This is a genomic window from Microbulbifer variabilis, from assembly GCF_020524905.1.
Classification (GTDB): domain Bacteria; phylum Pseudomonadota; class Gammaproteobacteria; order Pseudomonadales; family Cellvibrionaceae; genus Microbulbifer; species Microbulbifer variabilis_A.
The window spans coordinates 287,871-403,213 of sequence record NZ_JAIVKI010000002.1 but is presented as its reverse complement, the minus strand read 5'-3'; the positions used below and the strand labels follow the sequence as shown (position 1 = coordinate 403,213).

General features: G+C 52.6%; 93 protein-coding genes and 1 pseudogene (2 of these 94 cut by a window edge). 33 read left to right on the top strand and 61 right to left on the bottom strand.

Going from position 1 to position 115,343, the window contains the following annotated elements:
- The 6 genes from LC073_RS04750 to LC073_RS04725 all read left to right on the top strand — a co-directional run.
- Positions 1 to 480: the final stretch of a S8 family serine peptidase gene (locus LC073_RS04750; RefSeq protein ID WP_226644113.1), read on the top strand. Its footprint begins 918 nt before the window's first position; 480 of the gene's 1,398 nt are visible here — the last part of the coding sequence; the start codon falls outside the window, past its left edge; its stop codon occupies positions 478 to 480.
- Positions 481 to 759: 279 nt separating this feature from the next.
- A complete protein-coding gene (locus tag LC073_RS04745) occupies positions 760 to 2,004 on the top strand; it encodes a sterol desaturase family protein (protein WP_226644110.1) in 1,245 nt (414 codons plus the stop codon).
- Between the two features lie 247 nt (positions 2,005 to 2,251).
- On the top strand, positions 2,252 to 2,872 hold the full coding sequence (gene gmk, locus LC073_RS04740) for a guanylate kinase (RefSeq protein WP_226644107.1): 621 nt from the start codon (positions 2,252 to 2,254) through the stop codon (positions 2,870 to 2,872).
- 100 nt (positions 2,873 to 2,972) lie between these two features.
- Positions 2,973 to 3,236: a DNA-directed RNA polymerase subunit omega gene (gene rpoZ / locus LC073_RS04735; RefSeq protein WP_226644105.1), complete on the top strand. Its 264-nt coding sequence runs from the start codon at positions 2,973 to 2,975 to the stop codon at positions 3,234 to 3,236.
- A 55-nt stretch (positions 3,237 to 3,291) separates the two neighbouring features.
- Positions 3,292 to 5,409 carry a bifunctional GTP diphosphokinase/guanosine-3',5'-bis pyrophosphate 3'-pyrophosphohydrolase gene (gene spoT / locus LC073_RS04730; protein WP_226644103.1) on the top strand — a complete coding sequence of 706 codons (2,118 nt, stop codon included), beginning with the start codon at positions 3,292 to 3,294 and terminating at the stop codon, positions 5,407 to 5,409.
- Positions 5,410 to 5,551: 142 nt separating this feature from the next.
- Positions 5,552 to 5,935, top strand: coding sequence for a RidA family protein (locus LC073_RS04725; RefSeq protein ID WP_226644102.1), 384 nt, complete (start codon positions 5,552 to 5,554; stop codon positions 5,933 to 5,935).
- Between the two features lie 94 nt (positions 5,936 to 6,029).
- On the opposite strand, the gene LC073_RS04720 is transcribed toward LC073_RS04725, so the two are convergent.
- Together LC073_RS04720 and LC073_RS04715 are read right to left on the bottom strand one after the other, a co-directional pair.
- Positions 6,030 to 6,914 (bottom strand): NAD-dependent epimerase/dehydratase family protein, encoded by an 885-nt coding sequence (locus LC073_RS04720; RefSeq protein WP_226644099.1) that lies wholly within the window; start codon positions 6,912 to 6,914, stop codon positions 6,030 to 6,032.
- Between the two features lie 232 nt (positions 6,915 to 7,146).
- Positions 7,147 to 7,407, bottom strand: coding sequence for a GlsB/YeaQ/YmgE family stress response membrane protein (locus LC073_RS04715; RefSeq protein ID WP_020413961.1), 261 nt, complete (start codon positions 7,405 to 7,407; stop codon positions 7,147 to 7,149).
- A gap of 189 nt (positions 7,408 to 7,596) precedes the next feature.
- Between LC073_RS04715 and LC073_RS04710 the strand changes: the two genes are divergently transcribed.
- Both LC073_RS04710 and recG read left to right on the top strand, forming a co-directional pair.
- Entirely contained in the window at positions 7,597 to 8,520 is a 924-nt protein-coding gene (locus LC073_RS04710) for a hydrogen peroxide-inducible genes activator (RefSeq protein ID WP_226644079.1), read from the top strand.
- The gene (recG, locus tag LC073_RS04705) at positions 8,499 to 10,601 is read left to right on the top strand and encodes an ATP-dependent DNA helicase RecG (RefSeq protein ID WP_226644076.1); all 2,103 of its coding nucleotides are present in this window, start codon (positions 8,499 to 8,501) and stop codon (positions 10,599 to 10,601) included. The genes LC073_RS04710 and recG overlap by 22 nt, the downstream gene beginning before the upstream one ends.
- A 12-nt stretch (positions 10,602 to 10,613) precedes the next feature.
- Here the strand turns inward: recG and LC073_RS04700 are convergent, their stop codons facing one another.
- Positions 10,614 to 11,933, bottom strand: a complete 1,320-nt coding sequence (locus LC073_RS04700) for a dicarboxylate/amino acid:cation symporter (protein ID WP_226644074.1) — start codon at positions 11,931 to 11,933, stop codon at positions 10,614 to 10,616.
- Between the two features lie 146 nt (positions 11,934 to 12,079).
- Here LC073_RS04700 and LC073_RS04695 point away from each other — a divergent pair, with 146 nt between their 5' ends.
- From LC073_RS04695 to phoR, 4 genes are all read left to right on the top strand, one after another.
- Positions 12,080 to 12,688, top strand: coding sequence for a chorismate--pyruvate lyase family protein (locus LC073_RS04695; RefSeq protein WP_226644072.1), 609 nt, complete (start codon positions 12,080 to 12,082; stop codon positions 12,686 to 12,688).
- Positions 12,689 to 12,723: 35 nt separating this feature from the next.
- Positions 12,724 to 13,566: a 4-hydroxybenzoate octaprenyltransferase gene (gene ubiA / locus LC073_RS04690; RefSeq protein ID WP_226644386.1), complete on the top strand. Its 843-nt coding sequence runs from the start codon at positions 12,724 to 12,726 to the stop codon at positions 13,564 to 13,566.
- 109 nt (positions 13,567 to 13,675) lie between these two features.
- Positions 13,676 to 14,380: a phosphate regulon transcriptional regulator PhoB gene (phoB, locus tag LC073_RS04685; protein WP_226644069.1), complete on the top strand. Its 705-nt coding sequence runs from the start codon at positions 13,676 to 13,678 to the stop codon at positions 14,378 to 14,380.
- A 132-nt stretch (positions 14,381 to 14,512) separates the two neighbouring features.
- A complete protein-coding gene (gene phoR / locus LC073_RS04680; RefSeq protein WP_226644066.1) occupies positions 14,513 to 15,844 on the top strand; it encodes a phosphate regulon sensor histidine kinase PhoR in 1,332 nt (443 codons plus the stop codon).
- Between the two features lie 22 nt (positions 15,845 to 15,866).
- On the opposite strand, the gene LC073_RS04675 is transcribed toward phoR, so the two are convergent.
- The 4 genes from LC073_RS04675 to LC073_RS04660 all read right to left on the bottom strand — a co-directional run bounded on the left by LC073_RS04675 (position 15,867) and on the right by LC073_RS04660 (position 18,161).
- On the bottom strand, positions 15,867 to 16,226 hold the full coding sequence (locus tag LC073_RS04675) for a hypothetical protein (protein WP_226644064.1): 360 nt from the start codon (positions 16,224 to 16,226) through the stop codon (positions 15,867 to 15,869).
- 2 nt (positions 16,227 to 16,228) lie between these two features.
- Positions 16,229 to 16,840, bottom strand: a complete 612-nt coding sequence (locus LC073_RS04670) for a DUF938 domain-containing protein (protein ID WP_226644061.1) — start codon at positions 16,838 to 16,840, stop codon at positions 16,229 to 16,231.
- Complete coding sequence (yaaA, locus tag LC073_RS04665; protein WP_226644059.1) at positions 16,837 to 17,613, bottom strand: peroxide stress protein YaaA; 777 nt, start codon at positions 17,611 to 17,613, stop codon at positions 16,837 to 16,839. The genes LC073_RS04670 and yaaA overlap by 4 nt, the downstream gene beginning before the upstream one ends.
- Positions 17,614 to 17,681: 68 nt before the next feature.
- Positions 17,682 to 18,161, bottom strand: coding sequence for a DUF4265 domain-containing protein (locus tag LC073_RS04660; protein ID WP_226644051.1), 480 nt, complete (start codon positions 18,159 to 18,161; stop codon positions 17,682 to 17,684).
- Positions 18,162 to 18,230: 69 nt separating this feature from the next.
- On the opposite strand from LC073_RS04660, the gene LC073_RS04655 reads away from it, so the two are divergent.
- Positions 18,231 to 19,517, top strand: coding sequence for a M48 family metalloprotease (locus tag LC073_RS04655; RefSeq protein ID WP_226644049.1), 1,287 nt, complete (start codon positions 18,231 to 18,233; stop codon positions 19,515 to 19,517).
- Positions 19,518 to 19,588: 71 nt separating this feature from the next.
- On the opposite strand, the gene LC073_RS04650 is transcribed toward LC073_RS04655, so the two are convergent.
- The 8 genes from LC073_RS04650 to LC073_RS04615 form a co-directional block, all read right to left on the bottom strand.
- On the bottom strand, positions 19,589 to 20,617 hold the full coding sequence (locus tag LC073_RS04650) for a putative porin (RefSeq protein WP_226644044.1): 1,029 nt from the start codon (positions 20,615 to 20,617) through the stop codon (positions 19,589 to 19,591).
- A 162-nt stretch (positions 20,618 to 20,779) separates the two neighbouring features.
- The gene (locus tag LC073_RS04645) at positions 20,780 to 21,610 is read right to left on the bottom strand and encodes a putative porin (RefSeq protein ID WP_226644041.1); all 831 of its coding nucleotides are present in this window, start codon (positions 21,608 to 21,610) and stop codon (positions 20,780 to 20,782) included.
- 278 nt (positions 21,611 to 21,888) lie between these two features.
- Positions 21,889 to 22,212 (bottom strand): antibiotic biosynthesis monooxygenase family protein, encoded by a 324-nt coding sequence (locus LC073_RS04640; protein WP_226644038.1) that lies wholly within the window; start codon positions 22,210 to 22,212, stop codon positions 21,889 to 21,891.
- A 224-nt stretch (positions 22,213 to 22,436) separates the two neighbouring features.
- Positions 22,437 to 23,138 carry a phosphate signaling complex protein PhoU gene (gene phoU / locus LC073_RS04635; protein WP_226644036.1) on the bottom strand — a complete coding sequence of 234 codons (702 nt, stop codon included), beginning with the start codon at positions 23,136 to 23,138 and terminating at the stop codon, positions 22,437 to 22,439.
- Positions 23,139 to 23,163: 25 nt separating this feature from the next.
- Positions 23,164 to 23,973: a phosphate ABC transporter ATP-binding protein PstB gene (pstB, locus tag LC073_RS04630; RefSeq protein ID WP_413231431.1), complete on the bottom strand. Its 810-nt coding sequence runs from the start codon at positions 23,971 to 23,973 to the stop codon at positions 23,164 to 23,166.
- Positions 23,974 to 24,075: 102 nt separating this feature from the next.
- The gene (gene pstA / locus LC073_RS04625) at positions 24,076 to 25,362 is read right to left on the bottom strand and encodes a phosphate ABC transporter permease PstA (protein ID WP_226644029.1); all 1,287 of its coding nucleotides are present in this window, start codon (positions 25,360 to 25,362) and stop codon (positions 24,076 to 24,078) included.
- Positions 25,355 to 26,734 (bottom strand): phosphate ABC transporter permease subunit PstC, encoded by a 1,380-nt coding sequence (gene pstC / locus LC073_RS04620; protein WP_226644027.1) that lies wholly within the window; start codon positions 26,732 to 26,734, stop codon positions 25,355 to 25,357. The genes pstA and pstC overlap by 8 nt, the downstream gene beginning before the upstream one ends.
- A 139-nt stretch (positions 26,735 to 26,873) precedes the next feature.
- Positions 26,874 to 27,926: a PstS family phosphate ABC transporter substrate-binding protein gene (locus LC073_RS04615; RefSeq protein WP_226644026.1), complete on the bottom strand. Its 1,053-nt coding sequence runs from the start codon at positions 27,924 to 27,926 to the stop codon at positions 26,874 to 26,876.
- Positions 27,927 to 28,109: 183 nt separating this feature from the next.
- On the opposite strand from LC073_RS04615, the gene LC073_RS04610 reads away from it, so the two are divergent.
- The 5 genes from LC073_RS04610 (at position 28,110) to LC073_RS04590 (ending at position 35,401) form a co-directional block, all read left to right on the top strand.
- A complete protein-coding gene (locus LC073_RS04610) occupies positions 28,110 to 28,682 on the top strand; it encodes a TRAP transporter small permease subunit (RefSeq protein WP_226644024.1) in 573 nt (190 codons plus the stop codon).
- Positions 28,679 to 30,043, top strand: a complete 1,365-nt coding sequence (locus LC073_RS04605; RefSeq protein WP_226644021.1) for a TRAP transporter large permease — start codon at positions 28,679 to 28,681, stop codon at positions 30,041 to 30,043. The genes LC073_RS04610 and LC073_RS04605 overlap by 4 nt, the downstream gene beginning before the upstream one ends.
- 286 nt (positions 30,044 to 30,329) lie before the next feature.
- Positions 30,330 to 31,223, top strand: coding sequence for an ABC transporter ATP-binding protein (locus tag LC073_RS04600; RefSeq protein WP_226644018.1), 894 nt, complete (start codon positions 30,330 to 30,332; stop codon positions 31,221 to 31,223).
- A gap of 19 nt (positions 31,224 to 31,242) precedes the next feature.
- A complete protein-coding gene (locus LC073_RS04595) occupies positions 31,243 to 34,824 on the top strand; it encodes an ABC transporter permease/M1 family aminopeptidase (protein WP_226644017.1) in 3,582 nt (1,193 codons plus the stop codon).
- Between the two features lie 178 nt (positions 34,825 to 35,002).
- Positions 35,003 to 35,401 (top strand): acyl-CoA thioesterase, encoded by a 399-nt coding sequence (locus LC073_RS04590; RefSeq protein WP_226644014.1) that lies wholly within the window; start codon positions 35,003 to 35,005, stop codon positions 35,399 to 35,401.
- A gap of 40 nt (positions 35,402 to 35,441) precedes the next feature.
- Here the strand turns inward: LC073_RS04590 and LC073_RS04585 are convergent, their stop codons facing one another.
- Entirely contained in the window at positions 35,442 to 36,611 is a 1,170-nt protein-coding gene (locus tag LC073_RS04585) for a TRAP transporter substrate-binding protein (protein ID WP_226644011.1), read from the bottom strand.
- A gap of 135 nt (positions 36,612 to 36,746) precedes the next feature.
- The gene (gene uvrD / locus LC073_RS04580; RefSeq protein ID WP_226644008.1) at positions 36,747 to 38,951 is read right to left on the bottom strand and encodes a DNA helicase II; all 2,205 of its coding nucleotides are present in this window, start codon (positions 38,949 to 38,951) and stop codon (positions 36,747 to 36,749) included.
- A 139-nt stretch (positions 38,952 to 39,090) separates the two neighbouring features.
- Between uvrD and hexR the strand changes: the two genes are divergently transcribed.
- Both hexR and LC073_RS04570 read left to right on the top strand, forming a co-directional pair.
- On the top strand, positions 39,091 to 39,945 hold the full coding sequence (gene hexR, locus LC073_RS04575; protein ID WP_226644006.1) for a transcriptional regulator HexR: 855 nt from the start codon (positions 39,091 to 39,093) through the stop codon (positions 39,943 to 39,945).
- A 105-nt stretch (positions 39,946 to 40,050) separates the two neighbouring features.
- Complete coding sequence (locus LC073_RS04570; protein WP_226644002.1) at positions 40,051 to 41,310, top strand: multidrug effflux MFS transporter; 1,260 nt, start codon at positions 40,051 to 40,053, stop codon at positions 41,308 to 41,310.
- A 15-nt stretch (positions 41,311 to 41,325) separates the two neighbouring features.
- On the opposite strand, the gene gstA is transcribed toward LC073_RS04570, so the two are convergent.
- Together gstA and LC073_RS04560 are read right to left on the bottom strand one after the other, a co-directional pair.
- Positions 41,326 to 41,931, bottom strand: coding sequence for a glutathione transferase GstA (gene gstA, locus LC073_RS04565; RefSeq protein WP_319004705.1), 606 nt, complete (start codon positions 41,929 to 41,931; stop codon positions 41,326 to 41,328).
- Between the two features lie 149 nt (positions 41,932 to 42,080).
- A complete protein-coding gene (locus tag LC073_RS04560; protein ID WP_226643995.1) occupies positions 42,081 to 42,479 on the bottom strand; it encodes a DoxX family protein in 399 nt (132 codons plus the stop codon).
- Positions 42,480 to 42,924: 445 nt separating this feature from the next.
- On the opposite strand from LC073_RS04560, the gene LC073_RS04555 reads away from it, so the two are divergent.
- Positions 42,925 to 44,232: a cation:proton antiporter gene (locus tag LC073_RS04555; RefSeq protein ID WP_226643992.1), complete on the top strand. Its 1,308-nt coding sequence runs from the start codon at positions 42,925 to 42,927 to the stop codon at positions 44,230 to 44,232.
- Between the two features lie 13 nt (positions 44,233 to 44,245).
- On the top strand, positions 44,246 to 46,102 hold the full coding sequence (locus tag LC073_RS04550; protein WP_226643989.1) for a monovalent cation:proton antiporter-2 (CPA2) family protein: 1,857 nt from the start codon (positions 44,246 to 44,248) through the stop codon (positions 46,100 to 46,102).
- Positions 46,103 to 46,472: 370 nt separating this feature from the next.
- Here LC073_RS04550 and LC073_RS04545 read toward each other — a convergent pair whose 3' ends face one another.
- From LC073_RS04545 to LC073_RS04535, 3 genes are all read right to left on the bottom strand, one after another.
- Positions 46,473 to 48,092, bottom strand: a complete 1,620-nt coding sequence (locus LC073_RS04545; protein WP_226643986.1) for a Na+/H+ antiporter — start codon at positions 48,090 to 48,092, stop codon at positions 46,473 to 46,475.
- Between the two features lie 240 nt (positions 48,093 to 48,332).
- Positions 48,333 to 49,346, bottom strand: coding sequence for a zinc-binding alcohol dehydrogenase family protein (locus LC073_RS04540; RefSeq protein WP_226644383.1), 1,014 nt, complete (start codon positions 49,344 to 49,346; stop codon positions 48,333 to 48,335).
- A 257-nt stretch (positions 49,347 to 49,603) separates the two neighbouring features.
- Positions 49,604 to 50,452 (bottom strand): alpha/beta fold hydrolase, encoded by an 849-nt coding sequence (locus LC073_RS04535; protein ID WP_226643983.1) that lies wholly within the window; start codon positions 50,450 to 50,452, stop codon positions 49,604 to 49,606.
- 445 nt (positions 50,453 to 50,897) lie between these two features.
- Between LC073_RS04535 and LC073_RS21895 the strand changes: the two are divergent.
- Together LC073_RS21895 and LC073_RS04530 are read left to right on the top strand one after the other, a co-directional pair.
- Positions 50,898 to 51,008: pseudogene (locus LC073_RS21895) on the top strand (hypothetical protein); the annotation flags it as partial.
- Positions 51,009 to 51,035: 27 nt separating this feature from the next.
- The gene (locus tag LC073_RS04530) at positions 51,036 to 51,176 is read left to right on the top strand and encodes a hypothetical protein (protein WP_226643980.1); all 141 of its coding nucleotides are present in this window, start codon (positions 51,036 to 51,038) and stop codon (positions 51,174 to 51,176) included.
- Between the two features lie 74 nt (positions 51,177 to 51,250).
- On the opposite strand, the gene LC073_RS04525 is transcribed toward LC073_RS04530, so the two are convergent.
- Positions 51,251 to 51,727 carry an immunity 26/phosphotriesterase HocA family protein gene (locus LC073_RS04525; protein WP_226643978.1) on the bottom strand — a complete coding sequence of 159 codons (477 nt, stop codon included), beginning with the start codon at positions 51,725 to 51,727 and terminating at the stop codon, positions 51,251 to 51,253.
- Positions 51,728 to 51,906: 179 nt separating this feature from the next.
- On the opposite strand from LC073_RS04525, the gene LC073_RS04520 reads away from it, so the two are divergent.
- Positions 51,907 to 52,251 (top strand): helix-turn-helix domain-containing protein, encoded by a 345-nt coding sequence (locus LC073_RS04520; protein ID WP_226643975.1) that lies wholly within the window; start codon positions 51,907 to 51,909, stop codon positions 52,249 to 52,251.
- Between the two features lie 150 nt (positions 52,252 to 52,401).
- Here LC073_RS04520 and LC073_RS04515 read toward each other — a convergent pair whose 3' ends face one another.
- From LC073_RS04515 to glmU, 10 genes are all read right to left on the bottom strand, one after another.
- Positions 52,402 to 52,812 (bottom strand): hypothetical protein, encoded by a 411-nt coding sequence (locus tag LC073_RS04515; RefSeq protein ID WP_226643972.1) that lies wholly within the window; start codon positions 52,810 to 52,812, stop codon positions 52,402 to 52,404.
- 793 nt (positions 52,813 to 53,605) lie between these two features.
- Positions 53,606 to 54,076 carry an Imm26 family immunity protein gene (locus LC073_RS04505; protein WP_226643960.1) on the bottom strand — a complete coding sequence of 157 codons (471 nt, stop codon included), beginning with the start codon at positions 54,074 to 54,076 and terminating at the stop codon, positions 53,606 to 53,608.
- Position 54,077: 1 nt separating this feature from the next.
- Positions 54,078 to 54,479 carry a hypothetical protein gene (locus LC073_RS04500; RefSeq protein ID WP_226643959.1) on the bottom strand — a complete coding sequence of 134 codons (402 nt, stop codon included), beginning with the start codon at positions 54,477 to 54,479 and terminating at the stop codon, positions 54,078 to 54,080.
- Positions 54,480 to 62,984 (bottom strand): RHS repeat-associated core domain-containing protein, encoded by an 8,505-nt coding sequence (locus LC073_RS04495; RefSeq protein ID WP_226643957.1) that lies wholly within the window; start codon positions 62,982 to 62,984, stop codon positions 54,480 to 54,482.
- A 1,344-nt stretch (positions 62,985 to 64,328) separates the two neighbouring features.
- Positions 64,329 to 66,158 (bottom strand): glutamine--fructose-6-phosphate transaminase (isomerizing), encoded by a 1,830-nt coding sequence (gene glmS, locus LC073_RS04490; protein ID WP_226643956.1) that lies wholly within the window; start codon positions 66,156 to 66,158, stop codon positions 64,329 to 64,331.
- A 45-nt stretch (positions 66,159 to 66,203) separates the two neighbouring features.
- Positions 66,204 to 66,980: a DeoR/GlpR family DNA-binding transcription regulator gene (locus LC073_RS04485; protein WP_226643954.1), complete on the bottom strand. Its 777-nt coding sequence runs from the start codon at positions 66,978 to 66,980 to the stop codon at positions 66,204 to 66,206.
- A 135-nt stretch (positions 66,981 to 67,115) separates the two neighbouring features.
- Entirely contained in the window at positions 67,116 to 68,384 is a 1,269-nt protein-coding gene (locus tag LC073_RS04480) for a dihydrolipoamide acetyltransferase family protein (RefSeq protein ID WP_226643953.1), read from the bottom strand.
- Positions 68,381 to 69,376: an alpha-ketoacid dehydrogenase subunit beta gene (locus LC073_RS04475; RefSeq protein WP_226643951.1), complete on the bottom strand. Its 996-nt coding sequence runs from the start codon at positions 69,374 to 69,376 to the stop codon at positions 68,381 to 68,383. The genes LC073_RS04480 and LC073_RS04475 overlap by 4 nt, the downstream gene beginning before the upstream one ends.
- Entirely contained in the window at positions 69,376 to 70,467 is a 1,092-nt protein-coding gene (gene pdhA / locus LC073_RS04470) for a pyruvate dehydrogenase (acetyl-transferring) E1 component subunit alpha (protein ID WP_226643949.1), read from the bottom strand. The genes LC073_RS04475 and pdhA overlap by 1 nt, the downstream gene beginning before the upstream one ends.
- Before the next feature lie 123 nt (positions 70,468 to 70,590).
- Positions 70,591 to 71,994 (bottom strand): bifunctional UDP-N-acetylglucosamine diphosphorylase/glucosamine-1-phosphate N-acetyltransferase GlmU, encoded by a 1,404-nt coding sequence (gene glmU / locus LC073_RS04465; protein WP_226643946.1) that lies wholly within the window; start codon positions 71,992 to 71,994, stop codon positions 70,591 to 70,593.
- 174 nt (positions 71,995 to 72,168) lie between these two features.
- Between glmU and LC073_RS04460 the strand changes: the two genes are divergently transcribed.
- Positions 72,169 to 75,519, top strand: a complete 3,351-nt coding sequence (locus LC073_RS04460) for an amidohydrolase family protein (RefSeq protein ID WP_226643943.1) — start codon at positions 72,169 to 72,171, stop codon at positions 75,517 to 75,519.
- Positions 75,520 to 75,639: 120 nt separating this feature from the next.
- Here the strand turns inward: LC073_RS04460 and LC073_RS04455 are convergent, their stop codons facing one another.
- From LC073_RS04455 to rpmH, 22 genes are all read right to left on the bottom strand, one after another.
- Complete coding sequence (locus LC073_RS04455; RefSeq protein ID WP_226643941.1) at positions 75,640 to 76,434, bottom strand: formate/nitrite transporter family protein; 795 nt, start codon at positions 76,432 to 76,434, stop codon at positions 75,640 to 75,642.
- 264 nt (positions 76,435 to 76,698) lie between these two features.
- Entirely contained in the window at positions 76,699 to 77,331 is a 633-nt protein-coding gene (locus LC073_RS04450) for a glutathione S-transferase family protein (protein WP_226643939.1), read from the bottom strand.
- Positions 77,332 to 77,495: 164 nt separating this feature from the next.
- A complete protein-coding gene (locus tag LC073_RS04445) occupies positions 77,496 to 77,933 on the bottom strand; it encodes a VOC family protein (protein ID WP_226643937.1) in 438 nt (145 codons plus the stop codon).
- A 22-nt stretch (positions 77,934 to 77,955) separates the two neighbouring features.
- Positions 77,956 to 78,777: a hypothetical protein gene (locus LC073_RS04440; protein WP_226643935.1), complete on the bottom strand. Its 822-nt coding sequence runs from the start codon at positions 78,775 to 78,777 to the stop codon at positions 77,956 to 77,958.
- Between the two features lie 347 nt (positions 78,778 to 79,124).
- Positions 79,125 to 79,544, bottom strand: coding sequence for a F0F1 ATP synthase subunit epsilon (locus LC073_RS04435; protein WP_020413901.1), 420 nt, complete (start codon positions 79,542 to 79,544; stop codon positions 79,125 to 79,127).
- A gap of 18 nt (positions 79,545 to 79,562) precedes the next feature.
- Positions 79,563 to 80,966 carry a F0F1 ATP synthase subunit beta gene (atpD, locus tag LC073_RS04430; protein ID WP_226643933.1) on the bottom strand — a complete coding sequence of 468 codons (1,404 nt, stop codon included), beginning with the start codon at positions 80,964 to 80,966 and terminating at the stop codon, positions 79,563 to 79,565.
- Positions 80,967 to 81,025: 59 nt separating this feature from the next.
- The gene (gene atpG / locus LC073_RS04425) at positions 81,026 to 81,886 is read right to left on the bottom strand and encodes a F0F1 ATP synthase subunit gamma (RefSeq protein WP_226643931.1); all 861 of its coding nucleotides are present in this window, start codon (positions 81,884 to 81,886) and stop codon (positions 81,026 to 81,028) included.
- Positions 81,887 to 81,961: 75 nt separating this feature from the next.
- A complete protein-coding gene (gene atpA / locus LC073_RS04420; protein ID WP_226643928.1) occupies positions 81,962 to 83,506 on the bottom strand; it encodes a F0F1 ATP synthase subunit alpha in 1,545 nt (514 codons plus the stop codon).
- 49 nt (positions 83,507 to 83,555) lie between these two features.
- Positions 83,556 to 84,092, bottom strand: coding sequence for a F0F1 ATP synthase subunit delta (locus tag LC073_RS04415; RefSeq protein WP_226643925.1), 537 nt, complete (start codon positions 84,090 to 84,092; stop codon positions 83,556 to 83,558).
- Positions 84,093 to 84,104: 12 nt separating this feature from the next.
- Complete coding sequence (locus LC073_RS04410) at positions 84,105 to 84,575, bottom strand: F0F1 ATP synthase subunit B (RefSeq protein WP_226643922.1); 471 nt, start codon at positions 84,573 to 84,575, stop codon at positions 84,105 to 84,107.
- 52 nt (positions 84,576 to 84,627) lie between these two features.
- The gene (atpE, locus tag LC073_RS04405; protein ID WP_020413895.1) at positions 84,628 to 84,873 is read right to left on the bottom strand and encodes a F0F1 ATP synthase subunit C; all 246 of its coding nucleotides are present in this window, start codon (positions 84,871 to 84,873) and stop codon (positions 84,628 to 84,630) included.
- A gap of 60 nt (positions 84,874 to 84,933) precedes the next feature.
- Complete coding sequence (gene atpB, locus LC073_RS04400) at positions 84,934 to 85,860, bottom strand: F0F1 ATP synthase subunit A (protein WP_226643919.1); 927 nt, start codon at positions 85,858 to 85,860, stop codon at positions 84,934 to 84,936.
- Between the two features lie 49 nt (positions 85,861 to 85,909).
- Positions 85,910 to 86,272: an ATP synthase subunit I gene (locus LC073_RS04395; protein ID WP_226643916.1), complete on the bottom strand. Its 363-nt coding sequence runs from the start codon at positions 86,270 to 86,272 to the stop codon at positions 85,910 to 85,912.
- 201 nt (positions 86,273 to 86,473) lie between these two features.
- Positions 86,474 to 87,376 carry a ParB/RepB/Spo0J family partition protein gene (locus LC073_RS04390; protein WP_226643912.1) on the bottom strand — a complete coding sequence of 301 codons (903 nt, stop codon included), beginning with the start codon at positions 87,374 to 87,376 and terminating at the stop codon, positions 86,474 to 86,476.
- A gap of 12 nt (positions 87,377 to 87,388) precedes the next feature.
- Positions 87,389 to 88,198 carry a ParA family protein gene (locus LC073_RS04385; RefSeq protein ID WP_226643910.1) on the bottom strand — a complete coding sequence of 270 codons (810 nt, stop codon included), beginning with the start codon at positions 88,196 to 88,198 and terminating at the stop codon, positions 87,389 to 87,391.
- Between the two features lie 126 nt (positions 88,199 to 88,324).
- The gene (rsmG, locus tag LC073_RS04380) at positions 88,325 to 88,954 is read right to left on the bottom strand and encodes a 16S rRNA (guanine(527)-N(7))-methyltransferase RsmG (RefSeq protein WP_226643908.1); all 630 of its coding nucleotides are present in this window, start codon (positions 88,952 to 88,954) and stop codon (positions 88,325 to 88,327) included.
- 88 nt (positions 88,955 to 89,042) lie between these two features.
- Positions 89,043 to 90,932 carry a tRNA uridine-5-carboxymethylaminomethyl(34) synthesis enzyme MnmG gene (mnmG, locus tag LC073_RS04375; protein WP_226643905.1) on the bottom strand — a complete coding sequence of 630 codons (1,890 nt, stop codon included), beginning with the start codon at positions 90,930 to 90,932 and terminating at the stop codon, positions 89,043 to 89,045.
- A gap of 924 nt (positions 90,933 to 91,856) precedes the next feature.
- Positions 91,857 to 93,233 carry a tRNA uridine-5-carboxymethylaminomethyl(34) synthesis GTPase MnmE gene (gene mnmE, locus LC073_RS04370; RefSeq protein WP_226643902.1) on the bottom strand — a complete coding sequence of 459 codons (1,377 nt, stop codon included), beginning with the start codon at positions 93,231 to 93,233 and terminating at the stop codon, positions 91,857 to 91,859.
- Between the two features lie 75 nt (positions 93,234 to 93,308).
- Positions 93,309 to 94,976: a membrane protein insertase YidC gene (gene yidC, locus LC073_RS04365; protein WP_226643899.1), complete on the bottom strand. Its 1,668-nt coding sequence runs from the start codon at positions 94,974 to 94,976 to the stop codon at positions 93,309 to 93,311.
- An 8-nt stretch (positions 94,977 to 94,984) separates the two neighbouring features.
- Positions 94,985 to 95,218, bottom strand: coding sequence for a membrane protein insertion efficiency factor YidD (yidD, locus tag LC073_RS04360; protein WP_226643896.1), 234 nt, complete (start codon positions 95,216 to 95,218; stop codon positions 94,985 to 94,987).
- The gene (rnpA, locus tag LC073_RS04355) at positions 95,215 to 95,601 is read right to left on the bottom strand and encodes a ribonuclease P protein component (protein ID WP_226643894.1); all 387 of its coding nucleotides are present in this window, start codon (positions 95,599 to 95,601) and stop codon (positions 95,215 to 95,217) included. Before rnpA ends, yidD begins: the two co-directional genes overlap by 4 nt.
- Positions 95,602 to 95,627: 26 nt before the next feature.
- Positions 95,628 to 95,762, bottom strand: a complete 135-nt coding sequence (gene rpmH / locus LC073_RS04350; RefSeq protein WP_020413885.1) for a 50S ribosomal protein L34 — start codon at positions 95,760 to 95,762, stop codon at positions 95,628 to 95,630.
- 506 nt (positions 95,763 to 96,268) lie between these two features.
- On the opposite strand from rpmH, the gene dnaA reads away from it, so the two are divergent.
- The 5 genes from dnaA (at position 96,269) to LC073_RS04325 (ending at position 105,089) form a co-directional block, all read left to right on the top strand.
- The gene (dnaA, locus tag LC073_RS04345) at positions 96,269 to 97,954 is read left to right on the top strand and encodes a chromosomal replication initiator protein DnaA (protein ID WP_226643891.1); all 1,686 of its coding nucleotides are present in this window, start codon (positions 96,269 to 96,271) and stop codon (positions 97,952 to 97,954) included.
- A 32-nt stretch (positions 97,955 to 97,986) separates the two neighbouring features.
- On the top strand, positions 97,987 to 99,093 hold the full coding sequence (dnaN, locus tag LC073_RS04340; protein WP_226643887.1) for a DNA polymerase III subunit beta: 1,107 nt from the start codon (positions 97,987 to 97,989) through the stop codon (positions 99,091 to 99,093).
- Positions 99,094 to 99,229: 136 nt separating this feature from the next.
- Positions 99,230 to 100,336, top strand: a complete 1,107-nt coding sequence (recF, locus tag LC073_RS04335; RefSeq protein ID WP_226643871.1) for a DNA replication/repair protein RecF — start codon at positions 99,230 to 99,232, stop codon at positions 100,334 to 100,336.
- Between the two features lie 18 nt (positions 100,337 to 100,354).
- The gene (gene gyrB / locus LC073_RS04330) at positions 100,355 to 102,775 is read left to right on the top strand and encodes a DNA topoisomerase (ATP-hydrolyzing) subunit B (RefSeq protein ID WP_226643869.1); all 2,421 of its coding nucleotides are present in this window, start codon (positions 100,355 to 100,357) and stop codon (positions 102,773 to 102,775) included.
- Between the two features lie 523 nt (positions 102,776 to 103,298).
- Positions 103,299 to 105,089, top strand: coding sequence for a hypothetical protein (locus tag LC073_RS04325; RefSeq protein ID WP_226643868.1), 1,791 nt, complete (start codon positions 103,299 to 103,301; stop codon positions 105,087 to 105,089).
- 50 nt (positions 105,090 to 105,139) lie between these two features.
- Here the strand turns inward: LC073_RS04325 and LC073_RS04320 are convergent, their stop codons facing one another.
- The 3 genes from LC073_RS04320 to LC073_RS04310 all read right to left on the bottom strand — a co-directional run bounded on the left by LC073_RS04320 (position 105,140) and on the right by LC073_RS04310 (position 107,801).
- A complete protein-coding gene (locus LC073_RS04320) occupies positions 105,140 to 105,820 on the bottom strand; it encodes a phosphoadenosine phosphosulfate reductase family protein (RefSeq protein ID WP_226643866.1) in 681 nt (226 codons plus the stop codon).
- A gap of 136 nt (positions 105,821 to 105,956) precedes the next feature.
- Positions 105,957 to 106,400: a GNAT family N-acetyltransferase gene (locus tag LC073_RS04315; RefSeq protein WP_226643864.1), complete on the bottom strand. Its 444-nt coding sequence runs from the start codon at positions 106,398 to 106,400 to the stop codon at positions 105,957 to 105,959.
- A gap of 225 nt (positions 106,401 to 106,625) precedes the next feature.
- A complete protein-coding gene (locus tag LC073_RS04310; protein WP_226643861.1) occupies positions 106,626 to 107,801 on the bottom strand; it encodes a class I SAM-dependent rRNA methyltransferase in 1,176 nt (391 codons plus the stop codon).
- A 394-nt stretch (positions 107,802 to 108,195) separates the two neighbouring features.
- Between LC073_RS04310 and LC073_RS04305 the strand changes: the two genes are divergently transcribed.
- Positions 108,196 to 109,182, top strand: coding sequence for a GlxA family transcriptional regulator (locus tag LC073_RS04305; protein WP_226643860.1), 987 nt, complete (start codon positions 108,196 to 108,198; stop codon positions 109,180 to 109,182).
- A gap of 334 nt (positions 109,183 to 109,516) precedes the next feature.
- On the top strand, positions 109,517 to 109,825 hold the full coding sequence (locus LC073_RS04300; protein WP_226643857.1) for a hypothetical protein: 309 nt from the start codon (positions 109,517 to 109,519) through the stop codon (positions 109,823 to 109,825).
- A 77-nt stretch (positions 109,826 to 109,902) separates the two neighbouring features.
- Here LC073_RS04300 and LC073_RS04295 read toward each other — a convergent pair whose 3' ends face one another.
- The 3 genes from LC073_RS04295 to glyS all read right to left on the bottom strand — a co-directional run.
- Entirely contained in the window at positions 109,903 to 112,884 is a 2,982-nt protein-coding gene (locus LC073_RS04295; RefSeq protein ID WP_226643854.1) for a S8 family serine peptidase, read from the bottom strand.
- 353 nt (positions 112,885 to 113,237) lie between these two features.
- On the bottom strand, positions 113,238 to 113,789 hold the full coding sequence (gene gmhB, locus LC073_RS04290) for a D-glycero-beta-D-manno-heptose 1,7-bisphosphate 7-phosphatase (RefSeq protein ID WP_226643851.1): 552 nt from the start codon (positions 113,787 to 113,789) through the stop codon (positions 113,238 to 113,240).
- Positions 113,790 to 113,843: 54 nt separating this feature from the next.
- On the bottom strand, positions 113,844 to 115,343 hold the 3' portion of the coding sequence (gene glyS / locus LC073_RS04285; RefSeq protein ID WP_226643848.1) for a glycine--tRNA ligase subunit beta. The gene runs 582 nt beyond the window's last position; 1,500 of the gene's 2,082 nt are visible here — the last part of the coding sequence; the start codon falls outside the window, past its right edge — the gene reads right to left on this strand; the stop codon is at positions 113,844 to 113,846.

Here is a 115,343-nt window from a genome sequence, read left to right as displayed (position 1 = left end):
ACACAGAATGCCATTAATACCGCACGCAGCCTTGGCGCCACCGTCGTGGTTGCTGCGGGTAACTCGGCACGGAATGCTCGCCGTTATTCACCCGCAAGCTGTTCTGGAGTCATTACCGTCGCCGCCACTGACCGCTCCGGTGGCCGCGCCTACTACTCTAACTACGGCAGTGTGGTCGATGTGGCTGCACCGGGTGGTGAGATCAACGTAGTCAGCAGCGATGGCGTACTCTCCACCCTCAACAGCGGCAGCACATTCGCTGGTACCGATGCCTATGCTTACTACCCGGGCACCAGTATGGCCACACCCCATGTAGCCGGCACTGCAGCTCTGATCTATTCAGTGAACCCCGATGTGACCCCGGATGAAGTGAAATCGATTATCACCAGTACCGCGCGCAGCTTCCCGGCAAGCTGTTCCCGCTGTGGCTCCGGTATTGTCGATGCCGCTGCCGCGGTAGAAGCAGCCAGTCTTCAATAAAAGGCCTTTTCGCTGGAGCGGTCGTACAGGCCGCTTCAGTTTCCACTCCACTGTCCATTTCATACTTCGTTCCAGAATTCATTCCTGAGTCCTGTCCCGCACCTTACTGCCGCCACCTCAAAGCCGCCGTATTAAATCGCTTACCAATCAGTAATCACTCGAATCCGACTGGAAACACTGACGGATTTCGGAATTCAGCCCCTGTGGATATTTTTACCTCTGGCCCGGTGTGGCAAAGTCCAACGATACGGTTGGTAGCAATAACAATAAGAGGTCACCGTGAATCTGATTACCTTCGCCATCCCCTTTTTCCTGATCGCCGTGCTTACAGAACTCGCCCTGGACCGCTGGAAAGGATGGGGGCTTTATCGCCTCAACGATGCTCTGGGAAACCTGAGTACGGGTATCCTCAGCCGCATCCTGGGTCTTACCTACAAGAGCCTGTTTTTGGTAATTTATATCCCACTGTTCCAGCTGCTAGAGCCCTACTACCAGGCAGTCGGCTTTAACTGGTCCATGAGCAACGGGTGGCACCTGGCACTAGCCGTGCTCGCCTACGACTTTTGTTATTATTGGAAGCACCGCATCTGCCACGAGGTCAACGTGTTCTGGGCAGAACACTTGGTGCACCACCAAAGTGAGGACTACAACCTCACCACAGCCCTGCGCCAGTCCAGCGGTGGTCTGCAATTGGATTGGGTATTCTATTTACCCCTACTGTTTATTGGCTTGCCGGCGGAGATGGTGATCACGGCAGGCGCCATCGACCTGATTTACCAGTTCTGGGTACACACCCAGAAGTTTCCCAAAATCCGCTGGATGGAATGGCTGCTGATCACCCCTTCCAACCACCGCGTACACCATGCGCAAAACAAAGTTTATGTGGACAAAAATTACGGCGGCATTTTGATCTTGTGGGACCGCCTTTTCGGCACTTACCAAGAGGAGCTGGAGGAGGAGCCCTGTATTTATGGTGTGCGTAAACCCCTAAATACTTTCGATCCGCTGGCAGCCAATTTGCAGCATCTAAAACGCATGGCTCAGGACGCCTGGTATACAAAAAACTGGTGGGACAAATTTACCCTTTGGTTCCGCCCCACCGGCTACCGTCCCGCCGATGCCGAAGCGGCCTTGCCAGTGCCCTCCACCGATCTGGCACGTTTTCAGCGTTACGACCCAAAGATCCGCCGTGGCCGGCGCAACTATGCGCTGATCCAGCACCTGTGCTATTCCGCCGCCACCCTGGGATTGCTCTGGTTCTACCAGAGCCTGGGAATTTCCTCACTGCTCGCCGCAGTGGCCCTGTTGGTTTTTGGCCTGGTGGTCAATGGACGCATTCTCGACAACCATCCCCTGACAAAATACCTGGAGCCTCTGCGCCTGGTACTCTACTGTGGGGTACTGCCATTATTAAATGCACAATTTGTCCCAGTTTTTAGCGCTTATATCGCACTCAGCGCTCTGGCCTGGGGGTGGTTGGCAATCACTGGCAAAGAGGATACAGTCGCTGTCGTTTGCGATTAGCAACCAGGAGTGAACCTCGATTGCAGGATGTTGGTGGTGATCGAGCAATCTCCCGCTGGGCGATCCCGGCCGGGCTCGGGAGGCAGTTTGTAGCGCCTCCTGAAACTCCCAACACTTACCCCCCAACTCCGGCCGGGGTTTAGCCTTTTCCTCCCTGCCCTTCCCCTTGGGATTCCGCAACTGTCGGTCACCGCTCGGGTAACGGCTTCGGTTATAATGCGCGCTTTGCCCCCGAACAGGATCAGTTGTGCAAACAGGAACCCTCTATACCGTTTCCGCCCCCTCCGGTGCTGGGAAAACCAGCCTCGTCAAAGCGTTGGTGGATAGCGACAGCCAGGTCACCGTTTCTATTTCTCACACCACCCGGCCTATGCGCCCCGGTGAGGTCAACGGTGTCGACTACCATTTCGTGTCGCGCGAGGAGTTTCTGGCAATGCTCGAGCAAGATGCTTTCTTCGAGCACGCCCAGGTATACGGTGATAATTACTACGGTACTTCCAAGGGCAGTATCGAAGAAATTCTCGCCAGCGGTCGCGATGTAATCCTGGAAATCGATTGGCAGGGCGCCGCCCAGGTACGCCGGCTGCACTCGGAAACCGTTGGTATTTTTATTTTGCCGCCCTCCCAAGAGGCTCTGCGCGAGCGCCTCACCGGCCGCGGCCAGGATGACGAAAGTGTTATCGAGCGCCGTATGGATCAGGCGATCGATGAGATGACCCACTATGTAGAAGCCGACTACTTGGTGATCAACGACGATTTCGAGCAGGCCCTGGTAGAGCTTCGCTCCATCTTCACCGCCCAGCGCCAACGCCTGACGCAACAACAGAACCGCCACGGTGATCTGTTGCAGGCACTGCTGCGCCATTGAGCCGGTTGATCGAATTGCGTACACTCCGCGGTCCGGTAAAATAACCGGCCCCCCGAACAGAATTCGCCCTTCTGGGCACAGTGAATGGAACCGAAAGTTTATGGCACGTATCACCGTTGAAGATTGCCTGGAGCACGTCGACAACCGCTTCGAACTCGTTATCGTGGGTAGCAAGCGCGCCCGCCAGATCGCTACTGGCGGACACGATCCGATGGTTCCAGAAGAGAACGACAAGCCCACCGTTATCGCCTTACGCGAAATCGAAGAAGGCCTGGTAGATGCGAGTATTCTCGATCAGCCTGACCGCGAAGTGGCCCCGGCGCCCATGGCCGCCCCGGCTTACCTATCCGACCAGGAAATCTGATTTCGATCTGTTCTGACCCAGAGTTTTATGAGAGATATGAGAGGCGCGCGCGGCATTGCACACCATCGATAGTCTGGCCCACCGCCTCTCCTCATATCTGCCTCCCGAGCAAATTCAGATAGTCCGTCGCGCCTATTTCTACGCGGAACAGGCACACGACGGTCAGCAGCGCCGTTCCGGCGAGCCCTACGTGACTCACCCTCTGGCGGTGGCCACGATTCTCGCCGGCATGCATATGGATCACGAGAGCCTCGCGGCGGCCATGCTCCACGATGTGATCGAAGACACCGGCATCCCCAAAGCCGCTCTGGTAGAGCAGTTTGGTAGCGAAGTTGCCGATATTGTCGATGGCGTATCCAAGCTGACCCAGTTTGAAACGGACAGCGCTGCGGAAAAGCAGGCGGAAAACTTCCAGAAAATGGCCCTGGCCATGGCGCGCGATATCCGCGTGATTTTGGTCAAACTGGCCGACCGCCTGCATAATATGCGCACCCTCGGCGCTCTCAAGCCGCAAAAGCGTCATCGCATTGCCCGCGAAACCCTGGAAATCTACGCACCCATTGCCCATCGCCTGGGGATGAACGATGTGCGTATCGAATTTGAAGACCGATCCTTTTTTGCGATCCACCCACTGCGCGCGAGTCGACTGCGTGCCGCTCTGGTAGCCGCGCGCGGCAATCGCAAGGAATTACTGGAGCAAATTCAGAACGCCATAGAGTTACGCCTGCAGCGGGAGGGGATAAGCTCCCTGGTGATCGGCCGCGAGAAACACCTGTTCAGCATCTACCAAAAGATGCGCGCCAAGAAGAAATCCTTTAAGGAGATTATGGATGTCTATGCTTTCCGCATTATCGTGGACAGTGTGGACACCTGCTATCGGGTGCTGGGCGTGATGCACAGCCTGTATAAGCCGGTCATCTCCGAATTCAAGGATTATGTTGCCATCCCCAAATCCAATGGATATCAGTCCCTGCACACTGTTCTATTGGGCATGCATGGTGTACCCATTGAGGTGCAAATTCGCACCAAGGAAATGGACGAGATGGCCAACAGCGGCATCGCCGCCCACTGGCTGTATAAAGCCTCTGGTGATGAAGTGATCAACACCGGCGGCACCAGCCAGGTGCGTGCACGCCGCTGGGTGCAGGGCCTGTTGGAAATGCAACAGCGCGCCGGTGACTCCCTGGAATTTATCGAGAACGTCAAAATAGATCTCTTCCCCGACGAGGTCTATGTATTCACCCCCAAAGGACAGATTATCGACCTGCCCGCCGGTGCCACTGCGGTGGATTTCGCCTACTCGGTGCATACGGATATCGGCAATTCCTGTGTGGCGGTGCGTATCAACCAGCGCTTGGCGCCCCTGTCTCAGCCGCTAGCCAGTGGACAGAAGGTGGAGATTCTCACCCGCAAAAACGCCCAGCCAAATCCGAACTGGCTCAATTTTGTTGTAACCGCCAAGGCCCGCAGTGCCATTCGTCACTTTCTCAAACACCAGCGCCACCACGACTCCATCGCTCTGGGGCGACGCCTGCTCGAAAAGGCCCTGGGTAAATTTAATACCCGCCTCGAGGAGCTGGCACCTGAGCAACTGGAACAGGGATTACAGGAAGCCAAGTGCCCCACCCTAGAGAAGCTGCTAGAGGAAATAGGCCTCGGCAACAAGGTAGCCTTCTCCGCAGCCAAACTGTTGGCTCCCGCCCACAGTGAAGAGGCAGAAGCGAGCAACATATCCTCACCACTGACCATCGACGCCCAGGAGGGCATGATGATCAGTTTTGCACGCTGCTGCCGGCCAATTCCGGGGGATACCATTATCGGCCATATCAGCTCAGGCAAAGGCGTGGTGGTACACCGGGATACCTGCCGCAATACCAACGAATTCCGTGAACACCCGGAAAACCTGATGCCAGTTAACTGGTCTCCAGATGTACGCGGGGAGTTCCTCGGCGATGTGCGGGTGGAGGTGGAGTCTGAGCGCGGCATTATCGCGCGCCTGGCCACACGTATTACCGAAGAAGGCGCCAGTATCGAGCAGATCAATGTGGACGAGAAGGACGCCCACAACAGCGTGATTTCTCTCACTCTGGAAGTAAGCGGCCGTGTTCATCTGGCGAGGGTCATGAAAAGGCTGCGCAATCTGCCATCTGTAATTCGCATCTCACGTCCCTGAGGTATCTTGGCGATATAATTGTTATCGCATCACAGCGACAAGTTTTTTACTTTTCTAGGCCTATAGCGTCGCTGCCATTCACCATTAAAGCGCGCTATATTTACCCGCTTTCTGCAAATAGCAATAAGTAATGGAGTGCCCAATGCCCAACCGCGCGATTATCAAGACAGACAAGGCTCCCAAAGCAGCCGGCACCTATTCCCAGGCGGTAAAGGTCAACGATACTGTGTACCTGTCTGGGCAGATAGGACTGGACCCCAAAACCCAGGAAATGGTTTCCGGCAGTTTTGTCGATGAGGCGCGCCAGGTTTTCCGCAACCTGGGGGCAGTGTGTGAAGCCTCGGATGGCTCGCTTCAGCATATTGTGAAGCTCAACCTCTACATCACCGACAGCAGCAACTTTGCCGCGGTAAATGAGGTGATGACAGAATTTTTCCAGGAGCCATACCCGGCGCGTGCCACCGTGGTGGTTAAAGAGCTGCCTCTTGGGGCGCAATTTGAAGCCGAAGGAGTGATGGTGCCCTAACCCAGAAGAGCATCATACTGTAGGGCCGGGCACACGCCCGGCTCATTCACACTCTAACTTTCTCTCAGCTAGATTTCCCACTCTTAGCTTTCTACTAGCCTTCCGCTTCCAATAATGCACCGTAGCCCACTTTGTAATCAGGATATTTAAGCTGATAGCCACTGGCGAGCATGCGCTGGTTACTGAGCTTCTTCGAGCGGCGCTCACTGGTCTGAACAATCTCACGCAGATGGGCACTGGTATAGCCCATTGCCTTCACCAGCCATTGCTGCAGCTCATACATGGGCACCGGCTTGCTGTCAGCACCAATATACAGTGGCTCCGGCTTCCACCCCTGCTTATGCCTTTCAACCAAGTGCAGCAAAAAGCCAATGCAGTCATCCACATGAATGCGGTTACTGAACTGAGGAGGCTGGGGTGGGGCACAGCGACCGGCACGTACTTGGGAGAGCAGGCGATCGCGACCGGGGCCATAGATGCCGGCAAAACGTACAATGCAGGCACCCGGTATCGCCGAATGAATAATATCCTCCGCCGCGAGCAGTGCCTCCCCCTGAAAACCGCTGGGCACAGGGAGTGTCTGCTCATCGAGAAAATCATCGCCGCTCTGACCATACACGCGGGTGGACGACGCCCAAATCACCATGCGCGGCGGTTTTGGCAGGCGCGGAATAGCCTCGCTCAGCGCCCGAGCCGTCTCGACATAAGCGCGCTGATAACCGCCTGGGGTATGTTCATCCGGGGTAAATGTAGCGAGGATAATATCGGCACCATCCGCCAGAAGGCGTTCGATATCCCCCACCTTGGTGGCATCCCCCCGGCGCCAATTGACCGCATCTGCACGTCGCTTACTCGCCAGGGCTACAAGTGGATTGCGCCGCATGCCGTATACGCTGTATTGCTTGCGGTCTATATTGAGCGCAAGACGCGCCCCGAGGTCGCCACACCCAAGGATCCAAAGCTTCTCTTTTTGTGTCATATAGTTCCCGGCAATCGGGCGTCTGGGACAGCGTCGATTGCCATATTCCCTTGATATTGTGCTGTTGCGTCCCGCTGGAGAAACCCTACCTGGGGAACCCCTAGCCTTTTTCTCTGGCCATTTATGCGGTACGCCAAAAATAATCCGCAAACGATTGCGGCTTTACCATCCTTGAATAACGATGCGAGGCACTTTCGCGCCTCGCCATTCCATCTGCCACTCTGGTATTGAACTAATTACCGCGCCGTTTGAGTAAGCGGTAGACAGCGAGAAAGATAATCGCACCAATGGTGGCTGTTATTATGTCGCCAAATCCGAAACCGGTCACGGGTCCACCGAATCCAATCAGGGCGCCCAACCAACCACCGATAAAGGCGCCAATGATGCCAATCACCATTGTGACTATCCAACCACCGGGATCTTTACCTGGCATGATCCATTTCGCTAAGGCGCCGGCAATCAATCCGAGAATAATCCAGGATAAAACTCCCATGGCGTTTCTCCATTCTGTTGGCACCCATAAGATATAGCAAAATTTTGCGCCTCAATCCCATATACCCTTCCATAATTGGTAATTTTTTCCAACTTTGTGCTTGAGATGACAGCTTGAAGTTCAGTAGTGGTCAGCAGCCATTATTTATGAATAATACCTATCAACCACTAATCTTTAATTGTCTTTACCATGACCCTCAATGAACTGCGCTACATAGTCACTCTCGCTCAGGAACAGCATTTCGGCCGCGCTGCTGAACGCTGCTTCGTCAGCCAACCGACCCTGTCTATCGCGGTAAAAAAATTGGAGAAAGAGCTGGGGGTAGCCCTCTTCGAGCGCTCCAAGACCCGGGTACAGGCCACGCCACTGGGAGAGCGCATCGTCGCCCAGGCCCAACTGGTGTTGGAGCAATCCGCCGCTATTAAAGATATCGCCAGCGCCGGTAAAGACCAGCTGGCAAGCCCCCTTTCGGTTGGGGCGATATTTACCATAGGCCCCTATCTGTTCCCGCATTTCATTCCGCAGCTGCAACACCTGGCCCCGGACATGCCCCTCTATGTCGAAGAAGGTTATACCGCCACCCTGCGCCAGCGCCTGCGCAAGGGGGAGTTGGATGCAATCATTATCGCGCTGCCATTCACCGAACCCGATGTTGTTACCCAACCACTTTATGACGAACCCTTCGTAGTTTTGATGCCGGCGGGGCATCCCCTTGCGCAACAGGAATTCATAGATCCTGAGCAGCTCACCAAAGATAATGTGCTGCTGCTGGGGGAGGGCCACTGTTTCCGCGATCAGGTGCTTGAAGCCTGCCCACATCTGCAGGTGACTATGGACAAGGAGAGTGGTGGTGGCGGTATTCGCACAGCTGCCGATGGCAGTTCGCTGGAAACCCTGAGGCACATGGTGGCTTCCGGGCTCGGCATCACCGTATTGCCATTCTCCGCTGCCACCGCCTCGCAATATGCCAGCGGGCTGCTGGAGACCCGCCCATTTAAGGCACCCGGCCCCCGTCGTACCGTCGCCCTGGCCTGGCGCGCCAGTTTTCCACGCCACCGTGCTATCGATATATTGCGTGAGGCCATCAGCCAGTGTCACCTGATCGAGCCATAAACAGCCTTGGGGATCAGCCGGTCACCAACCTCAAAGGGGTAGGGGACAAGTTTGCCCAGGTGCTGGCCAAACTGCACATCCACTCCCTGCAGGACCTGTTGTTCCACCTGCCACTGCGCTATCAGGATCGTACCCGAGTCGTGCCGGTGGCCGGACTCACCGCCGGGATGGATGCCGTTATTGAAGGCGAAGTGACCGCAGCCGATGTGGTCTTCGGCCGCCGGCGCAGCCTGGTGGTGAAGCTGCAGGATATGAGCGGCAGTATCACCCTGCGTTTTTTCCACTTTTCTGCGGCACAGAAAAACCGATTTGCCCGCGGTGTGCGCCTGCGCTGCTTTGGCGAGGCACGCCGCGGCGCCGCCGGCCTGGAGCTGTACCACCCGGAAACTGAGGTGGTCGGCAGTGAAAACGCCACTACCGAGGAAACCCTGACGCCGGTTTACCCCCTGACCGAAGGCGTCAGCCAGGGGCGTATGCGCGGCCTGATGCAGCAGGCAGTGGCGCTGCTGCGAAACGGAGCGGTGACCGAGCTGCTCCCCGCTGAGTTATTGCCAAAAACACTGCGTTATCCCCTGAGTGACGCCCTGATTTATCTGCACTCCCCCCCTGCCGGCACCCAGCTGGAACAGCTCGCCGCCGGCACGCATCCCGCACAGCAGCGCTTGGCATTGGAAGAACTGCTCGCGCACCACTTGAGCCTGCTGGAGCTGCGGCGCAACAGCGCCAGGGTCGCAGCACCGCCACTGCCCGTAAACAAATCCCTGGAGAGGGATTTTCTTTCGCGCCTGCCATTTGCGCTCACCGGTGCACAACAGCGGGTCTGCGAGGAGATCGCCGAAGACCTCGCCCAGGACACCCCCATGATGCGCCTGTTGCAGGGAGATGTCGGCGCCGGCAAGACTTTGGTAGCCGCCATGGCCGCCCTCAAAGGCATCGGCGCTGGGGCTCAGGTGGTGGTAATGGCACCGACTGAGATTCTCGCCGAACAACATAGAATCAATTTCTGCAACTGGCTTGAACCTCTCGGTGTTCAGGTCGCGCAACTCACCGGCAGCTTAAAAGCCGCCGAGCGACGCGAGCAGTTGGGCAAAATTGCCAGTGGCGAAGCGCAACTGGTGGTAGGCACCCACGCCCTCTTCCAGGAGGGGGTGGTGTTCCACAATCTGGTGCTGGTAATTATCGACGAGCAACATCGCTTCGGGGTGCGCCAGCGTTTGGAGTTGCGCGAGAAGGGCGCCGCCAGCGGTGCCACCGGCAGGCTGCAACCACACCAGTTGATCATGACCGCCACCCCGATACCCCGCACACTGGCTATGTCCGCCTTTGCCGACCTGGATTGCTCCATCATTGACGAGCTGCCCCCTGGGCGCCAGCCGATCAACACCGTAGCAATCTCCAGCGACCGCCGTGACCAGGTGATGGAAAGGGTACACAATGCCATTGCTGAAGGGCGCCAGGCCTACTGGGTCTGCACCCTGATTGAGGAGTCCGAGAGCCTGCAGGCTCAGGCGGCGGAGTCCACCGCCGAGGAATTAGCCGAGATGCTCGATGGTGCGCGCGTAGCCCTGGTACACGGGCGCTTAAAGCCGGAACAGAAAGAGCAGGTCATGAGTGCCTTTAAAGCCGGTGAGGTGGACTTGTTGGTGGCGACCACGGTGATTGAGGTCGGGGTGGATGTGCCCAATGCCAGCCTGATGATTATTGAAAACCCCGAGCGCCTGGGCCTCGCCCAGTTGCACCAGCTGCGCGGTCGGGTGGGGCGCGGCTCTATAGCTAGTCACTGTGTACTGTTATACGGCACTCCGCTATCACAAAATGGCCGCGCACGTCTGCAGGCCCTGCGCCAGCACAGCGATGGCTTCGCCATCGCGGAGGAGGACCTGCGCCTGCGCGGCCCCGGTGAAATACTCGGCACCCGCCAGACCGGGGAAATCCAGCACCGTATCGCCGACCTACAGCGGGATGCGGAACTGCTGCCGCAGGTGCAAAAAATCGCCGCATCTCCGGCACTGAATCAGGAAATGCGCAGCCAGCTGATCAAACGCTGGCTACAGAACAAGCCCCGCTTTGCCGAGGCTTGATAGCTGGGCGCCTCAGTGGGCGCCAATGGTATTTTGCTGGTCGTTGGCATTTACACTGTTGTAATTGGAGTCATAGTAGACCTCCTCATCCAGTGCGCCCTCACTCTTAGCCACCACGCTGCTCACCACCGCGTCGCCGGTGATATTCACCGCGGTGCGCACCATATCCAACAGACGGTCGACGCCGATAATAATGGCGATACCCTCCAGCGGCAGGCCCACCTGCTGCAGCACCATACCAAGCATGATCAGACCAACGCCGGGCACACCCGCAGTGCCAATGGAGGCCAGCGTTGCCGTCAGAATTACGGTGAGATAGCCGGTAAAGCCAATTTCAATTCCATAGAACTGGGCGATAAAGACCGTAGCCACCCCCTGCATAATCGCGGTGCCATCCATGTTAATAGTGGCGCCAAGAGGTATGGTAAAAGCAGCGATCTTGTTATCGACACCGAGACGCTTTTCCACCGTCGACAGGGTTACCGGGATGGTAGCCGCTGAGGAAGCCGTACTGAAAGCGAAGACCATGGTGGACCACATTTTCTTTAACAACTCCAGCGGATTGAGGCCGCTTAAAAGCTTTAAGAGAATCGAGTAAACACCCAGGGCATGGATTAGCAGAGCAGATAAAACGACCAGGAAGTATTTACCCAGTTGCACCAACCCTCCGAATCCAAGATCCGCAAATGTCTTCGCCAAAAGGGCAAATACCCCATAGGGTGCAAATACCATCAGCACTCCAACCATGCGCAGTACAACGGTATTCATATCGTTGAAGAAAGCTGCAATTCGCTGGCCCGGTTCGCCACAACGGGAAATCGCATAGCCCATCAACAAAGCAAACACGATAATCTGCAACATGTTACCTTCGGCCATGGCCGCGACCGGGTTGGTGGGGAAGATATTCACCAGGACTTCTGAAAGGGGTGGAGACTCCTTTGGCTGGAAAGTAGAATTTACCGTCGCAGCAGCCTCACTTACACCAACTCCAGGCTGGAATACCAGAGCCAGGCACAGCGCCACTGTTATGGCAATCGCCGTGGTTAACAAATAAAGAAGAACCGTTTTACCCGCCAACGGCCCGATCCGGCTACCCTCCGACAGGGCACAGGCACCGCTGATTAGGGATACCAGTACCAGTGGTACCACCATCAATTTCAGCGAAGCAATAAAGATACGGCCGACGATATCGAAGAGCCCCTCGGTCAGGTAGAGGTTGATGGCTTCAGTAACGCCGGTTCCCAACAACTGGCTGGCATTCAAGTAATTGAACAAGACCCCTAGGCCAATGCCCGCCACCATCCCCAGAAGAATTTTGGTCGTAAGCCCCATAACAAGCTTCTCTTTATAAATTCATTGTTTTCATTAAAGGGAGCACTATATCGATTGCCGCCTCGGTGAGCAAAAATCCAACGGGGTGGCGCCAGCCGCCAGAGGGCAGGGTACAATGCCCCCTTTTGCAGACTGCGGAGTTATCGTTGCACCAATCTCCATTTGTACCTGCGGGCGATTGGCAGGGGCGGCCATTTGAACCGGCGCAGTCCCAGCCTCCGGAAAACCTGATGCCGTGGCTGGCGTACACCGGTTCGCTCACCGCAGCCCTGAAGCAATTGAGTAGAGGGGACTTTAGCGTGCGGGTACTCGGTCAGAGCTGGCAACTGCCCCGCGCCGAGGAGTGCCGCGCACTTAATTTAAATCGCCGCAGCCGCGCCCTGGTGCGAGAGGTTCTATTGCTGGGCTATGGCCAACCCTGGGTTTACGCTCGTAGTGTCCTGCCCCTGCGCAGCCTGCAGGGCAAGTCCCGCAACCTGCGCAGCCTGGACAGCCGCCCCCTGGGGGAGCTGCTTTTCAGCGAACCGGGGATTCGCCGCGGTGAAATAGAGTTCAATCAGTTGCGCCGCAACCCCGATTTGAAGGCTCAAGGGCTCTGCAACGAGGGTGACAACGTCTGGGGGCGCCGTTCAATATTTTGGCTGCGGGGCAAACCCCTGCTGGTGGCAGAGGCCTTTCTCACGCACTTTCGCCCCGACGGCCCACCCATAGCCCCAAAAACCAATAACCAAGCACAGGGAGATAAGCTACCGTGATCAGCCAACAAATCACCGCGCGCTGGCCCGCCGTAATGCCCTATTGGCAATTGGCGCGTATGGATAGGCCCATCGGCTCCCTGCTACTGCTATGGCCAACCTGGGCCGCACTTTGGCTCGCCGCGGGCGGCTGGCCAGGGCTGCATCTGTTTGCGGTGTTCACCCTGGGAGTCATACTGATGCGCGCGGCCGGCTGTGCGGTAAACGACTTTGCCGACCGCGAGATTGACGGCCATGTAAAGCGCACCGCCACGCGCCCCCTGGCCACAGGAAGCATTACCCCCAAGGCAGCCCTGGGCCTCTTTGCCGGGCTCAGCTTCGCGGCTTTTCTACTGGTCCTCACCACCAACCGGCTAACGATTTTATTGTCACTGCCAGCACTGGCATTGGCCTTCTGCTACCCCTTCGCTAAGCGCCATACTCACCTGCCACAAGTGGTACTGGGTGCGGCATTCAGTATGGGCATCCCCATGGCTTTTGCCGCAGTGACTGGCGAAGTCCCGCCACAGGCTTGGCTTCTTTATACTGCCAACCTGTTATGGACTCTCTGCTACGACACTTTCTATGCCATGGTGGATCGGGATGACGACCTGAAAATCGGGGTCAAATCCACGGCAATTCTGTTCGGGGATATGGACAGAGCCATGACTGCAGCCCTGCAGTTTTTGGTGTTACTGGCACTACTGTTGATGGGCCAGCGCTTTGCTCTCGGCGCCATTTACTATGTGGCTATGGCTGTCGTGGCGGCGCTCTTTTCCTACCAACAGTGGCTGATCCGCGACCGGGACAGAAACGCCTGCTTCAAAGCATTTCTCCATAACAACTGGGTAGGAATGGCGATTTTTGCCGGAATATTCCTACATTTTCTCTTCAATTGATCTAGGTCTGGGAGTTGGGGCACAACCGTCATATATTTGTCATATAAATCCCGTTTAATCCCCGGCCATAACCGGGAACTTCTGACAACAGAACGGGTATGGCAGCCAAATGCACAGTAAAACGATCCTGATTGTCGACGACGAATCCGCTGTACGCGATATGCTGCGGGTGGCGTTGGAAATGGCAGACTACCGTTGCCTGGAGGCGGAGAACGCCCAGGAAGCCCACGCCCTGGTCATCGATGAAAAGCCAGACCTTATTCTTCTCGATTGGATGCTGCCCGATGTATCCGGTGTAGAACTGGCCCGCCGCCTCAAGCGCGACGAGCTGACCACTGCGGTGCCCATTATCATGCTCACCGCCAAGGGTGAAGAAGATAATAAAATCAAAGGGTTAGAGACGGGCGCCGACGACTATATCACCAAGCCATTCTCCCCCCGCGAGTTGGTAGCGCGCCTCAAGGCGGTACTGCGCCGCGCCGGCCCAGCCACCCCTGAAGATCCCCTCAGCGCCGGAGATTTGGTTCTGGACCCGATCAGTCACAGGGTCAACATTAAGGGACAACCGGTGGATATGGGGCCGACCGAATTTCGCCTGTTGACCTTCTTCCTCTCTCACCAGGAGCGCGCCTACACCCGCACTCAACTACTTGACCATGTTTGGGGCGGTAATGTGTATGTGGAGGAACGCACGGTCGATGTGCATATTCGCCGCCTACGCAAAGCACTGGCACTGGATGGTCACGACCGTTATATCCAGACAGTGCGCGGCACAGGCTATCGATTTTCTGTGCAAACTGTCGAAAAAGTGTGACAATCCCCTGGATCGGCACTGACTCCCGCGGTAACCAATGGTCACTCCTGTAGAGGACCGGGTTTCTAAGATGTACAGAGTCCGGGGGTGGAAACAGCCCTCCCGACGACCGCCAGGTAACACGGCAAGGCTATGTTGGATCGCAGTATTGGCGAATTTTCGCGCTTTTTAATTATTGCACTGGGCTGCTTGACTCTCGGTTTTACCACCTCCGAGTGGTCCCTAACCCTGATCTTGGGTCTGGCAGCCTACCTGCTCTCGGTGTTGTGGCAACAACATCGCTTCAATCGGTGGCTGGTCAATGGCCGCCGCGGCCCTGCACCCACCGCTTTTGGCATCTGGGGCGAAATCTACGACGACTTCTACCGTATGCAGCGTCGCCACCGCCGCGAAAAACAAAAACTGCATGCCATGTTGCGCCGTGTTCAGGACAGTACCAGTGCTCTGCGAGAGGGTATTGTGGCACTGGAGAATGGCGACCACCTGGCCTGGTGGAACCCCGCCGCTGGCGAGTTACTCGGCCTGCAATCCAGCGATCAGGGACAATCCCTGGTGAACTTCGTGCGCGATCCCATATTTGTCAGCTATATGCACAGCGAGGACAACAGTCCCCGCGGACCACTGACTCTGCAGGCTCCTGGCAATGAAGCTCTTCACCTCCAGCTGGAAGTGACCCGCTACGGTAAGGATGAAGCTCTGGTGATTGTTCGCGATATCACCCGCCTGCACAATCTCGAGCAAATGCGCCGGGATTTTGTCGCTAACGTCTCCCATGAACTGCGCACTCCGCTCACCGTAATCGCCGGCTACCTAGAGACCCTGCAAAGCAGCGATATGGCCCCCCCCGCTTGGCGACGCCCCCTGATTCAGATGGAGGAACAGGCCGCACGCATGACCACCTTGGTCAACGATCTGCTGCTTCTGGCACGCTTGGAGACTTCCGAGCGGAAATCCGGCGACGTTTCTGTGGATGTGCGCGAGTTGATGGAGCGGGTTGCCCGCGAAGCGCGCAGCTTTAGCGGCGACCGCCACCCGATCAGTGTTGAGTGTGAAGGGGATTGCAGCATCCGCGGCGATGCCAGCGAGCTACATAGCGCCTTCGCTAACCTGGCACTCAATGCAGTGAAATACAGTCCGGGGAACGGAGAAATCCAGCTGCGCTGGTGGCAAGATAACAATGGCGGACACTTCAGTGTACGGGACCAAGGTATCGGCATAGATCCGATTCATATCCCGCGCCTTACCGAACGTTTTTACCGAGTCGACCCGGGTCGCTCCCGCGATAGCGGCGGCACGGGATTGGGCCTGGCCATTGTCAAACATGTACTATTGCGCCACGGCGCAGAAATGAATGTTCGGAGCGTCCCGGGTCAGGGCAGTACCTTCACCCTGCACTTTCCGTCCTCCAAGTTGGAAGAGAAACCCTCCAGGGCACTGTTACAAGACGAAGGAGCGGATTCCTGATCCGCCCCTGCAGCAGTAAATGCTATTCAAATTCTGACAATTTTACCGGTTCACCATCTTTGGTGTAGGTAGCTTCCTCTTCATCGTGTACCGGTGTACTCTCCCGGCGCAAAATCAAGTGATGCAACTGTAAGTCTCCATCCCGCAATAGCAGATGCTCATTGCCGTCATCATCAACAGGCAAAGGCTTGGTACCGACCAATGCATCGCGCAACGCGCGCAGCCGCGGTACATCCTTATAGCGATTCAAGTCATTAGAGAGACGTGTTTTCATGCGCTCACTCTCATGCAGGGCAGCGGCGGTCTCTCGATACTTGGCGAAAAAGAAAACAGCTCCTATGGCAAAAGCCACAACGACCGATACTTCAAACCATACGGGCATAATCACTCCTTGTTATCGTATTTACGCCAAACAACCAACTGATTGTTAGCCGGCAGGTAATTTAATTCTTCTCGGTGCATGCCTACATCCCCTGCCAACTGATCCAACCACTCCAGATCGCGAATACCGCTGTCGGGATTGCGCTCTTTGAGATAGATATCGAAATCTGCGTTGCTGGGACCGACAAAACTACCATCGATCTTGAAGGGACCATAAACAACCAACAGTCCACCGGGTTGTAACAGAGTATGCAGCTTGTGAAAAAAGCGCTGCACCGACTCCCGCGACATGATGTGCAGGGTATTCGCGCTAAACACCGCATCAAAATTCAGCTCAGGCCAGGACGCATCGACATCCAGGGCCAGCGGTTGGCGCAGGTTCTGTGCGGGCTCACTCGCCAGCCAGGCGCGTACACCGGGTAGCATTTCCGCGCGTTCCGAGGTCTGCCAAATTAAGTGGGGCAGACGCGGGGCAAAGTAGATCGCGTGCTGGCCTGTGCCGCTCCCCACCTCCAATACCTTATGACTATCTTCCAGCAGGCGGCGCAAGTGGGAAAGGATTGGATCGCGATTGCGCGCACAAGCCGGCGCATCCGGCAGGCTGGAATCGCTCATTGCTGCTCATCCCGAGTAAAGACCCACTCCCGCTCACTGGACATCTCCAAATTATAGGAATAGCCAGCCACGTCAAAGCCTTTAAGCTCCTCCGCTTTCTTCACCCGCTGCTCAATGGCCCAGCGGCTCATCATGCCCCGCGCCTTTTTGGCAAAGAAACTGATCATTTTGTACTGACCATTTTTTAGATCTTTGAAGTGGGGAGTGATTACCTCCGCATCGAGCACTTTGGGCTTTACCGCCTTGAAATACTCATTAGAAGCGAGGTTGACCAACTCCCGACTCTTCAGGGTATGTAGCTGTGAATTGAGCGCCTCAGTAATTCGCTCTCCCCAGAATTCATACAAATTCTTACCACGGCTATTTTCAAATCTGGTCCCCATTTCCAGGCGATAGGGCTGCATCAAGTCCAGTGGACGCAACAGGCCGTAGAGGCCGGAAAGCATACGCAGGTGCTTCTGGGCATAGCTGAAATCGCGCTTGCCCATGGTTTCGGCAGCCAGACCAGTGTAAACATCACCCTTAAATGCGAGCAGGGCTGGGCGTGCATTCTTATCGGTGAAAGGGCGTTTCCAGGATTGGAAGCGGTCGTAATTCAACACACCGAGCTTGTCGGAAATCTTCATCAGGCTGGAGATCTGTTGTGGGCTCAAATCACGCAACTCTTTGATTAGTGCCACTGACTCCTTGAGAAAATCCGGTTGCGTGGTTTCCAGGGGGGGAATTTCGCTCTCGTAATCCAGCGTCTTGGCTGGAGAAATCACTATTAACATCGGGTGCCTTACTTATCGCTGCTTCGCTTTCCGTTTGGGTCCAGCCGTTCGGACCAACGGTCAATAGCTTACTCCGGCTTCAATATATCCTGCCACCAATTGAGTGGCGTCTGGCCATCTTTGGGATCGTAGACATTACCGTAGTACCAGGCACTGTTCGCACCATCGCAGACACTATTAAGAATTTCTTCAATTTTGTCGAAACCACAGCTCACATGGATGCTGTATACCAACATTCGTGGAACTTCCAGATCCAGCTCACCTCCAAGTTTTTCCAGCTGCGGGCTCAAGCGGTCGGAAAGTTCGGCGCTGTCACCGCGACAAAAGACGCGGACCGCCAGATTACCTGAACGCTTTACCAACTCGAACTGCTGGGTATCTTTATCCACCTTAATGCAATCGCCACTGGCGATGCCTTTTATAAATGCGGGAGAACGCACCAACTGGCAGCTATCGTCCTCGTTGACACGCACCTGTAAGCGCTCCACCACCGGTTCGCCATCGGGATTGGTGCCCGCAAATAACTCAATTACCTGAAGTGCCGTCATAACCTCTATTCCCCGACTGTGTACAATGGGTGATCGTTGAATACTCGGCATTATACAGGGAGGCAAGCAATGATCTCGCGTAACCAGGCTTTCTTCGCCGCACTGGCGTTGACAGCGACTTCAATTCTCAATGGCTGTGTCACCAATCCGGTGACTGGAGAGCAACAGCTTTCCCTGATTTCAACCCAGCAGGAATTGAATTTAGGACAGCAACAATACCCGATCAACCAACAACAGCAGGGTGGCCAGTACACCATAGACCCAAGCCTACAGGAATATGTGAGCCGGGTCGGGGAGAAACTGGCACGGGTCTCGGACCAACCTCAGCTGCCCTATGAGTTTGTGGTGTTGAACAACTCCGTTCCCAACGCCTGGGCACTGCCTGGAGGCAAAATCGCCATTAACCGGGGTTTACTGGTCCTGCTCGAGGATGAAGCGGAGCTGGCCGCTGTACTCGGCCACGAGATTGTCCACGCTGCAGCACGCCACTCCGCCACCGCCATGTCACAACAACAGGTGCTCGGGGCGGGGCTGGCAGTACTCGGTGCCGCCACCAAGGAATCCGCCTATGCGGACCTTATTTCTACCGGCAGCCAGCTGGGTGGTTCAGCCTATATCGCCCGCTACGGTCGCGGCAACGAACTAGAGTCCGACGAATATGGCATGAAATATATGGCTGCCGCCGGCTATGACCCCCAGGGCGCCGTGGGTCTGCAACGCAAGTTCGTCGAACTCTCGAAGGGGCGCCAAAGCAATGGTTTGGAAGCCCTCTTCGCCAGCCACCCACCATCACAATCCCGTGTCAGCGCCAATATCGAGCACAGTAAATCCCTACCCAAGGGCGGAGTTACCAACCGCGATGCCTATCAAAAGGCCATAGCGCAACTAAAGCGCGATGCCGATGCCTATGAAAATTATGATGATGCCCTAAAAGCAGCCAATAAAAAGCAGTTTGATACGGCACTGAATCTGGTACGAAAGGCACAGAAGCAACAACCCAAAGAAGCCTCTTTCTTCGCACTGGAAGGAGATCTACTCGCCCAGAAAAAACAATTTGATAAAGCCCATCAGGCCTACGACCGCGCCGTACAGAAAAATCCAGCACTGTTTTCCCACTGGTTAAAACGCGGAATGGCAAGTGCACAGCTAAATGATTACACCGCAGCGGAGAGAGACCTAAACCGCTCACTACGCTACCTCGAGACAGCCTATGCACACTTCTATCTGGGCGAGGTATATGAAAAGCAGGGAAATAAACAAAATGCTGTCAAGCACTACGAAACTGCAGCCGGGGCGGGGGGAGAAATTGGCTCTAAAGCGCAGGCTCGGATGCAGGCGTTGACGGGAAAGGGCTGAATTTATCGTTTAGAAATTTTGATTTAAAAAGTTAAAAAGGGCTATTAAATAGCCCTTTTATTTTCAGAAAATTATAACTGAACTCTCAAGCCCAGGCGGTATTCGTCATACCGATAAGCATCGCAATCATCGCACCCATAATCTTCGTAATATCCATTGTACTTATTTGTTGCTGCAGCTAAGTAAGCTACGTCAATGGCAATATTCCGATTAAAGAAGTGGGAGAACCCTAATTTATAGCGATGATTTTCATCATAGGCTATATTGATGGAAGTCTCTTTATTAAAATAGAACTCTGCATTTAACCCGGAAGCATTCAACTCGGAAACATTATCCCATGCTCTTCCGTTCCCATGATAATATTTCGCTTCAACACTTAGATACTTATCATTTCCGAAATCTACGAAATATTTGGAGGATAAAGTATGATCGTCAGTTTCCTCGCCAACATTCACCGTAAAACCAAGATAGCCAGTATCACTTAATTGGTGGTTATACTGAGCGGTTAATGAAAACTCTTCTTCATCAAACTTGAAATGCCGGCTAGTCCATGAGGGAAATTCTTCATCAACACTGAAAGTCTTATATTTAATATCATACTCAAAATCACTATAGTTTAATTTCACTAAAAGATTCGGAGTAAACAAATAACCGACTGACTGACTATAAACATCTTTATCTCTTTGGTTAAGCACTTCAGTACTCAGCACTACACCATTTTCAGCAAAATACTCACCTTTTGTAGAAAATGAATTTTGATGGTTATCTTTCCGCCACCAATAATCTGCCGAATCTTCTAACCGGGTGAAATGTGCTGATATATTGTTAACCTTATTGATGTACTCAAATTCTTTTAGGGGCCCTAGAGTTTCTTTGCCTCCAAAAAAATAAGTAGTTCCAACGGTTGAGGTTTTTACCTTTCTTTCCCAAACCCCATAACCAGATGTTGGATAAGGCCATCCCATAGGACTGTAGTAATGATCGTGATAAGAGTACTCTAAATCTGAATAATTTAAAGTAGTTATCGACTTATACTCCTCCGCCGTTACGCCTGTAGCAAGCACCATTAGGGGAAAAATTGACATCCTCAGACTTTTCATAGAATCCTTTTCCAACTATAAATTCAAAGTTGCGAGATTTTAATGGAGGTTATTTTTTATTGCTAGAAACAATAATAATACGACAAGAAATAGGCGCTTAGGTAACAGCCGATAATGAACCAAGGAAAGAAAAGGGCTACCTAAGATAGCCCTTTTTCTGACTTACAGCTGTACGGTCATACCAATTTGGTAGATATCGTAATCAAAATCGCTATCAGTATTGGAAACATAAGCCGCTTCAACTGCAAAGTTGCGGCTGAAGAAATGATTCATGCCCAGCTTAAACTCTTCATTTTCATCGAAAGTAAAGCCGACGGAAGTGCGCTGAGTGAAGAAGAACTCGGAGCCCAACATCCAGTAATCATCAGCCTCATCCAAACTTGCATAACCAAGTTCTACAGTCAGGTACTGTTCTCCACCCAAATGGGTAAAGTACTTGGAAGACAGGCTACGGGTATCAAATTCTTCATCTACGTAAAAGTCGAAACCAATATAATCAGTTGCATTCAGTTGGTGGTTATAACGAGCATTAACAGACAGCTCATTATCGCTGTCGTTATCGACATGCTCCAGGCTAACCAGGAAGTTAGGAGTAAAGAGATAACCTAAAGATAGAGTATCAATATTTTCCTCGCCCCAATCGGCTAATTGGGCACCTAAAACCAGCCCATTGGATGCAAAGTACTCACCACCTACAGTGAAGACATCGGAATCTATACTGCCGCGATTGTAGTGAGAGAAATCACCATAGATATTGGTTACTTTATTTATATATTCGAATTCTTTCAGGGGACCGAGAGTTTCTTTACCATCAAAAAAATAAGTAGTACCTAGGTTAAATCTATCTGCCTCGTAATTATATTGCTCAAGACCGAACCCTGAATAATCATAACTGATATCTTGGTAACTAGCCTTAGTAATAGAGTTGTACTCCTCTGCAGTTGCAGTAGCGGCGAGAAGCATCAGGGGAAGAGCTGCGAGCTTGAATCTCATTTTAAAATCCTTCGTTAACTATGGATCCAAATTGGGATGCGGATTGTAGCAAAAGTTTTTTTGTCCGCAACCACAGCTAATTACACAAAGTCAGTTTATAAAGACTTTGCGACGAAGGGAATGAAAACGGGGGATGTAGCGAATGACGAAGTCTGTACTAAATTATATATTGCCGTAAGCAGTTATCTCCTTGTAAGGGCATGTATTGTTTGCTGTTGTTTAATTACTGCGAAAGATTTTTTATTAATTCAGCTTCTGTTCAGGTTTGCTCGCTATCCTTAGCGATTACCATCGATATAAGAACTATCTACTTTTCGAAACTCTTCAAACTCCCCTAAAAGGCGTATACCTACGAAAGGGGCAACGCTTCGAATAATTTTGTCAATCTCTGTCGAGTGTCGAGAGTGCATAGCATCGCGTTCAATTTTACTATGCCAGGTAGCGATGGCAATCAGAGTATTTTTGTCACCGATCTTTTGCAGAAGTTCCGTTCCCATAGCCCCAGGCGCTCGTTGAATTAATTGGGACGCACGTACCCAGGCATCGGCATATTCTTCCGCTGAGAAGCCTTCCTTGATTAGAACCTCAAAAATATATTTCACCATCCTTCTCCTTGAGCTATCTACTTGCAAATGGAAAAGTAGGAAAGAATTCTCTGCTCGTATGACACGCTGTGAATACCCCCTGCATGTTAGTAATCGAGATTCATGCCCCACGCGGTCTGAAATGCAGTAAGCTCTTCCTTCGCATCTTTTTAGTAGGCCCGAAAAAATTGCAATAAAAAAGGCCGCGTTAAGCGACCTTTTTAAACAAGCATAATAGAGGGTTAGGACCTCTTCAGATTTCTCTCGTGTCCGTGGCGAATATCTGCCCCTTCCACCAGGTAGACCACCTGTTCACAAATATTCTTGGCGTGGTCACCGATACGCTCCAGTGAGCGCAGTGTCCACAGGACGTTGATCACGCGGGAGATGCTGCGTGGATCTTCCATCATATAGGTCACCAGCTCTCGGACTGCGGTACGGTAGTCCATATCCACCTGTTCATCTTCGGCGAGGGTACGCATAGCGGACTCCACATCGAAGCGGGTATAGGCATCCAGGGCATCGTTGAGCATTTTGCGCACGGCATTGGCCAGGTGGCGGATCTCTGTGTAGCCACGTGGTGAGGTGCCTTCATCGGTGAGCGCAATCGCCATTTTCGCGATCTTGCTGGCCTCATCACCAATACGTTCCAGGTCGCGGGCGATGCGAGTTACCGACATCACCATGCGCAGGTCCGAGGCGGCGGGCTGACGCTTGGCGATAATCAAGGTCGCGTGCTCGTCCAGGGCCATCTCGCACTTGTCGATTTCCTCTTCGATGCGCAGGACTTCCTCGGCCAGCTGGCTGTCGGCATTGGACAGAGCATCGACGGCATCGGCTACTTGACGGGCGACCATGCCGCCCATCTCCAACATCTCGGTCTTGATTCCCTCCAGGTCCTCGTTGAACTGGCGGGAGATATGCTGATCGAAGTGCATTTCCATAGTTATCCCTCGGAGCAAAACTGGCTCAGCCGAAGCGGCCGGTAATATAGGCTTCGGTTAGTTCGTGCTCCGGATTGGTGAACACGGTTTCAGTATCGTTGACTTCAACCAGGTGCCCCAGGTGGAAGTACGCGGTGCGCTGACTGACGCGGGCCGCCTGCTGCATCGAGTGAGTCACGATGGCAATAGTGTAGTTCTCGCGCAACTCGTCGATCAGCTCCTCAATACGCGCAGTGGCGATCGGGTCCAGGGCGGAGCAGGGCTCATCCATCAGGATAACTTCCGGGCTCACCGCGATAGCACGAGCGATACACAGACGCTGCTGCTGACCGCCAGACAGGCCGGTACCCGGTTTATCCAGGCGATCCTTGACCTCATCCCAGAGGCCGGCGCGGCGCAGGCTGTTTTCCACGATTTCATCCAGGTCGGCGCGGCGGCTGGCGATTCCGTGGATTTTGGGGCCATAGGCCACGTTTTCATAGATGGACTTGGGGAAGGGGTTGGGTTTTTGAAACACCATGCCCACCCGTGCGCGCAGAGGTACAACATCCACCTTGGGACCGTAGATAGGATCGCCATCCAGGCTCAACTCGCCGTCAACCCGACAGCCTTCAATGGTGTCGTTCATGCGGTTGAGGCAGCGCAGGAAGGTGGACTTACCACAACCGGATGGGCCGATCATCGCCACAACTTCGTTGCGACCGATATCCAGGCTTACGTTGTGAATAGCCTGGGTTTCGCCGTAGAAAACATTTACATTGCGCATGCGCAACTTGGCGGTGTCAGAGAAGGGCTGGCCCACAGTTTTCCGCACCGCGGCTTGGCTGATTGCCATTTTTTCACCGGTCAGTTCGGATTGCACCGCTTCAGCATGTCCAGCGGCATCCAGGGTCATGGTACTCATAAATAATCCCGTTTTCCGATTATCCGCGCTCTGTTACCAGCGGCGCTCAAGTTTCTTGCGCAGCATTACCGCGCTGGCATTCATAAGAATCAATACGCTCAACAACACCATAATGGCTGCGGAGGTGCGCTCCACAAAGGCGCGTTCCGGGCTGTCCGCCCAAAGGAAAATCTGCACAGGCAGCACAGTGGCCGGGTCGGTAACTCCACCGGGCACATCCACAATAAAGGCGACCATACCGATCATCAGCAGGGGAGCGGTCTCACCCAGGGCCTGAGCCATACCAATAATCGCACCAGTGAGCATACCGGGCATAGCCAGCGGCAGCACATGGTGGAATACCACCTGCATACGCGAGGCACCCATGCCCATCGCCGCTTCGCGGATCGAAGGCGGCACAGCCTTCAGAGCTACACGGCTGGAAATAATAATCGTTGGTAGTGTCATCAAAGTGAGCACCAAACCACCGACCAGCGGGGCTGAGCGCGGCAGCTCAAAGAAGTTAATAAAGATCGCCAATCCCAACAGGCCGAATACGATAGACGGTACCGCCGCGAGGTTGTTGATATTCACCTCAATCAGGTCGGTCCAACGATTCTTAGGCGCATATTCTTCCAAATAGATGGCGGCGGCTACACCAATTGGGAAAGACAGTGCCAAGGTCACCAACAGCGTAAACAATGAGCCCATTAATGCCGCACGGATACCGGCCTGCTCCGGCTCACGGGAGTCACCATTGGTAAAGAAGGTGGTGTTAAAACGCTTCTTCAGTTCGCCGCTATCCAGTAATTGTTCAATCCAGCCGGCTTTCTGTTCTGAGGTGCGGCCGCGGAAGCCCTCTTTAGAATCCTTCAGACTTTTAACAAAAGTATCCACATCGTCGTCAGCGGCAAACCACACTTTCTCGCTCTTGCCGAGCAGCTGCGGGTTTGCGGCCAGGCGATCGCGCAGAGTGAAGGGCGCTCCAGAGGAGACCAGTGAATACAGTTCGCGCTTGTCACTGCGGCCAGTCACGGAGGGGAAACGCTCGCGCAGCGCCTCGCGGATCACTCCGGAGAAGTTGGCCCAGGCAAGGCTCTCGTCATCGACTTTATCAATACCGAGCACCTGCGCATCGTAGTGTACTTCCAGCTCAATGGCGGTCTGTACAAAGGCACCGCTACCCTTGCTGATAATATCGCTGAACAGAATGACTACCGCGAGTACACCGAAGGCGATACTGGCAATACCCATTCCGCGAAACATTTTTTCCTTGCGATGACGGCTGGCGAGGCGTTTCTCGATGCGCTCGCGAACCTGCGTCTGGGTAAGGTTAGTCATACTGCTCCCGGTATTTTTTCACTACGTGCAGGGCGATAAAGTTCAGCACCAGGGTGGAGATAAATAGCATCAGACCAAGCGCAAACGCGGCCAGGGTCTTGGGACTGTCAAATTCCTGGTCGCCGACCAGTAGCGTCACGATCTGTACAGTAACGGTAGTCACCGACTCCAGAGGGTTTGCAGTCAGGTTGGCGGCGAGGCCAGCAGCCATTACCACGATCATCGTCTCACCAATTGCACGGGATACCGCCAACAGTACACCGCCGACGATTCCCGGCAAAGCTGCCGGAATCACCACCTTGCGCACGGTTTCCGACTGGGTCGATCCAAGTCCCAGAGCGCCGTCGCGCAGGGATTGTGGTACCGCATTAATGACATCGTCAGACAGGGAAGAGACGAACGGGATAATCATAATTCCCATTACCAGCCCGGCTGCCAGAGCACTTTCACTGGAGGCCTGTAGGCCAATAGAGGTAGCCAAGTCGCGAATAAACGGGGCGACGGTCAGCGCTGCAAAAAAGCCATAAACCACAGTCGGTACACCGGCAAGAATTTCCAGTACCGGCTTGGCCACATTACGTACACTTTTACTGGCGTACTCGGCCAAATAGATAGCGGCCATTAGGCCCACCGGCACCGCCACGAACATGGCAATCGCTGAGACCATCAAGGTACCGGTAAACAGGGGCACTGCACCAAAGGCACCACTGGAGCCAACCTGATCGGCACGTAGAGCCATTTGCGGGCTCCAATGTAAGCCGAACAGGAATTCAGTCACCGGCACCGACTGGAAAAAGCGCAGCGACTCAAACAGTACCGAAAATAAAATACCCACAGTGGTAAAAATGGCGGCGCAGGCGCAGGTAATCAAAATGGCCCGCAGGACTTTTTCCACCTTTTCACGGGCACGCAGCTCCGGGGAAAAACGCAGCAACGCAAATGCACCAAGACCCACTGCCAATACAACACTTAAAAAGGCCTGTAGCGTATTGGAGTTACTGCGCAACTGACTGAGGTGCTCCGCCGCTGACTGTAACTGCGGGGACGGTTCTCCCACCAAATGGCCGGCAGCGAGGTTTTGAATTTGAGCAAAAAGCAGGTTCTGCCCTGCAATGGTATCGGGCTTATCGGCAATGCTGTGCATCACCATGGAGCGGATAATGGCATCGTCAAAAACCAGCCAGGCTCCCAACAGTAACAACGCCGGCAAACCACACCAGAGGGCGGCAAATAATCCGTGATAACTGGGCAATGACGATAGATTGCGCAGGCCTCCGCGGCTGCGCGCGGCACTCAGTGCACGACTAAAGCCGGTACCGTAGGCCACCAGTATTAACAGCAGCAAAAGGGCGAACAGTGTGGGGGTTTGCATTGAGTTACCGTGCTAAAAATGTCGACGTCGGCATTATCCCGACTTTTCCCTGTGTTTCCACTTGGCTTTCATAAAGAACGGCCAAGCCCTCTCGGACTTGGCCGTCAATTCCCTTTGACTGTACTACTCCAGGATAAACTTATTTCGCAGCGAGATTGCCCAAGGCGTTCAGCTTGCGAACATCAGTGGCTACCTGCTGGCGCTTCTCTTGGGGCAGCGGGATCATACCTTTATCGGCCAGGTAGCCTTCATCACCCCAGGCACGCTCACTGGTGAACTCTGCCAGGAACTGCTTGATGCCCGGTACTACGTCGGCGTGCGCCTTCTTCACGTAGATAAACAGTGGGCGGGAAACCGGGTAGCTCTGATCGGCGATAGAGTCGAAAGTCGGAGCCTTACCTTCGATCAAAGAGCCCTGAACTTTGTCGGCGTTCTGGTCGAGGAAGCTGAAGCCGAAGATACCCAGGGCATTCGGGTTTGCAACCAGCTTGTTGACGATCAGGTTGTCGTTTTCACCAGCTTCAATATAAGCGCCGTCTTCACGTAGATTGTGACAGATCGCCTTGTAAGCGCTCTTGTCTTCTTTCTTCATGGCTGCGATCCAGTCGAACGTCTTGCAGCCACCTTCCATTGCCAGCTCAGCAAATGCGTCACGGGTACCGGAAGTGGGGGGCGGGCCCAGAACTTCGATTTTGGTGTTGGGCAGTGCTGGGTTTACGTCTTTCCAGGTCTTGTAAGGGTTGGCAATCAGAGTCTCAGAGCCGTTCGGGTTCGGTACTTCTTTAGCCAGGGCCAGGAAGATGTCCTTGCGGGATACCTTAAAAGGAGTCGCTTTCTTAGCGTTGGCCAGCACGATGCCGTCGTAGCCGATCTGTACTTCCACAACATCAACGCCGTTGCCGTTACACATCTCCAGCTCAGACTGCTTAATGCGGCGAGAAGCACCAGTGATGTCCGCAGTGCTTTCACCTACGCCCTGGCAGAACAGCTTCATACCGCCGCCAGTACCTGTGGATTCAACTACCGGAGTTTTGAACTGGGTAGCACGGCTGAAACGCTCCGCCACAGTGGTGGTAAATGGGTAAACAGTGGAGGAACCGACAACGCTGATGTAGTCGCGTGCCGCCAGAGCCACCTGAGAAGTGGCGAGGGTCAGTGCCGCCAGGGAAGTAGCCAGAATTTGCTTGTTCATGTGTAACTCCGATGAGTGTTTTTTATTTCACGCGGCGATGCTAGGAACAACGGATGACGATTCTATGAATAAAACATGACAAAAAGGTTACAGCCTGAAATTTGCCCCGCTGGTGCCAGAGCAGGCAAAGCGGTAACCTGCATGCAAACGAGATAACAATAAGATGTAAAGAGAGAAGCCCCCATGCCATTTCTGATGCGTGGAGCGCGTGCGCTGGAGAGTCTGTCCAGTCGCACCGGCCACCTGCTCGCCTGGTTTACCTGGGCTATGGTCCTACTGCAATCTTGCGTCGTAGCTCTGCGCCACCTGTTCGACAGTGGTTCTATCGCACTGCAGGAATCCGTGATCTATCTACACGGTGCCGCCTTTATGCTGGGGCTGGCCTATGCCCTGCAAACTGACGCCCATGTGCGTGTCGATGTTTTCTATCGTCGCATGAGCCCCATGGGTAGGGCCTGGGTTAATGCTGTGGGCTTTCTCTTATTTCTGTTACCACTCTGTACCTTTATGTTGCTGGGCAGCTGGCACTTTGTTATGAACAGCTGGTCAGTGCTTGAAGAGAGCGCCAATGCCGGTGGCCTTCCCGGTGTATTCCTACTGAAAAGCCTGATTCCCCTCGCGGCACTGACCCTCGGCCTCGCCGGCACCTCCCAATTTATACGCGCTCTATTGCACTTGATGGAAGTTGCCAGCCCAGCGAGCGAAGCTGTAGCGAGTCCACAACGCCTCAAACAGGTAGAGGAAGCCGAGGTATGATCGAGCTGGTTCCACTGCTGATGTTTGCCGCCGTCTGCGGACTACTGATGTTCGGCTACCCGGTGGCCTTCACCCTGGCCGGTACCGCCCTAATCACCGCCGGCCTGGGTATCGTGTATGGTGCTTTTGATGCAGAACTTCTGCGCGCCTTCCCCGATCGCCTGTACGGCATTATGCAAAACGGCACTTTGGTGGCCGTGCCTCTCTTTGTCCTGATGGGAGTGATTCTCGAGAGAGCCAAGATCGCCGAAGACTTACTGGTCAATCTGACCAAGGTGTTTATGGGTGCGCCAGCAGGTATGGCCATCTCCGTGGTAGTGGTCGGCGCACTTCTGGCGGCTAGTACCGGTATTGTGGGTGCCACCGTAGTGACTATGGGGTTGATGTCCCTGCCCACCATGTTGAAACAGGGCTACTCCCCAAAACTCGCCACCGGCACCATCTGTGCCACCGGCACCCTCGGGCAAATCATCCCTCCATCTATTGCGCTAGTTCTACTTGGGGATACTCTCTCCAACGCCTACCAGCAGGCACAGCTGTCTGCGGGTGTTTTTAATCCCAAGCCGGTTAGCGTTGGCGATCTGTTTATCGGCGCCATTATCCCAGGCATGCTGCTAGTGGCAGCTTACATCCTTTACCTGTTGCTCGTGGCGCGCCACCCATCGACCAAGACCCCGGCTACTGAACAGGTATCTTTGGAAGTTTGGCCCCTACTCAGCAGCCTTTTCCCCCCTATCGCTCTGATGTTGTTGGTGCTGGGATCGATTATTGCCGGTGCTGCGACGCCCACAGAAGCAGCTGCCGTGGGTGCCCTCGGTGCAGCTTTGCTGGCTTACCGCCGTGGCGCTCTGCACCGGGCACAAGCGGGGGAGGTGGGTCGCAGCACTTTGCAGATAAGTGCAATGGTTTTTGCCATCCTCATTGGCGCTTCACTGTTTTCCCTGGTTTTCCGCGGTTACGGTGGAGAAGAGTTAGTTACCAGCATTTTCCACAACCTGCCCGGAGGTGTTGTCGGCGCAACACTGTTGGTGATGCTGGTAATCTTCCTGCTCGGTTTTATTCTCGACTTTATCGAGATTACCTTTGTGGTGGTGCCCATCGTCGGGCCGGTTCTGCTGGCAATGGGCTTAGACCCGGTATGGCTGGGAATTATGATTGCAATCAACCTGCAGACCTCTTTCCTTACACCGCCCTTTGGCTTTGCGCTCTTCTATCTTCGCGGTGTTGCACCAAGCTCAGTAGCCACCTCCGCGATCTATCGCGGCGTTATGCCATTTATCGCTATTCAGTTGCTGATATTGTGTTTATTGGCACTCTGGCCTGCTCTGGTAACTTGGCTTCCGGGAGTTGTTCAGCAATAACCTTTACAAGCACTACTTGAACACCAATTTAAAGAGAGGCCGGCTCCGCAGTACCGGTTTCTTTTCTGTCTCTGGGTACAAATACACTAATTAGCGGCATCACCACTAAAAACTCTTCGCCCTTAAAAACTTTCAATCTACCTTGCTGTCCCTCTTTTTATCATCGCCTCTTGTTACATTGATATTAAAGCAGTGACTATCACCACTATTTCATCCGTGGAGTATTTGGGCTATCGATGTTGAAAATAAATAAAAACAGATAATAAACAGTAAAAGGGAATTAAATATGTTGAAAATCACCAATCTTTCCAAGACCTATGAAAATGGCGTACACGCCCTAAATAATGTCAACTTAGATATTCCAAAGGGTATGTTTGGGTTACTCGGCCCTAACGGAGCCGGTAAGTCCTCATTAATGCGCACCATCGCCACCCTGCAAATGGCAGATAGTGGCTCCGTCAGTTTTGATGGAATTGATGTGGTCACCAACCCTCAGAAAATACGCAGCACACTGGGTTATCTACCTCAAGATTTTGGCGTTTATCCGAGAATCAGTGCCGAGGATATGCTCGATCATATGGCGGTACTCAAAGGTATCAATAATCGCAAGGAACGCCGCGAGCTGGTTGCTGAATTACTACATCAGACCAATTTATTTCGCGATCGCAAGAAAAATTTGAGCGGCTACTCTGGGGGCATGCGTCAGCGCTTCGGCATTGCCCAGGCGCTGATCGGTGATCCGCGCCTGATTATTGTCGATGAACCCACAGCCGGCCTCGATCCACAGGAGCGCAACCGTTTTCATAACCTGCTCAGCGAAATCGGTGAAAACGTGGTGGTAATACTCTCCACCCATATCGTGGAGGATGTTGCCGATCTATGCCCCAATATGGCCATTCTCGCCGCAGGCAAAATTGTCGCAGAGGGCAAACCCGAAGAATTGACCTCTAAATTGCAAGGGCGTGTGTGGCGACGCATCGTCGATAAATCAGAGCTGGAAACATGCCGCAATAAGTTCGATGTGATTTCTACCCGCCTATTAGCCGGCCGCCATGTTGTACATGTATTAGCAAATTCCCAACCGGATGAAAAGTTCGTGCAGCTGCAGCCCGACCTGGAAGATGTCTACTTCTCCACCTTATTCAGCAATGAAAAAGCTCGAGTGGCTAGCGCCGCTTAAAGCGGGGGAGGATATCGATATGTTTATATCTGTTGCTAAGTTTGAATTTCATTACCAGCTGCGCCAGCCGGTATTTTATGTCACGAGTCTGGTATTTTTTCTGCTGACTTTCGGCGCGACCACCATCGACAATATACAGATCGGGGGCGGTGGAGGCAGTACCCTGATCAATTCGCCTTTCGCCATCATGCAAACCCTGTTGGTTATGTGCCTGTTCAGTATTTTTATTACTGCCGCATTCGCAGCCAATCCGGTATTGCGAGATCGCGACATGAAAATGGATGGTATCGTCTTTAGCACTCCTGTTACTAAGCGGGACTATTTATTGGGGCGCTTCACTGGCTCCTTTACAGTCGCTTTTCTGGTATTTTCAGCAGCAGCTTTGGGTATGCTGATAGGCTCTTGGATGCCCTGGTTAGACCCGGAGCGATTGGGCCCAACCCAACTATCCCATTACCTGCAAACACTGTTTGTACTTATCCTTCCCACCATGCTGTTTTGCAGTGCAATGTTTTTCAGTCTGGCAGCCATAACTCGCAGCATGATGGCCACCTACCTGGGACTGATTGCCTTTCTGGTACTCTATTTCACCAGCCAAGGGCTGATGGATGAACCCGCCTATCGCAGTATCGCCGCACTGGCAGACCCCTTCGGCTTCGCAGCCTTCGAAAATGCCACCCGTTATTGGACCGCCTTCGACCGCAATACTTCCATGATTGCCCTGGAGGGTGAGTTTCTTACCAATCGCGTGATATGGCTGGGGGCCAGCCTGTTAATCTTAGGATTAGGCTACAGCCGTTTTTCCTTTGTCGAAGGAAAGTCATTCTGGTCGCGCCGTCGCGCAACTGAATCCCAGACTGAAGAAGAACCTCGTTACAACAAACCTCTACCGCGAATCACCCCTATTTTTGGCACAGCCACTATTTGGCAGCAGTTCCGGGTACGCTGTGGTTTCGAAGTAAAAGCCGTAGTAAAAAGCCTGGCCTTTTGGGTAATCCTGGCTATTGGTGTTCTCAATGTACTCGGAGCATCAATCAATCTGGAAGCTTGGTTTGGTACTGCGGTATACCCCGTAACGCGCTCTATGGTGAACCTGATAGAGGGCGCTTTTGGCCTGATCATGATGATTATCCTGATCTACTATGGGGCCGAATTGGTATGGCGCGAACGCCAGGCTGGCTGCCACGAAATCATGGACGCGGTGCCAACACCAAGTTGGGTTTTTGTAGCGAGTAAATTCATCGCGATGCTGGTGGTTCTGGCCGGTATATTGATTGCCAGTATGCTCACCACTATCGCCGTGCAGCTTGGCAAGGGATACACCACCCTGGAACCTGGGCTCTATTTTTATGGCCTCTGGTATCAGTTCGCGATGCCTTTCTACCTGATGGCGATCCTCTCTATTTTTGTCCAGGTAATCACCCGCAATAAATTCCTGGCCATGTTACTGATGGTGGCTTACCTAATCAGTACTATTGTGCTCGGTAGTCTGGGCTTCGAACACAATCTCTATCAGTTTGCAGGTTGGAATAACGCGCCTTACTCCGATATGAATGGCTATGGGCATTTTGAGCAGGGTCGGGCCTGGTTTGCGTTTTACTGGGCCTGCTTCAGTTTGATATTAGCGATTTTGAGTTATGGACTCTGGCAGCGAGGCACCCTGGCCCCACTACTCAGCAGAATCAAAGCCCTGCGCTTCCAGCTCGGGCTACCCAGCCGTATGGCTGCCACCACGGCCTTACTACTGTTTATCGGCAGTGGAACCTTTATTTTCTACAACACCAATATCCTCAATAACTACGAAACCAGTAAGGATCGAGAGCAACTGGCTGTAGACTACGAGAAAAAGTACAAAGCCCTGGAAGACAAGCCAGAACCACATATCACTGATGTCAACGTGGATGTGGATATCTTCCCCGAAGAGCGCCGTTACGAGGTACGCGGACGTTACTTTCTGGTTAACAAACGCAATGAATCTATCAACGAGGTAGTTATCGGGCTGGATCGCGGCCTCACGGTTAACCAGTTATCCCTGAGTCAGGCCAAATTGCGCGAAAAGGATGAACGCTTTGGCCACTATTTCTTCGACCTGACACAGCCCCTGGAGCCTGGCGAATCCCTCACGCTGGAATTTGACTTGAGCAGGATCAATCGCGGTTTTATGAATTCCGGCTCCTCCACCACCCTGGTGAAAAATGGCACTTTCTTTAACAACTATGAAGCCTTGCCCTTTATCGGTTACAACAACAATATGGAGTTAACCGATCGCCACCTGCGCAAGAAGCACGACCTGCCGCCGCCGCAGCGTATGCCCAAACTGGAGGACAAAGATCACTATCGAGAATCCTATCTGCGCGGTGACTCCGACTGGATCAATTTTGAAACCACCGTCAGCACCTCTATTGGGCAAATAGCGCTGGCACCTGGCTATCTGCAAAAAGACTGGCAGGAGGGGAAGCGCCATTATTTCCACTACAAAATGGATGCCCCGATTCACAACTTCTTTTCCTACCTTTCTGCGGACTACACCGTGGTCAAAGACCAGTGGCAGGATGTCGCCATTGAGGTCTACCATCATAAGCCCCACGACTACAACGTGGACCGCATGATTGAAAGCGTGAAGAAGTCCCTGGAGTATTTCACAGTGGCTTTTAGCCCCTATCAATACCGCCAACTGCGTATCGTTGAATTTCCAGGCTATGAGACTTTTGCACAGGCATTTCCTAATACGGTGCCCTTCTCAGAATCCATCGGCTTTATCGCTGACCTGCGGGACCCGGATGAAATTGATTACGTCTTCTACGTGACCGCCCACGAGGTGGCACACCAGTGGTGGGCACATCAGTTAATCGGAGCCAATGTGCAGGGCGCCACTATGCTGTCGGAAACCCTGGCCCAATACTCGGCCCTAATGGTTATGGAGCGGGAATACGGCCCGGAAAAAATTCGTCGCTTCCTCAAGTATGAGCTGGATCGTTACCTGAGCGCACGGGGGACTGAATTACTCGAAGAGCTTCCTTTAAATCGCAATGAGGACCAACCGTACATCCATTACCGAAAGGGTGCTGTGGCTATGTATGCCCTCAAGGACGCCATGGGTGAGGATGCCGTCAATTCAGCCCTGGCTTCATTGCTGAAAGAGAAGGGCTTCTCCAGTGACCCCTATCCCACCAGTATGGATCTGGTAGCGAAACTGCGGGCGCACGCCGAAGCATCTCAGCAGGAACTGATCACCGATATGTTGGAAAGGGTGGTTTTATTTGACCTAAAAGTCGCAAAGGCCACCTCCGAGCTTTTAGAGAATGGAAACTATCGTGTTCTGCTGGAGCTTGAAGCCCACAAGCTCGAGGCTGATGGGGAAGGACAAGAGCAGGAAATTCTAATAAAAAACTGGATAGATGTCGCCATTTTCAAGGAAGATCCCGACAAGAACTCTAATCCCGACAATGTGCTCTATTTCGCCAAACAGGAGATCAGCGAACAGACCACCACGCTGGAATTTGAAGTGGAGGGCAAACCGGGCATCGCCGGTATTGATCCCTACATCAAAATGATTGATAAAAACCCAGACGACAACCTTATGGTGGTAGAAGCGCTATAGCCCCCTGCCCAACTGTCTCCCGGTCACTGTAGAAGTGGCCGGGATGTTCCCGGCTAAGAGTTAAAAACTATCTACTTGCAAGTGAATGAAGATTGGCTAATTACTATGCAATTTGTGCTAGAATGCGCCACCTTTCCCCAGGTGGAAACCAATAACTCTAACAATCTGTGAGCAGTCGATGTCCGCACTTTCAGCCCTTGATGAAAACCCGCAACCCTCAGGCACGCTAACCTTACAAACCCTGGCTATGCCCCGTGATACCAATCCCCAGGGAGACGTATTCGCCGGTTGGCTGATGTCACAAATGGATCTGGCCGGTGCGATCCTGGCACAGAGTATCGCACGCGGTAGGGTAACCACCGTCGCGGTAGGCAGCATGGTGTTCTTACGTCCGGTACCGGTTGGATCTACAGTCAGCTGCTATGCCGAGGCTATTGAGGTAGGGCGTTCCTCTATCAGGACGATGGTTGAGGTATGGCTGACGCGGGTGGATTCCGGTGAGCAGGTAAAAGTCACCGAAGGTGAGTTTGTTTTTGTCGCTATTGACGATAGAGGACATACCAGGCCGCTGCCTTAGTCGCTATCCATGACAATTATTGAAGGGAAACTGCCTTAAGTCAGTTTCCCTTCAATGCCGCTTTTAGTCCATCATCATTCTCTTCATCCAGCGCTCGCGCCTGGTAATAAGCCTCTTCACTAATCTGGTGATAGGGCCGCACATCACGTTCAAAGTCCTTAAAGGCCTTATAGATGCGTGCAAATTCCGGATCTTTGTTTGCGGTCTCCTGCATAATTTGCGTATTGATTTTCTTCAGGTGTGAAAGTACATCGTCTGGCAGGCGTCTAACCTTCACCCCGTGCTCTTCCACCAGCTCCCGCAAGGCGCGGTTATTACGCGCTGTGTATTCATCCAACATATCCTGATTTGCTTCGCGGGCTGCAACCCGCACAATCACTTGCAAATCTTTCGGCAATTTTTCAAAAGCTTTTTTATTGACAATAAATTCCATCATCGAGCCAGGCTCATGCCAGCCGGGATAGTAGTAATACTCGGCAACCTGGTGGAAACCAAAGGCAAGATCGTTATATGGACCGACCCATTCGGTCGCATCAATGACACCAGTTTGCAACGCAGTATAAAGTTCACCACCAGGAATCGTCACAGCGGTGCCGCCGGCCCGATTTAAAACTTCACCTCCCAGGCCGGGAATACGCATTTTTAGGCCCTGTAAATCCTCAACGGAATTAATCGGCTTATTAAACCAACCCGCCATCTGCACCCCGGTGGAGCCACCAGCCAGGGGAATCAGATTGAACGGTTCATAAATCTCCGTCCAAAGTTCTAAACCGCCACCGTGATGCAGCCAGCCATTCATTTCCTGGGCGTTTAAGCCAAAAGGCACTGCGGTAAAAAACTGGGCCGCTGGAATCTTGCCTTTCCAATAATAGGCGGCACCATGCCCCATCTGTGCAGCACCCTCAGATACCGCGCCAAAAATACCCAGTGCCGGCACCAGCTCACCCGCACCATAAACTTTAATTTTGAGACGGCCGGACGACATCTTCTCAACATTTTTTGCGAAGCGTTCCGGTGCCTGGCCGAGGCCGGGGAAATTTTTTGGCCAGGTGGTAACCAGCTTCCACTCAAACAATTCTTTATTGTCCGTATCAGAAAAGTGTTGTGCTGGCCCCTGTGCCGCACGGGAAGTGACCAGTGCGGCAAAGGTAATAACCAGCAGGGCGATGAGGCCCAAAATAATAGCGGGGTACCAATTAACTTTTTTCATCGCTTTTAATTATCTTTTTTATGGCGCTGATCATCGATTAATGATCTTTTTTTAATATTCGAAACCTTGACAAAAACCAAAACCACTGTAGAAAAATATCTTTAATGTGTCCCGGTTTTTACCAAAGCAAACAATTTATAAGGGCTGCAACTTAGCCATAGCCACCACCAGCCATTTACTTCCGGCATCATCAAAATTGACCTGCACCCGCGCGCGTGGACCATTGCCCTCGAACTGCACTACGGTGCCTTCGCCAAACCTTGAATGCTCCACTCGACCGCCCAGGGCCAGTGGTGGCAGGTCATCGAAATCCGGGGCCGGATCAGAGAACTGACCCACCTTACCGTAGTCCGCTTGGTAGAGTGGCCTGGAAATTTCAGTTTTCAGGCGTACTTCGTGCACCAAATTAGGCGGAATCTCACCGATAAAGCGAGACGGGCTGTTATAGGTCTCACTGCCAAACAAACGGCGGTTTTCTGCGTAGGTAATGTACAACTTGCGCATGGCGCGGGTAATACCCACATAGCAGAGACGTCGCTCTTCCTCCATGCGACCGGGCTCCTGCGCGGACATCTTGTGCGGGAAGAGGTTTTCCTCGACACCCGCCATAAATACCAGGGGAAATTCCAGGCCCTTGGCGGAGTGCAGGGTCATTAACTGGACCGCATCTTCAAACTCATCCGCCTGGCCTTCACCGGCATCAAGGGCAGCGCTATCGAGGAATTGGTTGAGCAGGGGAATCTCCTCCTCATCTTCCTCGCCCTCGGGCAGATCCACACCGGTAAAGGAGCGACAAGCCGTCACTAGCTCCTTTAAGTTTTCCACCCGCGTCTGCCCCTTCTCACCTTTTTCTTTACCGTGGAATTCCAGCAGTCCACTGGTCTCGATCACATCCTCGGCGATGGCATCCAGTTCTTTATCTTCGGCATTTACAGCCAAATGGTTGACCAGATCCAAAAAGTTCTGAAGGGCATTGCCGGCGCGCGCAGCCAGAACCCGCTGTTGCAACATGAGCTTGGCCGCCCGCCACATAGAGCAGCCCTGTTCGCGGGCATAGGAGCGCACCATTTCCACGGTGCGCGCACCGATACCGCGCGTGGGGGTATTCACCACCCGCTCAAAGGCGGTGTCATCATCGCGGTTGCTGATCAGGCGCAGATAGGAAAGGGCATTCTTGATTTCCAGACGATCGTAGAAGCGCTGGCCGCCGTAAATACGGTAAGGCACCTGTTCGCGCAGCAGGCCTTCTTCGAGCACCCGAGATTGGGCATTTGAACGGTAGAGAATAGCGATGCTGTCGCGGCGATTGCCATCACGCACCCAATCATTAATACGCTCGACAATAAAGCGCGATTCATCTTGCTCGTTATAGGCGGCGTAGACGGCAATGGGTTCGCCTTCCTCACCTTTGGTCCATAACTCCTTGCCCAGGCGGCCGCTGTTATTGGCGATCACCGCGTTGGCCGCATTCAATATGGTGGAGGTGGAGCGATAATTTTGCTCCAGTCGCACCGTCTGCACTTCGCGCAAGTCTGAGGAAAAGTGCTGGATATTCTCAATCTTGGCGCCGCGCCAGCCGTAAATGGACTGGTCATCATCCCCTACGGCTGTGATGTGGCACTCCTCACCGGCGAGCAGGCGCAGCCAGGCATATTGGATGGTGTTGGTATCCTGGAACTCATCCACCAGAATAAAGGGGAAACGCCGACGGTAGTGGGCGAGAATAGCGTCGTTATTCAGCCAGAGCTCGTGGGCACGCAGCAGCAGCTCACCAAAATCCACCAGTCCGCCGCGCTGGCAGGCCTCTTCGTAGGCGAAGTAGATGCGCACCATGGTCTGTAGCCAGGGGTCGGCGCCGGCATTGATATATTGCGGGCGCAGGCCCTCGTCTTTCTGCGCACCAATCCACCACTGGGTCTCCCGCGGTGGCCACTTCTTATCGTCTAGGCCCAGGTCTGTCTGTACCCGCTTGATCAAACGCAGCTGGTCGTCGGAATCCAGAATCTGGAAGTTTTGCGGCAACTTGGCCTCTTGCCAATGGGCCTTGAGCAGGCGGTGAGCCAGGCCATGGAAGGTCCCCACCCACATACCAAAGGTATTTACCCCCAGTAGCTCCTCAATTCTTGCGCGCATCTCGCGAGCGGCCTTATTGGTGAATGTCACCGCCATAATGGAGTAGGGCGAAGCGCCTTCCACCTGCATTAACCAAGCGATGCGATGCACCAGCACGCGGGTCTTGCCCGAGCCGGCACCGGCCAGAACCAATTGATTGCCGGGCGCGGCGGCTACCGCTTCGCGCTGGGCGTCGTTAAGGGGGTCTAAAATCTGAGATACGTCCATGGGCGAAGATTGTACCAGAGCTGCTGTGCGAGACCTGTGTAAATAAACAGGATTTTGTCCCGGCTGACAATGCCAAGCCGCTCGCCAGCAGAGGGCTCAGCGGCTAAACTGCGGCATCTGGCATAGAGAAGGTAGTCCTGTGAAACCGGCGGAAGTCACGCAAAAAATCAGCGAACAGCTATCATCCATGCGCAAATCTGAGCGCAAGGTGGCGGAGTATATTCTTGCCAATCCCGACGAAATCATTCATATGCGTATCGTCGATTTGGCCACCGAGGCCCAGGTGAGTGAACCCACAGTGGTGCGCTTCTGCCGCGCCGTGGGTTGTTCCGGTTTTCAGGAGTTTAAGCTGAACCTGGCGCAACAGCTGGCCTCAAGCCCCAGTTTCGGCCAGATTGCGGTGACTGAGACCGACACCATCGCCGAGTACAAGCGCAAGGTATTCGACTCCACCGTAGATACCCTGCTGAAGGTGCGCGACCGCATTGACGACCGCGCCCTGGAAGCCGCAGTGACTGCCATCGCCGCCTCCAAACGGGTCGAATTCTTTGGCTTCGGCGCCTCCGGTGCGGTGGCCGCCGACGCCCAGCACAAGTTCTTCCGCCTGCAACTGGCCACCGCGGCCCACTCGGATCACCACATCCAGAATATGTCGGCCATGTCCATGCAACCCGGCGATGTGGTGGTGGCTATCTCGCAGAGCGGGCGAACCAAGGCTTTGCTGCGCTCCATGGGTATGGCGAAAGAGCAGGGGGCTCTGGTGATCGGCCTAGCACCCAGTGGCTCACTCGTGGCACAGCAGGCCAGTATCCCGCTAGAAGTCGATGTGGAAGAGGATATCGAGATCTATACGCCGCTGTCCTCGCGGATCGCCCACCTGGTGGTGATCGATGTACTCGCCATTGGCGTGGCCCAACGCAAAGGCCCCCAGTTGCAGGAACATTTATTGAAATTAAAACAGGGCCTGTACACATTGCGGGAAGACAAGCACTGAGGGAGCCTCTCAGGTATGCGGCACTAGATAAGGTGTCGCGCCCCTTTAGCATGCCTGCTTATTGTCACCGCCAACAAGAGCCCCAAAACGTCCCAGAGCAATTCCATGACATCCACCGCTTTATCCGCTGAACAAAAGGCACCGCGCTGGTTGGTGGTATGGCTGGCGGCTCTGGTCTCCCTGACGCCGTTTTCCATCGATAGCTACTTGCCGGCCATACCGGCCATGGCGGGGGCGTTGGATACGGAGGTAGAGCGGGTACAGTATTCGGTTTCCAGTTTTTTATTGGGCTTTGCTCTCGGCCAGCTCTTCGGTGGGCCGCTCTCGGATCGCTGGGGAAGACGGCTGGTGGGAACTATCGGCCTGTGTATTTATATCGTCAGTTCGCTGCTGATTCTGTTTGCCGACCATGTCGATCAATTGATCATCCTGCGTTTTCTGCAGGCAATAGGAGGTGGTTTCGCGACGGTGATTTGCGCGGCCATAGTGCGCGATCTGCACAGTGGACGTGAGGCCGCCAAAATTATCTCCATGATCAGCACTATTATGTTGATCGCCCCCCTGATTGCCCCGGTATTAGGCTCGCTGCTGCTAACGATGGGAGGCTGGCAAAGCATTTTTGTGTTTCTGTTGCTGTACGCCATCGCCATGCTGGTACTGGTGCGCTTACTGCTACCGGAAACCGTATCCCGTTTCACCCGCGCACGGCGCCAGTTAATGCCGCTGGCCTCCCTGATCTCTACTTATGGCCAGGTTTTACGTAACCGCCGCGCCCTCGGGTTTCTCGCTACCCAGGCCTGTGTTAGTGGCTCGATGTTTATCTATATCACCACTGCACCCTTTGTATTTATGGATTACTTCAATGTCAGTCCCAGCCACTTCCCACTGTTTTTTGGCACCTGTATTTTGGGGCTGATCTGCATGGTGCAGGTCAATATCCGCCTGCTCAATCTGTTCCAGCCACGCAATATTTTGCTGGTGGGCGTTACCTTACAGATGCTCGGCTGTGGTTTGTTGTTACTGGGTACTATGACAGGCATCAGAGAATTGGCCCTGTGGATGGTGCCACTGGTGCTGGTGATGAGCTGTATCGGGATTACCGGGCCCAACGCCGCCGCCTGTTACCTGGAGTTTTTCCCCAAGATCAGCGGCAGTGCTAACGCCCTCTATGGCGCCACAATTTTTATCACCGGTGGGGTACTCGGCGGGCTGGTGAGTAGTCTGCACACAGGCACACTGGTTCCTATCGCCGGGTCCATGTTCGCCTGCGCGGTGGTAGCTCTGTTCTCCTCATTGGTCATCGCTCAGGCGCGCAATCCAATAGAATCGGATATACCGATTACCAGGCGCATCACTCCACGCTGATACATACTTTCGAAATTAGGCTGCCTGGTTTATTTCCTCTCTCAGAGCCTTCTGAACCGCCGGGCGCGCTTCCATACGCCCTTGAAATGCCTGCAGTCTGGGCCAGCGCGACATATCGAAATGCAGAGCCTTAAGCCAGCGGATAATGACATAGAGGTAGGTATCCGCCACTGATAGGGAGTCTCCCAGCAGAAAGTCGCTCTGCAACTGCTCTTCAATATAATCCATCCGGCGCAGTATCTTTTCTTTAGCTTTTTCCTTTTCTTCCTCCGAGCCATTCCAAAACAATGGCAGGAAGCTTTTATGAACTTCTGCACTGAGGAAGTTCAGCCACTCCAGCATTCGGTAGTGATCCAGAGTGCCCATCGGCGGTGCCAAATTAGCGTCCGGCTTTTGTTCAGCGAGAAACTGCATGATCGCAGCGCCCTCGGTGAGCAGCTCACCACCTTCAAGCTGCAGGACGGGCACATAGCCTTTGGGATTGATCCGATTAAAGTCATCACCGTTTTCCAAGGTATGAGTCTTAAGATCCACCTTGCAAAGATCCAGATCAATTCCCGCCTCTAAGGCGACGATGTGTGGGGATAGGGAACAGGCCCCAGGCGCGTAGAAGAGTTTCACGGTGATCCTCCTAAATGGATAGCGCGACATCAGGCCGTGTAGCTGCGCATTTGCAAAGTGCTCATCCCGAGTATCGGGTGTGTTCGCTGGTCGTCTGCGATGGGCTGGAGAACCTATGAGTCACACAGTAAACACGCAGCCTGTTGACGCTATTTTTTGCGAATCCAATGATCCAGGCTGAAACGACCGGCCCCAGCGCAGGCAAGGATCAGGTAGCCTCCGGCAATAGTGATGTTTTTCATAAAGTTGGTCATTTCACTGGGATCACCGGGGGAGTAATGCACCATCCAAGCACTGGCCAGGCAGAAGAGAAAAAGAATCACAGCGGAGAAGCGGGTAAAGAACCCCAGTAATATCGCCAAGCCTCCAAGCAGCTCCACAATAATCACCAGAGGGAGCAACAGGGCTGGTATTCCCATGGATACCATAAAGGCCTCGGTCATTTTGTAACCGCCAATCTTGTTCCACCCAGCAAAGATAAATAGTAAGGACATCAATACCCGCCCGACCAGTTTGGAGGTATCACATAACCACGGATGATTTGCCACGGCCTTCTCTCTTGCGCTTCTGCATTCGCTTTCATCAGATGACTCCAGTGTAGCTGGGAACTCGCATTTGAAGGGAAGGCTGGGCCATCAGTGATTTCAACCACTGGGGAAACCTGCTGTGTCATTGCTTGTCAGACAAACCAGAAGTTTATAAATGACAGTTTCGGCAGGCACGGCAGCGTTGTTGTGGATATAAATCAAAAATGCGGTTGTGCCACACCGAGGAGCCGTTACAATTGCGCGCCCCCAACCAGGGCGCAGCCGGCGGTTTCCAACAGACACCCCTGTGCCCAGAGCCCTGTCAGGGAAACTCGGGCGGGCCCCTGCGCGACTACAATAACGGCACGCTCGCCAACTGATAATTTCGTCCAAAAAAGCTGCATGTCGCTGCTTTTGAAGGCTGGGCAGAGCCCCGCAATTCTTATCCCTGGAGTCCACGCACGGCATGGAAGTCTATTACACCTTTTGTTTTCTTGCCGCGGTGTCGGTCTTTCTCGGCTTCCTAAACCAGTATGTGCTGCGTGCACAAACCACCATTGCAATCACGGCTGGGGCCCTGGCGCTGTCGCTCATTGTCACCGGCCTGGGCAAATTGGGGGTGGTAGAGTTGCGCACTTGGGCGGACCAGCTGCTGCCGCTGCTCAATCTGGAGGATATCCTGCTCAAAGGGATGCTGGGTTTCCTGCTTTTCGCTGGCAGTTTGCATATCGACCTGTTGGAACTACGCAACCAAAAATTGGAAATTGGCCTGTTGGCGATCGTCGGTACCCTGATTTCCACCTTTGTAGTCGGTGCCCTGCTGTATTGGTTCCTGACATTGATCAATATGCCGGTGGCTTTCGTCTACTGCCTATTATTTGGTGCGCTAATCTCCCCCACCGACCCCATCGCCGTGCTGGCCATTATGAAAAACCTCAAAGCGCCAGAGCAGGTTTCCATTCAGGTGGAGGGGGAGTCCCTGTTCAACGATGGCTTTGGCATTGTGGTGTTTGCAGTAATTTATGCTGTGGCTTTCGAAGGGGGCCAGCCGACGGTTCCAGCAGTGGCGGAGCTGTTCGCACTAGAAGCTGTCGGTGGTATTTTGCTTGGCCTGATTATCGGTGGATTGTTCCACTGGTTAATCTGTTGCACCGACGACCACAGCCTGGAGCTGTTGCTCACTCTGGTAATCCCCACGGCGGGATTCTCACTGGCCAATCTGCTCGGTGTCTCCGGCGCCCTGGCGATGGTGGTGAGTGGCATAATCATCGGTAACTTCACTCGTGAACGCGGCTTTTCCCGCGTGAGTCAACACGAATTGGATAATTTCTGGAATATCACCGAGGACTTCCTCAACGGCTTACTATTCCTATTGGTGGGGCTGTTCCTGATCACCATTGATTTGCGCCCTGCAGATTACTTGCTGATGGTTGCAGGCATTGTGATCGTGCTGTTGGCGCGGGTAGTGGCCGTAGGTGTACCCTTCCTGTATCTGAAAAGGCGACGTCGCTATCACCCCTATACCAACCGGATACTTATCTGGGGCGGTCTCAGAGGCGGCTTGGCTCTGGCCCTCGCTATGTCAATTCCATCGGGCAAAGCTTTTGTGCAAGAGCAGGATCTGCGCTATCTGTGGGTAGTCATGACCTATGGGGTCGTGCTCTTTTCTATTGTGGTACAGGGCTCTACCATAGCGCCATTAATACGTCGCAGCCGCGAATTTGCCGAGCCGGAAAGCACGTCCGCCAGCGACCAGCGACCTACTGCAAAATAGCGATTATTGATCGATGGAACACTCAAACTTCCTTGTAGAAGCGGTCATATTTATGGGTGCTGCGGTTATCGCCGTGCCTATTGCTACGCGCCTAGGTCTGGGTTCTGTACTCGGATACCTGCTCGCCGGGGTGGCCATTGGGCCAAGCGCACTGGCCTTGGTAGGAGATGCCAGGGACGAAATGCACGTGGCTGAATTCGGCGTGGCACTGATGCTGTTTTTGATCGGCCTGGAGATGCAGCCCAAAAAGTTGTGGCAAATGCGTGGCGCCATTCTCGGCACCGGCAGCGCGCAACTGTTACTAACCGCTGCCGCCGTAGCCGGCATGGCACTGTGGTTATTCGATATGGGTTGGCCCACCGCTGTGGCGATCGGCTTGATCCTGGCCCTGTCATCCACCGCCATTGTACTGCAGTCCCTTAGCGAAAAAGGGCTTCTCAAGACTCAGGGCGGGCGCAGTGCTTTTGCGGTCCTTCTACTACAGGATATCGCAGTTATTCCCATTCTCGCCCTACTGCCATTGCTCGCAGGCACCCCCGCCGAATCGTCCTCCAGCGGTATGGAGGGCTGGCAATACGCCGCCGCAGTCATCGGCACCATTGCCGCTTTCGCCATCACCGGCCGCTACCTGCTGGGCCCACTGTTACGCCTGGTCGCCGGCAGCCAAGTGCGCGAAATGTTTACCGTTACCGCCTTATTAATTGTCTTCGGCGCTGCGGCGGTAATGAGCTGGCTCGATCTCTCACCCGCTCTCGGCACTTTCCTCGCCGGGGTCCTGTTGGCGGAAAGTGAGTTTCGCCACGAGCTGGAGGCGGATATTGAGCCTTTCAAAGGATTGCTGCTGGGGCTTTTCTTTATCGCCGTGGGCGCCAGCCTGAATTTCGCGCAAATCGCTCAGAACCCGCTGCTGTTGTTCGGCCTGGTAATAGCCCTGGTATTGGTTAAGTTTGCCGTCCTGTTCCTGTTGGCGCGCTTTCTGCGCATGTCCAAGGGAGAGGACTGGTTGTTCGCTCTGTCCCTGGCTCAGGCGGGGGAATTTGGCTTTGTGCTGGTGTCTTTTTCTACTCAAATCCAGGTGCTCGACACCGAGGCGAGCAGCCTGCTGGTGGCGCTGATTGCACTGACAATGGCACTCACACCGATATTACTGCTGGTATTTGAAAAATTTATCCAACCGCGATTCCTTGTCGGCCCAGGAGCCCCACAGGCGGTCGAGCACGAACAACCGCTAGATTCCAATTCACCGGTCATCATTATCGGTTATGGTCGCTTCGGCCAGATTACCGGACGCCTGCTCAATGCCTGTGGTTTTAGCACCACCCTGCTGGAGCGCAACGCCGAACAGCTGGATCTGGTACGTCGCTATGGCATTGAGGCCTATTATGGGGATGCCACGCGGGAAGATCTCCTGCGCGCCGCCGGGGCCGCCAATGCACGCCTGGCAATACTCACCTTGAGCGATCAGGCCGCGTCTCTGGAGATCGTCGCACAACTGCAAAAACACTTTCCCCACCTAAAGATTCTCGCGCGGGCACGCAGCCGTATGCACCAATATGCACTGATGGAGGCTGGGGTAAAATATATTTTCCGCGAGACGGTAGACCCGGCCCTGGCAATAGGTGAAAAAGCTCTGGAGCTTCTGGGACTCAGCCCCCTGCAAGCGCGCCGGGCAGCACGCAAGTTTAAACAGCACGACCAGCGTATGCTGGAGGCATTATTTCCCTACTGGCGCGATGAGGCGCAGCATATCGCCCAGAGTCGTATTTATCGCGAACAACTCCTACAGGCCCTGCAAGAGGACCGTCGCGACAAGGATCTACACCTGGATCATTACTGGGAAGAGGCCAAACTGGAAACGGAAAAGCCCTAGAGAATTTTGGGGTGTACAGACAATTACCCTTGGACTTTTAGTTTTTAGAATAAATCTATTCAGGTCAGCATATTTTCTTGCAGCAATAATAATTTGATAGCCGTTTAAATCAGGTGCTTACTGGCCAGTAGCGGGGCTGTTATTTAACACTGTGCCATGAAAAAGCCAATGTTCATTGATCGCCCAAAATTATTAATACCTTACCTGCTAGGGGCATTATAGTTACCGAAAGTTAAATGATTTTCTCTAACTAAACTATAAGTCGATAGCCATTCATCACCAAGTCGACCTATTTATTTGGTATATCTCTATCTAAGTGAATCGCGATCACTAAATTAGTAAAAACTACAGAAAAATTTCCCACCAAAATCTATTCCTTGGAAATAAGGCTCGCTTCAACCAGGTCAACTTCTAGCACTAATTTTCTATGCAACTCATCATCAATTTCTCGGTGAACACGTAACTCCAAAAGACGTTGCCGCTCTGCGGCAAGTGCCTCCAGACGAAATTTTCGTTCCACACGTGCGCGTATCCAAATTGTCTCACCAGCCTCATCGTCACCGTTGATAATTCGTCGGCGGTATATTTCAAGCAGATGATCAATCGCCTCATAGGCGACCTCTTTATTCTTCCAGTGTCCATCTATTTCTTTGCGCAGACCGATTAACCGCTGTTCCGCGGCCTTAGCGGCAGAAACCCTGGCCCCTCTCTCATCGCCAATTGCTGCCATGTGAGGAGTATCTGGTAGACGCCTGAGAAAAAAGGGCAGGGCAATACTGGCGACTAACAGTGATATCAGGATCACTCCCATAGCAATTGCCAGAGCCGCTTGGCGGCCCGGTAAGGGCGAACCATCGGGCATTAACAGGGGTAGAGAAAATGCCCCGGCCAGAGTGATAGCCCCTCGCACACCGGCCACACTCAAAACACTAACCAATGTAAATTGGGTGGAAAAAGAGGGAATATTGCGACGAAAACGTGATAGGTAAAGCGACACCCAAACCCAAACAAATCGCAATAACATTAAAACAACGAAAATTGCCAGGATATACAACGACATCATTGCGAGCCCGACATCGCGGGCCCAGCTAGTATCCGCATCGATAAGACGCACTAACTGTTCACCTAACAATACAAAAATAATGCCATCGAGCACAATTTGCACCGTACTCCACACCGCGCGACGATCCATACGCGTGGTGGATTTTTCCGAACTATGCAGGCTGGTGTAATGTGTAGCAATTCCCGCGCTCGCGGCAGCGAGAATTCCCGATACACCAACACTCTGACCGGCCTGATAAGCAGCAAAAGGCACCAGCAGGCTTACCAATATCTGAATAGCCGTATCCTCACCACTGAGATTGACCAACCAGCGCAACAGGTAACCGCAAATAAAAGCCACTCCGGCACCAATGACTACTCCGCCTATGGCAACCCAGAAAAAACCACTTATCGCTTGTGAAAAAGAAAAACTACCTGTCAAAGCCGCAGTCAAAGCAATGCGAAAAATATCCAGCCCAGAGGCATCATTAAACAAAGACTCTCCGGCAAGAATATGTTCCAGTCTTGGTGGGATATTATTCCCCCCTTGCACGACAGATACTGCCACAGGGTCCGTAGGTGCGAGTATTGCTGCCAATGCAAAAGCCATGGCAACTGGCATAATCGGTAACAACCAGGTGATAAAAAAACCCATCCCCACAACAGTAAAAATCACCAATCCCACGGCAAGAGTAATGATTGAACCCAGGTCTCGAAAGAAGGCCCCTTTAGGAATGCGCCATCCCGCCAGAAAGAGTAATGGCGGAATAAAAAGCAAAAAGAATATTTCTGGGTCTAGTGGTATTTTTATACCAAACAAGGTCCCCAGAAGAACTCCACCGAGGATTTGAATAAGAGGTAGGGGAATCGGGAAAGGCAGAACGCGCGCGACAATCAAGCTAAGTGCCACTACCAATAGTAACAGCAGTGCAACAACGAGATAGTGCATCGCTTACTTATATTCCTGTGAAAGACCGCCACACCGCGGTTTTCAACCCGAATTATCGGATCAGCCATTCCGCCAGTATAGGAAATAAGTTTGCCGGGTAATGACACAAAGTAACAGGCAATAAAAAGAGATATTAATAGCGCCTGTGCCATGTCACAAGCGCCAGAGCATCAGCCTTGGTGCCAGACGGAGCACCAAAAAAATTATGGGTTTACTTGTAAATAAATAGAATTTATTTTTTTAAAATCCTTCCAGAACGATTTTTCCCTTGGCACTCTGCGACTCTATAAGCGCGTGCGCCTTACGCAGATTTTGTGCATTTATTTTGCCAAAATGTTGACCCAAGGTCGTTTTAATTAATCCTTTATCAATCAATTCCGCCAGCTCATTGAGCAATTTATGCTGCGCCGCCATATCCTCTGTTTCAAAGAGTGAACGCGTAAACATAAACTCCCAATGCAGAGAGATACTTTTCTGCTTGAGTGCCAATACATCCAGGTTTTCTGGATCATCAATCAGGGCAAGTTTTCCTTGTGGCTTAATACTCTTTATGATTTCCGCCAGATGATCCCCTGTGTGAGTCAAACTAACCACATAGTCCACCTCAGCGATACTGGCGTTTGCGAGTTCTTCGCTCAGCGGCTTGCGGTGATTAATGACATGGTGCACTCCCAGGTTTTTCAGCCATTGATTGGTCTCGGTACGCGAAGCGCTGCCGATTACTGTGAGGTTAGTCAGGCGCCGGGCCAATTGAATCAAAATGGACCCCACACCACCGGCAGCGCCGATCACCAATAGGGTCTTGTCATCAGCCCCTTTACCAACCGGTACCTGCAAACGATCAAATAGTAACTCCCAAGCGGTAATAGCGGTGAGTGGCAGGGCCGCGGACTCGGCGTCACTGAGGCTCTCTGGCGCAAATCCGGCAATACGCTCATCCACCAGCTGGTACTGCGCATAACTACCTGGGCGGGATATATCCCCCGCGTACCAAACCCGATCACCCACAGAAAAATGGCTTACATCGGCGCCAGTAGCTTTGATTACCCCGGTGGCATCCCAGCCGAGAACTTTCCATTGCCCCTCAGCGGCTTCAACTCTTGTACGCACCTTGGTATCCACAGGATTGACCGAAACAGCATGGACTTCTACCAATAAGTCCCGGCCTGAGACCTGGGGTATCGGCAGGGAGATATCTTGTAGGGAGAGTTCATCAGAAATAGGGAGGGACTGTTGATAACCTATGGCCTTCATCATGGAATAGCTTTCCTTGTGCATAGTTTGGAAAGAAATAGGCCATTTTAAGGGTGGTTATCCACAGAAATACACACTTGAAGCAGAAAGGTAATTCCAAAATTCGTTAAAACACGAAACTGTTAATAACTTCTATTTAACTTATCCACTACATATAACCACGGATAAGGCAAAGTTGAATCTGTGGAAAACTATTAGGAAATAGTCGGCCCCCTAAAGAGTTCTTCCATGCTACAGCTTTATAGATTTGTCTCCTGTCAGCTATCTAGAAAATCCCGCAGCAGTGTATTAAACCTTTGAGGTGCTTCGAGAAATAGAAAGTGACTGCCCCCATCTTCGGCCTCAATAATTTCCAAGTGGGAACCTCTGATTTGCTGTTGAATCCACTGCTGGCATTCCACCGGGTGTGGGCTGGCACGACCGAACGCAATCAGGGTGGGCTTTTCAATACGGGGAATAAAGTCACGCCAATCACGGGTGACATTATCGATAAAGAGGCGTGCTGCCAGGGCGCGAGGAAACTGCAGATTGACCGTAACTAGCTCTTCCCTCTGCTCAGGGGGCATCGTCGGAGTCACCATTGACATCAGTATGTTGCGGGTGGCTTCCTCGGCTTTGGAGCTGCGCAACTGGCCGGTAATCTCAACGAGTTTTTCGGCCGTGAGAATTGCGCCAGCCTCCAGTCGCTCTTGTTCAGACCAATAGGGCTGGGCCAGTAGGGCGGCGGGTTCATCGATAAAAACCAGTTTGGAAATTCCCGCATCGCCAAACATTTCCAGGTAGCTCCAGATCACCGAGGCACCAGCCGAGTGACCAAGCAAATAGAGAGGTTTGGGAGCCAGAGCGGTAATCAGCTCCTGTAGGTCCTTCGCCAACCGGGCGATACGGTAGCCGTGCTGGGCCTTTTCCGAATGACCATGGCCACGCATATCCAGCGCGATCACCCGATAGCGATCACTCAAGCCAGAGAGTTGGTGCTTAAACAGGGCCGCCCCTTGAGACCAACCATGCAGCATCAGCAGGGTGGGACCAGTCCCGGCACTTTGATAGCTTAGCTTCACCCCATCGGATGTAGTGAAGCTAAAGCGCTCTGCGGGTTTATCCATAAACTGTAAGTTAACAATAATGTTTCATACTTTCACCAAGCTAACTTATTGATTTTACTAGGGCAGTTTTTTCGCAAAAAAGTTAAAGAATCATACTTTCCGCTTGTGATATGCATGTTCATCTTAAAAACCTGACAATAAAGTATCATACTTTTAATATTGAGAACCTCTTTGCATGTACGGATGCTGGCCCGACTCCCGTAGGTTGTTGAGATCTTCGCTAGCTGAATCCATTATCGGTTACTAGGGCTATAAACTCGGTGCCTCCCAGATCCCCGTTGGACGAAACGCAGGCATTGATAACCTTGATTTGTATCTTAGTACTCTTCGTGCACCATCATTTGTGATGAGTGTGAGTCATAGACTGAGCTTCTATGACTCACTTTAAGGGTGCTTTATGAGTCATAGATGCAAAAAGCCTCCATCGCTCTATACACAGAAGTAACTGGCGGAAGAGATCGGCGCGACGCGACGGGTCATCGCCTATTACGAGACCGAGAGCGAACACCCGCCGGCCAACCTGCTGGTGGACCTGGCGCAGGCCCTCAAGGTCAGCACGGACGAGCTACTCGGTGTAAAACCGGTGAAGAAGATTAAGCAGCCGGATTCCAGATTGCTGCGACGGATGCAGCAGATTGAGAAGCTGGACGCCGCCACCAAGCGACAGGTGATTCAGGTGATTGATACGTTTATCGAGAATGCCAAGCTGAAGAAGCAGGCTTGATGATCCATAACGACAAAGCCCCGGCAGATAGCTCTGCCGGGGCTTTCCTAGATAACTCTGATTAATTTCTCACTTTAGAAATTAATTCCCAGTTGTTTTTTTATCGCAGCTACAGCACTACTAGGCTTGCCTTCATAGTATTCTTCCAGCCTGTCCTTAATATGCGGCCCAAACCAGATACCAAATAACTCGAGTCCTTTCACCTCATCTTCAGAAGCAGGTAGAGACTCCCCATTTGAATAGATAAAATACTCCTCCGAACCCACCGGCTTATGCAAGAAACTAGAGTGCTTCAGATAATCCTCTGGTAATTCTACCTTTCCCAAAGCAATCCACTTTTCGTATTTCGGCTCGCCTTTTCCGACGAAAACACGGAAAGCGATAGGAAGATTTAACAAATTATCAGGAATAACCGCTTCTTTTGAAAGGTAGTCAAAGAAAGCAAATTCATTTCCTACACATACAACACAAAAAGAATATCCATTCTCAAGAGGAATTGCGTACACAGTGCCGCTTTCAAACTGAGACTTAACCTTTTTCCTACGGGACATATCTAAAAATACCTCTCCAATCTTAGCCGCTCTGGTGAATTATCAGCCATATCCCCAAACACGGCCCTTGCTGTGTTCATGTAATAAGGACGATTTGGATTAAAGTCTGCGACACCATTAATTAAATTTCTCGCTGTGCCACCGACACTCCTAGCACCGCCATAAAAATCGATTAGTTGTTGTTCACGACCTCTTTCCAAGCACTGGGGCAGCGTATCGCCACCCTGCGTAAACACCAGAACCTGACACAGGCACAGCTGGCGGAGTATCTGGAGATTTCCCAGCAGCATATGGCATCGTTCGAGAAGGGTATCCGCAAGCTGCCCGCTTCCATGCTGCCCAGGCTGGCGCAGCTGTTCGGGGTCAGTGTGGATGAGTTGGTGGGACTGATAGACACGGCGGCCAAGCGCGGGCCGGTGCCCAAGCTACAACGGCAGATCGAACAGGTAGCCCTGCTGCCCAAGGCCAAACAGAAGTTTGTTAGCGAGATGTTGGAGACGGTTATTCAGCAGGCTGCTCACTAAACCTACAACTCCCAGATACAACAAAGCCCCGGCAGACCAATCTATCGGGGCCTAAAACGCTCTAAGGTGAACGCTCAAATATTAGCTCCAACCCATCAGAGTTATTAAAATCATACAAAAAGAAAGTAGAAGAGCATTCCTTCCCGTTCTTTAATCAAACACTTCAATTGATAAATAATCAAACGTAGGATCACCATCAACATTCCAAATAGCTTCGACTTGAATATTTTTTATTTTAAATTCAGCACACATTTCAACACCATCATTCCACGTCGTTACAGGGTCTCCAAAAGCCGCCTTTAAATTAGTCAAGGTCGTATTTTGATTAAATTTAAATGCCTGCTCTTTTATCCAAACCTCTGACTCACAGGCTTTAAACCCCTCGTAACCATCCCTGTAGCAAATAAAGATAGAGCTTATTTTTCCATCAACAACATTAATTGCATATCCATCTTCAAATACCTGATGATGCTGCCCACCAAAAGAAGCCGGTGCATGACTTCCCACCTTGTACTCCAACAAGAAACTTCCTTCTTCGACCTTTAAAATCGCATTTTTCATCGTAATCTTTCATCCTCTATTATCTTGATTTCCCTAGGCTGTACTGGTTGGTTCTTTTCTGCCGCTGCCCTAGCGGCGGACTTAGGAGATCCTGTAGGGTTACTAGGTTTCGAAGGAACGATGACTTTATCTACACCTGCGTCTGCAATTTGAGGAGCACAACTAGAACAGGGCTTTTGATCTACCGCGATAGTATGAGGTTTCGGTTTTCCATTAAGGTCTTTGATAACTTGTGGCTCTGCGTGCACACCACCAGAAGAGTTGTTCCGACGCGAACCCGCCGCTATTTCCGCTACAACCCCAATGCAATCAAGGACTTAAAGAGCACTCGCGCCAAGGCGAACCCCAGATTATCAGGTCACAACCCCCAAGGCACTTTTTCGCTTAACTTTGCCGCACCGCCGACGATACCGACCGCTTCAAGCAGCTCGATAATGCCAAGCTGAAGAAGCAGGCTTGATAAATCATAACGGCAAAGCCCCGGCAGATCTCTCTGCCGGGGCTTTTTTTGGGGTTTATATGCCCTGATTTTTTAGGCTAAGCATTCTCAACCAGCTACACCTTTTGGGTTAGCGGCTCTCATTCTAGGAATGAGGTGTAGCCCTGCTGCCCAAGGCCAAACAGAAGTTTGTTAGCGAGATGTTGGAGACGGTTATTCAGCAGGCTGCTCACTAAACCTGCAACTCCCAGATACAACAAAGCCCCGGCAGATCTCACTGCCAGGGCTTTGGTAACTTCGCTATTCTTAAATATGTAATATCCCAACACGCCACCTTCACTCACTTTGGGCGGATTACTTTTCTTCGAGGTAAATTTCTTTCGGCTTTTTTTCTGGATACAGCATCATTCCATCAAAGTAATCGTCCCTGTAATAACAGTTCCATGGTATTAAGCCAAAGTAGGCACTTAAAAATTTCCTGATAATGGCTGAGCCTTCAATTTCAGCACCGATGTAACCATTTTCCTTTAACTCACCCAGATCAAAGTAGTCATTTGGATTCACCGGATCAATCTTACCGACGATGGGCCAGACACCGCTTTCCAGCAAGTCAGGCGTTGTAAACTGGACCGCAATCAACCGCTCGGCAACCGCCTCTGCCACATCGAAATCCCTGCCAACCCGCAGGTCATAAAAACCACAGATCACGCTGTTAAGCGCCTCTTTAGTGATTTCTATCACCTGCCCGACACCGTAGGTTTCTTTGTCCTCCAGAGGGATTAAAAATACATCTCCTGAGTCGAACTTTACCGTTTTTTTTGCCAATTCAGCTGAGATCCAAAACCAAATCAAATTTATTTAAAAAATCTTTTATTTGCTCCAATAGAATAGAGTCCACATCAGACATCTCAACAGTATAAAACTTAATACCAAACCTATATGCTAGACATTCGCAGAACGATTCGCCATTAATCGATACAGAAAAAGAAAGTGCAGGCAAATTAAAATCACACTCTTCAATAATTTCCATAAGAAATTTTTTACTGAAAGAAGAAGATTCATTTAAAAGCTCTTCCTTTGCCCATTGGGCTCTCTTCGAGTAACGATCAACTTGGCTTATAGTTACATATGAAAAATGTATTTTTGCTTGCTCCACTACAGCCGCAGGGTTTATCTCTATCCCCTGGGCTCCAGAAAATTTTCCACTCCAGACATTTAGCTGCATCATTTACCTTAGCCTTTCATCCTCAAATACACCTGGACCGACTTTATCAAAGTCTTCTTGTTTTACTCTATGCTCTTGATCGTTATCAAATCTCTCCCCGAGCCTTGGATTTGAGCGAGAAGTTAATTCTGGCAAATTACTTCTCTCAGCCTTTAGAACAACCGGCTCCAGATCTGTCCTCCCTTGCTCCATATTACGCATCGCTGTTTTCCCTTCTGCAAACTCAATTGCATCCTGCTTATTAGTCGTTACAGAAAATCCTGCTTCATCATTAAGTGAATCTGCACTCCGATTTCGATCTACTCGCAATCCTTCCTCTTTGATACTTTTCGCGGATTCACTATCAGTGCCATGCCAGACAGTGTTTTTTGTTCTAGAAGATTGAGAGCCAATATCAGAAGCTTGCTGACTACTACCTTTGTCAGAAACAGAACCATTGCCGTTGTCGTTTGAGGACTGGGATCTTCTACTACCCTTCCGGCCTTTTCTGCCACTTTCGAGAAATTTTTCTAACCCTTTTTCTGCCGCATATTTCGCTGCAACCGTAACGCCAACCCCAGCAGCAACATCCCGGATAAAAGTCTTTCCACTCTCAGCAATGGCCTCAGCACTCCTAGCTCCCTCTTCAACGGCACCGCCATTACAGTTTCGACAGGCAATCTCGGCAGCAATTACCAGCTCAGCATCCTCTGCGGGAATGATGCCAAGAGCCTTTGCAAAACCAATACCGGCACCATAAGCACGATCTTCAGGGAAGTACCCACTCGGATCAGCCCCCGCCAGAGGGTTATTAAGAATGTAACTGTAAGGATTAAGTGCCTGGGAATCACCGGGCTGAACAATAATCGGGTCCACAGAGAGGAAGCGCCCAAGATTGTAGTCATAGGCCCGCCCGTTCATATGGATCAACTCCACATCGTCCAGATGCTCGTGATCGGTAAAGCCGCGGGTGCTGTAGGCGCTTTCCAGGATCGCGGTGTCTTTATCGAGGATATTGCCCTGGCGTGGTTTGCCGAAGGGGTCGAAGCTGTGGCTCTCCTTGAGGTTGCCGGCTTCGTCGCCTACGGCGGCAGTGGAGCCGAGACGGTCGCGGTGGTTGAAGCCGATTTTGTGCGTGATATCACTGCCGTTATCAGTGCTGGTGAGCACGGCGATATCGCCGATAAAGTGGCGGTATTGGGTTTCACCCCCTCCTGTAATCTTTTCGAACAGCTTGTCGATATACAGGGTGGTCTTACCGCTGGTTTGGTTAACCTGCTTGTAGCGCATTTGATCAGCGCCATAGTAGAAATACAGGTTGGCGCCGTTGCGCTTGATGCGGGTGGGTTTGTTATAGGCGTTGTACCAGATCTGCTGCGCGCCGTTTTCATGGGTGCGGTTGCCGTTCTGGTCGTAGCCATAACTCTTGGTGCCACCGCCGATCAGGCTAACGCTCTTCACCGCACTGGGGCCGCCACTACTGCCACCGGTGTAGCTATAGCTGCTGGCAAAGTCGTCTTTCTTCAGCAGGTTACCGATAGCATCGTAGTCATAATCGATAGTGGGGCCATCGGTACGGGTGCTGTAATCCAGGCGATTGAGGACATCGTAATAGTGGTTCTCTACATTGAGTGCCGGAGTTTTTGAGGGCAGATGTACTACCTGCTCCGACAAGTTGCCGAAGCTGTCGTAGCTGTAGGCAATACCCTGGTGGTTCTGCACCAGGCTGTCGAAGGTGGTGCCGGCCATCTGCCCGGTTTCTGAATAGAAGCTGCGGCTGATGGTGTAATTGCCGGCGGCAACATTGGCAAAATCCCACTCGCCCCAGGCATCCATCTGGGTGATTTCCCGGTAGGTGTAGCCACTGGCGGCATTACTGGTGCGGAACTGGTAGCCGGCACTGTTGTAGCCGTATTGCAGGGTGAGCCCGGAGGGGTAACTGAGCCCTTTGGGGCGGCCGTAATTACTGTCGTAGTGATTGACCGTAACAAAGTCTTCGCCGTCGATGGTGGTGGTGACTTGGTAGGGGCGGCTCAGGGCGTCGTAGCTGTAGCTGCGTGCATAGCTGGTATCGCTGCGGCTCTCCCTTGAGGGCAGGCCCTTGCCGTTGGCGGCGCTGTCGTATTTCCAGCTGGTTTCCTCTGTGCCGTTGACACTGCGACTTTCCATGCGGCCGAGGCGGTCGTAGGTAAAGCTGGTGACATCCAGGTTGCCGTCAATCTCCGTTTCCACTTCGCCAAAGCCGGTATAGGTAAACGATTTGGACCCCATATTGGGATCGTCTACCCATTCTTTCTGGCCGAGAGCGTTGTACTTGGCGGTAATGCGATTGCTACTGGCGTCCTGTAAGACAATGGGATTGCCAGCACCGTCGTAGGCATAGCGAGTGGTGCCGCTTAGGGCATCGACGGTTTCGGTCAGCTGCTGCAGGCCGTTATAGGTGCGGCTCATAGTGCGGCCGTTCACCAGGATATCGGTGGTAAATCCACTGGCCTGTTCGTGGGTGTAGGTCACATCCAGTTGCTGGCCGTTGGTCTGGTTCACCGTCTTGTGCAGGGCGCGGCCGAAGGTGTCGTAATCCAGGTAGCGGGTGCCAGAACTGGTGCCGCTGCTGGCGTAGTGCGGTACCGATTCGTAGGTGGTCTGGCCCAAGGCGTTATAGGTTACGGTTCGTGCGATCCAGTCGCTGCCGTCGAAGGCCTGCACTTCGGTGCGGATCACGCGGCCGAGCTGATCGTGGTAGGTAACCTGTTCCGGTGTGCCGGCCTGCTGCTGAATGGTTTTAAACACTGCACCAGGCGCGCGGCTACAGCCGGAGCTACACCATTGCAGAGCGGTATGCCCATCCGGTGCAGCCTTAAGGCCAAGCGCGGAAGGCGCAGTAACCTTAATGACACGACCAAAGGCATCATAACTGTAGCGAGTGGTGAGGCCATTGGCATCGGTGACCGAGTCCGGTTGGCCGAACTTGGCGTTGGTCTCGGTAGTAACCGTATGGCCCAGAGCATTTTTAACCGTTTTGGGGAAGTAACCATCGGCGCTAAACGCGGTAGTTTCTACTACCCGCGTCTTTGCCTCCCCTTCTGCGGAAGTAGTGATCTTGGTGGGCAGGCCGTGGCTGTTGTAAACCGTATCCACCTGGGTCCACTTGCCATTAGACGGCGTAGTTTTTACCTGCTTGGGTTTGCGAACATTGCTATCCCACTGCAGGAAATCCACCACTACGGATTGCTGTGTATCCGTATCCGCAGCAATAGCTACCCCTTTGCGGCTTTGGATGGATTTTTTGGTCACCGTCTGCTTTGAGGGTTTATTGATCCACCAGTTAGTTTGATCCGCAGCGGCATACTGGGTGTTGGTAGTGGAAACCACAATATGAGAGCTGTTGGCTTCCTCATAACGGTTTTCCGCCAGCAGCACATTGCCCCAGGCATCAAAACTAGTGGTCTGGCTCTGGGTGTACAAATGGGTGCGGCTGTTACCCGACCTTTTTAGGGTGCGGTGAATCGAACTCTGTTCTTTAGGGCCGACAAAATAGGGGTCATTGGCGGAAACGCTCCACGAATCCGTAAGGGCATCCACCACTACTGGGGATGAGTGCCCGCCCTTGGGCCAGAACTGCCAATGAAAACTGGATTCCTCTAAGGCATTCACACCACTAGTATCGGAAGAGCGATCCCCCAGCTCCCATTTACGCTGTTTATGGAGCTTACCGGCAAGCGGGAATATTTGGTGGAAGTCGGACTGGGTCTCGATATCTGCTGCCAGGTCTTCTTCAATAATGGTGTGGAAGCCCTGGAAACCGCGACCTTTGTTGTTAAATACGGCCCCCTTGTAGCGGTACTGCTTTTTATTCAGACTGCCTACGCCATTGGACTGACGATGCTCAGCCACCACGTACATGCTGGAAGTAAACTCGAAGTGGTCATCCTGTACGGACGAGGGCAGGCTATCCAGGTAACCACCGCGCTCATAAAAGGGCTTTGCGCTGGAATAGTAACGATCATCGCGGGAAGACAAGGGGCGGTAATGCCATTCATCGCGGACACCGAAGCCATTTTCTACAGCGACCAGCATGTCGGTGGGTTCGTATAGCTCGTTAGCCTGTGCTGATCCTCGGTTCCTTTGAATATATACCCCTTCTGAGTGCCCTTGGGCATTGGGAACTGAGCAACTATCAGGATAGTTTACACAACCGTAGGAATAGACGAAGTCCTGTAACCCATTGCCGAATGCATCAATGACCGCAGAGTTATAAGCCGTGCCTACGATATTTGGATCAAATTGTTCTACTTTGAAACTGCCATCTGCCTGCTCAACAAATTGCAGACCTTCAAAAGCGTAGAGACTGTTATCTACTTTGGAGACATCAAAGTTTTCATAAATGGGATTGCCTGGAGTTGAGGAGTTAAACTTTCCATAGAGTGCATCACCACAAAACTCCGTTAAACTGCCTCCGTCATAAGCCTTGTAGCAGCTCTCTACCAACCTCCTGGATGGGTAGATAAATCCAATTTTGCCGTTTGATCCCCTATCAAATTTCTTAAAGGCATTAACATACTTCAACCCATATAAAACCTCATAACTTCTATCACCATCAAGTTTCTGGTTATAGAAATAACGCCTAGTAGGGAGAGAATTTCCTATAGAAGCAAACTCCCAATCGGTAAATGTTCCACCCTTATTCAGACGATAGTAAAGGCCGGACTCATCACCTCTCCAATTCACCCAGTCTTGAAGTCCATCTCCATTGATATCTAACAAATAATAGAAATATAAAGCGGTTGATTCATAAACTGGAACACCGACTAAAGAAGAAACAAAACTGACACCATTTGATGTGCGAGTAGTAAAGAGGTATTTAGAGGGGGTTAATTGTGGCGAGCCAACATCACCAACACCACCCAAGTGCATGGTTGTGTTATAGACCAAGATATCTGGAAGCCCGTTACCGGTGATATCCCCAACAAACTCCACAGAGTTTCGATGGCTCCATTTATTTTTATCATATAAAAATGTAGTTACAAATTGGCCATTATCTTTATAGGGTGACTGGGCATTACCCGTATGAAGGTATAAGTACAATTCATTATTGCTTAGAGAGTCGCCCCTGCGAATTTGTAAGTCTACCCAGCCATCCCCGTTGTAATCCCTTGCATCAAGAATATGATCCAAGCCTGGCAAAGCTATCGGCGTTGAAACCCAGGAGAAACTACCATCTCCGTTGCTAATACCGATCTGTAATTTTCCGGAAGCTACTCTCCAGGTATCGCTTTTACCATCACTATTTGCATCCAGTTCTACACAGCGAAGACTTCCGGGGTATGGTGTACAGCCTTCTGTATTGGCATTAAATGTGCCGGTCAACTGTCCTTCGGCGCTGATAAAATATCCAGGCCAATCCCGAACACCATCCCCATTAAAGTCTCCCCTCGGAGCCAGTCGATCAATACTCTTCGCCTCCGGGAATAGCGCACTAATCGTTCTGCCACTATTTGAGTGGTTGGCTCCACTATAAGCGGCAGCCCCCAAAATTTCTGCTTGCTTACTCTCATCCGCATCTGCCCACTCAAGAGCGGTAGGGGCAAAACAAATACCATTCCCAGAACAGAGAGTTATGGTTTTTAGCAAACTACTCTTTGTAGCGTCACTCAACTGGTAATCAAAGCGGTATTCACGCACCTTATCACCCTGAGAGTAAACAGTTATCTCACTAAGGCGCTTCGATAAGCGTGTTAGTCCTCCAGCCAAATAACCAGATTCAATATCTGGTCTTACGCCATTGCCATACTCAAAACTGACACGGCGATCACCATTCTGCTGAGCGGTACCAGTGTAATAGATATCGGAGAGGTGATATTCCCCACGCCCGAAATTCTTATATACATAGTTAATGGAATTGCTATTTGGAGCGGCGCGGTCCTCCTCGAAAGAGATACCCCACGATTTAATGGTGTTTACGCCCTGAGCAATATGGCGAGAATCCGCATTGTCTCCATATCGGCGAATTCGACCATTCTTTAACTCAACCTTAAACCAAGTGCTCCCACCATTGATACCGCCGTATTGCGTAACCCTAGCTTGTGTATCTTGCTCTGTTTGATAGACAGCCCCTGAAGCCCCATAGCTGCCAGAGATCACGACCAGTCTCTGGCCATCTAAGCAAAGCCGGTCTGTGTCTGTGTAAAGGACCGGTATCGCTTGGCCATCCTGAGCGAAAGTTTGTGGGCAGCGTGTTATTTGTGATCCGGCAGCGAGTGACCATCCTTTGCCAAGTACACCATTCCCCGCACGGCTGGAATAATTTAAGGAGACCTCTGGCTGTATGCCAGCACGACCTGGGGGCAACTCGATAGGCAGCTGATAAGAAGCAGCCCCACCAGATGAGCTGCCAGTACCCTTGATAACACCCAGTGTTTCTTGATGTGTACTTAACTGTGGCGCGGAATATCCTGTGTCTAGCAAAGCCAAGCTGCCAATCGGCTTGGCCCAACCAGGTGCAGAGGGGTCTGGATCAGGAACCGTATAAGTGGTGGTTGTAAAGCTAGAGCACTTGCGATCACCAGGCGTATGGTTACATGCGCGAACATCAAAAGTATAAGGCCCGTAGCTACCAATAGGCTGGGTAGCTGTTAACGAAGTATTTACCGAACGCCAGCCTTCCCCATTCAAACGAAATTCATATTCATCATCAAAACCACCTGCAACCTTATCCCAAGTCAACTTTATTTCCTGATTGACTCGTGTAGCGATAAGGTTCGTCGGAACGGCTGGTGCCGGATGCTCGATGGTCAGCTTTTGCGATCTAACAGAATTACTGCAACCACTGCTGTTACATGCTTTGACTTCATACTCGTAGCTCCCATCTGGCTGTGGATCTGGCTTATAGGTCCGAGTGGTCCCTCTATCCAACCAATCACCCCAGAAACCATTTTTATTTTCCCTTAGGTAATAGTGGCCAACTGTGCCACTGGCAGGGGACCAATTGACGCTGTACTTCCCCTCATCAAAATCACCACTAAAGGAAATACTGAAACTTGCCTGCGGGCTGTGCAATACCGACACAGTGGCACTATTACTCCAGTTATCACTACACCCGGCACTATTGCAATTTTTACTGCGGACTTCCCAGTTGCCATCAGTCAGACCGCTTACCTGGAAGTTGCCATCTGTTGTCACGTATTCGCTAAAGTTAGTGTTTGCAGGCCATGCGCTGCTATTAATTCGCTTCTGCCAACGCGCCTTTTGAATGGGGCCTGAACTTTCAGAAATAAATGCGGCAGAACCATTTTTGGAGTGGGTGTTACCGACCACCGATAGGCTAGGCTTGCTCGGCACAAGAACAACGTTTGCGGACACATTTGTCGAGCCGATCGGGTTCGGTTCGGTGCACCTATCAGAAAAACTCCCCTGAAGACATTCGTAACAATTGTAATAATAGTTGTGTCTACCACTGCTAGGCACGGTATCCACAAAGGTGGTCCCATCGTTCACTGCATCCTGATGAATCAGTTTATTATTGCGTTTAAGCTCACAAGATATAGCCCCTTTCCAACCGGTATTAAACAACAGGGTTACTGTGCCCTGCCCAGTTACAGACTGCACCTTTAGCGACGGCTGACTCACCCGCACGGTTTTCTTAGCCGTATAGGCGCTACAGGCATTAACCCCCTGGTAGGTACTACAAGCCCGCACACGGTACGAATATGAGCCATTTAATGGCTTACTAAAATTCTTCGAGGTTCCCGACAGCGTCCAGCCACCACTTCTGGTGCCTGTTTCCTCTAGAAAATACTGTTGTGCGCCGGATACGCTATTCCAGCTGACGGTATAGGAACCGCTGGTTGTTGTAGTCGGTACAGAGAGCCCACCCGGCACGGCCGGAGCACGGGATACAGTTACATTGCTCGAATAGCGGTAACTGCCGGTCTGGCCATTTTCCACCGCGGCAACTCGATAACGGTAAATGCCATTGCCTCGCCCCGTGACAGTTTTGTCAAACTGTGTGCCCGCATATACCTGTGACCAAGTACCATTATTTTTTTGCTCCTCTACCACATAACTGTCCGCGCCAGAAACAGAGGTCCAGGAAACGGCTATGCTGCCATTAGTGGAAGTGCTTGGGACAGTTATAGCCCCCGGTGTACGAACAACTGTGAGAGTTTTTTCGGCAGTAAAATAACTACAAGCGGTGTAACAGGCCCTAACACGATAACGATAGATGCCTGTTGTTTGAGCAGAGACAGATTTACTCCGAGCGGGACCATCATAAATAGTGCTCCACCCTCCGCTGTCTTTACGCTCCTGTAGTTGATATTTACTTGGTGACCCTGAAGCGGCGCCCCAACTTATGGTGTAACTACCTGATGTATTTTGTGCCGGAATAGAAATATCCCCAGGCTGTGGGATAGACACTGTAACAGAGAAGCTTCCTCTTGTTCCCCATGGAATTCCAGGCACAGGCTCTGTACATCCAAAACGCCCCTGCTGCAGGCAGCCAGCTTCTTTCATCGTCCAGTGCTCAACCATATAAGTTCCTGGTGAACTTACAGTAATAGTTTTGCTACCACTCGAAGTGCCAATGCTATATGTTGTTACGAAGGTACCATTTCGAGTTATCCGTAATTCAGCCCTGTCGTGAAAGTTTGGTGCAGAACTATATTTGGCTGTAAATATTCCTGTGGAGTTAGTGCTGGGACCGGATACCGAAGCCAGAACCTGAAAGGAAATCAAGATCCCAAAAATAAAACAAAAAAATCTGGGCACGAAAACTCCCCAACCAAATAAATGATACAAAATTTCACCTTCTGCTCATGACGCCGAGAGCAGGGCGCACAAGTATAGTTATGCATTAGCACTTAGCCAACCACATTGAAAAATAAGACTTTTTAACACAAAAGACAGGTTAGAATAAATTGACACAAAACCAAATCCAAACAAGATTTACTCAACACTTTCTGGATCAATTTATTCAGATGAGTAATTTTCTTGCAGCATAATCAATGCCCTAAAGGCATTCATTTTTTAGAGTCAAACCACATCAAGTAGGGCTTAAATTGCCCAACCTGGGTCCTCTAAAAATTCGACAGCAATATGTCAGGAAATCATTTCAAATCCACATGCCCGAAAAAATAACGTCGAAAGACTTTCATTTTCTTTAGTCCCATCTTTTTTATTTTTATTCTTTAACTCACTTTCCAGTAGTTGAAAAGAATTCGGTCTATCTCTTGCAATCACAGCACAACAAAAGCAGGGGGGCATACCGACAACCAAATGTTGAGAACGAGAACAGATTTAGGCAAATCACCTATCTTTCTCTCAATTTACCAACTATGTGTCTCATTCAGTTTCTGCAATTTTTCTTGAAGAAATACAATCTTCTCTGACGGATCAAGATTATCGACGTCTGTTATACCCCCTGCCTTGATCAGAAGCTTCCTAAGTCAATGGTTGATTCAGGGCCGAGAGGAAACTGTTCCCGAATATCACTGACGATGGCTTGCTAGCCGAATATGAAAAAAGCCAGCACTCTAGCTAAGAAATAAGTGGACTAGACGATTATGTGTCAGCGCAGGCTGTCGATGGACCTTGCCTCTGCTAAGGACATCCAGAGCGGTCAAAAGGGATTTTTAATCTTTGACAAAGCCTTGGACACGCTTTTCTTTTGAAGCCGTTTTATAATGGCAGACTCTAGGAGTTCACTGATTTCTTTAGGGTGGGGGGATAAGAAGGAAAAGAATTTATTCATTTAAAGCATCCAAGCTACGCTTGTTGCATTCAGCATAGCTCAGATTGCTGTAAAAGTATGATGCTTTAATGTTTAGTATGATACTTTATTGTCAATCCACATAAACCATCCATGGCTTTACAGAATTACTCGACCGTAACCGATTTTGCCAGGTTTCTTGGCTGATCCACATCAGTGCCTTTAAAAAGCGCAACGTGATAGCTAAGTAACTGTAAGGGCACAGTGTAAAGGATAGGAGCAAGACTCTTAGGACAATCCGGTACTTCAACCAGAGTAACCCCTTCCTCACTGGAAAAACCGGCTTCGGGATGTGCAAAGACAAACAGCTGGCCACCGCGGGCGCGCACTTCCTGTAAATTAGATTTCAGCTTTTCCAGCAGCTCATCATTGGGGGCCACAACAATCACCGGCATGTCCGCATCCACCAGGGCCAGCGGGCCGTGCTTAAGCTCTCCGGCCGGGTAGGCTTCCGCGTGGATATAGGAGATTTCCTTGAGTTTTAAAGCGCCCTCGAGGGCAATGGGAAACTCGACACCGCGACCCAGGAACAGCGCATGGTTCTTCTCGGCAAAGGCCTCGCTGGTGTGCTGAATCAGCTTATCGAGTTCGGTAAATTCTTCCATCAGCTGCGGCAACTGATGCAAAGCATCTACCAGCTCTGCCTCGCGCTCACTAGGGAGCCCATTGGCCTTGGCCAGGGCAAGACTGAACAGCTGCAGAGCCACCAATTGAGTAGTAAAGGCTTTGGTGGAAGCCACGCCAATTTCAGGTCCCGCCTCCGTCATCAGAGACAGCTCGGATTCACGCACCAGGGAGCTGTTGGGCACATTGCAGATCGTCATAAAACCCAAGTAGCCGAGTTCTTTGGCCTGGCGTAATGCCGCCAGGGTATCCGCGGTCTCACCAGATTGGGAAATAGTCACGAACAAAGTGCCGGGGCGGACAACCGTCTTGCGATAGCGGATTTCGCTGGCCACTTCCACCGAGCAGGGAACGCCCGCCCAGTCTTCCAGCCAATAGCGTGCAACCATGCCCGCATGGTAACTGGTACCACAGGCGACGATCTGCACCTGCTTCACCTTGGGCAATATCTCAAGTGCGCGATTACCCAAAGCTTGAGGTAAGACCGTGTGATCACCAATACGCCCAGCCAGGGTTGCCGCTACGACTTCTGGCTGCTCGAAGATTTCCTTCTGCATGTAGTGGCGATAATGGCCTTTATCGGCCACGTCATGGCCGGAATCGAGCTTATGCACCGGGCGGCTGACTTCTTCACCTTTCTTATCACGGACCGAAATGCCACTGTGGCGCACCTCTGCCACATCACCTTCTTCGAGGAAAATAAAGCGATCGGTCACTTGGCGCAGGGCCATCGGGTCCGAGGCGATAAAGTTTTCCTCAATACCAACACCCAGAACCAAGGGACTGCCATAGCGTGCACAGGCCAGGACCTCTGGCTCTTCGCTGCTGATAACGGCTAGGGCGTAGGCACCCTCCAGCATCTTGGTAGCTTTACTCACCGCATCCACTAAGCCCAGTCCCTCTCCGCTGAGGGAATGGATCAGGTGAACCACCACTTCGGTATCGGTATCCGAAGCGAACTCATAACCCTTGGCCTGCAACTCTTCGCGCAGTGCTTGGTGATTTTCAATAATACCGTTATGCACCAGAGCGATATGTCCGGACATATGGGGATGGGCGTTTGCGTCCGAAGGCACTCCGTGAGTCGCCCAGCGGGTATGGGCAATTCCCTGGTGTCCCCCAGCGGGTTCTGCTTCCAGCTTGGCTTCTAGGTCAGCAACCTTTCCCACACTCTTGCGCAACTGTAACTGGCCATCATCACCGCGTAGACAGACGCCCGCTGAATCATAGCCTCGGTACTCCAGGCGGCGCAGGCCCTCAAGAAGGATACCGGTCACATTGCGCTGGGCTAGTGCCCCAACAATTCCACACATATCTTTCTCCTCGCAATTCCTAAAAATCTTTTGTTTATTCTTTCGCTAACCGCCAACAACAGAGCTTGTGGATGCGCAGATGACCCGCACCCCCAGCTCCTGCAATTGCTGGCGCGCGTGCTCTTCCAGTCCGGAATCCGTCACCAGTACATCGACCTGGCCCCAGGATAGTTCCAAATTAGGGATTCGCCTGCCGACCTTGCTGGACTCCGCTAGCACCACCACTTCCCGTGCAACTTCCGCCATTACCCGGGAAAGACCTATCTGCTCGTTGAAGGTGCAGGTCCCGCGCTCCAGGTCTATGCCATCGGCACCAATAAAAGCTCTGTCGAAGTCGTAATCGCGCAATACCTGCTCTGCTACCTTGCCCTGAAAGGCTTCGAAGTGAGGGTCCCAGGTGCCTCCAGTCATCAACAGGGTTGGTTCGTTCTCCAGCTCCCGTAGGGCGTTTGCCACATGTAGGGAATTGGTCATGACTACCAGACCCCGCTTGCATTCCAGCTCGGGAATCATCGCTGCAGTGGTACGGCCATAGTCGATGACTATTCGATGATGATCTGGGATCAGGGCTGCAGCGGCGCGACTAATAGCGCGTTTAACTTCCGATGGACCTTCCTCCACCACCAACTCTTGCGGTACCGGTATGGCACCACCGCGGCGGCGCAACAGCAGACCGTGGTTTTCCATCGCAGTGAGATCCTTTCGAATCGTAACTTCTGAAGTTTCGAAACGTCGTGCCAATTCTTCGACACTCGCCTCCCCGGTCTCATTCAAAAGACTCAGAATGCCATGGCGGCGCTGTTGTGTATTACGTTTCGACATAACCAATTAACTTTCGTTTCGAAACTTAAAGATAGCAAAATGAAAGATAATTTCCCACAATGATTTCAGAAAAATAAAGGCCCTGCGGCCAAGCAGGATACGACCAAGATAGCTATTGCGAGCTCTTAAACGGTCTTAAGCTGAAAGGGCAGATAGCATCGCCTTGAGAAAACGTGCCAACTCACCGCCGGTTACCGCGCGGTGATCCGCACTGATGGAGAGAGGCAGTAGGGGCCGCATCGCCGGCCAGCGGTCTATCACCACGACGCCCTGGCAAACCCTGCCAGCACCGACAATTGCCACTGTTGGCGGCAGCACGACCGGTGTCGCATAGCGACCGGCGATAGTGCCAAAATTGGATAAGAGAATGGTTGCACCCTGTAGGTCACTCTGGGCAATGCCAGTTTCCCGGGCCTGGTGTTTAAAATCGGCCACTTGGGCCATTAAGGATTTATCCGACCGGGCGGCCACATCTTTCAGAACTGGAACATACAGGCCGCGAGGAGAATCCACCGCCAATCCGATATTGACCGACTTCTGAGGCGTCAGCTGATCATCCTGGAAAAAAGCGTTAAGGGTAGGCTCCGAAATACAGGCAGACTGCACAGCGCGAATTAATTTCAACAGCGCCGGGGCGCTGCCCCACCAACTGGAAATATCTGCATCGTCACACAGGGTAATCTGTGCAACCTGATCCCGGGCACGGCACATGGATATGCCCATGGCACGCCGTGCCGGTGTCATAATCTCCCCCGGCTCTTGGGTTGTTGCTAATTCCTTCAACGGCCCTGAAGACCGTATTTGCTGCGCTTGCTCAGGAGTTTTTTCCACAGCGCTAAATTTAGCCTCCGCAGCAGCGCGTACCTGTGCCGCAGTGACCAAATTTCCATCCGTAGAGAGTTTTTCCAACTCCACTCCCAGGCGCCGAGCCAGGGCGCGAACCGAGGGCGTTGCCAGCCGTTTGGGGGCCTCGCTGAAATCCTGTTCAACGTCGAGGACATCCTCTCCCTGCTCCAACTTGCCCACGACAGTCCCACTATCGGCCCACGCCCGATTAGGTGCCGACGCGCCGCACACTTTTTCCTCTTCTGGTTCTGCCGCAATGACGGCCTCTCTGGGAGAAGTAGCTTCAGCAGGCACCTCTGATTGCGAGGCCTCTTGCGTACTGCCTTCAGCGGCAAAGCCCACAAGGGGTTCGCCCACATTGACGGTTTGATCCGGCTGCGCGAAGAGTTTTTCAATCTTACCCCCCCAAGGAGCGGGCACTTCCACTAGCGCTTTGGCAGTTTCGACAGTTACGAGACTCTCGTGGGCGGCAATTTCATCTCCCTCGTGTACATGCCACTCCCGCACTACCGCATCGGGCAGGCCCTCACCGAGATCCGGTAAAGTGAAAATTTTCATGCCACCCCTCCACTGGCGTATTCGAGTACCTCGCGCACCGCCGTCATAATCCGCGGCACACCGGGTAGGTAGGCCCCCTCAAGCTGAAAGTAGGGCATCACCGTATCGAAGCCCGTTACTCTCTGCACCGGGGCGTGCAGCAGGTCGAAGGCGTATTCATTGATCTGCGAGGCCACTTCCGCACCCAGGCCACAAAAGCGTGCAGCTTCATGTATCAAGACACAGCGATGGGTTTTTTCCAGAGAATCGATAATGGTGTGGATATCCAGGGGTTTGAGGGTAGCGAGGTCTATCACTTCGGCCTCGATACCTTCCGTGGCTAACTCCTCGGCAACCTGTAGGGCTTCCTTCAGAGAGGCCCCCCAGGCGATCAGGGTGATATCGCTGCCCTCACGCAGGACGAAAGCTCGGTCCAGAGGAAGTGCCTCGCCACTGTCGACAACCTCCTGACGCACCGCACGGTAGATCCGCTTGGGTTCGAGGAAGACAACCGGATCGGGATCGCGAATCGCTGCCAGCAACAGGCCGTAGGCCCGCGCCGGAGAGGAGGGCACCACTAGACGCAAACCGGGGATGTGGGCGAACAGTGCCTCGGTGCTCTCAGAGTGGTGTTCCGGCGCATGGATACCACCGCCATAAGGTGCCCGATAGACAACAGGGCAGGACAGCCGCCCCCGGGTTCTGTTGCGGTAGCGCGCGGCATGGCTGAGGATTTGATCGAGGGCGGGGTAGATAAAACCCATAAACTGGAACTCTGCCACTGGTCGCAGTCCCTGTGTGGCCATACCGACAGCAATTCCAGCGATCATATTTTCTGCCAACGGTGTATCCAGTACCCGTTCACGGCCAAAACGCGCTTGCAGACCATCGGTAGCGCGAAAGACGCCGCCATTTAACCCGACATCCTCACCGAAGACGATTACCTTGGGATCTCTTTGCATTTCAAAGGCGAGGGCCTGGGTAATCGCTTCCACCAGGGTGATTTGCGCCATCAGCTGTCCCCCTGCAATTGCTGGTATTGCTCGATGAAGGCCTCGGGCAATGTTTCATAGAGATGCTCAAAAATAGCCGTGGGCGTATCCCGGGGCGTTTGCCGATACACGCGAACGGCCTCCTCCAGGATCTCTCTTAACTCCCGCTGCAATTCCTCTTCCTGTGCATCTCCCCAGATTCCCAGCCCTTCCAAATAGGTTCTCAACCGCCTCAGCGGCTCTTTGCTCCAAGCCTCCTTGAGCCCTTCCTGTGGTTGGTAGCGGCTGGCGTCATCGGCTGTGGTGTGATCACACAGGCGATAAGTTACCGCCTCAATCAGCGAGGGGCCGCCGCCGGCATGGGCCTGCTGCAACGCTTCTAAAACGGCTTGGTAAACAGCGATCACGTCATTGCCATCCACCTGCAAGCTGGGAATTCCTGCGGCAATCGCTTTCTGTGCAAGGGTTTTGCAAGCGGTTTGCCCGGAGCGGGGCAGGGAAATCGCCCACTGGTTGTTGTTGATCACTACCACCAACGGTAACTTCCAATCCCCCGCCAGGTTGATAGCCTCATAAAAATCTCCCTTGGAGGTGGCGCCGTCGCCGCCACTGGTAACCGCAGCGCGAATGGGCTCGCCCAATTGCTCGTGTTTATATTTGAGGGCAAAGGCAACACCGGCGCCATGCAGCATCTGTGTCGCTATCGGTACGCTTAGCGGCAGGTCTTCGCGCGCATGGCGATAGTTCTGGCCGCGTTCATCTCCCCCCCAAATAGCGTAGATTTCCTCTATGCGCACACCGCGTTCCAAAAGGGCGCCGGTTTCCCGGTAGTTGGGGCAGTAAATATCTTCTTTTGCCATGGCGGCACCTACTCCCACACCAATGGCTTCCTGTCCGAGGCTGGATGGGTAGGTACCGAGCTGACCGGTACGCTGCATCTTCACCGCGCGATCATCCACCATACGTGCCAGGGTCATCTGCCGGTATAGGGCAACCAGTGTATCCGGGGTGGCGAAGTCGGGCAGCGCCTGAGTGGTTTGCCCTGACTCATCCAGATACTGTAAAGAGGCGATATCGAAGCTGGCGAGCAGCTGCATTCTGGGCTTATGCATCGGGCCATTCCTTTTGTTCCCGAAGCGCAAGTTTAATGGAAAGGAGCTATCCCACCGGGTGGGAGGTGTGAAATCCCGCCGGAATTCGTTTTTCCAGCGGGTTCAATATAGGAATGGTAAAACCTAATTTCCCTTTATCGGGCGTTGCCAGCCGGTGATATTGCGCTGCTTGCCCCGCGCCACGGCCAGCTCCTCACTACCCACTTCCCGGGTGATGGTGGAACCCGCCCCGACCGTGGCTCCGCTGCCAACTTTCACCGGGGCCACCAGGGCCGTGTTGGAACCAATAAAAGCGCCGTCGCCAATTTCAGTGAGAGACTTATTCACACCATCGTAATTACAGGTGATAGTGCCGGCCCCGATATTCACAGACTCACCCAAGACCGAATCTCCCACATAAGAAAGGTGGTTGATCTTGCTACCGGCCCCCACTTTGGCCTTTTTGGTTTCGACAAAATTACCCACCTTGGCCCCATTAGCCAGCTCAGTACCAGGGCGCAGGCGGGCGAAGGGTCCTATAGTGCAGGCTTCACCTACATCGGCACCCTCGATGACCGAATTGGCCTCCACACGAGTGCCATCCGCCAAGCGGCAGTCTTTCAGCAGGCAATTGGGGCCAACCTGTACTCCCTTACCCAGAGAGACCTTCCCTTCGAAGATACAGTTGATATCAATAGAGACATCGGTATCGCATTCGAGGCTGCCACGGATGTCGATTCTGGCCGGATCGAGCAGGGTAACTCCGGCATTCATCAATGCCACTGCACGGGTGTGTTGCAGGGCTCGCTCCATTTGCGCCTGCTGGGCACGACTGTTCACGCCAGCCACCTCCAGCGTGTCTCTGGCGCGTTCGCCCGTCACCGCAATACCCTCACTGACCGAACGGGCGATGACATCGGTCAGGTAGTATTCGCCCTGAGCATTGTCACAAGACAGCTCCGGCAACCAACGCGCCAGTAAATCTGCCGGCGCTGCCAGGATACCGGTGTTCACCTCGCGGATAGCCCGTGTATCGGCATCGGCATCCTTTTCTTCGACAATCGCCTGCACACGACCACTATCATCGCGCACTATGCGCCCATAGCCTGCCGGGTTGGCCATTTCTACTGAGAGTAGGGCGGGGCCATGATCCGCTGCCGACAGCAGGGACTGTAAAGTGCCCACCCTGACCAACGGCACATCCCCGTAGAGCACCAACACAGTGGATTCCTCACGGAACTGGGGAATCGCCTGCGCCACCGCATGACCTGTACCTAGTTGTTCCGTCTGCTCAACAAACTTCACACCGCTGTCGGCAAAACGCTCCCGCACTTGATCTGCACCGTGACCGATGACTACGGTAATTTCGACGCCCTGCAACTGCCGCGCTGTCTCAATCACGTGCCCCAACATGGGAATTCCGCCAATCGGGTGCAGCACTTTGGGCAGGTCAGATCGCATACGGGAGCCTTTGCCCGCGGCTAAAATCACAACGTCGATAGTCATATTGGTGTTAAGTCCCACTAAATTTCTAAAAATTGGCAGCATTGTGGCCACTCGCCCCGACTAACTCAACCCGAGGTGACAGCTTGTCGCCCAGCTCATCGCGATTGCCGCCGGACCGCGATACCGGTAATTTAACCCCCCTGAAAATCAGTACATTACCCACTACAACAGAACAGTAAGAGCCAGCGCAGAAGAATGCGGTGGGGGGATTTGCCCATGAATAAGATCGATCAAAAAAAACCACTCCGCACTCTATTGGCACTGGCAGCTCTGGCGCTGTCCCTGCCTGCAGGAGTATTAGCGGTGACAGAGGAAGTCTCAAAAGGACAGGAAGCGCAGGAAGAAAAGCAGAAAGAGCAGTCCTGGGATATCAACAGGCCGCCCTACGAATTCAAGCCGATCCAGCTGGACACCCACGAGACCACCTGGAGCAACCTGGACATCAGCCCGGACGGTAAAACCATCCTGTTCGATATGCTTGGCGATATCTACACGGTGCCTGTCGCTGGCGGTGAGGCGGTAGCCCTGACCAATGAAATCGCATGGAACATGCAGCCGCGCTTTAGCCCAGATGGCAAGACTATCGTATTTATCAGCGACCGCGATGGCGCCGACAATATCTGGCTGATGGATCGCAATGGCAGCAACCTTCGCCAGCTCACTACCGAAAAGGAGAACCTGCTGCACTCACCCAGTTGGAGCCCCGATGGCCAATATCTGGTGGCACGCAAAGGCTTTATGTCCGAGCGCAGCATTCCCGCTGGGGAAATCTGGATGTACCACTACGGTGGAGGTGAAGGGCGACAACTGAAAGAGCGCATCGGTGGCGATATCGCCCAGAAAAATATTGGAGACCCGGCTTTCTCACCGGATGGACGCTACGTCTACTACTCCATCGATACCACTCCAGGTACAGTTTGGGAATACAACAAAAACTCTACCCAGGAGATTTTTGCGATCAATCGCTACGACTTGCAGGACGGTGAAGAGGAGATCTTTATCTCCGGTCCCGGCGGTGCAATCGCTCCGGTACCCTCACCAGATGGCAGCAAACTTGCCTTTATCCGCCGTCAGGACAATCGGACCTCTCTGTTCCTGAAAGACCTGGAAACCGGCCTTGAAATACCTGTCTATGCCGGCCTTGAACGCGACTTGCAAGAAATATTCGGCCCGCACGGGAACTATGTGCAATACGACTGGATGCCCGATGGCGAATCACTGATCGTATGGACCGGCGGCAAATTTCTGCGCATCTCAATAAATGGTGACAGCGTCGCGCCAATTGAAGCCCATGTGCAGGTCGAGAAACAGGTCGCCGATGCGGTGCGCTTCCCGGTGGAGGTGGCCCCGGAAACCTTCGATGTGAAGATGATTCGCTGGGCGCAAAAATCTCCCAACGGCAAGCAGGTCGCTTTCCAGGCTTTGGGTAAGATTTATATTCAGGATATCGATAGCGGTGAGCGCCGCCGCCTGACCCGTCAAAATGACCACTTTGAATTCTACCCCAGCTGGTCCCGAGACGGTCGCAAAATCACCTACGTCACTTGGGATGACCAAAAACTAGGCCATGTACGCGTGGTTTCCGCCCGCAACGGTCACGGCAAGAACATTACCAAACAGCCCGGCCTATACGTTGAACCTGGTTTCTCTCCCAGCGGCAACATGGTGGCTTACCGCCGCTTTACCGGCGGCTATCTACTGAGCCCCGAGTACTCCCTAGAGCCGGGTATCTACTTGGCAGACGCCGACGGCGACTGGCAGCGCCGGGTAGTAAAGTCCGGTTATGAGCCTCACTTTGGTGCCAGTGAAGATCGCCTCTATTTCTCCGAGTACCAATACGCTGACGGCGGCAAGCGTGTGCTAAAGAGTACAAATCTCCAAGGGAAAGACGAACGCGAGCATTTGTACGGCGCCGAGATCACCTCCTTTCGCTTATCCCCCGACGGCAAATGGGTCGCCTTTACCCAGGACTTCAAAGCCTTTGTCGCTCCGTTTATGCACACCGGCAAGTCTGAGGTTATCGGCCCCGATAGCAAGGCGGTTAAAGTCACCCAGGTGTCTAAGCGCGCCGGTGAATATCTACATTGGTCCGCCGATAGCAACACCCTGGGCTGGGCTCACGGACCCAAGCTGTTCGAGCGCGATTTGAAAGATGCCTTTAGCTTTGTCGCCGGTGCCCCAGAGGAACTGCCAGAACCCGTTTCCGAAGGTATTAACCTGAGCTTTGAGCAGGCTTTTGACAATCGCGCTGGCCTCGTCGCCCTGACCGGCGGTAAGGTGGTCACCATGCGCGATGCGGAGAACACCCACGAAATTATCGATGATGGCGTTGTACTGTTTCGAGGTAACCGCATTATCGCCGTGGGCACCGCTGCGGAAGTGAAAATTCCCCCTGAGGCGAAGCGCATCGACGTAACCGGAAAAACCGTGCTACCGGGATTGATTGACGCCCATGCTCATGGCGCCCAGGGGCGCGAAGAGATTATTCCGCAGCAGAATTGGAACCTTTTCTCCAGCCTGGCATTTGGGGTAACCACGATTCACGACCCCTCCAATGACAGCAGCGAGATCTTCTCCGCCGCAGAAATGCAAAAGGCAGGCCTGATTACCGGACCGCGTATCTTCTCTACTGGCACCATTCTTTACGGTGCTAAAGGTCCGGGCTACAAAGCTAAGATCAACTCCCTGGAAGATGCCCAATTCCACGTAAACCGTCTCAAGGAAATGGGTGCCATCTCGGTGAAAAGCTACAACCAGCCCCGCCGCGACCAACGCCAACAGGTACTGCAGGCAGCCCGCGAAGCCGGCATCATGGTAGTGCCCGAAGGCGGCGGTAAGTATCAACACAATATGAATATGATTGTGGATGGTCACACCGGCATCGAGCACTCCCTACCAATTGCCAATGTCTACAGTGATGTGGAGCAGCTGTGGAGCCAAACTCAGGTTGGTTATACACCGACCTTCGTAGTGGCCTATGGCGGCCTCTGGGGTGAAGAGTACTGGTATGACCGCACCGAGGTATGGAAAAACGAGCGACTGACCCGCTTTACCCCGGACTTTATCGTTAACCCTCGTTCTATCCGCCGCCCCACTGCGCCGGATGCCCACTACAACCACTTTAATGTTGCACGCCAGGCCAAGCAGCTGCGCGACGAGGGCGTCACCATACATATCGGCGCCCACGGCCAGCGTGAAGGCCTAGGTGCGCATTGGGAGCTGTGGATGATGGAGCAGGGCGGCTTTACACCCTGGGAGGCCTTCCGCGCAGGCACCATTGACGGTGCGCGCTACCTGGGCATGGACGGCGATGTCGGTAGCATCGAAGCGGGTAAACTGGCTGACCTGATCGTGATCGACGGTAACCCCCTGGACAACCTGCGCCTGTCGGAGAACATTACCTATACGGTGATCAACGGCCGAGTGTTTGAGGCGGAAACCATGAACGAAATGGGTGCTGGCGAACGTCTGGCATTCTTCCACGAGCGCCTCCCTATCAGCGCCATGCCCGCACCAACTGCGGAAGCACTGCAGGAGAAAATGGAGCGCCACCACTGGGTACACTAATAACCAGGTTGTGTCCCTAGCCCATAGCCCGGCAGTAACTGCCGGGCGCTATTTGCACTAGCCTTAGGAATAAGGCCTCTGGGTGCCCATACAGCTTCAATTAGGAGATACACATATCAATCAAGGCAAATTATTGGTGATATAGCCATACTTCAACAGCCCTACAAACACCGCTCCACCAAAGGTATTACCCAAAGTGGCAATGAGTTGAAAGCGCAGCAGCTCTATCAAATCAACAACTCCTGCTCCACCTATCCAGGCACTAAAGATGGCTACGGCTCCCGCAATACAATGCGGCAAGCTTCCCAGGCCAATAACAAAGGTCACTATGGCAATAACAGTTATTCGGCCAATCGTATCCGTACTGGATGAGACCAACCAACCGAGCAATCCCATCAGCCACCCGGCCAGAATCGCCCCTAGAAACAGCGCAACATTACTTTCATCAATGAGCTTCTGCCCATAATAATCAAACCCCGCCTGAATAATGTTTTGGCTGACCAAGGCATAACTCACCAGCATAAGTGCAAATACAAAAGCACCAATCATATTGCCCAGATAAATTAATCCCCAAATACGCCCTAAATCCCGTAACCGCTGTCTTCTATCCACAACAGGAAGAATTGCAAGAGTCGTATGCTCAGTAAAAAGATCTGTTCGACCGATAATGACTAGGATGAAACCAACGGGATAGCTCAATGACAACACAAGGTGCAACGCTGGTTTTCCCAATTCCTGATGAAAACAACTAAACAACGCCATCATCAGGAAAAAACTGAAGCCTATCTCCAATCCTGCGGCAACAGATGACAATAATAAAGAGCGACTCTGGCGCTCATATTCATGCAGGCTGGCATCCATTTGCTCACGCAAGACGGCCCGCTCACTCTTGGGTTTGTCGCTATCAATACTCATTCAGTAAGAAGAATTAGAAATATAATCATCATATCGTGGAAAGAAACGTCTTATAGATAGAGTAGCTGTTTTGAAATTAAGGGAGGTCACGGACTAAAGCGAATGAGGGATTGAAATAAGCATGAATAAATTCAACGTGAATGGTAAATAGTCACAGATAGATAATGATGCACTTGTACGTCAAACAAGTATCTTCGGATTTAAAACTCAAGATCAAAAAACCCCGGTAAACGGGGCTTTTAATATTGACTAGAGATATTTCAGCTAGGCCTCACCAACCTCTTCCAACAGTGCTTGATCAAGAACATGAGCACGCTGAAAAGCCTCGCGCTTAGACAAGCGCTCAACATACTCCTGAAACTCTTTTCGCTTCTCAATGGTGCCAAACTGCATGCCCCAAGCAAGTTGGGAGCCAATATATACATCCGCCGCTGTAAACCGATCACCCAAAATATAGTCATTGGCTTTTATCAATTCAGAGAGAGTATCCAGTGCCAATTGGTAAGTTCCGTAACCGAGCATCTGCTGCTTGTCTGCACTAGCATCCTCTCCAAAGATATGCTTGTTCACAACGGCCGACTCCAGGGGCCCAGATGCAAAGAACATCCAACGGTAGTAGCTGGCTTTCTCATCATCATTCTTTGGGGCCAGTTCAGCATTGCCAAAAACTTCTGCCAGGTAAACACAAATAGCCGCCGCTTCTGTAATGATTCTCTCACCGTGAATCAGAGTTGGCACCTTACCCATTGGATTAATTGCCAAGTATTTGGGCGTTTTCATGGATTCACCGTACTCAAGTACCTCTGTGCGATACGATAAACCTAGCTCTTCCAGCATCCAGCGCACTATGCATCCACGTGACTGGGGGTTAGTGTAAAAAATAAGATTATTAGACATGATTTTCTCCCTGAGAATAGGAGGTCACAGTTTATGAGACTATTATTTTTTTTCGAGAGTTTTTTGTGCCACTGAAAGATTAGTTACTGTTTAATCCAGCTAAATAAGGAAAACATCGAAGATTGTCACAAATACTAAAAAATAGTACTAACCCTATTTCAAATCTATGAAAGCCATTCAGCCAGCTCCACGGTGATATATTCCGGACCCTCAATATAAACCAACTTCCTATGTAAGTACTCTAAGATGTCACTACGAATCCGAACACCATTTTTTTTTAAGTGATCCACTGCCAACTCAATGTTTTCCACCCTGAAACAAAGATGGTTGTACCCAGGACGCGCCAGATTCAATATTTTACTATCCGAAAATATCTTTGGATTTCTAAAGTGTAGTAGTTGAATTTCAAATCTTGGTTCAGCCCCACTTAAAACCATCGTTAAGTGATCAGCTTCTACATCGGGTACATCCATATATTTAGCAACTTCTTCCCCAGAAATAACATCGGTTATTTTTAATTCAAAACCTAGCAATTCAAAAAACTTCCTGCTTTCCTCTAGTTCCGTAACCGCGACTGTGACATGGTCTGGATTTTTTACCATCGGAAATAACTCCCGCAATTAATCACCGGTCTCTAGATATTGCTCTACCAATTTTCTCATACTCACTTCTCAATAATGGTATATTCTCAACTCCAACGTAATTTTTTGAATTTTCCACAAACCCTTTCCAATGGAAGGGAAAAATCACTTCCACCTTAGAGTTTGAAACTGCAAAATTGTAGGCCTGTCGGGCTCTTAACAAAAGCTCTGTTTCCGATAAAACCCCGTAATCTTTATTTGTTGTTTTAAATCCCCGAGGAATTAAATAATACTTAGCATCCATGTGCTGAGTTTTTCTCATTAATTTTTTAACAATCTTATCTTGGAAGTCCACTTCGTAATAATAATCAACTCCAAATAAATTGAAGTTTTCCGGCACAATCAACTGAAATCTCGCTTGGTTCACTGTATTATGTGTGAATGTGATTGCCAGCTTTGCCGAAGGAAAATCTTGCCGGATAAGCTCACCAATTTCTTCAAGATAGGCTTTCAACTCTTTATCAGGTAGTAAAGATCTCTGGAACGGCTCATCGAGGGGGTCAAAGGCGTAAATAATATCTTTGAAAGGGATTAATTCTTGCTTAGCTTTTTCCCAGTGTTCTCGATAATCCTCTTGTTTATTCTTACCAAAGTCCTTAAAAAAAATAGGGGCCAGTGCCACCCAGATTTTTAATCCATGCCTCCTGGCAGTTTCCATTAAGGCTTTATCGAAATACCAAACGTCTACAAATGTAGAGAATTTTGCGACTTCAGGTATATCATCTTCCTCCCAACCCGAGTGATAAAAACCAAATTCTTTTAGATGACTCGGCACATAATTCTTTTGGGGAACAATTCCTGTCACAAAAATGTTTCCTGGAATAATTATGGGCTTGGTCTCTCTGAGATATTCAGCAGGAGTGTGATAGGCATAGGGCTGGGAGTGGCTATCCATTGACCAGGACAGCACTAAACACATCAGAAAAGCTGCAGATTTTAGAAAAGAGGCCTGATACAACCTTGTAAAAAACATAAATCAGCGTCATTTTAAATTGATGGAATACATTTAGCTTGATCAGCCAACATCCAGTATAGAAAGACGCGGAGATGAGATAGGGAGATTGTGGAAAACAGCTTATTCAGGACATAAAAAAAGCAGCCGAAGCTGCTCTTTTGTCGCCAAAAACAGGCCTCACAAATTGTAAGAACTGTTTACTTGCCGGCCGCCTTGCGAATTGCCTGCAGGGTGCGCAGGCGCGCCTCGGCTTCAGCCAGCTGGGCTGAGATACGCGCATAGTCGACTTCAGAGGGCGCTTTATGCAGGGCGTGTTCCGCTTCTTCGCGGGCCTTCTGCGCAGCTTCCTCATCAATTTCACGCTCGGCTACATCCGCGAGGATGGTAACCATATTCGGCTGAACTTCGGCGTAGCCACCGCTGACGAACAGTACTTCCTCTTCACCACCGGGCTTGATGATGCGTACCGGACCGGGCTTCAGGGCTGTTAGCAGTTGTGCGTGGCCGTAGGAGAGACCCAGCTCACCTTCGATACCACTCACAATCACCATCTGCACCAGTCCGGAGAAGAGAGACTGCTCGGCGCTGACAATGTCACAATGTACTGTCATGGCCATAGTATATGCCTCTCTGGCTTAGCCTTTGCTCTTATTGGCTTTTTCCACGGCTTCGTCGATGGTTCCCACCATGTAGAAGGCCTGTTCAGGCATGTGGTCATATTCACCGTTCAGGATGCCCTGGAAGCCACGAATGGTTTCTTTCAGGGAAACGTATTTGCCTGGTGCGCCAGTGAAAATTTCCGCAACGTGGAAAGGCTGGGACAGGAAACGCTCGATCTTACGGGCGCGGGCTACGGTCTGCTTGTCTTCTTCAGACAGTTCGTCCATACCCAGGATCGCGATGATGTCCTTCAGCTCTTTGTAGCGCTGCAGCACGGACTGTACGCCACGAGCCACTTCGTAGTGTTCCTGACCGATTACCTGCGGGTCCAGCTGACGGGAGGTGGAGTCCAGCGGGTCAACAGCCGGGTAGATACCTTTAGCGGCGATGTCACGGCTCAGTACTACGGTGGAGTCCAAGTGCGCGAAGGTGGTCGCCGGAGACGGGTCAGTCAAGTCATCCGCCGGTACGTATACCGCCTGGATGGAGGTGATAGAACCGGTCTTGGTGGAGGTAATACGCTCCTGCAGAACGCCCATCTCTTCCGCCAGGGTCGGCTGGTAACCTACCGCGGAAGGCATACGACCCAGCAGTGCGGATACTTCGGTACCAGCCAGGGTGTAGCGGTAGATGTTGTCGACGAACAACAGTACATCTTTGCCTTCATCACGGAATTTTTCCGCCATGGTCAGGCCGGTCAGGGCTACGCGCAGACGGTTGCCGGGCGGCTCATTCATCTGGCCGTAAACCATTGCCACTTTGGAGTTGGCTTTGTTTTCCAGGTCAACAACACCGGATTCCGCCATCTCGTAGTAGAAGTCGTTACCTTCACGGGTACGCTCACCAACACCGGCGAACACAGACAGACCGGAGTGCTCGGTAGCGATGTTGTTGATCAGTTCCATCATGTTTACGGTTTTACCAACACCGGCACCACCGAACAGACCAACCTTGCCACCCTTGGCAAACGGGCAAACCAGGTCGATTACCTTAATGCCGGTTTCCAGCAGTTCGGTGGAGCTGGACTGCTCTTCGTAGGTCGGCGCGGCGCGGTGGATAGAGGCACGCTCTTTCTCACCGATAGGGCCACACTCGTCAATCGGGTTACCGAGCACGTCCATGATACGGCCGAGGGTTTCCAGGCCAACCGGTACAGAAACCGGAGCACCGGTATTGCGCACGGGCAGACCGCGGCTGATACCTTCAGATGAACCCATGGCAATAGCGCGTACCACGCCGTCACCCAACTGCTGCTGCACTTCCATGGTGAGGTTCTTACCCTCAACCACCAGTGCGTCGTATACATTCGGAACAGAATCGCGTGGGAATTCCACGTCGATGACCGCTCCGATCACTTGCACAATTTGCCCGTTACTCATTTCCGGATCCTCAGCTTTAAATTCTTTCTAGGCTGACCATTACTAATATGGGCAGCGGATTAAACCGCCGCCGCACCGCCGACAATTTCGGACAGTTCCTGGGTAATGGCCGCCTGGCGCGCCTTGTTGTAGACAAGCTGCAACTGATCGATCAGCTCACCGGCGTTATCGGTGGCGCTCTTCATCGCGATCATACGCGCTGCCTGCTCACAGGCTTTGTTTTCAACTACTGCCTGGTACACCTGGGACTCGATATAGCGAGCCAGCAATCCATCCAGCAATTCAACCGGATCCGGCTCGTAGAGGTAGTCCCACTCGTGCATGAGTTTTTCATCTTCGTCTTTCGGCAACGGCAGCAATTGCTCGACCCGCGGCTTCTGCGACATGGTGTTGATAAACTCGTTGGATACCAGGAACAGGCGATCGATATCGCCTTCTGCGTAACGGTCCAGCATTACTTTTACTGAGCCAATCAGCCTGTTGGCCTGAGGCGCATCGCCCAGGTCTCGAACTGCTGCAACGACTTTACTGCCGATGGCATTAAAGAAGCTGGCCGCCTTGTTACCTACCGCGCAGACTTCTACGTCTACGCCTTTTTTGGACCACGCCTGCATTTCGCGAATGGCTGCTTTGAACATATTGATGTTCAGGCCACCACAGAGTCCGCGATCAGTGGATACCAAAATAAAACCGACCCGTTTGGCCTCGCGCTCCTGCAGGTAAATATGCTGGTACTCGGCCGAAGCGTTGGCGACGTGACCGATCACTGCGCGAATGCGCTGGGCGTAGGGGCGCCCCAGTGCCATGCGATCTTGAGCCCTGCGCATCTTACTGGCTGCAACCATTTCCATTGCGGCAGTAATTTTCTGAGTGCTCTTAATGCTGGCAATTTTTGTGCGTATTTCTTTTCCGCCTGCCATAGTGATTACCTTGTTCGCTGGAAGTTAGATTCCGAGAGAGCGGCCAGCCGCTCTCTCGCCCTCTCCAGGGAGTTCTTACCAGCTGCTAGTAGCGACGAACTTCTCGATTGCGGCTTTGAAAGCTGCATCGATTTCGTCGTTATAGTCACCAGTAGCGTTCACTTTATCCATCAGCTCGGCGTGTTCGCTGTTCATATAAGCGAGCAGGGCGGCTTCAAAATCGAGAACCTTGGCAACTTCTACTTCTTTCAGGTAACCCTTGTCGGCGGCGTAAACGGAAACAGCCATGTTTGCGATAGACAGCGGAGAGTACTGCTTCTGCTTCATCAGCTCGGTTACACGCTCACCGTGATCCAGCTGCGCCTTGGTGGCCTCGTCCAGGTCAGAGGCAAACTGGGAGAATGCCGCCAGTTCGCGGTACTGAGCCAGAGCGGTACGGATGCCACCAGACAGCTTCTTGATCACCTTGGTCTGCGCTGCGCCACCTACACGGGATACGGAGATACCCGGGTTGATCGCAGGGCGGATACCGGAGTTGAACAGATCGGTCTCGAGGAAGATCTGGCCATCGGTAATGGAAATCACGTTGGTCGGTACGAACGCGGAAACGTCACCGGCCTGGGTTTCGATGATCGGCAGGGCGGTCAGGGAGCCGGTCTTGCCTTTCACTTCACCATTGGTGAACTTCTCTACGTAGTCGGCGTTTACACGCGCGGCGCGCTCCAGCAGACGGGAGTGCAAGTAGAAAACGTCACCGGGGTAGGCTTCACGTCCAGGCGGACGTTTCAGCAACAGGGAGATCTGACGGTAGGCCCAAGCCTGCTTGGTCAGGTCATCGTATACGATCAGGGCGTCTTCACCGCGGTCGCGGAAGTACTCACCCATGGTACAACCGACGTAGGGAGCCAGGAACTGCATCGCTGCCGGATCGGCGGCGCCAGCGGCGACTACGATGGTGTGGTCCATGGCGCCATGCTCTTCGAGCTTACGCACGACGTTGGCAATGGAGGACTGCTTCTGGCCCACGGCAACGTAGATACACTTAACGCCAGTGCCTTTCTGGTTGATGATGGCATCGATTGCCACAGCAGTCTTACCGATCTGACGGTCGCCGATGATCAGCTCACGCTGGCCACGGCCGATCGGGATCATGGTATCAACCGCTTTCAAACCGGTTTGTACAGGCTGGTCAACAGACTGACGGGCGATAACGCCAGGCGCTACCTTTTCTACCGCGTCGGTCAACTTGGTGTTGAGCGGGCCCTTGCCGTCGATCGGGTTACCCAGCGCGTCTACTACGCGACCGAGCAGTTCCGGACCAACCGGAGTTTCCAGAATGCGGCCGGTGCAACGACACTTCTGACCTTCGGCCAAAGATTTGTAGTCACCCAGGATTACAGCACCAACGGAGTCACGCTCCAGGTTCAGCGCCATACCGTAAACGCCGCCTTCGAACTCGATCATCTCACCGTACATCACGTCGGCCAGGCCGTGGATGCGGATGATACCGTCGGATACGGAAACAATGGTGCCCTCATTTTGGGCTTCAGTGCTCACATCGAGATTTTCGATGCGGCTCTTGATGATTTCACTGATCTCAGAGGGATTCAGTTGCTGCATGCTCTGTTCCTCAAGTCCCCCGCCGACTGACGTCGACGGGGAGAGTAATTTAGGAGTTCATCGCCTCGGCGAGCTTGGCCAGACGTCCGCGTACGGAACCGTCGATGACTGTATCACCGGCGCGGATGATCGCGCCGCCCAGCAGGCTCTCGTCCACCGAGCTGTGCAGATGTATTTCGCGTTCAAACTTCTTGCTGAGTTTCTGGCTCAGCGCTTGCGCCTGTGCATCGCTCAGGGCTTGCGCAGAAACAACTTCCACCTCGAGAGTGGCTTCCGCCTGCGCTTTCAGCTCTTCGAACAGCTCGGAAATTTCCGGCAGCAGCTGCAAGCGGTGGTTTTCCGCCAGCAATCGGATGAAGTTCTTACCGTGCTCGCCGAGCTCATCTGAACAGATCGACAGGAATTTATCTGCGCGCTCTTCGCTGGTGAGCTGTGGGTTATCCAGCAGCTCACGCACTTTTTCGTTCTGGCTGACCGCCGCCGCGGTTCCCAGTGCAGCGCTCCAACCACGGAGGTCGGAGGCCTGCTGCGCATAGGCAAATGCGGCTTTGGCGTAGGGCCGGGCCAGTGTGCTGAGTTCCGCCATGGGGTTCCTCGCTTACAGCTCGGCTGCCAGTTGTTCGATCAGGTCGTCGTGCGCCTTAGCGTCGATATTGACCGCGAGAATCTTCTCCGCACCCAGGACAGACAAGTCTGCCACACGGCTGCGCAGTTGCTCTTTAGCGCGATTCACTTCTTGGTCGATCTCAGCTTTGGCCGCAGCTTTCAGGCGATCGCCCTCGGCATGCGCAGTCTGCTTCGCTTCATCGATAATCTGATTGGCACGCTTATTGGCGCCATCGATAATCTCGCTCGCCTGATCTTTGGCTTCTTTCAGCTGCTCGGCAGCTTTGCGCTTGGCCAGTTCCAGATCTTTCTGAGCGTGCTCGGCGTCAGCAAGACCATCTGCGATCTTCTTCTCACGCTCATTCATCACGCCCAAAAGAGGCGGCCAAACAAACTTCCAGCAAAACCAGACGAAAAACAGGAAAGTAATCGACTGGCCGATTAGAGTCAGGTTGATGTTCACACCGACACCTCTTGCTCTTTAAAAAGGGTTAAGGGCAATTGGAACGGCGTAATTAAACCAGACCAGGAGCTACGGCGAAGATCAGGTACATGGCAATACCAACACCGATCATTGGAACCGCGTCGAGCAGACCAGCCATCAGGAACATTTTGCCCTGCAGAGCCGGAGCCTGTTCAGGCTGACGAGCGGAACCTTCCAACAGCTTGCCACCCAGGGTACCGAAACCGATTGCGGTGCCCAGGGCGCCCAGACCGATCAGCAGTGCACTTGCGATGTAAACCAGACCTAATGCTTCCATTGTGTTCTCCAAATCAAAGTTAAAGAGTTGTTGTAAAGGTCGAAAAAAGGGTTAAAAAACTTATTGATCGTGCTCGTGCTCATCGTCGCGATGGTGTGCCATCGCCATGTACACGGTGCTCAATACCATAAATACGAACGCCTGCAGCACGATAACCAGTACGTGGAATATCGCCCAGCCCATGTGCAGGAGGCCCGCACCGATAAAGCCGAGGACACCAACGCCAAAGACAATCGCGATCAGGATAAAGATCATTTCACCGGCGTAGAGGTTTCCGAACAGACGCAAGCCCAGGGAGATCGGCTTGGCGATCAGGGAAACCGCTTCCAGCAGGAAGTTCACCGGGATCAGCAGGATGTCAAAGAACAGCTTGCCAGTATGGAAAGGGTGTAGAGTCAACTCTTTCAGGAAGCCGAGCGCACCTTTCTCGCGAATACTGAAGAAAATCATCAGCGCGAATACCGCCAGCGCCATACCCAGGGTGGCATTGGGGTCAGTAGTCGGAACCACTTTAAAGAAGAGGTGATCGTTGCCGGAAACCTTGGCGGCGGCCATCGGCAGCCAGTCGACCGGTACCAGGTCCATCAGGTTCATCAGGAAGACCCACACAAAAATGGTCAGCGCCATCGGCGCAACCATGGTGTTGCGGTGGGGGAAGGTTTCCTTAACCAGCTTGTCGATAAACTCGGTGACCAGCTCCACAAAACTCTGGAAACCGGTGGGCTTGTCCACACTGGCCTTCTTGGCTGCGCGGGCAAACAGGAAACAGAAAATCAGGCCGAGGCCGATAGACCAACCCAGGGTATCCACATGTAGGGCCCAAAAGCCCATATCCGCAGCTTCCTGGGAGGAATGCGCCATAGTCCAGGTAGACTCACTGAGCACAGAGCCATCGGCGCGGGTGTAACCGGCCGGCAACTTGCCGTAAGTCATATTTTGCAGGTGGTGTTGGATATACCCCGTCGCAGTTAGAGCTTCGCCCGCCATAGTTCCTCAACAATCGTAAAAGTAAGAATTCTTTTTTCTTATCCGCCGGCTAGCGGACCATACGCGCCACCATAATCCAATGCACGATCACACAGAGGACGTAGCTGATAAAAAGCGCTGCCGCGTTCAGCGGCTTGACGGTGGCAAAAACTGCCGCAAAGCCCGCCATGGTCAATATAAATTTGCCGGTTTCCGCGCGATAGAAATTGCCTACCACGCGATGGGCCGCGCGCGCACCGCTGTCGCGAAAGGCGCGCCTGCCAAAATAAGCTCCGGGCAGCGCGCACAAGGCACCGCCAATAAATACGGAAAGCGCCGTCACCGGTTTGCCACTCAAGTGCAGTACCGCACTGGCCAGCGATACCAGCAAAAGCTGTACCGCGGCAATTCGTAATACCGGGGGTTTTGTCATAGACGGGATAAGCCGACTTTTTTGCGCTGTCCGCCCAAAATTTGGGCGTGCGAATTATGCTGCAACAGCATCGCCGATTCAACCGGCAAATGTCGTCAACTTATTTGATTTTCGGGAGGTTTTGCGTGGATTTACTCTGCGCAGTGAGTATTTGCCAACAGTTATTGCGCGCGCCACCAGGACGCGCAATTCACTGGGGGCTCAGTCCTCTGCGTAACCCAGGTGGGCGAGGATTCCATCCAGCTCTTCCAGTGTGGTGTATTTCAGTACCAAGCGACCATTCCCCTTTTCGTTGTGATCGATAGAGACAGGCACACCGACCTTCTCCGCCAGTCGCTCAGTGAGGCGACGAATATTGGGGTCAGTCTTTGGCTTTTCCGGCGCTGGGGTGGCCGGCTGTTGCAGGCGGCGTACAAGTGCCTCTGTCTGGCGTACGGTGAGACTGCGCTCGACCACCTGACGCGCGGCGGAACGCTGGGTAGCACCGGAGAGACCGAGCAGCGCTTTGGCATGCCCCAGCTCCAGGTCGCCGCGTTCAAGAAAGGTACGCACTTCTTCACTAAGGCTTAAAAGGCGCAGCAGGTTGGTCACCGCAGAACGGGATTTACCCACCGCATCGGCCACTTCCTGCTGGGTCAGCTTGAATTCATCCTGCAGGCGCTTGAGCGCCACAGCTTCTTCCACCGGATTCAGGTCTTCTCGCTGAATATTTTCGATCAGCGCCATGGCGATAGCGGCTTCATCGGAGACACTGCGCACTATCGTCGGCACTTTTTCCAATCCGGCCAACTGGGCAGCGCGCCAGCGCCGTTCACCGGCGATAATCTCGTAACTCTGTTCACCTACGCCGCGCACGACGATCGGCTGCATAATGCCCTGGGCGCGAATAGAGTCCGCCAGTTCCTGCAGGGATTCCTGTGGAAAATCCCGGCGTGGCTGATAACGACCGCGCTGTAAAAATTCGATTGGCAACTCTTTTAACTCACCGTCGACCACGGCGGCTTCAGCTTCAGTACCACCGGTGACCTCGGCGATAGCAGTCGAGGCGTTATTGCTGATCAGGTGGGATAGACCCCGCCCCAGTCCTTTGCGTTTCGCGGCCATAGTAATTACCCCTTATACCGCTTCCGCCACAGGGCGGTTTTTCTTGTTGGAAGATTGGCTGGCGGGATGGCGGCGATTGATTTCGCAGGCCAATGCCAGATAGGCGATAGCCCCCTTGGAGTGGCGGTCATAATCCAGCGCCGACTTGCCGAAACTGGGCGCTTCCGCTAAGCGCACATTGCGCGGAATGCAGGTGCGGTATAGACGATCACCAAAGAACTCCTGCAATTGCGCCGATACCTCGCTGGTAAGGCTGTTGCGCGGATCGTACATGGTGCGCAGGATACCCTCGATTTTCAGGTCCGGATTGGCCGCCTGCTGAATCTGTGTGATGGTGTCGACCAACGCCGAAAGGCCCTCCAGTGCGTAGTATTCGCACTGCATGGGAATCAACACGCCGTTGGCCGCGCAGAGGGCGTTCACGGTCAGCATGTTCAAAGACGGCGGACAGTCGATAATGACGTAATCGTAGCGATTGGCGACTATGGCTAGTGCATTACGCAGGCGGGATTCACGCCCCTCCAGATTGAGCAACTCCACTTCGGCCGCAGACAGGTCACCATTGCCCGGGACTAAATCAAAACCGCTCTCTGTGGATACAATGGCCTGTTCCACAGGCAATTCCGCGGCCAGCACATCGTAGCCGGACACCTGCAGGTCGCTTTTATCCACACCGCTGCCCATGGTGGCATTGCCCTGGGGGTCTAGGTCGATCAGCAAAACGCGCCGCTTGTTGGCAACCAAAGATGCGGCCAAGTTGACGCAGGTGGTGGTCTTACCAACCCCGCCTTTCTGGTTGGCCACAGCAAATATCTTGCTCAAGATTCTTGTCCTTTGTAGTTTGCGGGTGCGATTGCCCCGACGCCGGCTCGGCCTTTGGCTGCGGCTGTTGTGCACCACGATACGAAAGCTGGATGGTGCGGGCGTCTAGCCTGCGAAATTGTCATTTTATTTTGTGCGACAGAGCTGAATCATATGTCGCTCGCCGTCGCAACCGGGCACCGACAAACGGTGCACCTGCTCGACCTTAATGCCTTTTGGCAGAGCGCTCAACTCATCCTCCGGCAACTTGCCTTTCATAGCATAAAAGCGACCAGTGGGAGCCAGCATATGCTCGCTGCCATTAACCATATCCTCAATGGAAGCAAAGGCTCGAGAGACGACGCCGGCAAAAGGCTGCTCCGGCACAAAAGCCTCCACCCGCTCATTGATCACTGTGACATTGGGCAGGGGCAGGGAGCTGGCCACCTGGAACAGGAAGCGGGTTTTCTTACCGTTACTATCGAGCAGGGTGATAGAGCGTCCGGGGTGCACAATAGCCAGGGGAATACCCGGTAGGCCGCCTCCGCTGCCCACATCGATCAAAGAACCTTCACCACAAAGATTCACCACACTGAGGCTGTCGATAATATGTCGCTCCAGCATCTGCTCTGGATCGCGTATGGCGGACAGGTTGTAGGCACTGTTCCAGCGGGCAAAAAGCGCCAGGTATTCCAGTAACTGATCCTGCTGACGCTCGCTAAGTGCAACCGACATCTGAGCCGCCGCTTCCAACAGGCGCGGACGATACTGTTCCATTGAGTGAGAAATGGGTCTATCCCCCAGTATTCCCGCGAAGTTCAAATCCCCCCGCAGGGTCTCGCGGGATACCCTGTGGAAAAAAAACTTATACCGCTTTTTTGCGCTTGAGCAGCCCGCGCTTTTTCAACTGAATTAATAACAGCGAGATGGATGCCGGCGTCACTCCCGGAATCCGTGAGGCCCGCGCCAGGGTATCCGGGCGGGTCTCGCCCAGTTTTTGCTTGACCTCATTGGAGAGGCCGGAGATATCGCTATAGTCGAAGTCCGCCGGGATAGGTGTGTCTTCATAGGCCTGCAGGCGTTCAATTTCCTCGCGTTGGCGATCGATATAGCCGGCGTACTTAACCGAGATTTCCACCTGCTCGGCAACCTGTTCGTCGGTTACCGGTTCTCCCTTGAGCCCGGCCACATCCTCATAACCCAGTTCCGGGCGACGCAGCAGGTCCATCAGGCTGTATTCACGCGCCAACGGTTGCGGCAGTTTGGTTTCCACCGAAGCGGCCTGGGGCGTCTTGGGATGCACCCAGGTCTCCTGTAGGCGCTGTGTCTCGCGGGCGATGGCTTCACGCTTTTCGCTGAATGCAGCCCAGCGGGTATCGTCGACCAGACCCAATTCGCGACCCTTTTCAGTTAGACGCAAGTCGGCATTGTCCTCGCGCAGTAGCAGACGGTATTCCGCGCGACTGGTAAACATACGGTAGGGCTCTTTGGTGCCACTGGTGATCAAGTCATCCACAAGCACGCCCAGATAAGCCTCGTCCCGGCGCGGTGACCAGGCTTCGCGTTCCATAGCCTGCAGGGCAGCGTTGGCGCCAGCCAGGAGCCCCTGGGCGGCGGCTTCCTCGTAGCCGGTGGTGCCATTGATCTGGCCGGCAAAGTAGAGCCCCTGGATAAATTTGGTCTGCAGGGAGGGGAGAAGATCGCGAGGGTCGAAAAAATCGTACTCAATCGCATAGCCCGGGCGGGTGATATGCGCCTTTTCAAAGCCCTTGATGGAGTGCACCAACTCAATCTGCACATCGAACGGCAGACTGGTGGAAATACCGTTGGGGTACAGCTCGTTGGTAGTCAGCCCCTCGGGCTCAATAAATACCTGGTGGCTGTCTTTGTCCGCAAAGCGGTGCACTTTGTCCTCGATAGAGGGGCAATAGCGCGGGCCAATCCCCTCAATCACACCGGAGTACATGGGCGAGCGATCGAGTCCACCCTGGATAATTTCATGGGTGCGGGCATTGGTGTGGGTAATCCAGCAACAGATCTGGCGCGGGTGCTGATCCCGGCTGCCCAGGTAAGACATCACCGGAGTGGGAGCGTCCCCCCATTGCTCCTCCAATCCACTGAAATCTACGGAGCGGGCATCAATGCGGGGAGGCGTACCGGTTTTCAGACGATCGACGCGGAAAGGCAATTCGCGCAAGCGGTCCGCTAGGGCAATCGAGGGTGGATCGCCAGCGCGGCCACCGGCATGGTTATCCAAGCCAATATGAATTCGACCGCCGAGGAAGGTCCCGGCGGTTAGTACCACTGTCTTGGCACGAAAACGCACGCCGGCATTGGTGACAACCCCAACCACACGTTCGCCTTCGACTATCAGATCATCCGCCGCCTGTTGGAATATCTCCAGGTTTTCCTGAGCTTCCAGGATTGCGCGTACAGCCGCGCGGTACAGGGCCCTGTCGGCCTGAGCGCGGGTTGCCCGTACTGCTGGACCTTTGCGGGCATTCAGTACCCGGAACTGGATACCACCCAAATCAGTTGCGGTTGCCATGGCTCCACCGAGGGCATCCACTTCCTTCACCAGGTGGCTCTTGCCTATACCACCAATGGCTGGATTGCAGGACATCTGTCCGAGAGTTTCGATGTTGTGAGTCAGCAGCAGGGTAGAGGCTCCCATTCGTGCGGCTGCCAAGGCGGCTTCGGTACCCGCGTGGCCTCCGCCGATCACGATCACATCATAGGTTTTGGGGAAATCCATAGTGGCTGCTACTGGTTACAACTTGGGGCGCACATTTTATAGTCAGTAAGAGTCCTCAGCAATTGGCTTTATTCAAGCCGTTCAGGAAACCTCTGCCTCTGCCTCTGCCTTTGTCTCTCTCTTTCCTGAACATCAACTTCTAATCGCTTGGCCCTCTTAGAGTGATGAATCTCAAAACGCTGTAGAGCTTTCTTAATACTCTTATTAATGAATATATGTATATCTTAAAGAGTATTTTTTTATATTTGTTGTTTTTATTAGGCCGCAGTGAATCCGGTATAATCTCAAAAAATCCTTTCAAAACAATAAGTTACAAGAATGAAAACCCTGCCGACAAACCCTTGGTGGACACAGGGGTAACTGCGGTATGGGACTGTGTAAACTTGGGACAACTTTGTCTTAGTTATCCCTTTTAGGAAGTTATCATCATACGGTTGTTCTATTTTGCAGGTGCTTATCCCCTCTTTTGCCCACAGCCGGTTTTTTTCGGCTAGTGCTTGTGATGCTTTACCCGGACTTTCTGGGGGGGACCTGTGAGTAGTCGATGGCAATGTATAAATCTGTGTATATAGCCATTGAATGGGTGTGGGTTAATAGTGAGATAACTGCCAATAAGCTTATCCACGGGAAATCCCCGTGGACATGTATAACTTCTTTCCCTCAATAGCCATTTAAACAGCTACCTAAAGCTTATTTCTCACCTATTTCGTGGAAAATATGCTGGAAAGCTGGGGATTAAATAGAACTTTTTTGGCAACCTAGGATAGATCTGGGCTGTTCCTGTGAGCAAGAGGTGTGGAACTTGTGCCTGAAGGAGAATAAGAAGAAAGAGTAGGGAGGTACGATAGGGAAGAGAAGAGGACGCTATTTACTAGCGTCCCAAATAGGATAAGTTGCGGGCCGAATACCTTAGAATCTATACGCCTATTTACCGATACAGAAGCTACCGAAAATCTTTCCGAGCAACTCATCCGCGCTCATTGTGCCGGTGATTTCCCCCAGAGCCTGCTGGGCCTGACGCAAGTCTTCCGCAAGTAACTCACCGGCACCGTGACTGTGAAGCTGCTGGGAGCCTTGCTCGATAAAAGCGCGGGCTCGCTCAAGTGCCTCTAAATGCCTTCTCCGCGCGCTAAAGTTGCCTTCGGCAGCGCCACTGAAGCCGATAGACTGTTTTAAATGCTCCTTCAGCGCTTCGAGGCCTGCTCCGGTCTTGGCGCTGATAGCTATTACCGGCACGCCTTCGGTGTGCGCTTGGAGTCCGGCACTATAATCGCTGAGATCAATTTTATTCAGTACCAGTGTGAGCTTGTTTAAGTCCTGAAGCTGGTTGGTAAATTCCGGCCAGGCTTTTATTGGATCCAGTGAGTGGAGTTGCTCTGCATCCATTACCAGCAGCACGCGATCCGCCTGGTGAATCTCCTCCCAGGCCCGCTCGATGCCTATCTGCTCTACCTTGTCCGGCGCATCCCGCAGACCGGCGGTATCGGCGAACTGCAGGGGCATGCCGTCAATGTGGATATCTTCCCGCAAGATATCGCGGGTGGTGCCGGCAATATCGGTGACGATGGCAGTATCGCGCCCGGCGAGGGCATTGAGCAGGCTCGACTTGCCGGCATTGGGGCGCCCAGCAATGGCCACCCGCATACCCTCTCGCATAATGGCGCCCTGGCGCGCCTGGGCTTCCACTCCTGCCATCTGCGCCAGTAGGGCCTGGATATCCGCAGCCACTTTGCCATCGGCAAGAAAGTCTATTTCCTCCTCGGGAAAATCGATAGCGGCTTCCACATAGATACGCAGGTGGGTAAGGTTTTCCACAAGGTCTTCGACCTTTTCGGAAAAAGCGCCTTGTAGTGAACGCATGGCGTTGCGCGCCGCCTGGGCGCTGCCGGCATCAATCAGGTCCGCGATCGCCTCGGCTTGGGTGAGATCCATTTTATCGTTGAGGAAAGCGCGTTCGGAAAACTCGCCGGGGCGTGCCTGGCGGGCACCCAACTCGATCGTCGCTTTCAAGAGTTGATCGAGGATAACCGGGCCACCGTGGCCCTGCAGCTCCACCACATCCTCACCGGTAAAAGAGTTTGGGCCGGGGAAGAATAGGGCGAGCCCCTGGTCGATCAGCAGGTCTCTGTGGAAAAAATTCCGGTAGTGGGCATAGCGCGCTTTTAGCGGTTTGTCTCCGCAGATTTGTTGGGCAATGGACAGGGCGTTGGTGCCTGACAGGCGGATTACACCGATACCACCGCGCCCCGGTGCGGTGGCGACGGCGGCGATGGTGTCACGGTTAAGGCTTTGTTGTGTCATCGGCTGAGTGTACTCGACATAACGGAAAAGGGCCGCAGTTGCGGCCCTTGTTCATTGCGGTCTGTGGATACCAAATCAGTATTTTCCGGCATCCACCTGCTTGTTGATATACCAGGTCTGAGTGATGGTGATCAGGTTGTTGGCGATCCAGTACAGTACCAGGCCAGCCGGGAACCACAGGAAGAACACCGTCATCATCACCGGCATCAGCTGCATGATACGCGCCTGGGTAGGGTCGGTAGGCGCCGGATTCAGCCTCTGCATAAACCACATGGACAGGCCCATGAATACCGGCAGGATAAAGTAGGGATCCTTCGCCGAGAGGTCGTGAATCCAGAAAATCCAGGGCGCATGGCGCAGTTCCACGGTTTCGGTCAACATCCAGTAGAGGGCGATAAACACCGGCATCTGCAGCAGGATCGGCAGGCAGCCACCCATGGGGTTGATCTTCTCGCGGCGGTAGAGCTTCATCGTCTCTTCCGCCAACTTCTGCCGATTGTCCTTGTACTGTTCCTGCAGCCTTTTCATCTGCGGAGCGAATTTGCGCATGCGCGCCATGGACTTGGTGCCCGCAGCGGACAGTGGCAGCAGCAGCGTCTTGATAAATACGGTGAGCAAGATAATTGCCCAACCCCAGTTACTGACGATATGTTCCTGAATAAAGTGCAATACGCGGAACAGTGGCTTGGCGATCCACCACAGCCAACCGTAGTCCACAGTCAGGTCCAGGTAGGGTGAGATCTCTTCCAGGCGGTATACATCCTTGGGACCGGCATAGAAGGAAGCGCTTAACTCGCCCTGAGTTTCGGCAGGAATTTGTACCGGCTGGGCAGTGAAGCCCAAGCGGAATAGTCCATTGGACAGCTCGCGCAGCTCAAAAGTGTTGCGTTCGTCTTGAGGGGGAATCCAGGCGCTGAGGAAGTAATGTTGCACCATGGCTACCCACCCCCCTTCAACAGTGGTGCGGGTGGGTTTCTCGGCGATTTCTTCAAAATCTTGCTTGAAGTAGTTTTCATCGTCGGTGTGCAGGGCGGCACCGAGGAAGGGCTTCATGCCCAGACCGGTGTCAGCGGCCGGCTCGCTGTCGTCGCGCTTGATCTGGCCAAACATCGCGGCTGTCCAGGGCTTGGCGCTGGTATTGTCCACCAGATAAGCCACCTGAATCAGGTAGTCACCGCGCGTGAAAGTGTAGCGCTTGGTGATGTTTGCGCCCTGCTGCTGCAGCGTCAGGTCAACGGTCAGCTGATTCTGCCCTTCGACCATGGCGTAGTTGGTCTTCTCCACCTTGAACAGGGGGCGGCCGGCGGCGCTGTCGGTACCATTTTTACCAATCAGGCCACTCTGGGCGATATAGGTGTGGTAGCGGGTCTGATTTAACAGAATCAGCGGCTGGTCAGGGGTGTTCAGTTTTTCCTGGAACTGCCGCAGGGCCACTTTAACGATATCACCGCCACGGGGATCGATCAGAAGATCAAAAACGTCGGTAGTGACATTGATCAGGGTGCGTTCGCCGCTATCGGCGTCGCTCTCTGCTGGCGCCTGCGACTCTAGCTGGGGTACATCGCCATTGCTGCTGTCGGTGGTTTGCGCTGGGGTTTGGCTGCCGCCCTGCACTTCACTGTGCACTATGGTCTCACGGTCGAGCTCGGGAGTGTGCTGCTCTTGAAATGCATTCCACTGGAAGATAAGTGCCAGGAGAACCGCGAGAATTCCACCTAGCAGCGTATAGCGTTGCCAATCCATCTTAATACCTAGAGCGTGTTCTTGTGATTGGTGGGGGGAACCGGGTCCAGTCCACCTGGGTGCCAGGGGTGGCATTTTATAAGGCGGCGCGCGGTTAAATAACCCCCTTTTAAGGCTCCGTGAGTCTCAATGGCCTCTTCGGAGTATCTCGAGCAGGTTGGGTAGAAGCGGCATTGGTTGCCTACCCAGGGGCTGGCCAGATAGCGATAGACGTGTATCAGCTTGATCAGCAGCCACTTCATGGTTTCGATTGTGGCTGTTGCGCGCGTTTGGCCAGTTTGCGCCAGAGTTTGTTCAGCGTTTTTGCCAGAGCAACCTTATCTAGTTCTGCAACCCCGGGGCGCGCCAATACCACAGCATCCAACGGCGGCAACTGGTGTTGCTGCAGACGGAAAGTTTCGCGGGTGATTCGCTTGATTCGATTGCGATCGGAGGCGTTGCGCACGTGTTTCTTGGCGATCACCAGGCCGAGGCGCGGGTGTTCCAAGTCACTAGGGCAGGCGAGAATCAAAAGATGGGGATGCGCGGCGCGCACAAAGTTTTCATTGAAAACCTTGCGATACTGCGCCGCATTAAGCAGGCGCAGCGTCTTGGCAAATCCGAAGCTGCTGCGCGCCTGCTGCATAAAAGAGATCTCTAAAAGAAGAGATATTATGCAGACAGAACTTTGCGGCCTTTAGCGCGACGGCGGGCCAGGATTTTACGGCCGTTTTTAGTTGCCATACGAGCGCGGAAACCGTGAGTGCGTTTGCGCTTCAAGTTGCTGGGTTGAAATGTGCGTTTCATAGTCTTGCTACCTGAGACTTTGTGTTCAAGATTTCTCGGGACCATCCCCGGCCGCGGCCTGGGCTCCGGTCCGGCACAGAGCCGGCGCAGACGGAGCTACGCGCTGCGAAGGTCGCGGATTGTATAGAAAGGCAGCAGTGAAAGCAACGCACAGACCGGGGAAATTCAGCCTGCTTGCAATTAAATCACAGTTCCATATCGCGTCAATTAATCAAGCCTTTGAGGTGCCTGAAATATTTGGCGATGCCCACTGATTGACCCCAAGATACACACAGGTTGTTGTGGATAAGTTTGCGGATATCCGTACTTCAACTGTTTAAATGTTGCGCAAATGCCTGATTGCATGGACCTTTTTACGTGATTTTTTCAACAGATCGATGCTTTCTTGTGGATAACCCATCGATGGAAAGGTATACTGCGCCGATCTTATTTGACGGCTGGGGCGTTTCAGCCCCGTCATGTCGTTGTCTCCGTGGTCTTACCATTTTGGGGTTTTGGGGGGTTTCTTGACTGAATCCGTTTGGAAGCAGTGCGCGAGCTGTTTACAGGATGAGCTGCCATCTCAGCAGTTCAATACCTGGATCAGGCCGCTGCGTGTCAATCCCGCGTGTGCGGACGGCGAGTTGCGCTTAGTCGCGCCAAATCGCTTCGTGCTGGACTGGGTTGGCGGTAAATTCCTTCATCGAATCCGTGAGCTGGTACACCAGTTCTCACCGGGGCAGCCACTACAAGTAGGGCTGGAGATCACCGCGCGACGTCCCGCGCGTTTCCAGCGCAGCCGCACTGCAATGGAGATGGCACCGGCTCCCACACCTGTGCCACCAACACCCAATAACATGGCACCCTCAATGGTGTCTTCCGCCTCTTCGAGGTCGGTGGATTTCCCCACTACGCCGGCGGGTGTGGTCTCTCCTGCGGCTTCCCAGGGGTTTATGAATTCCGTGGAATCCCCTGTGGCCCCTGTCCACGCCCAGCCTCTGATGGGCGGTGGTTTTGGTGGTAGTCCGGGTGCCAATCCTCATCCGGCACTGGAAGAGGAGACAAACTCACGACAAATGAGCAAAGGAGAGCAGGCGGTTTCCGACATTCGGCCGGCAATAATGAACGACATGATGCGTTCTATCCCGGAGCAGCCTGCGCGCCAGGTTGAGGTCGAGGGTGCTATTAAGCACGGCAGCTCCCTCAATCGTAATTTCACTTTTAAATCCTTTGTTGAAGGCAAGTCTAATCAACTGGGCTTGGCCGCTGCACAGCAAATTTCCGATAATCCCGGTGGGGCCTACAACCCACTCTTTATTTATGGTGGCGTGGGCCTGGGTAAGACGCACCTGATGCATGCAGTGGGTAATGCGCTATTGGAGCGCAATCCCAACGCCAAGGTGGTCTACCTACACTCTGAGCGCTTCGTTGCGGATATGGTGAAGGCCCTGCAGCTCAACGCTATCAGCGACTTTAAGCGCTATTATCGCTCGGTTGATGCGCTGTTGATTGATGATATCCAGTTTTTTGCCGGCAAGGAGCGCTCTCAGGAAGAGTTTTTCCACACTTTTAACGCGCTTCTTGAAGGTGGTCAGCAGATTATTCTCACTTGTGATCGCTACCCGAAAGAGATCGACGGGCTCGAAGAGCGATTGAAGTCCCGCTTTGGTTGGGGGCTCACTGTGGCCGTAGAGCCGCCGGAACTGGAAACCCGCGTAGCCATATTAATGAAGAAAGCCGAGCAATTTGGCGTGGAGTTGCCACACGATTCCGCTTTCTTTATCGCCCAGCGTATTCGCTCCAATGTGCGTGAGTTGGAGGGGGCTCTGCGCCGCGTGATTGCCAACGCCCAGTTTACCGGTCGCGCTATTGATGATGTTCTGGTGCGCGAGGCGCTCAAGGATCTCCTCGCTTTACAGGACCGCTTGGTGAGCGTCGACAATATCCAGCGAGTGGTGGCTGAATACTACAAGATCAAGGTGGCCGACCTGTTGTCCAAACGCCGCAGCCGCTCTGTTGCGCGTCCGCGCCAGGTGGCCATGTCTCTTGCCAAAGAGTTGACCAATCACAGTTTGCCCGAGATAGGCGATGCTTTTGGCGGTCGTGACCACACCACGGTCTTGCACGCCTGCCGTAAGATTCGCGAATTGCAGGAGTCTGACGCGGATATCCGCGAGGACGTAAAGTTACTGACACGGTCGTTGACCACTTAATCGAATAACTGACAAACAAGGCGAAACAACCGATGAAATTCAATGTGAGCCGGGACGCCCTGCTGAAGCCCCTACAACTGGTAGCCGGTGTCGTTGAGAAGCGCCAGACTCTGCCGGTCCTGGCTAATGTATTGATGCAATTACAAGGTCAGGAGTTGTCCCTGACCGGTACAGATCTCGAAGTGGAGATTGTCGGCCGCTTGTCGGTGGACGGCGTGGAGATGGAAGGTGAGGTAACCGTCCCGGCACGAAAGTTACTGGATATCTGTCGCTCACTGCCAGATGGCGCTGAACTGAAGTTTGAGCGCGATGGTGAGCGTTTGGTATTGCGCAGTGGTCGCAGCCGTTTTCAGTTATCGACTCTGCCAGCGGCTGACTTCCCCAACCAGGAAGAGACCAGCGCCCAAACCCGTTTCGATATTTCCCAGCGCGAAATTCGACGCCTGATCGAGGCCACCAGCTTTGCCATGGCCCAGCAGGATGTGCGCTACTACCTGAATGGCCTGCTATTGGAGTGCCGCCCACAGCAATTACGCGCGGTGGCTACCGATGGCCACCGCTTGGCCCTGTGTGACCGCGATGCCCCGGGCTTGAATGTATCGACGCCGATCCAGGCGATTGTTCCGCGCAAGGGTGTGTTGGAATTGGGCCGTCTGCTGGAAGATACCGATGTACAGGCACAGGTGGTATTGGGCAACAATCATATTCGTGTGATGTGTGGTCAGTTTACCTTCACCTCCAAGCTGGTGGATGGCAAATTCCCGGATTACGAGCGTGTCCTGCCACGTGGTGCCGGCAATGTGGTTTACGCCGACCGTCAGGGCTTGCGTCAGGCTTTCTCCCGTGCAGCGATTCTCTCCAATGAGAAATACCGCGGAGTGCGCTTACAGGTCTCCGAAGGGTTGTTGCAGATTGTGGCCAACAACCCTGAGCAGGAGGAGGCGGAAGAGCAAATGATGGTGGACTATGTCGGTGAGCCGATGGAAATTGGCTTCAACGTTTCCTATCTGCTCGACGTTACCGGCGCTATTCATAGCGACCAGATTCGTATCAGCCTGGCGGATGCGAACAGTAGTGCTCTGCTGCAGCAACCTGAGGATGGTGACGCCCTCTATGTGATTATGCCGATGCGCCTGTAAGCCTGGCTAACCAGCACTTGGCTCACAAATGGGAAGGGACCGCTTTGCATCATCAACAAGCGGTCCCTTTATTTTATCTGGTACTTTATCTGGATTTCACCGCTGGAATTACCCCGGCTAACAAGTGGAAGGGTTCATGGCACTGAGCCGCCTTCTCATTTCCAATTTTCGCAACATCTCCCACGCCGACCTGCTTTTGGATACGGGGGTGAACCTGTTTTGTGGCGTCAATGGCAGCGGCAAGACCTCCATCCTTGAAGCCGTACACATGTTGGCCACTGGTCGCTCCTTTCGATCTCGCCAGCATAAATCCGTTATTCGGCATGATCATCCCGGGCTCACAGTTTTTACCCAGCTGGATACTGGGTTCAACCTTGGCGTCGAACGGCTGGCGGATGGAGGTGGTCGTGTACGCATCAATCAGGCAGCGGCTGAGTCCAGCTCACAGCTTGCCAGCTGTTTACCGTTGCAATTAATTAATAGCGATAGTTTCTCCGCTCTGGATGGAGGGCCAGGGGTGCGCAGGCGACTCTTGGATTGGACAGTGTTCCACGTGGAACATCTCTATGCACAGGAATGGAAAAATTATCAAATCGCACTGAAGCAGCGAAATGCCCTGTTGCGACGTGGTAAAATCGACGCGGTTGCGCTCGGGATTTGGGAGCATCAGTTGGCACAGAGTGGCGAGCGGGTGGATACCCTACGCTATGGCCAATTTCAGCAGTTACAGGCAGCTGTGGTTACCCTATTAGAGGAGTTGCCACAAAGCCTGTTGCATCGTGTAGATATGAGTTATCGGCGGGGTTGGCGCAAGGAGATTGCGCTGGCAGAGGCGTTGAGAGAGTCCCGTGAAGGTGACCTCAATCAAGGGCATACCCGCACGGGGCCTCATAGGGCAGATCTCCGTTTTACTGTGGCGGGGGAGGCTGCACATAATATTTTATCCCGTGGCCAGCAGAAGATGCTGGTTTGCGCCGTACGCACGGCTATGGCGCAATTGGTATGTCGTCACCGGGAGAAACCGGTGTTTCTTGTGGACGACCTGCCTGCGGAGCTGGATGATCACAATCAACAGATTTTTGCCCAGTGGGTTGGTCGTTGTGCCAGCCAAGTACTGGTAACCGGAATAGATGAGGGCACTACGAGCCGCCCCTGGCGACAGCTCGAACCCCCTTGGAATTGCCCGAAAGTGTTCCACGTGGAACATGGGAATATCAGCGCCGAGGCATCGGCTGCACAATAAGTTGAATGGAGCGAATAAATGTCAGAGCAGCAAAGCTATGACTCGAGCAGTATCAAGGTACTTAAAGGCCTGGATGCGGTGCGCAAGCGCCCCGGAATGTATATCGGTGATACCGACGATGGTACCGGCCTGCATCACATGGTTTTCGAGGTGGTCGACAACTCCATTGATGAAGCACTGGCCGGCCATTGCGACGAGATTCGCGTAACTATCCACCCGGATGAGTCGATATCTGTCTCTGATAATGGCCGAGGTATTCCTACAGAAATTCACCCGGAAGAGGGGGTTTCTGCCGCTGAAGTGATTATGACCGTGCTGCACGCGGGTGGTAAGTTCGACGACAATACCTATAAGGTATCCGGTGGTCTGCACGGTGTGGGTGTGTCGGTAGTGAATGCGCTCTCCAAAGAGCTGAAATTGACCATCCGCCGCGGGGGCAAGATCTTTGAGCAAACCTATTATCACGGTGTGCCCCAGGCTCCACTGGATGTGGTTGGTGATAGTGATAGCACCGGCACCACGGTACATTTCAAACCCTCTGCAGATACTTTCAATAATATCGAATTCCACTTCGATGTACTGGCCAAACGCCTGCGCGAGCTGTCCTTCCTAAATTCTGGTGTGCGAATATTGCTAAAAGATGAGCGCAGTGGAAAAGAAGAGATTTATGAATACGAGGGTGGTTTGAGCGCCTTTGTGGAGTTTCTTAACCAGAACAAAACCCCGATCAATAAGGTGTTGCACTTCCAGAGTCAGCGCGATGACGGTATTGCCGTGGAAGTGGCTCTACAGTGGAATGACAGCTTTCAGGAAAACATTTTCTGTTACACCAATAATATCCCCCAGCGCGACGGCGGCACCCACCTGGCGGGCTTCCGTGCAGCCCTGACTCGTGGATTGAACACTTATATCGAGAAAGAGGGCCTGGGGAAAAAAGATAAGGTGAATACCACCGGTGACGATGCTCGTGAAGGTCTCACCGCGATTATCTCCGTGAAGGTGCCGGACCCGAAATTTTCCTCACAGACCAAAGACAAGCTGGTTTCCTCCGAAGTGAAGCCGGCTGTTGAGCAGGAGATGGGGCAGCACTTCAATGATTACCTATTGGAGAATCCCCAGGAAGCCAAGTCAGTCGTTACCAAGATGATCGATGCGGCTAAAGCCCGTGAGGCGGCGCGCAGGGCACGTGAGATGACCCGTCGCAAGGGCGCTCTGGATATTGCCGGTCTGCCCGGCAAACTGGCAGATTGTCAGCAGAAAGACCCTGCGCTGTCAGAAATTTACCTGGTGGAGGGTGACTCCGCTGGTGGCTCTGCCAAGCAGGGGCGTGACCGCCGCACACAGGCGATCCTGCCTCTAAAGGGCAAGATCCTTAACGTAGAAAAAGCGCGTTTCGACAAGATGCTTTCCAGTGCGGAGGTGGGCACGCTGATCACCGCGCTGGGTTGTGGCATTGGCAAGAGTGAGTTCAACCCGGACAAGCTGCGCTACCACAGCATCATTATCATGACCGATGCGGACGTGGATGGTGCGCATATCCGCACTTTGCTGCTGACTTTCTTCTTCCGTCAGATGCCGGAGCTGATCCAGCGTGGCCATATTTATATCGCGCAGCCGCCGCTGTACAAGATCTCCAAGGGCAAACAGGAACAGTATCTGAAGGATGAGGCAGCCTTGACCCAGTTCCTCACCAATGCGGCCCTGGAAGGCGCCACCCTGTTCGTCAACCCGGATGCCCCAGGCCTGTCGGGCCCCTCTCTGGAGAGCTTGGTGGGCGAGTACCGCAGTGTGTTGGCCACTATTGATCGCCTGTCTCGCCTTTACCCGGAAGAAGTTCTGCGCAGCATGATCTACCTGCCCAGCCTCACTCAGGAAGACCTGCAATCTCAGGATACGGTGGCTGAATGGTGTGCACAGCTGCAGGAAAAGCTTGCGGGTGAAGAGAGTGGTGGAACCCGTCGTCATCAAGTCACCGTGCAGGAGAATACCGAGCGCGGCTTGTTTTTGCCCCATATTCATATAGTGGCTCATGGCGTTGGCAGCGACTATCTGATCAACCACGAGTTTTTTGACTCTGCCGAATACGCCTCTATCTGTGCCCTGGGCGAAAAGATGGTGGATCTGCTGGAAGAGGGTGCTTTTATTCAGCGCGGCGAGAAGCAACACCCCGTGAGCAGTTTCCCGGAAGTGATGAACTGGCTGATGAGCGAGAGCCGCCGTGGTTACGGTATCCAGCGCTATAAAGGACTGGGAGAGATGAACCCCGAGCAGTTATGGGAGACCACCATGGACCCCGAGAGCCGCCGTATGCTGCAGGTTACCGTGGAGGATGCCATTGCCGCGGACCAGATATTTACCACCCTGATGGGGGATCAGGTAGAGCCGCGTCGTGAGTTTATTGAGAGTAATGCTTTGGCGGTGGAAAATTTGGACGTCTAATTTCGCTTGCCACTTTATAGGCTAAAGTCGTGTAGCTCTCTCGGTGAAAGGACTTCGTCTGAGAGAGCTGGTTAAAGAGCTCTTATTAAGTTTTTGAGTCATTGAAAGGAACTGAGGCCTATCAGATTGAGCTTTCTAGGCCCTGCTTCCCTATTTCAAAACAACGATAGTCCGTTTAAAAATTACTACTCTCTTATCTCTCTTATCTCTCTTTCTCCCCTAGTCTGAGCTTGCTTATAGAGTTCCAACCACAAAACTAAATAATTGCTGTCAACTCTAAATTATAGTGATTATTTTTTGTGCAAAAAATATTAAAAATCTGGATGGATCGTTTCAAAAAGTCGCCGTATAAATCCGCGGCTCCCACAATTATTTAAAGATAAAAGGTCACTTAAAAATTGGTTGCCGGATAACTATTCTCGAATTTCTGATCTATTCAGAAAATCAGAAAATAGTTGTATTTACACAGTATTTTTTCGTGATTCAATAGTTCAATAAATAGTAAGCCTCAATGGGGATTTCGATGAATCACTCTGCAAATAAAATTTCCAGAAAAATATTGAGAGTTATTTTTTCAACATCACTATTGTTTGCCATTAGTAGTTGCACAAGCTCAGAGAAGCTAATTAATTCAAATTGGTTCGAAATAGAAACTGAGCATTTTCGTATAGTAACTAATGATAATCCTAAGCGCGTGCAGAAATTGGCTGAGGATTTAGAAAAATTTCGTATTTTCTCGAGGAAATATATTAATTTCTCCCCAGATCAACAGAAACTCACCATTTATGCATTGGCTGATCAACTTAGTTTTGCGGGGGTGAGTGGCAGCGAGAACTCTCGAAGAGTGATCGGAAGGTTTGAGAACACGTCACATGGGAGTTTTGCCCTATTAAATCTTAAGGGGAACCAATATCTACCTGGAAACCCGGCTCGTCAGACGCTTTTCCATGAATACACACATTTTTTAACCTATGGACGCAGCCAATATAATTTCCCCTATTGGTTTAGTGAAGGTGTTGCAGAAGTATTTTCTACGGTTTCATTTGATAAAAAAGATAACTTCAGCGTTGGCGGCATACCCCTAGATAGAGCGATTAGTTTATACGGAAATAGAGAAATGCCTTTAAAAGAACTTCTGCGGGCAGTTCCAGGTTCTCTCAGTGATCGCGATACTGAAGCGCTTTATGCAAGTGGGTGGATGCTGAGCCATTGGTTAATTTTCAATGCCGAGCTCAATGATGGATTGAGCAAATTTCTCCAAGCTTATAATCGTGGCGAAGACCCTGTGAATGCGCTGCCCGCTGCGTTGGGTATGACCTTTGATGAGCTTGAAAGTATCTACCAAAAATTGCCCAAGGCCGATTTTAATTATTACAAAGGCCCGTTAGTCTATGAACAAGAAAATTTTTCAATCAGTACGAGACCACTGGATAATCTGGAAGCGGTAGCCGAAATTGCCCATTATATGGCCATCACAGATCAGACTTCCGAAGTGCTTAGAGATTATATTTCTTATGCTGAAAAGAAGGCACTGGTAAGTCCAGAGCTGATGTCGGCACTGGCGATCGCTGAGGCGAAGGAGGAAAATTATTCTTCAGCCCGCGAGATACTTGGAAAAATAGAAGATAAATACCAGGCTGAAACTTGGTATCTGGAAGCCGCTGCAATGGTTGCGCTTTATGATGCGCTAGCCAAAGAAAAAGAAATCAACGTCCCAGAATTTAAAAAAATCCGCGATAGATATGTTGAGCTGGTTAATGCTGAGGATGACGTGCCGGCCTATTGGCATGAACTGGCGATTACGATGCAGGTATTAGGTTATCCACGGCCCAAGTATGTAAACATGCTGCAGCAGGCCTACTTGCGCGCTCCAAGGGACATCAATATTGCCTGGTGGTACGCCCATGAACTCTATCTTAATCGAGATGCTGAAATGTTCTCCCGGGTCTCCCAGCCGCTTTTGATGCAAATTACACGCCCTGAGTCCCGAGAACACCTCGAATCAATGAGAAGGGACCTCAACCGGGAAGCATTGCCTTTTACAGACAATGGGGAAGAAAAAAATGGTCTGGGAAAATTAATGAAGGATTACCAGTTCCTGTCGGAAAATAAAGCGTTGGCAATGGCCCTGGATTACCGAGGGGCTTTTGTTGTGGGGTATATCGATAATAGTGCCAGTCAAACAGAAGCAAACCAGCAAGCTTTACAAGCTTGTGAAGAACAGCGAGAGCAACTACAGGTGAAAGATCGCTGTGAACTCTATGCAGAAGGGGAAACAATCATTCGTTCCCCCAATAAAAATCAGATTCATTAGTAATCAAATCTAATAGCGGGTGTGGAAAGGTTATCGCTGGGATCAGTTAATTACTTTTCCAGTAATAACCCACACTCCCGATGTTCCTCGCCCTTGGTCGGATCGAAATACACATCATTATCCGGTAGTTCGTTTTCGTAAACGTACTCCTCTACATCGATCTCCTTCAGGTGGAACATTGGCGCTACGCGAATAGTGCCGTGATTCCCCTGGGTAAAAATATCCAGGTTTTTGCGGTGTGCATTCTGATCGTGTCGAATGCCGTTAAGCCATACATCCGGCTTCAGTTCCTGCATGGCGCGGTTAAATGGCTCCAGTTTCACTGTACGCGAGAAAAAGTCGTGCTCGGGAGTATCCAAGGGTGGAATACCACCGTAAACGGCGTTGTAGTGAGCCGCAGACATCTTTGGAGAAAAGGTACGTAAATTGAGATTGAACTGCTCAACCACATTTTCTATATGACGGTAGGTTTCCGGGGTGTTGTAGCCGTGATCCACCCAAATTACCGGAATATCCGGCTTGGCTCGGGTTACCAGGTGCAGGAAAGCCACAGCAAGGGGCCGAAAATTGGTGAAGACTACCGGGTTCTGGGCCTTGTCCATGGTAAACCGCATGATTTCGCTGGGTTTAGCTTCAGCGAAAGTCTGATTCAGAGATGCCAAATCAGCATCGTGATGAAAAAAGCGGTCGCTTGAGGACGGCAGGGTATTACTGGAAGCGTTGTGTCCCATAAAAATCAGCGCATAGGAAAACTAGGATGAAAGGCATGCTACCCGGATACTTTGTCGCGTAGAAACAATAAAAAGGAGTGAATCAATAATCTTCGGTTATAAGTAATGGTTTACACCTCTGTGAGTAGGATAAAGATCAGGGTGAGCTCCCTTTACCGGACATTAGGATCTGGTGTTGTCCGTACTCCGCGTTGTAGCCGCGACGGATTTCCACAAACCCATGCTTTTGTAAGAAGTATCGTGTTCGCAGATTTTCACGGAAAACTTGCGCCTGAAGCTGGGACCGGCCGCGGCCAACACTTGTTAGTAACCGCGTGCCGATACCACAACCTGTGAACAGAGGGCTGACACATAAATGTGCAACCCTGTTGTTGTCCACAATAGTGATAAAAGCCTCGGCTACTGCGCTGTGCCGACCAGTAAATACCAGGCACTGGTTCGATCGGCGGCAGTCCCGGCGGAACTCGCCCAGACGGTTTAGCCAGAACTGGCGAGGTAGGGAGGGGTGGGAATTCGCTACGGCATGAAGCCAGAGTTGCTCCATCCTGATCAGGTCCGAATGCTTTGCGGCTCTGAACATAGGTACCCCAGTCTCGAACAGTTGGGCAAATCCTAGTCAAAATGAGGGCCACATCCTAGAAGTCAGAGAAAATAGATTGTAAGCGCCAACTTACTTGATGACCAAAGGGTTGTAAGAAAGTAGTGGTTATTGGGTCAGGTAATATTGTTGATGCTATGTCGGAATCGACTCCCCGGGATAGAAATCCCGGGTCATCGAAGAAAGGTTGGTAAAACAGCTAGAGAGCTAGTTCAGGTGAACGAAGTGCGCCTTGAGATAATTGGTCTCCGGTATCGCTGGGTGCACAGGGTGGTCAGCGCCCTGGCCTCCGCTGGCGAGAATAGAGGCGCGGCGACCTAGTCGATGTGCTGCTCCGCGAATACAGTCGAGTAGTTCATCCGATTGTAGGTGCATAGAGCAGGAAGCACTTACTAACAGGCCACTCTTAGAGAGTAAACGCATAGCCAACTCATTTATATGGCGATAAGCGGCCAGGCCAGCCTTGTGATCCTTACGTCTTTTGATAAAAGCGGGGGGATCGAGCACGATGACGTCAAACTTTTCTCCCTCGGCCACCATAGCCTTGAGAATATCTAAGGCCTTGCCTTGAACAGTATCCAGTCTGTCGGCAAAGCTATTGTGCTGTGCATTCAGTTGGCACCAATCCAGGGCCTGCTGCGAGGCATCTACACACACAGCGTGGGAGGCCCCATTTGCCAGAGTCTGAATACCCCAGCCGCCGGCGTAGGAGAAAAGGTCTAACACACGTTTCCCTCGTACCCAGCGATTTAATAGGCGGCGATTTTCGCGATGATCGTAGAACCAACCAGTTTTCTGTCCCTGATGAACTGGTGCCAACAGCGGCACGCCGTTTTCCTCAAATGGCGCAAACTCGGGAACCTCACCGTAAGCAATCTGGTTAACCAAAGGCATATCTTCAACCGCGCGGCCCTGATGGTCGTTACGCAGAAGAATACCCCGGGGTTGAATAAGCTCGACTAACTTATCCACAACCACCTGTTGATAGCGGTCCACCCCCCAGTTGCTGACCTGCACCACCAGGTGGTCGCCAAAGCGATCAACCACCAGTCCAGGTAATGCATCTGAGTCTCCATACACCAGGCGGTAACTGGGATGGTCAAAGTAACGTTCCCGCTGGCTTAATGCGGTTTGTAGGCGCTCACCAATGTCATCTGCGGTGAAATCGTCCTTGCGGCTCAGCAGACGGGCACAAATCAATTGACTGGGGTTGACCCAGGCTGTGCCCAAAAGCTTGCCCTGGCTGTCGAGAATCTGGCACTGACTGCCCGGTTCCAATCCCTTCAACGGGGAGCGCTTGGTATCTACCTCATTGCTATAAATCCATAGATGGCCGCGCTTTAGACGGCGCTCAGCGCCGCGATTCAGTATTAATTCCGCCAATTGAAGGTCTCCGTAAGCTGGGTGAATAGCGGGGCAATTGTGCTCGGCACGATGGATAGGTCAAGGATTTCGACTTCTTGTGTATAAGTAATTCAAACAGCTAAGCAATCAGATCGCAGAGGATCTTGTACAAAGTGAAATTGTGAATAACCGGACAGATGTCATTTCTTTTGTGGATAACTCGGAAAATTCAGGGCAAACATTGCGCTAACTATTTCGTGAGGGGTAGATGGTGTGAGCAATAACATACACGAAAACAATAAAAGAATTTATATGATTAATAAATCGATAAAAAGAACAAAAGTCGGAAAAGGTTGGTTAAAAAGGAATTAAACGGCACAATTAATCGATAATGTATCATTTCTGCCTAATTGATATCGTGGAAATTCCTAAAATGAACCTCTCTCTGGATCAGTCTGTGCAAATAGCCATGTTTATATACCCGGGTGCCTCAGGCCTGGATGTGACTGGTCCTCTGGAAGTTTTTACGCTGGCTAATTACTTACTACACAAAGAGGGGCGTTATCGCTCAGATTTTTACCACATACAGCTGGTAGCAGAAAAAGCCGGACCGGTGCAGATGGGGACGGGAGTGAAGCTATACGCTGATATTGGCTATCGAGATGCCCAGGATATCCACACCCTGTTGATTAGTGGTGGGACACCGGGAAGTTACCAAGCGCTCTATGACAAGCCCGATGTTCTCAATTGGTTGTGTGTGCAAAAGCGAGTTGTTGAGCGGATGTGCTCAATTTGTAACGGCGCCCTAGTTCTGGCCAGGGCTGGGATCTTGAATGGCCACAGAGCAACGACACACTGGGCAAATGTGGATGAGTTACGGCAGTTCAAGGAGATTGAAGTTGACTCTGATGCTATCTATGTGAGCGATGGCCACATATATACCTCCGCAGGCATTACCGCCGGAATAGATCTCGCCTTGGCGCTGGTAGAGGATGATCATGGCCGCCATATGGCATTGGCAATCGCCAGACTGATGGTGCTTTACCTCAAGCGGGATGGTGGGCAGCAGCAATACAGCAGCTATCTGATGAACCAACAGCAGAGTGATCGCTTTGCCGGTTTGGTGGAATGGATCTATCAGAATCTGGATCAGTCCCTCACCGTGGAGAAATTAGCACTGCAAACCGCCATGAGCCCGCGCAATTTTGCCCGCTGTTTTCTCAAGGAACTGGGTGTGACCCCGGCGCGCTTTATTGAAAATATTCGCGTTGAAAAAGCCTGCCAGCTGCTATCAGAGCAAAATCTCTCCCAGGAGAGAGTGGCTTTCTTGTGCGGCTTTCAATCCCAGGAGCAATTGCGGCGTACATTTCGCAGACATAAGGGCATACTACCCAGTGAATTCCGTCGAAGATTTCATTAATTGAATAAAACTATCAAGGAAAACTCATCATCTATTGTGGAATAATATTATCTCGGATTTTGTCCTGCTTCTTTTTTAAAGAACTAAAATAATTTTTTCCCTTTAAAAATTTCATAATTTTTATTTCCTTGATTATTAAAAAATACTGATTTAACTAAAAAAATTCAGAGTAACGTTATGTTAAAAGGTATTTTTATATTGCTCTATCAGTGCAATGCCAGAATTAGTCGTAAGAGTGTCTCTTGTTTCAATAACTGCAATGTAATAAGCGTGTTAACGGTTAAACCTCACTGACCTGGTAAAGCTTGGCGCTCGCTATCTCGATGACAATTTTTTGGCTCCTGAAATTCGGGAAGTTTGTACCCCACAAAAGCTTGCTAACGGAGAGGTGAATGAGCAGCATTATGTGCTGGGTTGGCGGTACCGTGAGCAAGATATTCCATCTGTGGGAATAATGAGTCAGGCTAATCATGGTGGCGTCATCCACGGCAGTCAAAGCTGGCCGATGTTTATGCCGGATCACAACGTGTCAGTAGCAGTAAATATCAATCGTAAAACAAAAATTTATTGGGATTTTTGTCTTACCTCAATGGATATTGCTGAAGCTTTTCTTCGGCAACAGGATAAATTACGTTGTAAGTAAAAAACCGGCCAAGACTAATGTCTAGGCCGGTTTCTAAAAACTACTTCCCTTTGCCAATCGATGGAGGGAATGACTCTCTACTGGGTATTCACCATAATTTCGGTTTCGCTAAATACAGCCTCACCGTTACCGTGGCTGAGAATCCCCAGGGCACGGGTACCGGGAGTGAGGCCTATCCACTCTAGGTTGATAGTGCCACTGCCGTTTATTTGCGCCTGTGTAGGGGCTGTGAGCTGAGTATTGCCACTATTCCCATTCAGGTTGAAGTTAAACAAAGTGAATGGGGTGGGGCCCTCTGCAGAGGCGTAGTCCACCACATACACAGCGTATTGGCCTGCAGTGGGGTTGAGCAGGTCAACAGATTCGGCAGAGCTTGGTGAGCCGCTGGTACCTACTTGTGGAAAGTCGGGGCCGGGGCCGTAGACTTCTAAGTCCAGGTCATCATTGCCAATACCATCGCCCACATCTGCATCGAAAAGAGCTACCCGGGCCAACTCGGTACCCTCGGGAATATCGAAGAAAATCAGTTGCTTATCTCCGTCCTCAACGCTACTGGGGAAAGGTACGCCTTCAGCCAGGCCGTTGATATTCACCTGATAGTTGCCGTTATAGCCAAACTGGACAGGAAGGTTTACGGCGCCATCGCTGCCATCAGCGCTGACCTTCTGAACCGTGGATAGCGGAACCGGGCGTACGGCGATGGGACTGCGTACTTCTTGGCGTAAACCAACGGATTTCCAGCTCAGTTCTCCAAACACCCACTCGTTCATGGCCGCTTCCCCGGTAACCGTAAAGGTAACCTCAAACTCGGCGCTATCTCCCTCTCTAAGACGCAGGGTTCTGGGATTTACACTGACTTCAACACCTTCAGGTGCCTCTACAGAAGCCCAATACCATCTCTGGCCACGGCCGACACTGGTGATACGGCGCTTAATGGTTTGTTTACCGACCAATTCACCGATGCCGATTGATGGCAAATTGAGGTCGCTGGAATCCAGTGAATAGCCAGCGGAGGCCAGACCCTCACAGGTGGAGGCTTCTATAATTTGTGGCTGGTTTTCCGCGCCACAGAGAAAAGCCAGATAGTCGTTGAGACCGGCGTCATAGACCAGACCAGGGTCGAAAGCGGCAGCGGGTACTATGGCACCTGCGCCAATATCGAAGGGATCAGCGGCTTCGGGTCCGTAAGATTTTTGCAGGTCGGTGCGCGCCGTACTCATCAGCGCAGATTTGGCCATTGCCGGGCTCCAGTCCGGATGAGCCTGTTTTAACAGGGCCATAATACCGGCGACATGGGGGCTCGCCATGGAGGTGCCATTTTTGGATGCGAACAGGCTGCCGCCACTCAGTACTGGTGAAGTACCGGCGAGAATACCTACGCCCGGTGCCGCCACATCCGGCTTGATAATATCCGGCGCGCCCACGTTGTGGCCGCGGGAGGAGAAGCTGGCGATGCGGTCTTCGCGGGATATCTTCAGCTCTGGGTCGAGAGTACCCGTAACCCCAGCACTTTCAACCAGCATGGCGCCATCGGCATGGCGAATCATCACACCGGGGATAGTGGTGTTGGGCGCCGACATAGCAATCGGGTCCATTCGGTCCTCGGCGGTGCCGTCGTTGTATACAACTATTGCTACAGCGCCGGCGTCTGCGGCATTGTTGTATTTAGTACTGAAGGAGCAACCTCCGCGCTTCACCAGGGCGATTTTGCCTTCTACCGCCTCTGCATTTGTCAGCGCGGAACAGGCTTCCAATGGGGCACCGACGGCAAGGGGTGCCGAAAGCAGACCCGTATCTTCCATCGTTACCGGACCGGTGCCTTCACGGGCATCGTAGGTGCCAACAACCGCCTCAGGGGCATCCACCTGTAGGGCCGTGCCGAAGCTCTGGTCGTCCTCGGCGGCCGCTACCGCGGTAATCCAGGGGACACCAGAAGGCGTGCCCATCGTTTGTGGTCCGGGGCCATTGTTACCGGCGGAAGTAGCAACAAAAACGCCGGCATCGGCGGCAAACAGGAAGGCGATCTCATCAGCACCGGTGAAAACCGTACTGGAGCCTCCCACCGAGAAGTTGATGACATCCACACCGTCGGCCACGGCCTCGTCAATGGCCGCCATGGAGTCTGCCGAAGAGCAGCCACTATCGTCCGGGTCTGGGGCATCCCAGCAGACCTTATAAGCCGCGATGCGAGCTCGCGGTGCCATACCGGTTAGAGTCTTGCCATCCGGGGTGACCACACCGTAGTTCCCCGCGGCTGTGGTGGCGGTATGGGTGCCGTGTCCGTCGGCATCCCGTGCCGAGAGAAACTCATAATCCGCCAGGGTCTTGTTGGAAAGGAAGGCGTCCGAGAAAGACTTGGCCTTGATCAGCTTGTTGTTACAGGTAAAGGCGGCGTCATCTGGATTAAAGTCAGTGTTGCCGAACTCACAGCCCTCACCGATAAAGGATTCTGGCACCGGACCGTAGGAGATATTGGCACCGCGATTACCCTGCCGCGGCGTCGGTATATCCATCAGGCTCGGGTGTTCCGGGTGGATACCCGAGTCGATTACACCCACGACCACATCCTCCCCGGTAATACCCCAAAGCCAAGGGCTGGGTATCTTGGTCAGGCCGAGGAAATCTGCAGTGGAATCGGTGTGCATCTTCAGCAGCCGGTCTTCCCAGACACCTTTTACATCTTTATGACTGCGCAGTGCCTCGGCTTCCTTGTCACTCATAACCGCGGCAAAGCCGTTAAAAGCGGCCTTGTACTCGTGCACTTTGCGTGCGCCTGGCACGGCAGAGAGCACACGTTCACGGCGAGTTTTAAGGAAATCGGCGTGGTGACGATAACTGCTGCTGCGTGGGTCCGGTTTGCGGCGCACACTGGATTTAGCGCTGGAGAGGCCCGCGACTGCGCCAGAGTAAGCGGAAAGTGGTTCGCCATCGAGCTGTACGATATAGACCTTTTTACTCTGTTGGATTTTTGGGGTGTGAGTGTCTGCTACAGTGGCTGCGAAACTGCCGCCCGAGCACAGCAGGCCCGCAATGAGCGAGGCAATTATTTTTCTTTTCATTGAGTTGTCCCATTTTTTTATTTTTACAGGCGGGTAGAGATGGGAGAGAAAGTGCGCTGTTTTCCTTTGTCACTAACACCCAATAAGCCATCCTTAGTTTGGCAGAACTCGCTTTCACAGGGATAAAGCCGCCCGACCTGCCACTCGCTTTTAAAGTAATGTGTCGCAGGACTCAATGAACTGGCGTCAAAGTCATTGTTTTGTAGTGTTTTTGCAAACTGGCAAGAGCGAAAGAAAGATTAGTCACAAATGCAGGGAGGCTTGAGTGGAGCGGATCTGTGACGATGTACTTCACAGAAGTCAGTGAATGGCTCTTTAAATGTTGAGGGCTATAAAAGTGAAGGTTGGTGGGCTCAGGGGCCCACTAGAAATTGACTGAAACCGGCTAAGTTTTCAAACACCGCGGTTTCCGCCAGCTTTGGATCGGGGTTCTCAACCAGCTGTTGCAAAGTCTCGGTGCCTGCGCCGGTTTTTACCAGTACCGGCTTGCACCCTTTGCTTAGGGCAAGCTGTAAATCGGCCAGTTTATCGCCCAGCAGATAACAACCGTGCAGGCTGGTGTCGAATTCTGCTTCAATGGCATCAAGCAGGCCCGCCTGGGGTTTTCGGCAACGGCAATTGTCTTCAGGTCCATGAGGGCAATAGAAAATTGCAGCAATTTCACCGCCAGCATCCTCTACCTGAGAGCGCATATTGGCATGTATTGCCTCCAAGTCATCCAGGTCAAACTGGCCCAGAGCCAAGCCGCTCTGGTTGGTTGCGATAACCAATTGGTGGCCGGCCTGACTGAGCGCAGCCAGTGCCTCAATACTGCCAGGCAGGGGCTGCCACTCGTCTGCCGATTTCACGAACTGGTGGGGGTTTTGGTTGATGACCCCGTCGCGGCCGAGAATGATAATTGCCATGTTGATTCGCCTGTGTCGCTGAACCGGGGCACTATGCCCCGGTTCAAGTAGCCATTACTTGGCGGGAACCAACAGGGAAATGTCGGCAACTTCGAGGAACAGTGCGCGCAGTTGGGCCAGCAGGGCCAGACGGTTGTTGCGCAGTTGTTCGTCGTCGCTCATCACCATCACATGGTCGAAGAAGTTATCCACCGTTTCGCGAAGTCCCGCCAGACCGGCGAGGCCTTCGGCGAAGAGCGCATCGCTATACAGCGGTTCCACTTCAGTGCGGGCAACTTGTACTGCGGCGAACAGTGCCTTCTCCGCTTCCTCCTGCAGTAGTGCTTCATCGACACTGTTGGGCACGGCGGTATCCAGTTTGGCGAGAATATTGGAAACGCGCTTGTTCGCTGCTGCCAGGGCGCCGGATTCCGGTAGCTGGTTGAAGGCATTGACCGCGTGTACGCGGTTGTCGATATCCAGCGGGCGCGACAGCTTGCGCGCGGCAACCGACATAAATACCTCGGTAGCAATACCCTGGTCCTCGTAGCGGGCGCGGAAGCGGTCCAGTACGTATTGCAGGGTTTGCTCTACCACCTTGTCGTATTCGCCCAGGGCGGTGCGCGGGTAGTTGTCGCGGGCCAGTTCCAGCAGTTCGCGCAGGTCCAGGTCGAGACGCTTCTCTACCAGAATGCGAATAACGCCCAGGCTGGCGCGACGTAAGGCAAATGGATCGCGAGAGCCGCTGGGCGGCTGGCCGATACCGAAGATACCGACCAAAGTATCGAGGCGATCCGCCAGGGCGATAACGGTACCGGTGTCGCTGGCGGGCAGCTCATCGCCGGCAAACTTGGGCATGTACTGCTCGTACATAGCCTTGGCTACATCCAACGGCTCGCCGTCATTTTCGGCATAGTAGTAACCGGCGATGCCCTGCATATCGGCAAACTCGAACACCATCTCGGTAACCAGGTCCGACTTGCACAGGCGCCCGGCGCGCTCGGCCCAGTCGCCGTTACTGCCGGTTTTATCGGCAATGGTGCGCGCCAAAGCGGAGACCCGCTCGGTCTTGTCATAGACGCTGCCCAGGTGCTGTTGGAAAACGATTTGGCGCAATTTTTCACGACGCGATTCCAGGCTGGTCTTCTTGTCAGTCTCGAAGAAGAAGGCGGCATCCGCCAAGCGCGGGCGAATAACGCGTTCATTGCCGTGAATAACCTGGGCGGCGTCCTGGCTTTCGATATTGGACACAGTGATAAAGAAAGGCAGCAATTGGCCGTCTTCATCCACCACGTGGAAATACTTCTGGTGCTCCTTCATGGAGGAGATCAGGGCCTCTGCGGGCACGTCCAGGAAACGCTCTTCGAAGCGGCCGGTGAGGGCTACGGGCCACTCCACCAGTGCGGTGACTTCGTCGAGCAGATCGTCGTCGATGACAGCTTCACCATTGACGTTATTGGCCTCGGCGATCACCTGGGCGCGAATGGCTTCGCGGCGCTCGGCGAAGTCCGCCATGACGTAGCCGGGTTCACGCAATACTTGTGCGTAATCGTGGGCGGAGTGGATTTCCAATTC

What these genes read in the sequence shown, in the direction of transcription:
- rpoZ (WP_226644105.1), top strand. Translation starts at nt 2,973, where the DNA reads ATGGCACGTATCACCGTTGAAGATTGCCTGGAGCACGTCGACAACCGC.
- LC073_RS04725 (WP_226644102.1), top strand. Translation starts at nt 5,552, where the DNA reads ATGCCCAACCGCGCGATTATCAAGACAGACAAGGCTCCCAAAGCAGCC.
- LC073_RS04720 (WP_226644099.1), bottom strand. Translation starts at nt 6,914, where the DNA reads ATGACACAAAAAGAGAAGCTTTGGATCCTTGGGTGTGGCGACCTCGGG.
- LC073_RS04715 (WP_020413961.1), bottom strand. Translation starts at nt 7,407, where the DNA reads ATGGGAGTTTTATCCTGGATTATTCTCGGATTGATTGCCGGCGCCTTA.
- LC073_RS04710 (WP_226644079.1), top strand. Translation starts at nt 7,597, where the DNA reads ATGACCCTCAATGAACTGCGCTACATAGTCACTCTCGCTCAGGAACAG.
- LC073_RS04700 (WP_226644074.1), bottom strand. Translation starts at nt 11,933, where the DNA reads ATGGGGCTTACGACCAAAATTCTTCTGGGGATGGTGGCGGGCATTGGC.
- ubiA (WP_226644386.1), top strand. Translation starts at nt 12,724, where the DNA reads ATGCCCTATTGGCAATTGGCGCGTATGGATAGGCCCATCGGCTCCCTG.
- phoB (WP_226644069.1), top strand. Translation starts at nt 13,676, where the DNA reads ATGCACAGTAAAACGATCCTGATTGTCGACGACGAATCCGCTGTACGC.
- phoR (WP_226644066.1), top strand. Translation starts at nt 14,513, where the DNA reads ATGTTGGATCGCAGTATTGGCGAATTTTCGCGCTTTTTAATTATTGCA.
- LC073_RS04675 (WP_226644064.1), bottom strand. Translation starts at nt 16,226, where the DNA reads ATGCCCGTATGGTTTGAAGTATCGGTCGTTGTGGCTTTTGCCATAGGA.
- LC073_RS04670 (WP_226644061.1), bottom strand. Translation starts at nt 16,840, where the DNA reads ATGAGCGATTCCAGCCTGCCGGATGCGCCGGCTTGTGCGCGCAATCGC.
- yaaA (WP_226644059.1), bottom strand. Translation starts at nt 17,613, where the DNA reads ATGTTAATAGTGATTTCTCCAGCCAAGACGCTGGATTACGAGAGCGAA.
- LC073_RS04660 (WP_226644051.1), bottom strand. Translation starts at nt 18,161, where the DNA reads ATGACGGCACTTCAGGTAATTGAGTTATTTGCGGGCACCAATCCCGAT.
- LC073_RS04655 (WP_226644049.1), top strand. Translation starts at nt 18,231, where the DNA reads ATGATCTCGCGTAACCAGGCTTTCTTCGCCGCACTGGCGTTGACAGCG.
- LC073_RS04650 (WP_226644044.1), bottom strand. Translation starts at nt 20,617, where the DNA reads ATGAAAAGTCTGAGGATGTCAATTTTTCCCCTAATGGTGCTTGCTACA.
- LC073_RS04645 (WP_226644041.1), bottom strand. Translation starts at nt 21,610, where the DNA reads ATGAGATTCAAGCTCGCAGCTCTTCCCCTGATGCTTCTCGCCGCTACT.
- phoU (WP_226644036.1), bottom strand. Translation starts at nt 23,138, where the DNA reads ATGGAAATGCACTTCGATCAGCATATCTCCCGCCAGTTCAACGAGGAC.
- pstB (WP_413231431.1), bottom strand. Translation starts at nt 23,973, where the DNA reads ATGGCAATCAGCCAAGCCGCGGTGCGGAAAACTGTGGGCCAGCCCTTC.
- pstA (WP_226644029.1), bottom strand. Translation starts at nt 25,362, where the DNA reads ATGACTAACCTTACCCAGACGCAGGTTCGCGAGCGCATCGAGAAACGC.
- pstC (WP_226644027.1), bottom strand. Translation starts at nt 26,734, where the DNA reads ATGCAAACCCCCACACTGTTCGCCCTTTTGCTGCTGTTAATACTGGTG.
- LC073_RS04615 (WP_226644026.1), bottom strand. Translation starts at nt 27,926, where the DNA reads ATGAACAAGCAAATTCTGGCTACTTCCCTGGCGGCACTGACCCTCGCC.
- LC073_RS04610 (WP_226644024.1), top strand. Translation starts at nt 28,110, where the DNA reads ATGCCATTTCTGATGCGTGGAGCGCGTGCGCTGGAGAGTCTGTCCAGT.
- LC073_RS04605 (WP_226644021.1), top strand. Translation starts at nt 28,679, where the DNA reads ATGATCGAGCTGGTTCCACTGCTGATGTTTGCCGCCGTCTGCGGACTA.
- LC073_RS04600 (WP_226644018.1), top strand. Translation starts at nt 30,330, where the DNA reads ATGTTGAAAATCACCAATCTTTCCAAGACCTATGAAAATGGCGTACAC.
- LC073_RS04595 (WP_226644017.1), top strand. Translation starts at nt 31,243, where the DNA reads ATGTTTATATCTGTTGCTAAGTTTGAATTTCATTACCAGCTGCGCCAG.
- LC073_RS04590 (WP_226644014.1), top strand. Translation starts at nt 35,003, where the DNA reads ATGTCCGCACTTTCAGCCCTTGATGAAAACCCGCAACCCTCAGGCACG.
- LC073_RS04585 (WP_226644011.1), bottom strand. Translation starts at nt 36,611, where the DNA reads ATGAAAAAAGTTAATTGGTACCCCGCTATTATTTTGGGCCTCATCGCC.
- uvrD (WP_226644008.1), bottom strand. Translation starts at nt 38,951, where the DNA reads ATGGACGTATCTCAGATTTTAGACCCCCTTAACGACGCCCAGCGCGAA.
- LC073_RS04570 (WP_226644002.1), top strand. Translation starts at nt 40,051, where the DNA reads ATGACATCCACCGCTTTATCCGCTGAACAAAAGGCACCGCGCTGGTTG.
- LC073_RS04555 (WP_226643992.1), top strand. Translation starts at nt 42,925, where the DNA reads ATGGAAGTCTATTACACCTTTTGTTTTCTTGCCGCGGTGTCGGTCTTT.
- LC073_RS04550 (WP_226643989.1), top strand. Translation starts at nt 44,246, where the DNA reads ATGGAACACTCAAACTTCCTTGTAGAAGCGGTCATATTTATGGGTGCT.
- LC073_RS04545 (WP_226643986.1), bottom strand. Translation starts at nt 48,092, where the DNA reads ATGCACTATCTCGTTGTTGCACTGCTGTTACTATTGGTAGTGGCACTT.
- LC073_RS04540 (WP_226644383.1), bottom strand. Translation starts at nt 49,346, where the DNA reads ATGAAGGCCATAGGTTATCAACAGTCCCTCCCTATTTCTGATGAACTC.
- LC073_RS04535 (WP_226643983.1), bottom strand. Translation starts at nt 50,452, where the DNA reads ATGGATAAACCCGCAGAGCGCTTTAGCTTCACTACATCCGATGGGGTG.
- LC073_RS04525 (WP_226643978.1), bottom strand. Translation starts at nt 51,727, where the DNA reads ATGTCCCGTAGGAAAAAGGTTAAGTCTCAGTTTGAAAGCGGCACTGTG.
- LC073_RS04515 (WP_226643972.1), bottom strand. Translation starts at nt 52,812, where the DNA reads ATGAAAAATGCGATTTTAAAGGTCGAAGAAGGAAGTTTCTTGTTGGAG.
- LC073_RS04500 (WP_226643959.1), bottom strand. Translation starts at nt 54,479, where the DNA reads ATGATGCAGCTAAATGTCTGGAGTGGAAAATTTTCTGGAGCCCAGGGG.
- LC073_RS04495 (WP_226643957.1), bottom strand. Translation starts at nt 62,984, where the DNA reads ATGGTTGAGCACTGGACGATGAAAGAAGCTGGCTGCCTGCAGCAGGGG.
- glmS (WP_226643956.1), bottom strand. Translation starts at nt 66,158, where the DNA reads ATGTGTGGAATTGTTGGGGCACTAGCCCAGCGCAATGTGACCGGTATC.
- LC073_RS04485 (WP_226643954.1), bottom strand. Translation starts at nt 66,980, where the DNA reads ATGTCGAAACGTAATACACAACAGCGCCGCCATGGCATTCTGAGTCTT.
- LC073_RS04480 (WP_226643953.1), bottom strand. Translation starts at nt 68,384, where the DNA reads ATGAAAATTTTCACTTTACCGGATCTCGGTGAGGGCCTGCCCGATGCG.
- LC073_RS04475 (WP_226643951.1), bottom strand. Translation starts at nt 69,376, where the DNA reads ATGGCGCAAATCACCCTGGTGGAAGCGATTACCCAGGCCCTCGCCTTT.
- pdhA (WP_226643949.1), bottom strand. Translation starts at nt 70,467, where the DNA reads ATGCATAAGCCCAGAATGCAGCTGCTCGCCAGCTTCGATATCGCCTCT.
- glmU (WP_226643946.1), bottom strand. Translation starts at nt 71,994, where the DNA reads ATGCTGCCAATTTTTAGAAATTTAGTGGGACTTAACACCAATATGACT.
- LC073_RS04460 (WP_226643943.1), top strand. Translation starts at nt 72,169, where the DNA reads ATGAATAAGATCGATCAAAAAAAACCACTCCGCACTCTATTGGCACTG.
- LC073_RS04455 (WP_226643941.1), bottom strand. Translation starts at nt 76,434, where the DNA reads ATGAGTATTGATAGCGACAAACCCAAGAGTGAGCGGGCCGTCTTGCGT.
- LC073_RS04450 (WP_226643939.1), bottom strand. Translation starts at nt 77,331, where the DNA reads ATGTCTAATAATCTTATTTTTTACACTAACCCCCAGTCACGTGGATGC.
- LC073_RS04445 (WP_226643937.1), bottom strand. Translation starts at nt 77,933, where the DNA reads ATGGTAAAAAATCCAGACCATGTCACAGTCGCGGTTACGGAACTAGAG.
- LC073_RS04435 (WP_020413901.1), bottom strand. Translation starts at nt 79,544, where the DNA reads ATGGCCATGACAGTACATTGTGACATTGTCAGCGCCGAGCAGTCTCTC.
- atpD (WP_226643933.1), bottom strand. Translation starts at nt 80,966, where the DNA reads ATGAGTAACGGGCAAATTGTGCAAGTGATCGGAGCGGTCATCGACGTG.
- atpG (WP_226643931.1), bottom strand. Translation starts at nt 81,886, where the DNA reads ATGGCAGGCGGAAAAGAAATACGCACAAAAATTGCCAGCATTAAGAGC.
- atpA (WP_226643928.1), bottom strand. Translation starts at nt 83,506, where the DNA reads ATGCAGCAACTGAATCCCTCTGAGATCAGTGAAATCATCAAGAGCCGC.
- LC073_RS04415 (WP_226643925.1), bottom strand. Translation starts at nt 84,092, where the DNA reads ATGGCGGAACTCAGCACACTGGCCCGGCCCTACGCCAAAGCCGCATTT.
- atpE (WP_020413895.1), bottom strand. Translation starts at nt 84,873, where the DNA reads ATGGAAGCATTAGGTCTGGTTTACATCGCAAGTGCACTGCTGATCGGT.
- atpB (WP_226643919.1), bottom strand. Translation starts at nt 85,860, where the DNA reads ATGGCGGGCGAAGCTCTAACTGCGACGGGGTATATCCAACACCACCTG.
- LC073_RS04395 (WP_226643916.1), bottom strand. Translation starts at nt 86,272, where the DNA reads ATGACAAAACCCCCGGTATTACGAATTGCCGCGGTACAGCTTTTGCTG.
- LC073_RS04390 (WP_226643912.1), bottom strand. Translation starts at nt 87,376, where the DNA reads ATGGCCGCGAAACGCAAAGGACTGGGGCGGGGTCTATCCCACCTGATC.
- rsmG (WP_226643908.1), bottom strand. Translation starts at nt 88,954, where the DNA reads ATGGAACAGTATCGTCCGCGCCTGTTGGAAGCGGCGGCTCAGATGTCG.
- mnmG (WP_226643905.1), bottom strand. Translation starts at nt 90,932, where the DNA reads ATGGATTTCCCCAAAACCTATGATGTGATCGTGATCGGCGGAGGCCAC.
- mnmE (WP_226643902.1), bottom strand. Translation starts at nt 93,233, where the DNA reads ATGACACAACAAAGCCTTAACCGTGACACCATCGCCGCCGTCGCCACC.
- yidC (WP_226643899.1), bottom strand. Translation starts at nt 94,976, where the DNA reads ATGGATTGGCAACGCTATACGCTGCTAGGTGGAATTCTCGCGGTTCTC.
- yidD (WP_226643896.1), bottom strand. Translation starts at nt 95,218, where the DNA reads ATGAAGTGGCTGCTGATCAAGCTGATACACGTCTATCGCTATCTGGCC.
- rnpA (WP_226643894.1), bottom strand. Translation starts at nt 95,601, where the DNA reads ATGCAGCAGGCGCGCAGCAGCTTCGGATTTGCCAAGACGCTGCGCCTG.
- rpmH (WP_020413885.1), bottom strand. Translation starts at nt 95,762, where the DNA reads ATGAAACGCACATTTCAACCCAGCAACTTGAAGCGCAAACGCACTCAC.
- dnaN (WP_226643887.1), top strand. Translation starts at nt 97,987, where the DNA reads ATGAAATTCAATGTGAGCCGGGACGCCCTGCTGAAGCCCCTACAACTG.
- recF (WP_226643871.1), top strand. Translation starts at nt 99,230, where the DNA reads ATGGCACTGAGCCGCCTTCTCATTTCCAATTTTCGCAACATCTCCCAC.
- gyrB (WP_226643869.1), top strand. Translation starts at nt 100,355, where the DNA reads ATGTCAGAGCAGCAAAGCTATGACTCGAGCAGTATCAAGGTACTTAAA.
- LC073_RS04325 (WP_226643868.1), top strand. Translation starts at nt 103,299, where the DNA reads ATGAATCACTCTGCAAATAAAATTTCCAGAAAAATATTGAGAGTTATT.
- LC073_RS04320 (WP_226643866.1), bottom strand. Translation starts at nt 105,820, where the DNA reads ATGGGACACAACGCTTCCAGTAATACCCTGCCGTCCTCAAGCGACCGC.
- LC073_RS04315 (WP_226643864.1), bottom strand. Translation starts at nt 106,400, where the DNA reads ATGTTCAGAGCCGCAAAGCATTCGGACCTGATCAGGATGGAGCAACTC.
- LC073_RS04305 (WP_226643860.1), top strand. Translation starts at nt 108,196, where the DNA reads ATGAACCTCTCTCTGGATCAGTCTGTGCAAATAGCCATGTTTATATAC.
- LC073_RS04295 (WP_226643854.1), bottom strand. Translation starts at nt 112,884, where the DNA reads ATGAAAAGAAAAATAATTGCCTCGCTCATTGCGGGCCTGCTGTGCTCG.
- gmhB (WP_226643851.1), bottom strand. Translation starts at nt 113,789, where the DNA reads ATGGCAATTATCATTCTCGGCCGCGACGGGGTCATCAACCAAAACCCC.